Here is a 115,343-nt window from a genome sequence, read left to right as displayed (position 1 = left end):
CGAGGGCGAAGTTAACCCGGTTGATATTCTGCGTTGGCCGGGGGTTATGGCCGCTCAGGAGCAAGATCTTGATGCTATCACCGCTGAAATCCTCTCTGCCCTTGATGGCGCACTGGATGATTTCATCGTTGCCCGTGAAACTGAAGGCACCGCACTGAAAGCACTCATTGAACAACGTCTTGACGGTGTTAGCGCCGAAGTCGTCAAAGTCCGTGCGCATATGCCTGAAATACTCCAGTGGCAGCGCGAGCGTCTGGTCTCGAAGCTTGAAGATGCACAGGTGCAGCTTGAGAACAATCGCCTCGAGCAGGAATTGGTCATGATGGCTCAGCGTATTGACGTCGCTGAAGAGCTTGATCGCCTCGAAGCCCATGTGAAAGAAACCTGGAACATCCTTAAAAAGAAAGAGGCTGTGGGACGTCGCCTCGACTTTATGATGCAGGAGTTCAACCGTGAATCGAACACGCTGGCGTCTAAGTCCATTAACAGTGAAGTCACCACCTCCGCCATCGAGCTGAAAGTGCTGATTGAACAGATGCGTGAGCAGATTCAGAACATCGAATAAGCGAACAGGCCCGGTTCACGCCGGGCTTTTCAACCCCTGGATTTCAACGCGCGTTAAACAGCATACTTTTACTAATCCATAAAAAAAGCAATATCGCCTTAGGCTGGCCTATAGTTGTCATTTCAAATAACAAAAACTAATCCTTTTCATTTTGCCTTAGAAAATCTCAATCGTGATCCACCACACAAATCGCTAATCTGCCGCTCTGACTTACGAGGGCAATTATGCTGCTACATATTCTTTATCTCATCGGGATCACCGCGGAAGCGATGACGGGCGCACTGGCGGCCGGACGTCGCCGGATGGATACGTTTGGCGTCATCATCATTGCCACTGCTACGGCGCTTGGCGGCGGTTCGGTGCGCGATATCCTGCTCGGCCACTATCCTCTGGGTTGGGTTAAACACCCGGAATATGTGATTATTGTTGCCATCGCCGCGGTACTGACAACCATCGTTGCGCCCGTGATGCCGCATCTGCGCCGCCTGTTCCTCGTGCTCGATGCCCTTGGCCTGGTGGTGTTCTCCATCATCGGCGCTCAGATTGCACTGGATATGAGCGAAGGCCCGGTGATCGCCTGTATCGCAGCCGTGGTAACGGGCGTCTTTGGTGGCGTGTTACGCGATATGTTCTGTAAGCGCATCCCGCTGGTGTTCCAAAAAGAGCTGTACGCTGGGGTCTCGTTTGCTTCTGCGGTGCTGTATATCGCCCTACAGAACTATGTAAGTAACCACGATGTGGTGGTGATTGCCACGCTGTTGTTCGGCTTTACCATGCGCATGCTGGCGCTACGTCTAAAACTGGGTCTGCCGGTATTTCATTACAAGCACAACGCGCATTAACTTCTGCCGGCAGCACAGCAAATATTCATATCTATTTCGAATAGTTCATGCTTGAAAGCACTTATCGGACACACATGAGAATGGAAAATTCGTATACAATAGCGGTAATATTTTAAGATCAATTTACATTAAGTCTCTCATGTCATTCATCAGTGCATCGCTACCGATTATTAAAAAGAATTTGAGCCAATATTTTATATTGGCCTTTCTTTTTTCCATGCTCATCCAGATCTGGCCTGCCGTCTTCACACAGCCATTAAGGTTTGTAATCCGTATTGCGATTTGTAACGCACTGTTGCTGCTATCAGCCGCGGCAATTTATCGTTATTTGTTGGGGAAGATTGCGTCGGTGTTACTCACGGCGGCGTTGACGCTCAACTTTGCGATTTCATTCTGTACCTGGCGAATTTACCAAAGTGAGTTTAGCAGCGTATTCGCCATGAGTATTTTGACGACCCACATGAGTGAAATCAGCAGTATGTCGGGGCTCTTTACCTATTACTTCCCGATAATTGCGCTCTATTTCACCATTACGATGCTGGCAATCCACTACCTGGCAGGTAATACCTCAACCACAGTTAAGCATGGTGGTGCCTGTCTGTTAGTCGTATTTTTTGCCTGGTATACCTCAGCAAACTGGTTGAAACAGCGCAAAGATTTGGAAGTTTACTACCCACTTTCTTCGCGAATTCTGACTAATACGCCATTCTACGTGGCATCAGAATTCATTATTGCAGTTCGTGATAACAAACTGGCAGAACACATCTATAAGCACGATACCCAATATCCCGCAGTAAGCGTGAGCGATACTGGAATCGAAAACTTTGTTGTGATCGTCGGGGAATCGGCACGCCGCAGCAATATGCAACTCTACGGTTTTGGCCTGGATACCACACCCGTCGAATCAGCATTTAGCAACAATGCCCTGGTCTTTGAGCATGCAATTGCGCCGGCATCAGCGACTGTGCTCGCTGTTCCAATGATTCTCAGCAAAGCCGATGCTGACCATTTTACTGTCAACGATCTGGCCGATAATGTGATTCGAGTCGCCAACAAGGCTGGCTTCCATACTGAATGGATAAGCGCACAGGGCAATTCTGGGAAAAGTAATAACTACGTAGTGGCAATTGCCTCCCTCAGCCAAAAAGCTCAATGGGTAGACACCAGCTATGACGAAGAACTGTTGCCTGAACTGGATAAAGCCCTGACCGTTGCTGGTCGCAAACTGATCGTTTTGCACATTAATGGTAGCCATGAAATGGCCTGCATTCGCTACCCAGCCTCTGCTGATTATTATCATACTGATGATAAATATGAGGATTGTTATAACAATGCAATCCGTTATACCGACCACGTTATTGGTGAAGTTACTAAGCGTCTTGGTAACAGCACCTCTGCTCTGCTCTATTTCTCCGATCATGGCTTAGAGAAAAACCCGCAACTCGAATCGCATTATATGCACGGCTCTCGCAACCCAAGCAAAGAGGCTTACGATGTACCCCAGTTTATCTGGTACAGCCCTGCAGCTCTCGCCAGCAAACCGCGTCGACTTGGCAAAGTAGAGGAGCGCTACTCCACCGCCAACAATTATGAGCTGATACTAAGCCTGATGGGCATCTCAACAGGGATACCTCATTGCAAATCACCTCTTGAGCCATGCTATCAGCCAGAAACATCATTCTCGGTTATGGACGGCGGTCGGCATATTTTCGAATATGACGATTTACGTAGCAACTTCAGTTCGCCCGATGTGAATTCACATTACCGAAAGGCGGATAAAGACTCACTTTAAAAACCATCAATCCTCTGCACTTTCAGCCACTGAGCCAGTGCGCTCACCTGCGAGTCACCCAGCCAGCGCCTCAGCTGGCTGGTTTTGGTTTTTCCGGTCATAGGCAATGTCTGCCACTCCTCTTCTTTCATCTGTCCAAGCTGCTGCCAGGTATGCCCAGCAATACTCGGTAGCGCCTTTTGATTCAGCGGCATCCCCATCGCCTGTAGCCATTGGACAAAAGGCTGCTGCCTGGCAAAGTCAAATTTGTGCCACACCTGGCGGGCTCTGTCCCTCGAGAACCCCGGAGTTTGCTGGAGCTGTGTTTCACTGAGCGTTAACCAGGAAAAAAGATGAGCGAAGTGGTGGGTCTCATTGAGCTGCCGCCAGAGCGATACCCCCACACCGTCGAGGTGCAACTGCTGACTTACCCATACCAGCCGCGCCAAAAACTGCGGCTGGCACTGTTCTGTATTCCAATAGCAGGTTAACCAATCAAAGGTGCCTTGTGGCGGCACTGGCTTGGTCCTGTCGGTTGTTCGCCAGGCTACATCATCAATTCTTGGGATCCCTTGCCCGGCAAGGCTGATGTTCAACCGATCGCCGGGCGCAATATCCCGCTCCTGCCAGCGTTTTAGCGAGCCAACGTTGACCCGCCGAACCTGTTTGTCATCGAGCAAAATGGGCGCCAGATGCGCCACGACAGCTATCTTGCCTGTACGACCCACGCTGAACTCAATCGATTTCACTTCGGCGATTTGCGTTGCCGGGGGGTATTTCCACGCGATTACCCAATTGCCCTCTCCGGGCAGCCAATTTCGAGATTCAGGCTCTTTCGCCGCGCGGACCACAACGCCATCAGTGGCAAAAGGCAGCGGCGAGGTAAACCAGTGCTGGCGAAGCGTAGAGACATCCGAAATCGTCTTTACCGGTCGCGAATAATCAGCGGCCAGTGGATACCCGGCTTCGCGTAGCAGCCTCAGCCGTTCAGACATTTGTGCCGGACCATCTGGCCAGGCCCAAATAAACACAGATAATTCATCGAGCAAGGTTGAACCCGATTTACGCAACATAGCCCCAGATACTTTAGACCGGGCATTCATGCCCCCCATTTGCTGCTGAATGTGCCCTTCTTGCCGAAGGAACAATTCCCCTTGCAGAACGCTGTTTGCAAGGAGGCCTTGCACCGTTTTGGGAATTGCAGGAATTTGAAGCGCTTTACGGGTCCAGTCTTCGCCCGCACGGCCATTACCCCGGCTGACAACCTGCACGAGTGCGCCCTGGCGATACACCAACGTTATCGCCACTCCGTCGACTTTGGGTTGAACCCACAGATCTGTCTTGTCATGCATCCACTGAGAGACTGCCAAACTGTCTTTCAGCTTTTTGACGCCTGTATGCGCCACCGGATGCGTAAGATCTCCTTTAATATCCGGCAGCGCAGGCTCCTCAGCGGGGTTGCCAAAACAACGCCGCCACTGCTGTAACTCCGCGCTAAGCTGATCGAATTTGTCATCGCTTATCCCGCTATCACCGAACTGCCAATAAGCGTCGTTCCATTCGTCTATCTGGCGTTGCAGACGATCAATTTCCTGTATCGCTCTGGCATCCGACCACGCCGGACAAACAGCTTGCGTACTCAATGTAAACATTGTCAGCAGCACCGCTAAAATCCCTCTTATCCCTATCATTCTCTGTCTCCTGCTCGCTTTCGAAAGGTTGTAGCGCGAACAAAAACCGATGACGAGACGGGATTTTCGATGTTGTGCGCATGCTCCAGAGGAATTTGTACCGTTGCTGCAACAGTCAGAAAAATCAGGAAAGGCGTGCGCAAAAGGGAAGAAACTGACGTAAAAAGTGTGACAAAGGCTACGTCACGCAGCGGCGACGTGTATAATAGGCTCGTATGTAGACTTTCTTTCGACTCACATACACAAGACTCTCATGGCTCAAGGCACGCTTTATATTGTTTCTGCCCCTAGTGGCGCGGGTAAATCCAGCCTGATTCAGGCATTACTGAAAACCCAACCGTTATACGACACCCAGGTTTCTGTTTCACACACCACGCGTGCACCGCGTCCGGGTGAAGTTCACGGTGAGCATTATTTCTTTGTCGATCACGCGGAATTTAAAACGATGATTGGCCGGGACGCGTTTCTTGAGCATGCCGAAGTATTTGGAAATTATTACGGTACGTCGCGTGAAACTATCGAGCAGGTTCTGAAATCCGGCGTAGATGTGTTTCTTGATATCGACTGGCAGGGCGCGCAGCAAATCCGCAAAGCGATGCCCGAATCACGCAGTATCTTTATTCTGCCACCGTCTAAAGACGAACTCGACCGCCGACTGCGCGGCCGTGGCCAGGATAGCGAAGAAGTTATCGCCAAACGTATGGCGCAGGCTGTAGCGGAAATGAGCCACTACGCCGAATACAACTATCTGATTGTGAACGATGATTTTGATACCGCCCTGGGCGATTTGAAAACCATTATTCGCGCTGAACGTCTGCGCATGAGCCGTCAAAAGCAACGCCATGACGCTTTAATCAGCAAACTATTGGCAGACTGAACACACATTCAGTATCATGCCCAGTCATTTCGTCATCTGTGGAGCTTTGAAATATGGCACGCGTAACTGTTCAGGACGCTGTAGAGAAAATTGGTAACCGTTTTGACCTGGTGCTGGTCGCCGCGCGTCGCGCTCGTCAGATGCAGACAGGCGGTAAAGATCCGCTGGTACCAGAAGAGAACGACAAAACCACCGTAATCGCGTTGCGCGAAATCGAAGAAGGTCTGATCAACAACCAGATCCTCGACGTTCGTGATCGTCAGGAACAGCAAGAGCAGGAAGCCGCAGAACTGCAGGCCGTTACCGCCATTGCTGAAGGTCGTCGTTAATTAACCCTGCGGGTCGCCCTTGTATCTGTTTGAGAGCCTGAATCAGCTGATTCAAACTTACCTGCCAGAAGACCAGATTAAGCGTCTTCAGCAGGCTTATCTCGTTGCACGTGATGCTCACGAGGGACAGACACGTTCAAGCGGTGAACCCTATATCACGCACCCGGTAGCCGTTGCCTGCATTCTGGCCGAGATGAAACTCGACTATGAAACATTGATGGCAGCCCTACTGCATGATGTGATTGAAGATACCCCCGCCACCTACCAGGATATGGAACAGCTGTTTGGCAAAAGCGTTGCTGAACTGGTAGAAGGGGTGTCCAAGCTTGATAAGCTTAAGTTCCGCGATAAGAAAGAGGCGCAGGCCGAAAACTTTCGCAAGATGATTATGGCGATGGTGCAGGATATCCGCGTCATTCTCATCAAACTTGCCGACCGTACTCACAATATGCGCACCCTGGGCTCTCTTCGCCCGGACAAACGCCGCCGCATTGCCCGCGAAACACTGGAAATCTACAGCCCGCTGGCACACCGTTTAGGTATTCATCACATTAAAACCGAGCTCGAAGAGCTGGGCTTTGAAGCGCTGTATCCTAACCGCTACCGCGTTATTAAAGAGGTAGTGAAAGCGGCACGTGGCAACCGTAAGGAGATGATTCAGAAGATCCTTTCTGAAATCGATGGACGGTTACAGGAAGCGGGAATTCCGTGTCGCGTCAGCGGCCGTGAAAAGCATCTTTACTCCATCTACTGCAAAATGGTGCTCAAAGAGCAGCGTTTTCACTCGATTATGGATATCTACGCCTTCCGCGTGATCGTCCATGATTTCGACACCTGCTACCGTGTGCTGGGCCAGATGCACAGCTTGTACAAGCCGCGTCCTGGCCGGGTGAAAGACTATATCGCTATTCCAAAAGCCAACGGATATCAATCGTTGCATACCTCTATGATTGGCCCGCACGGCGTGCCGGTTGAGGTGCAGATTCGTACCGAAGACATGGACGTGATGGCAGAAATGGGTGTCGCCGCACACTGGGCGTACAAAGAGAATGGCGAAAGCAGTACTACCGCACAAATCCGCGCCCAGCGCTGGATGCAAAGCTTGCTCGAACTGCAGCAGAGTGCAGGTAGCTCATTTGAATTTATCGAGAGCGTAAAATCTGATCTCTTCCCGGATGAGATTTATGTTTTCACCCCGGAAGGCCGCATTGTCGAACTTCCGGCCGGTGCGACACCGGTCGATTTCGCCTACGCGGTCCATACCGATATCGGTCATGCCTGCGTCGGTGCGCGCGTCGACAGACAGCCCTATCCACTGTCGCAGCCGCTCACCAGCGGACAAACGGTCGAAATTATTACCGCGCCGGGCGCACGCCCGAATGCCGCGTGGCTGAACTTTGTGGTCAGCTCGAAAGCGCGCGCCAGAATCCGTCAGTTGCTGAAAAACCTGAAGCGCGATGACTCCGTCAGTCTCGGCCGTCGTCTGCTGAACCACGCGCTCGGCGGAAGCCGCAAGCTCGCCGAAATTCCGCAGGAAAACATCCACCGCGAATTAGTCCGCATGAAGCTCGCCACGCTTGACGATCTGCTGGCCGAAATCGGTCTTGGCAACGCCATGAGCGTGGTGGTCGCGAAGAACTTACAGCAAGGCGAAGCTGGTGCAGCGCAGCAGCCAACGCCGTCGGGTCACGGTCATCTGCCGATTAAAGGCGCTGATGGCGTACTGATAACCTTCGCAAAATGCTGCCGTCCAATTCCAGGCGATCCGATCATCGCCCACGTCAGCCCGGGCAAAGGACTGGTTATCCACCACGAGTCGTGCCGAAATATTCGCGGTTATCAGAAAGAGCCGGAAAAATTCATGGCCGTGGAGTGGGATAAAGAGACCGAACAGGAATTTATCACCGAAATTAAGGTGGATATGTTCAACCATCAGGGTGCGCTGGCGAACCTTACCGCCGCGATCAACACCGCCTCGTCCAATATTCAGAGTCTGAATACGGAAGAGAAAGATGGTCGCGTCTACAGCGCCTTCATGCGTCTGACGGCACGCGATCGCGTCCATCTGGCCAATATCATGCGTAAAATTCGCGTTATGCCTGATGTGATTAAAGTCACCCGCAACAGAAACTAGTTCAATGAACCCAAAACGTTATGAGCGTATCTGTGAGATGCTTGCCAGGCGTCAGCCTGATCTGACCGTCTGTATGGAGCAGGTCCACAAGCCCCATAATGTCTCGGCAATCATTCGCACTGCTGATGCCGTCGGAGTGCATGAAGTCCACGCCGTCTGGCCAGGGAACCACATGCGCACCATGGTTTCCAGCGCCGCAGGTAGCAACAGTTGGGTTCAGGTCAAAACCCACCCGACCATCGGCGATGCCGTCTCCACGCTGAAAAGCCGTGGCATGCAAATTCTGGCAACTCATCTATCTGATAAAGCGGTAGATTTTCGCGAAATCGATTACACGCGACCGACCTGTGTTTTGATGGGTCAGGAAAAAACCGGCATTACTCAGGAAGCGTTAGACCTCGCCGACCAGGACATCATTATCCCAATGACCGGCATGGTCCAGTCGCTGAACGTTTCGGTCGCCTCAGCCCTTATTCTCTATGAAGCCCAGCGCCAGCGGCAAAATGCAGGCATGTACCTGCGCGAAAACAGTATGTTGCCGCAAGAAGAACAGCAGCGTCTGTTGTTCGAAGGCGGCTACCCGGTGCTGGCCCACGTCTCCAGGCGTAAAAATCTGCCTTATCCACACGTCAACGAGCGTGGGGAAATCGAGGCCGATGCACAGTGGTGGTCTGTCATGCAGGCGGCGAAATAAGCCATGGGAGGCCGTCTGCTGGATGCCGTCCCGCTGAGTGCACTCACTGGCGTTGGCGCAGCACAGACCAGCAAACTGGCGAAGATTGGCCTGCATAACGTGCAGGATTTGCTCCTGCACTTACCGCTGCGTTACGAAGACCGAACCCAACTTTACCCTATCAATGACCTGCTGCCGGGCATCTACGCCACGGTGGAAGGTGAAGTTCTCAACAGCAATATCACTTTCGGCGGTCGCCGAATGATGACCTGCCAGATAAGCGACGGCACCGGCATCCTCACCATGCGTTTTTTCAATTTCAACGCGGCGATGAAAAACAGTCTCGCCACAGGCCGCCGCGTGCTGGCCTACGGTGAAGCGAAGCGTGGGAAGTACGGTGCGGAGATGATCCATCCGGAATACCGCGTGCAGGGTGATATGAGCGAGCCAGAGCTGCAGGAAACGCTGACGCCGGTCTATCCAACCACCGAAGGCGTACGCCAGGCTACGCTGCGTAAGCTGACCGATCAGGCACTGGATTTACTTGATACCTGCGCCATCGCGGAACTGCTGCCGCCGGAACTGGCGCAGGGTTTAATGAGCCTGCCGGAAGCATTGCGCACCCTGCACCGCCCACCGCCGTCGTTGCAATTGACTGATTTAGAAAGTGGCCAGCATCCAGCACAGCGCCGTCTGATTATGGAAGAGCTGTTGGCACATAACCTGAGCATGCTTGCACTTCGTGCGGGCGCACAGCGTTATCACGCCGAACCGCTGGGCCCGAAGGACGATCTGAAAAATGGTCTTCTCGCCGCGCTGCCATTTAAGCCAACCGGGGCTCAGGCCCGCGTGGTGGCAGAAATCGAAAAAGATTTAGCCCAGGATATCCCGATGATGCGCCTCGTTCAGGGCGACGTCGGCTCCGGGAAAACGCTGGTTGCTGCCCTCGCTGCGTTAAGAGCAATCGCCAATGGCAAACAGGTCGGGCTGATGGCGCCGACGGAACTGTTAGCCGAGCAGCACGCCACCAACTTCCGTAACTGGTTTGCACCATTGGGTATTGAAGTGGGCTGGCTGGCGGGCAAGCAAAAGGGCAAAGCACGTCAGACGCAACAGGAAGCCATTGCCAGCGGTCAGGTACAAATGGTGGTCGGCACCCATGCCATTTTCCAGGAGCAGGTTCAGTTTAACGGTTTGGCGCTGGTTATCATCGACGAACAGCACCGCTTCGGTGTTCACCAGCGTCTGGCGCTATGGGAAAAAGGCCAGCAACAGGGTTTCCATCCGCATCAGCTGATCATGACCGCCACGCCAATTCCCCGTACCCTGGCGATGACTGCGTATGCCGATCTCGACACGTCGGTTATCGACGAAATGCCGCCGGGCCGTACGCCCGTCACGACGGTCGCCATTGGTGATACCCGTCGCCACGAAATTATCGAACGCGTGCGCCATGCCTGTATGCAGGAAGGCCGTCAGGCTTATTGGGTCTGCACGCTGATTGAAGAGTCCGATTTGCTGGAAGCGCAGGCGGCAGAAGCCACCTGGGAAGAGCTGAAAATTGCGCTGCCAGAGCTAAACATCGGTCTCGTCCACGGACGCATGAAGCCGGCTGAAAAGCAGGCGGTGATGCTGGCTTTCAAGCAGGGCGAGCTGCAATTGCTTATCGCCACTACGGTGATTGAAGTCGGGGTGGACGTGCCAAACGCTAGCCTGATGATTATCGAAAACCCGGAGCGTCTGGGCCTGGCGCAGCTGCACCAGCTACGTGGCCGTGTGGGACGCGGCGCTGTCGCCTCTCACTGTGTACTACTCTATAAAGCACCGCTGTCGAAAACGGCGCAGAAACGCCTGCAGGTATTACGCGACAGCAACGACGGCTTTGTGATTGCGCAAAAAGATCTCGAAATCCGCGGGCCGGGCGAGATGCTCGGCACCCGTCAGACCGGCGCGGCTGAATTCAAAGTTGCTGATTTGCTGCGTGATCAGGCGATGATCCCGGATGTTCAGCGCATCGCGCGTCATATTCATGACAAATATCCGCCGCAGGCTCTGGCGTTAATCGAGCGCTGGATGCCGGAAACCGAACGTTATTCCAACGCGTAGCCTTTTGGGCTGCGCGCCATTCTTAGCTTCCAAAACGAGTATGTTATGAGACGAGAACTTGCCATCGAATTTTCGCGTGTGACCGAGGCCGCCGCGCTTGCTGGTTATAAATGGCTGGGTCGTGGTGATAAAAATATCGCCGACGGCGCCGCCGTGAATGCCATGCGCATCATGCTCAACAAGGTCAATATCGACGGCACCATCGTAATTGGCGAAGGCGAAATTGACGAAGCCCCGATGTTGTTTATCGGCGAGCAGGTCGGCACTGGCAACGGTGATGCGGTCGATATCGCCGTGGACCCAATTGAAGGCACCCGCATGACCGCCATGGGTCAGGCGAATGCGCTGGCCGTGCTGGCCGTGGGCGATAAAGGCTGTTTCCTGAACGCTCCAGACATGTACATGGAAAAGTTGATCGTCGGTCCTGGTGCAAAAGGCGCTATCGACCTCAATCTGCCGCTCGAAGAGAATTTGCGCAATGTAGCGAAAGCGCTCGATAAGCCGCTGTCTGAGCTAACCGTTACCATTCTTGCCAAACCGCGCCACGACCAGGTGATTGCCGAGATGCAAAAGCTCGGCGTGCGCGTTTTTGCCATCCCTGACGGCGACGTTGCGGCCTCCATTCTGACCTGCATGCCGGACAGCGAAGTTGATGTGCTGTACGGGATTGGCGGCGCGCCGGAAGGCGTGGTGTCTGCTGCGGTTATCCGTGCGCTGGACGGCGATATGCACGGCCGCCTGCTGGCACGCCACGACGTTAAAGGCGACTCGCCAGAAAACCGCCGCATTGGCGAAAACGAACTCGAGCGCTGTGTAGCAATGGGTATCGAAGCCGGGAAAGTGTTACGCCTCGATGAAATGGCCCGCAGCGACAACGTTATTTTCTCCGCCACCGGCATCACTAAAGGCGACCTGCTGGACGGCATTACCCGCAAGGGCAATATTGCCACCACCGAAACGCTGATGATCCGCGGTAAATCGCGTACCATTCGCCGCATTCAGTCGATTCACTATCTCGACCGCAAAGATCCGGAAATCCAGCTACACATCCTCTGATTTATTTGATCAATAGAGCTTTCCAGCCTTTCGGGGCTGGAAATCTTTCCTCCTGGTAGCGAAGATAGGACTATCAACGTAGCGAGGAGAAGATAATGGCGGATTGGGTCACAGGTAAAGTTACCAAAGTCGAGAACTGGACAGATGCGTTGTTCAGCCTCACCGTTCATGCCCCTGTTCACCCCTTCACGGCCGGACAATTCACCAAGCTTGGGCTGGAAATTGACGGCGAGCGCGTCCAGCGCGCCTATTCCTATGTCAATGCGCCCAATAATCCTGACCTCGAGTTTTATCTGGTGACGGTACCAGAGGGCAAACTCAGCCCGCGTCTGGCGGCGCTCAAACCCGGTGATGAAGTGCAATTGGTCAGCGAAGCGGCAGGTTTCTTTGTGCTGGATGAAGTGCCGGACTGCGATACGCTGTGGATGCTGGCGACCGGCACGGCGCTCGGCCCGTATTTGTCGATTCTGCAGGAAGGGAAAAATCTGGAGCGCTTCAACAACCTGGTGCTGGTGCATGCGGTGCGCTATGCCCACGATTTAAGCTATTTGCCGTTGATGCTGGAACTGCAAAAACAATACGAAGGGAAACTCCGTATTCAAACCGTGGTGAGTCGCGAGGAAGTGTCAGGCTCGTTAACCGGACGCGTACCGGCGCTTATCGAAAGCGGAGCGCTGGAAGAGGCCGTGGGCCTGACGATGACCACCGAAAACAGCCATGTGATGCTGTGCGGAAACCCGCAGATGGTGCGTGATACCCAGCAGTTACTGAAAGATTCCCGGCAGATGACCAAACATTTGCGTCGCCGACCGGGCCATATGACTGCCGAACACTACTGGTAATCAGCGGTATTTAACGGCAATCGTTTCTTTTCCGAACTTATTTTCGCCCTGGGTCCCAACGAACGCGCCCAGGTCAATAAGCATCATCACCATAATCAGGGTCGGAATAAAGCGGCCCACGCCCCACTGCCAGACGCCCGGGAGCACCGCCCAGTTACCGGCGAGAAGCATCCACGCGAGGATCATCAACAGCGCCCAGATGCCTGATTTACCCCGGTCGTGCAGGCGTTTAACGGTCACTGCTGCCGTCGGCCAGAGCAGGCACACCAACGCAAATGCGGCGGTTTGCAGATTCAGTAAACCACTGCCCGCGAGGGTGAACAGCACAATCATCGCCAGCACCCAAAGACCTATCCAGATCCAAAAATCACGGCGTCCAATACGCCCATTAATCGAAAATAACCACTGCTGTAGGGTCATGGAAAATTCCTTATCATCGTCATGCCGCGTAGTTTACCCTGAAGTGGTCTCTTTTTGACAAGCGGGGCGGTTTACCGTTTTAATCATCCCCAGGAAAAAATCTTAGGTGGTGTACATGACGAAATGGCTGACTTTGTGTTTGATTGGGCTTACAGCAGTGACTGTCGGCCAAAAAGCGCTGTCGGCTGAAACGGGCGAATCCACCACCGCGCCTTACCTGCTCTCGGGTTCGCCGACGTTTGATCTGTCCATTAGCCAGTTTCGTGAGAAGTTTAACGCCGATAATCCGGCACTCGCGCTGAACGAATTCCACTCCATCACCACCAGCCGCGATCAGCTGACCCTCACTCGTGCCGCCAGCAAAATTAATGAAAATCTGTACGCCTCTACGGCACTTGAGCGCGGCACGCTAAAGATTAAATCGATGCAGATAACCTGGCTACCGATTCAGGGGCCGGAACAAAAAGCGGCCAAAGAGAAAGCGCTGGAATATATGGGCGCGGTTTTGCGCGTCTTCACTCCTGCGATTACCAAAGCGCAAAGCCGGCAAAAACTGCAGAAACTCCTTTCCGCCGGAAAGAACAAACGCTACTACACCAGCAGTGAAGGGGCGCTTCGCTATGTGGTCGCAGATAACGGCGAAAAGGGTCTGACCTTCGCTGTTGAACCGATTAAGCTGGCCCTGGCTGAGACGCTCGAAAGCAACAATAAATGACAAAAAGCAAAGCCTTTCCAGCGCCGAATCTCTATACTGTTTCACAGACCATGCTGCCCTGAGGGGTGGCCATCTTCCTTAATTCGCTTAAGTAGCGTGGAGAATTCAAATGCGACATCCTTTAGTGATGGGTAACTGGAAACTGAACGGCAGCCGCCACATGGTAAACGAGCTGGTTGCTAACCTGCGTACAGAGCTGAGTGGCGTAACCGGTTGTGGCGTTGCTATCGCGCCGCCGGAAATGTACCTCGACCTGGCCATTCGTGCCGCTGGTGGCAGCCACATCATCGTGGGCGCGCAGAACGTTGACCTGAACCTGTCCGGCGCATTCACTGGTGAAACCTCTGCGGAAATGCTGAAAGATATCGGTGCGAAATACATCATCATCGGTCACTCTGAGCGTCGTACTTACCACAAAGAATCTGACGAACTGATCGCCAAGAAATTCGCCGTGCTGAAAGAGCAGGGTCTGGTACCGGTTCTGTGCATCGGTGAAACCGAAGCAGAAAACGAAGCAGGCAAAACTGAAGAAGTTTGTGCACGTCAGATCGACGCAGTGCTGAAAACTCAGGGCGCAGCAGCATTCGAAGGTGTGGTTATCGCTTACGAACCAGTATGGGCAATTGGTACTGGCAAATCTGCAACTCCTGCGCAGGCTCAGGCAGTTCACAAATTCATCCGTGATCACATTGCTAAAGCAGACGCGAAAGTGGCTGAGCAAGTTATCATTCAGTACGGCGGTTCCGTAAACGCATCTAACGCTGCTGAACTGTTCACCCAGCCGGACATTGACGGCGCGCTGGTTGGCGGTGCCTCTCTGAAAGCTGACGCTTTCGCCGTTATCGTTAAAGCAGCTGAAGCCGCTAAACAGGCTTAATCGCTTCTTAGCGCTGAATATCAGGCCCGGTCGGCATCATCGTCACCGGGCTTTTTTATGGTTCATCACGCCTTACCGCAGGATGCCGCAACGGTGATCCTGGATTTCCTCCGCCGACGCCCGGTTTAGCGTAAGCAGATCGCGTTCAGTCGCCAGCAGGACAAATGTGCCGTCACTCTGCTGCACCATCGCCAGCGCAAATCGCCCCATATGGTCACCGGCTTCCGGTACTTCTTCAGCCAGCATCAGGAACGGGCTTTTCTGTGCCAGCTCCGTTTCTGTCACACGACGAGCCAGATATTGATGGTGGCGCAATCCACCAGGCAGCGGCAGCCAGCGAGAGCTAATCGACTCCATGCTGTTATTCAGCTGCTCGCGTACATCAGGCCGCAGGCAGGAAATATGGATATGAAAATGATTCTGCGTGCGCCCGGTACGCGAGTTTATAGTCAGCGACACGGCGGAATCCGGCACCGGCGAACCGTGACGAGCGCTCATTACCTGACGGTTTTGCCAGGCCTGCCAGAAAAAGTTGGGGGTGTGAGGATTCAGCAATAGCGGGCTTTCGGTGCCATTAATCCGGTACGTCGGCATCAACAGATATTGCAACGGGCCATTACGATCCTTGAATAACACATAGCCGCCCTTCAGGTTCACCGAAGCGCACGGGGCCGGAGACTGGCTCTCCTGTTGATGAGGCACGCACTGGTCGATAACGAAGTGGCGTAAGGCATCCGGATTGCCGGCATGCAGCCAGTACCAGCCGCCTGCGGCCGCACCGACCAGCACGATAACCCCTGTCAAAATCAGATATTTGATGCGCTTCATTTTTCGGTCCCTGTAAAAGCTCTGAAGCGAAAGGGTAGCGCAAAAAGATGACCAAAGAAAAACGACCCCGCAGGGCCGTTATGTTTAACGCCGTTAACGCTGACTGATTTGGTCAAACGTCCCGCCGTTGGAGAAGTGATCTTTCTGCGCTTTTGCCCAGCCGCCAAATTCCTGGTCGATGGTAAACAGTTTCAGTTTCGGGAACTCGGATTCGTATTTTTTCGCCACAGCCGGGTCACGTGGACGATAATAGTTTTTCGCCACGATATCCTGACCTTCCGGGGAATACAGGTACTTCAGATACGCTTCGGCAACCGGACGCGTTCCTTTCTTATCCACCACTTTGTCGACCACGGAAACGGTCGGCTCAGCCAGGATAGATTCGCTCGGGGTGACAATTTCGAACTTGTCTTTGCCCAGTTCGTTGGTCGCCAGCAGCGCTTCGTTTTCCCAGGCAATCAGCACGTCGCCGATCCCGCGTTCAACGAAGGTGTTGGTCGAGCCACGAGCACCGGAATCCAGCACCTCCACGTTCTTATACAGCGCTTTCACAAAGTCCTGAGCTTTGGCCTGGTCGTTGTTGTTGTGATGCAGAGCGTAGCCCCACGCCGCCAGATAGTTCCAGCGCGCGCCGCCGGAGCTTTTCGGGTTCGGCGTAATCACCGACAGGCCCGGCTTCACCAGGTCATTCCAGTCGTGAATTTGTTTCGGGTTGCCTTTGCGCACCAGGAACACGATGGTCGAGGTGTACGGCGCGGAGTTGTCCGGCAGACGTTTGATCCAATTTTTGTCGATACGACCGCGAGCAGCAATGGCATCCACGTCATAGGCCAACGCCAGGGTCGCCACATCGGCCTCAATACCGTTGATAATTGACGTCGCCTGCTTACCGGAACCGCCATGCGACTGACGAATCACCACGTTGTCGCCGGTTTGTTTTTTCCAGTAAGCGCTGAATGCTTTGTTGTAGTTGTCGTACAGCTCGCGTGTTGGATCGTACGATACGTTCAGAAGCTGAATATCTTTTGCCAGAACGCCAGCAGATGCCAGCAGAAGCGTTAACCCGAGGCCTAATTTGTTCATCGACCGCTCTCATTTGTGGTGGTGTGATGAGCGTAGCCTGCCAGAAACAGAACCGATGATTAAAGAATAAAAAAAGATTGGCTATAACGTGAGGATATAAAGCAGGGAAAGCAAAACACCCTTCCGAAGAAGGGTGCTGGGGGAATTTAGACTTCTTCCATGCGGCCCAGGAGCGCCTGCAGACGCTCCTGCCAACCATGCTGCTGTTCTTTCAGTTGGTTGTTTTCACGCTCCAGATCTTCACGACCGTTCTGCGCGTTATGCACTTCCTGCGACAGTGCATTGTTCTTCTCTTTCAGCTCTTCAATTTCCATCTGCAGCAGAGTGATAGTATCAATCGCCTGCTGTACTTTGGATTCCAGTTTCTCAAACACTTCTAATGACATCGTCATACCTCTCCTGAATTTGCAAGGCGTTGAACTCGTCCCGGAACCCCGGCGACGCCTTATCGTAAGTAAGCGCACTGCTATGCATCCGATTGTATGGAGCGCCGCTCTCCCTGTCCAGCGCAAGGGCGCTCAGATCGTGGTTTGCAACACTTTTCAGGCTATACCTGGAGCGTTCGCCGCATATACCTTTAAATTGTTAATCCATTCGTTAAATAAATGATTCTTGCATCAGGTTGACAAGGGTCATAACGCGCATTTTTTCGCGCGCAAACGCTCATTTTATTGACGCAGCACACAGATTTTGATTTCGATATTTCTCGTTTTTGTTCGTTAACGATAAATTAACACTATGCCTACATGGCAACGTGGTCGTCTTCGACCTCCATGTTCACAATAACCATCAATGAATCTTCAGGATCCAATCATGAGCCAAACATCAACCTTAAAAGGCCAGTGCATTGCCGAGTTTCTCGGTACCGGGTTGTTGATCTTCTTCGGTGTTGGATGCGTCGCCGCGCTTAAAGTTGCAGGCGCGAGCTTCGGTCAGTGGGAAATCAGTATTATCTGGGGTTTGGGTGTGGCGATGGCCATTTACCTGACCGCGGGTGTTTCCGGCGCACATCTCAATCCGGCGGTGACCATTGCTCTCTGGCTGTTTGCTTGTTTCGACGGGCGTAAAGTTGTCCCCTTTATCTTTTCTCAATTTGCCGGCGCGTTTTGCGCAGCGGCGTTAGTTTACGGGCTTTATTACAATCTTTTCTACGACTTCGAACACACGCACAATATGGTGCGCGGCAGTGTCGAAAGTCTTGAGCTGGCAGGTATTTTCTCGACTTACCCGAACCCACATATCAATTTTGTGCAGGCCTTCGCGGTAGAAATGGTTATTACCGCTATCCTGATGGGTCTGATTCTTGCGCTCACGGATGACGGTAACGGCGTTCCACGTGGCCCGCTGGCCCCGCTGCTGATCGGCCTTCTGATCGCGATTATCGGCGCATCAATGGGACCTCTGACCGGCTTTGCGATGAATCCGGCGCGTGACCTCGGTCCAAAAACCTTCGCCTGGCTTGCAGGCTGGGGTGAAATGGCCTTTACCGGCGGCAAAGACATTCCGTATTTCGTGGTGCCGCTGCTCGCACCGATCGTCGGCGCATCGCTGGGCGCATTCGGCTATCGTAAGCTGATTGGCCGCAATTTACCGTGCGACGTCTGCGAGGTGGAAGAGAACGAAACCACCGCCAGCACCACGCAACACAAAGCTTCGCTGTAATCTGACTACGGGACTTAGCATTATGACTGACAAAAAATACATCGTTGCACTCGACCAGGGTACAACCAGCTCCCGCGCCGTTGTCATGGATCACGACGCCAATATCGTCAGCGTTTCGCAGCGCGAATTCGAACAAATTTATCCAAAGCCTGGCTGGGTTGAGCACGACCCGATGGAAATCTGGGCTTCCCAAAGTTCCACCCTGATTGAAGTGCTGGCGAAAGCCGACATCAGTTCCGATGAAGTGGCGGCTATCGGCATCACTAACCAGCGTGAAACCGCCATCGTCTGGGATAAAGAAACCGGTAAGCCGATTTACAACGCCATCGTCTGGCAGTGCCGTCGTACGGCGGATATCTGCGAGCAGCTCAAACGTGACGGCATGGAAGACTACGTGCGCAGCACAACCGGGCTGGTGATTGACCCGTACTTCTCCGGCACCAAAGTGAAGTGGATCCTCGACCACGTGGAAGGCGCGCGCGAGCGGGCTAAACGTGGCGAACTGCTGTTCGGTACCGTTGACACCTGGCTTATCTGGCGTATGACTCAGGGTCGTGTACACGTAACCGACTACACCAACGCCTCGCGCACCATGCTGTTCAATATTCACGAACTGGACTGGGACGACAAAATGCTTGAGGCGCTGGATATCCCGCGCGCGATGCTGCCAGAAGTGCGTAAATCATCCGAAGTGTACGGCCAGACCAACATCGGCGGTAAAGGCGGCACGCGTATTCCAATCGCCGGGATCGCTGGTGACCAGCAGGCGGCACTGTTCGGCCAGCTTTGCGTCAAAGAAGGGATGGCGAAAAACACCTATGGCACCGGCTGCTTTATGCTGATGAATACTGGTGAAACCGCCGTCAAATCAGAACACGGCCTGCTGACCACCATCGCTTGTGGCCCGAAAGGCGAAGTGAATTACGCCCTGGAAGGCGCGGTATTCATGGCGGGCGCCTCCATTCAGTGGCTGCGCGACGAAATGAAGCTGATTAACGATGCTTTCGATTCCGAATATTTTGCGACCAAGGTGAACGACACCAACGGCGTATACGTGGTTCCGGCATTTACCGGCCTCGGTGCGCCATACTGGGACCCGTATGCCCGTGGCGCAATATTCGGTCTGACGCGCGGCGTGAACTCGAATCACATTATTCGCGCCACGCTCGAATCCATTGCCTATCAGACTCGCGACGTGCTGGAAGCGATGCAGGCCGACTCCGGTATTCGTCTGCACGCCCTGCGTGTGGATGGCGGTGCAGTTGCCAACAATTTCCTGATGCAGTTCCAGTCAGACATTCTCGGCACGCGCGTTGAGCGTCCGGAAGTGCGTGAAGTCACGGCGCTCGGCGCAGCGTATCTCGCTGGCCTGGCGGTGGGCTTCTGGCAGAATCTGGACGAACTGAAGGAAAAAGCAGTAATCGAACGTGAATTCCGTCCGGGGATTGAAACCACCGAACGTAACTACCGTTACAGCGGCTGGCAGAAAGCGGTGAAACGCGCGATGGCGTGGGAAGATCACGATTAAGCTTAACCGTTAAGCCATAAAAAAGGCCGGGGATTATCCCCCGGCCTTTTTGTTTCTGCCCGATGGCACATCGCTATGCAAACATAGGCAGCAACAGATACAGCTTGATCACCAACGCATTCACGATATCAATAAAGAATGCGCCGACCATTGGCACCACCAGGAATGCCATGTGCGACGGTCCGAAACGTTCGGTGATGGCCTGCATATTGGCAATCGCCGTTGGCGTCGCCCCCAGACCAAATCCACAATGACCCGCCGCCAGCACTGCTGCGTCGTAGTTTTTGCCCATCATGCGATAGGTTACGAACACCGCGTACAGCGCCATCGCTACGGTTTGCACCGCCAGAATTGCCAGCATTGGCAGCGCCAGAGAGGCCAGCTCCCACAGCCTCAGGCTCATCAGCGCCATTGCCAGGAACAGCGACAGTGACACGTTCCCGAGCACCGATACCGCGCGTTCAAACACGCGATAGAAGCCCAGCACCGCCAGACCATTGCTGAGGATAACCCCGACAAACAGCACGCAGACGAAGGTCGGCAGCTCAAACGTGGTGCCCACCAGCAATTGCGCAACGATTTTCCCGACGGTAAGACAGATAGCAATCAGCGCAATGGTTTCAATCAGCACTAAAGACGTGATCATGCGACCCACTTCTGGCTTTTCGAACGCCGTTGGCACTTCCAGATCGTCCGGTTTACCGTCCGGCGTAGAGGAGTGTTTCACCAGGTAACGCGCCACCGGGCCGCCAATCAGGCCACCCAGCACCAGACCAAAGGTCGCACAGGCCATCGCCACTTCGGTGGCATTGGCGAAACCATAACGTTCGACGAACAGCTTACTCCAGGCCGCACCGGTGCCATGACCACCGGAAAGCGTAATCGAACCGGCCAACAGGCCCATCAGCGGGTCCAGCCCCAGCATTTTCGCCATACCAATCCCGATGGCGTTCTGCATCAGCAGCAGCCCTACCACCACAATCAGGAACGTGCCGACCACTTTGCCGCCGGTGCGCAGGCTCGCAAGATTGGCGTTCAGGCCAATGGTGGCAAAGAAGGCCATCATCAGCGGGTCTTTCAGGCTCATATCGAAATCGATTTCCCAGCCCATGCTCTTTTTCAGCACCAGCAGTGCCAGCGCAGCCAGCAGACCACCTGCGACGGGTTCAGGGATTGTGTATTTCTTGAAGAGGGGGACGGTATGGACAAGTTTGCGTCCTAACAGCAACACCAGCGTTGCCGCAACAAGCGTCGATAGCGTATCGAGATGAAACATAGAAGCTCCTTGTTAGCGCATAATCCAATTTTAGCGACGTGAATACCTGTAGTGAATGTTCTCATCGTTATTAGCAGGAGCCGGATTTTACGCAAAACACAGTGAAAAATGACAGAGAAAAATGTCAGGAGCGGTGAAATTTGCGACAAAACGTGCAAAAACAGCATAAAAAACTGAGTAGTTATGCTTCCTTAATATATTGGAAGCAACCGTTTGCTTTTGCCTGGCAGTCCGCTAAAATCCCCCCTTTTCCACCACGGGATCGCCTCTGAAATGTCAGTGAACACTCTCGAAGCTGAAAATGCGCAACCGATTGCGCAATCTCAGAACAGTGAACTAATCTACCGCCTCGAAGACCGCCCACCGCTCGCGCAGACCCTGTTCGCCGCTTTCCAGCACCTGCTGGCGATGTTCGTCGCGGTGATAACCCCGGCCCTGCTGATTTGCCAGGCGCTCGGTTTACCGGCAGAAGATACGCAACACATTATCAGTATGTCGCTGTTTGCTTCAGGTGTCGCATCCGTCATTCAAATAAAAGCGTGGGGACCGGTTGGCTCCGGACTGCTGTCGATTCAGGGCACCAGCTTTAACTTCGTGGCCCCGTTAATTATGGGCGGTACAGCGCTGAAAACCGGCGGCGCGGATGTTCCAACGATGATGGCGGCGCTGTTTGGCACGTTGATGCTGGCAAGCTTTACCGAAATGGCGCTGTCCCGTGTCCTGCACCTGGCGCGCCGCGTAATTACGCCGCTGGTTTCCGGCGTGGTGGTAATGATTATTGGCCTGTCGTTGATTCAGGTTGGCCTGACTTCCATTGGCGGGGGCTACGCCGCAATGGCCGACCACACTTTCGGCGCACCGAAAAACCTGCTGCTGGCGGGTATCGTGCTGGCGATCATTATTGTTCTTAACCGCCAGCGTAACCCGTACCTGCGCATTGCCTCGCTGGTGATCGCGATGGCGGCCGGTTACGCCGCAGCCTGGTTTATGGGTATGCTGCCTGAAACCGCACCGACCAACAGCCCGGTGATTATGGTTCCGACCCCACTCTATTACGGGCTCGGCATCGACTGGAACCTGCTGCTGCCGCTGATGCTGGTGTTCATGATCACCTCTCTGGAAACCATCGGCGACATTACGGCAACGTCTGACGTCTCCGAACAACCGGTCTCCGGCCCGATCTATATGAAACGCCTGAAAGGCGGCGTGCTGGCGAACGGCCTGAACTCCTGCGTATCAGCGATTTTCAACACCTTCCCGAACTCCTGCTTTGGGCAGAACAACGGTGTTATCCAGCTGACTGGCGTCGCTAGCCGCTACGTCGGTTTTGTGGTGGCGCTGATGCTTATCGTGCTCGGCCTGTTCCCTGCGGTGAGCGGTTTCGTACAGCATATTCCTGAGCCGGTTCTCGGCGGCGCGACGCTGGTGATGTTCGGTACCATCGCGGCTTCCGGGGTGCGTATTGTCTCTCGCGAACCGCTGAACCGCCGCGCGATCCTGATTATCGCCCTGTCTTTAGCCGTCGGGCTCGGCGTTTCCCAGCAGCCGATGATCCTGCAATTTGCGCCTGACTGGCTGAAGAACTTACTCTCATCCGGTATCGCCGCAGGCGGCATTACCGCGATTGTTCTGAATCTGGTTTTCCCGCCCGAAAAGAGCTGATCCCCGTCACGGCGGCCTCTTCTGGGGCTGCCGTGAAACCTTATTAAACGAATCCGTCCTTGAGGATTGCGCACAAATCGTGCATAACTCCTTTATGTGCCCTTCACTGGATGGAAGACGATGAAATTTATCGGGAAGCTGTTGCTCTGGCTGCTTATTGCGCTGCTGTTGGTCGTGCTGGTGTTTTACTTTTTGCTGCAAACGCGCTGGGGCGCGCGCGAAGTCAGCGGCTGGATTTCCAGTAATTCGCAATACCACATCGTTTTCGACGCGATGGACCATCGTTTTTCCTCGCCGTCTCACATCCTGCTTAAAAATGTCACTTTTGGTCGCGATGGAAAACCCGCCACGCTGGTTGCCAAAACGGTTGATATTGGCCTGAGTAGTCGTCAGCTCACCGACCCGCTGCACGCCGACACCATTACGTTGCAGGACGGTACCCTGAACCTGTCGCCGTCCGCCGCGCCGTTCCCGTTCGAAGCCGATACGTTGCAACTCAGCAATATGGCGTTGAACAGCCCGGAAACCAACTGGGATCTCAGCGCCCAGCGCGTGACCGGCGGCGTGTCGCCGTGGCTGCCGGAAGCGGGCAACGTGCTCGGGAAGCAGGCGCAAATTCAGATGAGCGCGGGCTCGATGACCCTCAATGACCTTCCTGCGACCAACGTCCTGGTGCAGGGCAATATCGATAACGGCGTGGTGACGCTTAGCACTCTGGGTGCTGATATCGCGCGTGGCTCGCTGACCGGTAACGCCAAACGTAACGCCGACGGCAGCTGGCTGGTCGATAGCCTGCGCCTGACCGACATCCGTATGCAGAGCGACAAATCGCTGACCGATTTCTTCGCGCCGCTAACCACCGTGCCGTCACTGACCATCGGCTCACTGGAAATGACCGACGCGCGCCTGCAAGGCCCGGACTGGGCGATTGCCGATCTGGACCTCAGCCTGCGCGATCTCACCTTAAGAAACGGCGGCTGGAATAGTGACGGCGGGCGTCTGTCGATGAACGCCGACGAATTTATTTATGGCTCGCTGCACCTAATCGACCCTATTTTTAACGCCGCGTTTTCGCCGCAGGGCGTGGCGCTGCGCCAGTTTACCTCGCGCTGGGAAGGCGGAATGGTGCGCACATCCGGCAACTGGTTACGCAACGGCAACGCGCTGGTGCTCGACGACACTGCCATCGCAGGACTGGAATACACACTGCCGGAAAACTGGAAAAAGCTTTGGATGGACCCGCTGCCTGTCTGGCTGCAAAGCGTGACCCTGAGTAAATTCACCGCCAGTCGTAACCTGGTTATCGACATCGACCCGGCGTTCCCGTGGCAAATCACGTCGCTGGACGGCTACGGCGATAACCTGCAGGTGGCGAAAAACGGCAGCTGGGGCGTGTGGCGCGGTAACGCGGCGCTGAATGCGGCGGCCGCGACCTTTAATCGCGTGGACGTGCGTCGTCCTTCTTTGAAGCTGGCGGCGAATGGGTCGACGGTGAATATCACTGAACTGAGCGCGTTTACAGAGAAAGGGATAATTGAAGCAAGCGGGGCGGTGTCTCAGCAGCCACAGCGCCAGACAGCTATCAACCTGAACGGACGCGGCGTGCCGCTGGATATTCTTCAACAGTGGGGCTGGCCGGTATTGCCGATTGGCGGCGACGGTAATCTTCAGCTGCGTGCCAGCGGCAGCGTGCAGGCTAACGCGCCGTTAAAACCGACGGTCAACGCCCAGCTGCATGCGGTAAATATGTCAAAACAGGAAGTGACACAGACGATGAGCAATGGCGAAGTGAGCACGGCGCAGCCAGTGGTGCCAGCGCCAACGGAAGCTGCACCCACGCCTGTTTCACCTCCGGCGCAGTAATTTCACCCTCTCCCTCAAGGAAGAGGGAACGCTGCTATAGTTGCCAAAACGTTAAATACGTCACAAACAAAATGTTACACTGCGCAACTTTCCCACCCAATATGCGCAGGTTCCCATGAGCGAATATACTGAAAATCTTTCCCGCAGTGAGACGTTAATGCGTCCAAACTGGTCTGCGGTTTTTGCCGTGGCGTTTTGCGTTGCCTGCCTGATTACCGTTGAATTTCTACCGGTTAGCCTGCTGACGCCGATGGCTCATGAGCTCGGAATTACCGAAGGCGTCGCCGGGCAATCGGTAACAACCACCGCGTTCGTGGCGATGTTCGCCAGCCTGTTTGTCACCCACGTGATTGGCCGCACCGACCGCCGCTACATTGTCATCCTGTTCTCCGTACTCCTGACGCTCTCCTGCCTGCTGGTGTCTTTTGCCTCTAGCTTTAGCCTGTTACTGCTTGGCCGTGCCTGTCTGGGTCTGGCGCTCGGCGGCTTCTGGGCGATGTCTGCGTCGCTCACTATGCGTCTGGTACCCGCGCGACTGGTACCGAAAGCGTTATCGGTGATTTTTGGCGCGGTCTCCATCGCGCTGGTGATTGCTGCCCCGCTCGGCAGCTTTTTAGGCGGCATTATCGGCTGGCGTAACGTCTTTAACGGCGCGGCGATAATGGGCCTGCTGTGCGTGGTGTGGGTCTGGAAGGCGCTGCCTTCGCTGCCGGGTGAAACCGGACAGAAGGCAAATATGTTCGGGCTATTAAAACGCCCTGGTGTGATGGCGGGTATGACAGCGATTTTCATGGCATTTGCCGGGCAGTTCGCGTTCTTTACCTACATTCGTCCGGTATTTATGTCCCTCGCGGGCTTTGATGTCGATGGCCTGACGCTGGTGCTGCTGAGCTTCGGGATTGCCAGTTTCGTTGGCACCTCGCTGTCAGCGGTGATCCTCAAGCGTTCGGTGAAAATGGCCCTGGCCTGCGCGCCATTAATCCTCGCACTTAGCGCCGCGGTGCTTATCCTGTGGGGAAGTGAGAAAGTCGTGGCCGCGTCGGTGGCGGTTATCTGGGGCTTTGCCTTTGCGCTGGTGCCGGTCGGCTGGTCAACGTGGATCACCCGCTCGCTGTCTGACCAGGCCGAAAAAGCCGGTTCCATTCAGGTGGCGGTGATTCAGCTGGCCAACACCTGTGGTGCTGCCGTGGGCGGCGTGGCACTGGACCATTTCGGTCTGCTGTCTCCGCTGATGTTATCCGGCACGCTGATGCTGTTTACCGCGCTGCTGGTCGCGACAAAAGTACGAATGAAGTAATCCTGCTTGCCCGGATCACATGTCCGGGCACTGAATCTGCCCGATGGCATCCCAGTAGTTCTTCTGGTTATTACGCTCAAGCGCCAGCGTCGCGTCGCGCACGTGGCGCTTGTTGTCTTCGGACGCGAGTATCTTGTTGCCGAACGCGTCATCGCTCATCTTCGCATCTGGGGTACAGGTTTTTTTGACGTCTTTCATCACCTGCAGCTTTTGCTGCTCAAACTGCAACCCTTGCATCGGCGAGCTGGCATAGGCGGCGGGGACGCTCAGACAGGCCAGTAAACTGAGAATTGGCACAGCTTTCATCGTAGATACCTTCTGTTGCAAAATTCATTACCTTTAACTATATGTTCAGGCCGCTGATTGCGCAAACCTGGTGACCAGAAAATATTATTAAATCAGTCAATTATGGATTTTATCGCGCAAAAGAATGATTGACAGCTCAGCATTATCCCAGCCGAGCGTGACGGCGTGAATCGAGCGAAATCAGCACCACCGAGGAGAGGATGAGCAGCGTGCCCAGCCAGTCCGGCAACGCAAAGCTGACGCCCAACAGCAGCACCGATAACAGCGCGCTACTCAGTGGTTCGGCGCAGCTCAGAATGCTGGCCTTCGGGCCGCCAATCATCTGCGCACCCTTCAGATACAGGCTGAACGTCAGCGATGTGCCGATCACCACCAGATAGAAAAACGCCAGCAGCAGATTGCCGCTGATCACGAAATGTAGCCCTTCGCCAGCATAGAACGGCAACAAAAAGGCGCCGCCCAACAACATGCTCCAGCCAACGATCGGCAGCGTGCCGTAGCGCGCAATCAGCGTAGACGGATAAGTGGTATAGAACGCGGCGGCGAAGGCCGAGGCAATTCCCCAGAACACTGCCGCAGGCGAGACAGAAAGCGACGTCGGGCTACCGTGTGTGACCAGCAAAAAGGTGCCTAGCAGTGAGGTCAGAATGGCGGCAAACACCAGCGCCCCGGGCCGCGATTTGCGCACAATGGCAAACCACGCCACGATGATGGTCGGCGATAAAAATTGAAGGACAGTCGCCGTAGCGGCGTTCGATTTTTCGATGGTCATCAGGAAGGTGAGCTGCACCGTTAGCGCGCCCACCAGCGAAAACAGCAGCAGACTCAACGCGTCTTTGCGGTTCTTCAGAATGCGGAAAATGTTATCGCCATGCACGAAGGCCAGCATCAGCAGAATGAATCCTGCAAACAGCAGGCGCACCATAGTTAAAAACTGCGACGACATCTGGCTCTGCTCCATGATGTACTGCGCGCATACGCCGGAACTTCCCCACAGCACGGCGGCTATCAGTACGTTCAGCATTCCTTTCTTGGTCGAGCCCATCTTTTCCTCAACAACCTGATTTCGTTGCCCGGGATGATAGCACAGGGCAAAAAGCAGGCCGACGTGGTCCCCTGTTTTTAGTGATTGAGAAGTTTGTTACCAGACCCAATAATGAGACGGGTTTATGTGAACAAAACGCGGAGACAGGTTATGCACATCGAGGTGACGGAAAAGGTTACTCAGCAGGATCAGGAAGCGTTATTTACCGGTTTACGCGCATACAACAGCCAGTTTATTGATACCAGCAACTGGTTCGAACTGGGCGTCTATGCCCGGGATGAAGACGGCAAAATGCTCGGCGGGCTGATCGGCAAACGAAAAGGCGACTGGCTGTGCATCGACTATCTGTGGGTCAGTGACGCCGCGCGCGGCAAAGGGCTCGGTAGTGAACTGATTCGTGGAGCCGAAAACCGCATCCGCGAATGGGGCTGCAGCCATATGTTGGTGGATACCGCCAGCTTCCAGGCGCTGCCGTTCTATCAGAAATGCGGGTTTACTTTGCATAACACTATCAATGACTTCCCTCATCAGGGAATGCAGCGCCACTACCTGACAAAAGCCCTTTAACCACCAATCCCCTGGTCCATTATCGCCAGCGCGTGACGCACGATAACGTCGGGGGATACGGCTTTCATCCGCTCGTCGGTTCGCAGACGAGAAAACGGCACCAGCACCAGGCTTATCAGCGTCGTTATCAGCAACTCCGGCGCGAGTTCACGGTTGAGCTTGCCCGTTTCCTGCCATTGAGCCACGGTGCTCAACAGCTTATGGTGTTTATCTTCGCCGAAACGCGCCTGCATGTGCTGACGCAGGACCGGCATTTCGCCAATCATCTCCTGCATCCACAACGGCGCAAACCACGCGTGTTGTTCCGCCAGCTCTGCCAGCACCCGCACCATGATGGTTAGGGCTATAACCGGGTCGTCAGAATGCTCCACAAACGCGCTGCTGATGCGGTTGCGCAGCGGCATAAAACGCTCCTCAAGGATCTGATCGATAAGCGCCTCGCGGGAGGTGAAATAGTAATGCAGCATCGCCGGGGTCACGCCGGCTTCTTTGGCGATGGCGTTGAGCGACACCCGGGCGATCCCCTGCCGCGCAAACAGCGTCAGCGCGATATCCATTAGCTGCTCGCGATTGTCGGCTCCGGCCTGCTTTCCACGTGGACGCCCCGGGCGGCGCGGTTTCTCGGAATTATCTTTGCCATTCTGTGCTTTCATTTGCGGGCTGTCCCTTGACCTGAACCATAACTTACATAAATATTAATTAGGTATTTAATTAATTTCAAGTGAGCTTGTTTATGGCGTCTCAAAAGACGACTCAATCGCAGCACGTTCCAGCCACCGGCGTGAAGTCCATCCGCCTGTTATTCAGCGCGCTGTTACTGGTGATGCTGCTGTCAGCGCTGGATCAGACCATCGTCTCGACGGCGTTGCCCACCATTGTGGGCGAACTCGGCGGCCTCGATAAGCTGTCGTGGGTGGTCACCGCCTATATTCTGACGTCCACTATCGTGGTACCGCTGTACGGCAAATTTGGCGACCTGTTTGGGCGCAAGCGGGTGCTGCAAATCGCCATCGTTCTGTTCCTCGTCGGCTCCGCGCTGTGCGGCCTGGCGCAGAACATGACACAGCTGGTGCTGATGCGCGCCCTGCAAGGTCTGGGCGGCGGCGGTTTGATGGTCATCAGCATGGCGGCGGTGGCGGACGTTATCCCTCCTGCCGACCGTGGACGCTATCAGGGCCTGTTCGGCGGGGTCTTTGGCCTTGCAACAGTGATTGGTCCGCTGATCGGCGGCTTCATCGTACAGCACACCTCGTGGCGCTGGATTTTCTACATCAACCTGCCGCTGGGGGTGTTCGCCCTGCTGGTGATCGGCACGGTATTCCACAGCACTAACAAGCGCAGCGAGCATCAGATTGACTGGCTCGGCGCGCTGTATCTCAGCATGGCGCTGCTGTGCATCACGCTGTTCACCACCGAAGGTGGCACCGTGCGCGAATGGAGTGACCCGCAACTGTGGTGCATTCTGGCGTTTGGCCTGGTGGGTATTGCCGGGTTTATCTATGAGGAGCGCCTGGCGTTCGAGCCGATAATTCCGCTGTCGCTGTTCCGCGACCGCAGCTTCCTGTTGTGCAGCCTGATTGGCTTTATCATCGGGATGTCGCTGTTTGGCTCGGTGACCTTCTTGCCGCTCTATTTGCAGGTGGTGAAAAGTGCGACACCAACCGAGGCCGGGCTACAGCTGATCCCGCTGATGGGCGGCCTTCTGGTGACCTCGATTATCAGCGGACGCTTAATCAGCCGCACCGGTAAATACCGCCTGTTCCCCATCGCCGGGACGCTGCTCGGTTTCATCGGGATGCTGCTGCTGACGCGGATCACCATCGATTCGCCAACCTGGCATCTGTATCTGTTTACCGGCGTGCTGGGCATGGGCCTCGGCCTGGTCATGCAGGTGCTGGTACTGGCGGTGCAGAACTCGGTAGCACCGAATCTGTACGGCGTGGCGACGTCCGGCGTAACGCTGTTCCGCTCGATAGGCGGCTCAATTGGCGTGGCGCTGTTTGGCGCGGTCTTTACCCACGTGCTGCAATCGAATCTCACTCGTTTGCTGCCCGAGGGCGCGGAAATCCCTCGCGGGATGAACCCGGTGGCCGTTCACCACTTGCCGGTGGCCGTACGCACCGATTATCTCGATGCCTTCGGGGCCGCCATTCACGCGGCCTTCATGATGGCGGCGTGCATTATGGTGCTGGCGTTTGCGCTGTCATGGTTACTGAAAGAATCACCGCTGAAAAAATCTCACCATTGAGTCGATGTTCACCGGGAAGACAAAACTTCCCGGTTTCGTTCAGATGAATATGTGCCAGGATGTGGAGAACCCGATCCCGCAGGAGTGAATGATGAGTGAACAACGTCCCCCGCTACCCCCGTTTACCCTGGAAAGCGCCATCCATAAAGTGCGTTCCGCCGAAGATGGCTGGAACAGTCGCAATCCGGATAAAGTTGCGCTGGCCTACACCCCTGACAGCAGCTGGCGTAACCGCAGCGAGTTTATCGACGGGCGCGATGCCATCGTCACCTTCCTCGACAACAAGTGGCGCAAAGAGCAGGAATATCGGCTGATCAAGGAGTTGTGGGCCTATACCGACAACCGCATCGCCGTGCGTTTCGCCTACGAATGGCACGACGAGAACGGCACATGGTTCCGCTCCTACGGCAATGAAAACTGGGAATTCGACGACAACGGCCTGATGAGCAAACGCTTCGCCTGCATCAACGACCTGCCGATCAACGAAGAAGATCGCCTGTTTCACTGGCCCCAGGGTCGACGTCCGGACGATCATCCGGGCCTCAGCGCATTGGGCCTGTAACCTCGCGTTCAGTCATAGCGGGGGTTTTTCCCCCGCACACTGACTGCACCTGCCGACAACTCTCGCCTAAAGTAGTGCCTGACATCTCATAATTCTAAAGGATGAAAGGTACGATTATGCGCAAGATGAACACTTCTCTCTGTCTCCTCGCACTTTGCCTCGGCGTTTCGCTGCAGGCCGGTGCTGCTCAGGCCGCGAACGACTGTGGCGTACCGCAACTGACCACCTGCCCGGCTCCGGTTGATGCCAAACTGCCTGACGTGAAAGACATGCTCACCTGGAACCAGCCGCAGCGTGTAATCGGCTTTCGTAACGACTATCGCTCCTACGCCGGAGATGTCTTCAAAGCAGGACACGCGCAGCCAATTCCGGTGATGACGCGTTCATTGAGCGATGCGACCTACCAGTATCAGGGCCAGCGCTACGGTTTACAGGATTACATCAAGCGCAACGACGTGACCGGAATGATGGTCATCAAGGACGGTAAAATCGCCTACCAGTATTACAGCCACGGCAACACGCCAACCACGCTGTGGACCTCGCGATCGGTCGGGAAGTCAGTGGTGTCGACGCTGGTCGGGATCGCAGTGAAAGAGGGCAAAATCGCCTCGCTGGATGATGAAATCGTCAAGTACAACCCCGACGTAAAAGGCACAGCCTGGGAGCACGTCACGGTACGCCAGCTGATGCAGCACACTTCCGGCGTGACGTGGAATGAGGACTACACCAATCCACAGTCTGACTTTGCGAAGCTCACCCAGTGTGAAGCCAACAAAGACACTTACGCCTGTGTGAATGCGCTGGTGAAAGACCCGAAACGTACCACTTACGCCAAACCGGGCGCGGCCTGGTCTTACTCGTCAGGCGGTGCGTGGCTACTTGGCGATACGCTCGAGAAAGCGACCGGCAAATCCCTGGCACAGAACTTACAGGAAAAAATCTGGCAGCCGTACGGCATGGTGCATGACGGCGTGTGGCACAGCTATCAACCGGGCAAACACGACGTTGGCGCACACGGTTTCAACGCCACGTTGGAGGACTGGGGTAAATTCGGCCTGTTTATCATGAACAACGGCGTGCTGCCGGACGGCACGAAAACGCTGCCGGACAACTGGGTGAAAGATGCCCGAACCTGGAATACCGCGGAGAAATCCGTATCGACGGCGCATCCGGACGGCATGTACGGCTACCAGTGGTGGAACAACAGCGTGCCGGTAAACGCTCAAGATGTCAGCCCGAAAGAGGGCCTGTCGAGCCAGGATACAATGTGGGCGCTGGGCATTTTTGGTCAGATTATCGTGGTCAATCCGCAGCAAAAACTGGTGATCGTTCAGTGGTCAGCGTGGCCGAAAGCCGAACCTTCATTCAGCGCTCAACCGCTGGAAGCGTCGCTGATGTATAACGCGATTGCGAATACGCTGAACTAACCTGCAGGCCCGGTCAGCGTAGCGCCACCGGGCGTCACCCCTCACTGCCCGGCGGCGCGCTGGACTGCCGGGCCTACAGGATCAGGCCCTATAGACCCGCTTTATCACCTTTTCGTCTTGCTCATTCCTTTTCGTTTTTATCCTCGCTTCGCCAAACTCGTTATAGTCATTTTTATTCGGAACACATTGTTTTAACGACTGTTTAAAAAGGAACTCTGGCGTGAAACTGACTCTTCCTCATCTCGGCGCCTTGCTGCTGACCGGCTTACTTCTGGCGGGCTGTGATCAAAAAAGCGATACCAGCAAACACATAAAAGTGGGCGTGATTAACGGCGCGGAACAAGACGTGGCCGAAGTGGCGAAGAAAGTCGCCAAAGAAAAATATGGCCTCGATGTGGAGCTGGTTGGGTTTAGCGGCTCGCTGCTGCCAAACGATGCCACCAATGCCGGAGAACTCGATGCCAACGTATTCCAGCATCGTCCGTTCCTGGAGCAAGACAACAAAGCGCACAACTTCCACTTAGTGGCCGTCGGCAATACCTTCGTTTTCCCGATGGCCGGTTATTCCCGCAAAATTAAGTCTGTTTCCGAACTGAAAGACGGCGCGACCATCGCGATTCCAAACGATCCGACCAATCTCGGGCGCGCGTTATTGCTGATGCAAAAAGAGAAACTGATTACCCTCAAACCGGGTAAAGGCCTGCTGCCGACCTCACTCGATATCAGCGACAACCCGCATAAGCTCAACATTATGGAGCTGGAAGGGGCGCAACTGCCACGCGTGCTCGACGACCCGAAGGTCGACGTGGCGATCATCAGCACCACCTATCTGCAACAGACCGGTCTGTCACCGGTGCATGACGGCGTGTTTATCGAAGATAAAAACTCGCCGTATGTGAACATCATTGTCACTCGCAAAGATAACAAAGACGCGGAGAACGTGAAGGAATTTATGCAGTCGTATCAGTCACCGGAAGTGGCAAAAGCGGCAGAGAAAATCTTTAACGGCGGGGCCGTACCTGGCTGGGATTGAGTGAGTCACCGGTAGCGAAATGGGCCAGCGGGATGCTGGCCCGATTTATTTTATTCGCGCTCATTCGCCAAATATCCGCCGAAGGAAGAAATAAGAAAATGACAAGGAAACCAATGGCGCTCGCATGCTGTCTACTGACGACATGAAAGCAAATGCCTAATGAACACCGCCCACCGCCAGAGCGGAAGGCAATAAAAGGACCTAATGATGCAAAAGAAAACCGCAATACTGGCGCTTGCCACAACTCTCGCCTTTGGCGGATTAGCGGGCTGCGACCAGAAAAATGCTTCCACACCTGAAATTGGCGTCGTGGATATAGGCAAAGTTCTGAAGGACTCGGCCATCGGGAAACAGGAAATTGAGCATGGCAAACAGGTTCAGGCCGTGCTTATCAAGGCCAACGATGAAGCGAAGCAAGGTTATGCCGCCCTGTCAGCGGACGAACAGAAAAAGGCGAGTAACGCCGATGCGCAAGTCCTGAATCACCAGTGGATGGCAGAACAAAAAGCCGCGCGTCAGGCCAGCCTGGCAGCCATTGTAAAAGCCGTGGATACCTACCGGCAGGAAAAAAAGCTGGCGCTGATTGTTGATAATCAGAATGTCATTTCCAGCGATGCAAAATTAGATGTCACTGCAGACATCATCACCCGTCTTGAAAAAACACAGGTGACCTACGGTGATTTGCCCACTATCACGGTGAAAAAACCAGAAGCCGCAGAGTCGGAAACGCCAGCAGAGCACGCGCCGAACGAGAACAAATAATCTCCAGCATCTGGCTGGCGAAACGGGGCCCATGTTTCATCCATGAGCCACCCCAAACGCCAGCCCCTTCCTCAAAATATTCGTCGTTATGAACACATATAGCGGTACGGCCCTGGCGGGCATCGGCGCAGATACGTTTGAATATAGTGATTCTTAAACGAATACATCGCACCCGAAAACGGATCGACAATCAGCCAGCCAGGGACGCCGAGGAAAATGAGATTTCCGAACAGATACCAGGGAGTGAGATTCGTGCTCAGCGGCACGATGGACGTGTTGTAGCCATCCTCCGCGAGCGTCAGCGTGTAATTGATTTTGCCAAAATAACTGCCATCCGCTTTCTTCAGCGTAACGGTTTGCGGCGTAATCCCACTGGCGACAATCTGGCCGTCGCTGTCTGAAATAGCAAAGCGAACGTGATCGGGCACGCTATTGATGCGCACCTGTTCTTCATTGTCTCCGACAATAGTGGCGCAGCCTGCAAGCAGTAACGGTAAAAGCAATACGAGTAATTTTTTCATCCTGGCGCTCCATCGGTTAATACAATGAACAGCGACCCAGGCGGGGGAAAACTTAAACGGCGGTGAGAGAACTGGCGGAAGATCACAGGAGTCGAACCTGCCCGGGGCCGCTGGCGGTCCCATCTGGATTTGAAGTCCAGCCGCCTCACCGGAGACGACGACCTTCCGCGCCTCGATTGCTACATGGAGGCGGTGCGCATTATAGCTACTTTCAGGCAGTTACCCCACTCTTTGATCTAATTATTTCCTGATATCTGCGCAGCAAACCACCAAAACCCCAATAAAACCCTACTAAATCAGCCAGTTACATTTATAAACATTAATCTTCCCAACCGCGATCACAGAAAACAAGAAACATAATCCGCTAACGAGATATCGGAATTCCATCGGTGCCGACGATGAATTACAACCATGTAACCGGTTACTGATGTTCGATGACGCTATTGAAGGATAAAAAATGAGTCATGAAGTGTTGTCCGTGAAGGAGAAGATTGGCTACGGCATGGGAGATGCCGCCAGCCATATCATTTTTGATAACGTCATGTTGTACATGATGTTTTTTTATACCGATATTTTTGGTATTCCCGCCGGTTTTGTCGGCACCATGTTTTTGCTCGCCCGCGCGCTTGATGCAATTTCCGACCCTTGCATGGGCCTGCTCGCGGACCGTACCCGCAGCCGCTGGGGCAAATTCCGGCCGTGGATCCTGTTTGGTGCTATTCCCTTTGGTCTCGTGTGCGTGCTGGCCTATAGCTCGCCAGACCTCTCCCACAGCGGCAAACTGATTTACGCCGCCGTCACCTACACCCTGCTCACCCTGCTGTATACCGTGGTCAACATCCCTTACTGCGCGCTGGGCGGGGTGATAACCGACGATCCAACGCAGCGTATCTCCCTGCAGTCCTGGCGCTTCGTACTGGCGACAGCAGGCGGCATGCTCTCCACGGTGCTGATGATGCCGCTGGTGAACCTGATTGGCGGCGACGACAAAGCATTCGGCTTCCAGGGTGGCATTGCGGTACTGTCGGTGGTGGCCTTCCTGATGCTGGCTTTCTGTTTCTTCAATACCAAAGAGCGCATCCAGGTGCCGCCGAGTACCTCGTCGATGCGTGAAGATCTGCGAGATATCTGGCAAAACGACCAATGGCGCATCGTCGGCCTGCTGACCATTCTCAACATCCTCGCGGTCTGCGTGCGCGGCGGCGCGATGATGTACTACGCCACCTGGATTATGGGCTCCGCCGGGCTGTTCACAGCCTTCCTGTGCACTTACTGCGTCGGCAACCTGATTGGCTCCGCGCTGGCGAAACCACTTACCGACTGGAAATGTAAGGTCAGCGTGTTCTGGTGGACCAACGCGGCGCTGACGGTATTAAGCGTGGCGATGTTCTTCGTGCCCATTCAGGCCAATTTCGTGATGTTTGGCTTCATCTTCGTGATTGGCGTGCTCCACCAGCTGGTGACGCCAATCCAGTGGGTCATGATGTCCGACACCGTCGACTATGGCGAATGGTGCAACGGCAAACGCCTGACTGGCATCAGCTTCGCAGGCACATTGTTTGTTCTGAAACTCGGCCTGGCGCTGGGCGGCGCGATGATTGGCTGGATGCTGGCGGCGGGCGGCTACGACGCCACGGCCAAAACCCAAAACAGCGACACCATCAGCATCATTATTGCGCTGTTTACCCTCGTTCCGGCGGCCTGCTATCTGCTGAGCGCCGTTATCGCCAGGCGTTATTACACGCTGAAAACCCCGTATTTACGCAAAATCATGGCGGATATCGCGCAGGGCGCGCGCCGCACTCAGCAAGACTTTGAGCAGGCTCCGGTCAGCAAAGAATTACCGAACTAAGAGGAACAAGGCATGAAAATCAGTGATGGAAACTGGCTCATTCAACCTGGCCTGAATCTAATCCACCCACTGCAGGTGTTCGACGTCGAACAGCAGGGTAACGAAATGGTGGTGTATGCCGCCCCGCGCGACGTGCGTGAGCGCACATGGCAGCTGGATACGCCGCTGTTTACGCTGCGATTTTTCTCCCCGCAGGAAGGCGTGGTGGGCGTTCGCATTGAGCATTTCCAGGGCGCGCTGGATAACGGCCCGCACTACCCGCTGAATGTGCAGCAGGATGTGAAAGTTGAGATGCAAAACACTGCCGAATTTGCCGAGCTGAAAAGCGGCAACCTCAGCGTACGCGTCTCGAAAGGCGAATTCTGGGCGCTGGATTTTCTGCGCAACGGCGTGCGTATCACCGGTAGCCAGGTGAAAAACAACGGTTACGTGCAGGACACCCACAACGATCGTCATTACATGTTTGAACGCCTGGATTTAGGCGTGGGTGAAACCGTCTACGGCCTTGGCGAGCGCTTCACCGCACTGGTGCGCAATGGTCAAACCATCGACACCTGGAACCGCGATGGCGGCACCAGCACCGAACAGTCGTACAAAAACATTCCCTTCTACCTCACCAACCGCGGCTACGGCGTGCTGGTCAATCACCCGGAGTGCGTGTCGTTTGAAGTCGGTTCCGAGAAAGTCTCAAAAGTGCAGTTCAGCGTCGAAAGCGAATATCTCGAATATTTTGTGATTGATGGCCCGACCCCGAAAGACGTCCTGAACCGTTATACGCAATTTACCGGCCGCCCGGCGCTGCCTCCGGCGTGGTCATTCGGCCTGTGGCTGACCACCTCGTTCACCACCAATTACGACGAAGCGACGGTAAACAGCTTTATCGACGGTATGGCCGAGCGCAATCTGCCGCTGCACGTGTTCCATTTCGACTGCTTCTGGATGAAGGCGTTCCAGTGGTGTGATTTCGAGTGGGACCCGGTGACGTTCCCGGACCCGGAAGGAATGATCCGCCGCCTGAAAGCCAAAGGTCTGAAAGTCTGCGTGTGGATTAATCCGTACATCGGGCAGAAATCACCGGTATTTAAGGAACTGAAAGAAAAGGGCTATTTGCTCAAACGCCCGGACGGCTCGCTCTGGCAGTGGGATAAATGGCAGCCTGGGCTGGCGATTTATGATTTCACCAACCCGGAGGCGTGCCAGTGGTATGCCGACAAGCTGAAAGGCCTGGTGGATATCGGCGTCGACTGCTTCAAAACTGATTTCGGCGAGCGCATCCCGACGGATGTCATCTGGCACGACGGCTCTGACCCGCAGAAAATGCACAACCATTACGCGTTCATCTACAACGAACTGGTGTGGAACGTGCTGAAAGAGACGCTGGGCGAGCAGGAAGCGGTGCTGTTTGCGCGCTCGGCTTCCGTCGGCGCACAGCAGTTCCCGGTTCACTGGGGCGGCGACTGCTACGCCAACTACGAATCGATGGCAGAAAGCCTGCGCGGTGGGCTGTCGATCGGTATGTCGGGCTTTGGCTTCTGGAGTCACGATATAGGCGGCTTCGAAAATACCGCTCCAGCGCACGTCTATAAACGCTGGTGTGCGTTTGGCCTGTTGTCGAGCCACAGCCGCCTGCATGGCAGCAAATCCTACCGTGTGCCGTGGGCGTACGATGACGAGTCCTGCGACGTGGTGCGTCATTTCACCGAGCTGAAGTGCCGGATGATGCCGTATCTGTATCGCCAGGCGGCGATCGCCCGCGAAACCGGCACGCCTGTTCTGCGTTCGATGATGCTGGAGTTCCCGGAAGATCCAACCTGTGATTATCTGGACCGTCAGTACATGCTCGGCGATTCGGTTGTGGTGGCACCGGTGTTCAGCGAAGCGGGAGATGTGCAGTTCTGGCTGCCTGAAGGACGCTGGACGCACCTGTGGCACAACGACGAGGTGACGGGCAGCCGCTGGCATAAACAGCAGCATGACGCGCTGAGCTTGCCGGTGTACGTGCGTGACAACACGCTGTTAGCATTAGGCAACAATACTCAGAAGCCGGATTACGCATGGCATGAGGGCACAGCGTTCCAGCTGTTCAGTCTTGAGGACGGGCGCGAAGCGGTCTGTCAGGTGCCTGCGGCCGATGGTACAACCATCTTCACCCTGAAGGCGAAGCGTTCTGGCGGCACCCTAACCGTGGAAGGTACTGGCGAGTCGCGCGACTGGACGCTGTGTCTGCGCAACGTTCAGAACATTGCCAGTGTGCGGGGCGGTTCTCAGTCCGGCAGTGAATGGGGCGTGGTGGTTGCCGCTCAGGGCAATGCCCTGGTGATTACGCTCTGATAGCTCAGGCCTGTTCCCCCGATCTCCTGCGGGTAAGGGGGAACATTTCCGCACCACCTCAGTCTGCCATTTATTTCATTATTGCGAATGAGTGATTCGCTACACACATTATTTTCAGTCTGTCCGTTACAATCCTGCAACACAGTAAAGGGTGGTATATGGAACTGGAAAATATTTTTCGCGATATTAAATTAAGTAAAACCGAAATAACCGTACTGCGCTGTATTCAGAGCGATCCCGAACAATGCCTGCGTGATGGTATTCGCACCGTGGCCGAACGCTGTTACAGCAACCCGTCCTCTATTATCCGCCTGGCCAAAAAAATGAAATTCAGCGGCTGGCTGGAGTTGGTCTATTTCATCAAATTCAATATCACAATGCCGAAACTGGATGTAACGAATGATGTGGACTTTATGAAAATCCATCCACCCGAGCGTTTACCTGAACTATTAAATAGTCTACGCCAGCAGCGTATATTGATTCATGGCAGTGGATTTTCTCAGCTTATTGCGCAATACATTTATAATAAATTTCTGGTCACTGGCGTTAATGCCAGTCTGGCACTGTGGCCAGACTACGAAATTCTGGAACAAAAAAACACGACTCCTTTCGATGCCATCTGGATTATCTCAAAATCAGGTCGTAGTAGTTCAGCCTTAAATTGGATTAAAGCACTCGATGGAAAAGAGACTGACCTTATCTGTTTTACTGGTGATTATCAAAGTCCGTTGGCACAGGCCGCCGATACAGCTCTGATTATTCACGACCCGCAGAAATATGATGATGATATTTACTGGAGTAACCCGTTCTTTGGTTACTGCATTTTAGGATTTGAACATCTGCTCAAACTTTGGTTTCACCAGACGGAGACAGGGGCACCTGTCGATGCCCCTGATGATTGATTACCAGCCTTCGCTGTGAGTATCGTTCAGATACGCCGTCACCAGTTTATTGGCGAGGGACCAGGAGCCGACCAAAGGGTGTGCCATCAGTGCGCGCACCGCAAGCTGACGGTCTCGGTTGAGAATAGCGGCGACAGCCAGCCGCTCATACTCTTTCACACAGGCGATCATGTTTTTCTGCGCGAGGGGAACGTGTTTTGGCGTGACCGGTTTTAATCCGCTTTTACTGAGATCGCAGCTGATTTCAATCACATCATCCGGCAGCAGAAAATCGAGCGTCCCGTTATTGGAAAGTGAAACAACAATCCGTTTACTGGTATCGCTATTAACGGCTTCCAGAATATCCAGCGCCACCCCGGCATAACCGCCAGTGTCAGGCTCTTCAATAAATTGCTGCAACGTAAGCGGTGCCCGGGTATTAAATTTTTCCTGTTGCGACTCGCTCTGCATATAACTGTTTTCACGCTGCAAATAGTGCTTCATCCAGATATCGAATGCTGCCGCTGGGTTGGCTTTCACATCAAGTGTTGCCAGCTCTTCGCGCATTGCCTGGTTGATACGCGCTATCTGTTCACCGCGGGTTTCTGGCGCATTTTGTATCGCACTCAGCGCTTCCTCGCGATAGTAGTAATAATAGAGATACTCATTGAGTAACTGCTTATCGCACTGCTGTACCAGCTCCCGAGAGAAATATTGCATGCAGGTGTGGCTGTATAACGCCGGGCTATTGATCAGTTTTTCGGTGACGTCTTCCCCCCGAACGGTGAAGTTGGTGAACCACGAGAAGTGGTTCAGACCGTAGCATTCCACCTGCAAATCACGCTCGTCGCAGCCAAGAATCGACGGCAGTTCGCGGATCAATTCCGACGGGGCATCGCAAATACCATAAACCCGACGCTTAAATCCGGACTTAATAATCGCCTCGGTCACCAGCCCCGACGGGTTGGTGAAGTTAAACAGTATTGCGTCCGGTGCGGCATGTTCTTCAATCAGGCGGCAATAGTCGAGAATCGCCGGAATCGAGCGCATCGCCATCGCAAAGCCGCCAGCACCGGTGGTTTCCTGCCCGAGCGTGTTGTGTTCAAGGGCCACGCGCTCGTCGTGGATCCGGCTTTCGTCGCCGCCGACACGCAGCGTGGTGATCACGAAACCTGCGCCTTTGAGCGCCGCAACAGGATCGGTCGTCAGGCTGAAATGAATATCCGGTCGAATGGTATTAAACACATAGCGCGCAATCTCCCCGAATACCGCCAGGTTTTGCTCTGAGTTATCAAGGAACACCACCTCCTTTAAGCCAATCCGGTGTGCATTATAAGCCAGTGATTTAGCCAGAAATGCCGAGCGAACCCCGCCGCCACCCAGTACGGTTAATTTCATTACTCCTCCTGATTAATGCGTTGCCAGCCAGGTTTCTACGTGGGTTCGTACTTGTTCAACCCGTACACCATAAATAACCTGAACTTCATTACGGTTTAGTACCACGCCATTTGCGCCAGTACTTTTTAATAAGAGATCATCGACACAGTCCAGATTGCGAATCACCACGCGTAATCGCGTAAAACAGTTGTCGACAGAAATAATATTATCTTTACCACCCAGCCCCTGAATAATGTCATTGGTAATAGCCTGGCTGGTCTCGGATTTATTTTTCATCTTTTCCCGGTAATCCGCTTTGTTATAAAGCTTGACCCCATCATCATCTTCACGGCCCGGGGTTTTCAGATTTAATTTCACTACCAGGGTGCGGAATATCACGTAATAAGCGGCAAATTGTCCGAGACCAATCACGATATACAGCGGCCAGCGGGTTAACGACACCGGCAGTGGAAGATTGTAGATAAGGAATTCAATCAAGCCCGCCGCGCCCCAGGGCCGCACGGTGAAGATATCGCAAATCGCCTGTGAGGCTGCCGTTAGCGTGGCATGGATAACCCACAGCAACGGAGAGATAAACAGGAAGGTAAACTCAATCGGCTCGGTGATGCCGGTCAGCATCGAGGTAATAATCGCCGGAAGCAGTATCGCTTTCGCCAGTTTCTTTTTCTCAGGTTTTGCGGTGTGATAAAACGCCAGCGATGCACCTGCCAGACCGAAAATAGTGGTCATGCCTTGCTGTGAAAAACGTAGCGCCTCGTTCATTACCGGGGTTAAATCCGGGTGACGCATGTAGGCAAGGAAAATGGCCTGTGTCCCGGAAACCGTTTGCCCGTCAACACTCAGTGTGCCGCCAATTTGCGTAAGCTGGAACGGCGACCAGACAAAGTGGTGTAACCCTGTAGGGATCAGGAATTTCTCGAAGAAACCGTAAACAAAGACCCCCGCCACCCCGGCATTTTTCATAAAGCCTGTCAGCGAGGTGATCCCGTGAGTCATAAACGGCCATATCCATGTAAAGGCAATGGCATAAAGAATAATGACTGGCGTCATGGCAATAAGCGTCAACTTCGCGCCGCCGTACATCGATAATGCGCCAGGCAGTTCAATACTCGCGACTTTATTGTGTACCCAGGCGATAGTGCATCCAAGAATAATACCGAGGAATACGCCCATATCCACCACTACAAACCCTAATATTTGGGTTTGACCGGTACCATAATATTCACCGTTAATTTTCTCTGCGAGACGATGGGTAAACTCCAGCCAGGAATGGTTGGCGCCAAGGAACATAATAAAGCACATCACCGAAACTAACGCGACTTCTGTTTTTCTGTCTTTTGCCAGCCCGTAACTGATACCTACACAGAATAATAATCCAAGATTGCTAAACAACGGCCAGAATGTATCGCCTAGTAGCTGCCCTAAATTATGCAGGAAACTGGTTTCAGAAATCAGGGTGGGATTGGTTAATACTGAACTTAGCGCCAGAATTAAACCAATAACGGGTAAAAAGAGGACTGCGCCGATCATTGCTCTGGAGAACATTTGCATATTCTCCAGAATACGTTGACGTATTCCAGACATAATGGCTGTTCCTTTCTTGTAGTAGGTTTTAATTATTGGTTTGCACTTCCAGTGACCACGTTATAACAAGCGCCCGTGCTGAGCGGAACAGGTTTCGGAAAATAGGTACAGATAGCCACAAAATGCGAACAGGTTTCGCAGCCATAGAATGAGGAAATCGAATGACAATCGCCGATGGCAATCGTCATTCATGCGGGTATCAATGCAGCCAGGTTACGCCATCCTGCGGCATAAACAGCAGGTTATAGCGGTGCTGGAACGCGTTGAACTCTGATACGTCCGGCTCCAGTTCACGCAAAAATCCCAGCGCCAAACGAATTTGTGCATCGGTCACCGGGGCGGCGAGACGCGCTTTTTGCAACTGACGGTGCCAGTAGTGAAGATTGGATTCGCTGGCATCGACCACCGCGACCTGCCAGATAAGCAAAACCTGAGCGGCATTCTGCAAATGCGCTTCATTAGGACGGTGCAAATAATGCAGGTACTCTTCACCCGCACGCTTTCCCATCTGATCGATCATCGATTCTACATGCATAGGTGTAATACCAATTCTTTCGCTCAGGCGCTTGATAGCCCGGCGAGAGTCAGAGGTTAATACCCGAAAACCCACCACAAATACCACCACTAAGGTGGCTAACGTCAACCAGATCATGCGCCCTCTCAGCCTTCCTCTGCCCGCACATGATAATGGCATCCATCGCGATGTCGACAGACAAACGCCCCATAAATGTGATTATCACTGAAAGAAAAACAGCCACCGGGCTGTATGCCTCGGTGGCTGCGTTATCCGTCAACGGCAGGGATTATTCAAAAAACAGCCCCAGCTTGTTAAACACGCCCGGATCGCTCTGGTGACGAGTCACCTGAGTGACGTCTTCGAGCTTATCAATTTGGCTAATCATCTGCTCCAGACGCTGATCGTTGTTCACTAATAGCCAAATGCGGCTTTTATCGCTGTTCTGGATCGGTAGACAAAGAATGCCTTCCACGTTAAACGCGCGGCGAGCAAACAGGCCGCAGACGTGGGTCATGACGCCGGGGTGGTTGCGCACGGTGAGTTCCAGAATGACGTTGTCATGAATTGCGTTTTGCATGGTTTATTCCCCCACCATTTCAGTATTCGCGGCACCCGGCGGCACCATTGGCCAGACTTTTTGCTCAGGATCGATACGCACGTGAATCAGCGCCGGTCCCGGACGGGAAATGATTTCCTGCAACGCGGCCTGTGGATCTTCAGCCGTATTCAGGTCGCAGGTTTGCAGGCCAAAGCCCTGCGCAATCTGCATAAAGTTAATCATTCCCGGATAGGTGGCGGCAAAAACGCCCTGCTTGTAGAACAGGCTTTGCTGCTGATGTACCAGCCCCAGCGCCTCGTTGTTCATCAGGATAATTTTTACGTCGAGCTGATTTTCTGCCGCAGTCGCCATTTCCTGAATGTTCATCATCAGGCTGCCGTCGCCGGAGAAACACAATACTTTGCGATGCGGATTCGCGAGCGCCGCACCCACTGCCGCAGGCAGGCCAAAGCCCATTGTGCCCAGCCCGCCGGACGTCAGCCACTGACGTGGACGATTGAGCGGATACGCCTGCGCGGTCCACATCTGATGCTGGCCGACGTCGGTGGTGACAATTGCGTCGTCGTCCACACACGCCGCCACGGCGTTAATCAGACCGTAATGGGTCAGCGGATCGCCCGCTTGCGGAATGGCTGACGGGAATTCCTGTTGCAAATCCGCCACCAGCTGACGCCACTCGGCGCGCGGCTGGGCTTCAACCAACGGGATCAGCTGGTCCAGAACGTCACCCACATCAGCCTGAATTGCCACGTGAGGCTGTTTGATTTTGCCAAGCTCCGCGCGGTCGATATCGACGTGAATGATTTTGGCGTTCGGGCAGAATTGTTCGGTTTTGCCAATCGCCCGGTCATCAAAACGCGCGCCTAAAACAATCAGCAAATCAGCTTCTTGCATTACGTGGTTGGTACTACGTGCGCCATGCATCCCGAGCATCCCTAACGACAGCGGATGCGCTTTAGGCAGCATTCCCAGCGCCATCAGGGTCATGGTGGTCGGCAGATTGGCTTTTTCCGCCAGTTTGCGGATGTGTTCCGGGACGTTAATCACCCCGCCGCCGAGATACAGTACCGGGCGTTTGGCGCTGTTAATCATCGCCGCGGCATCGCGCACATCAGCCAGGTTAAACACCGGGGCTGGCGCTTTACAGCCCGGCATCGGCAGGTCGTCGATATCGATTTCAGCGGTCTGAACATCCTTCGGAATATCCACCCACACCGGGCCTGGACGGCCAGACTGCGCAATGCGAAACGCGTCGCTGATCACCTGCGGCAGTTCGCTGATGTCGCGGACTAAATAGTTGTGTTTGGTGATGGGGATGGAGATGCCGTAGGTGTCCACTTCCTGGAACGCATCGGTACCGATCATCGAGGCAGGAACCTGGCCGGTGATACACACCAGCGGAATGGAGTCGAGGCGCGCATCGGCAATTGCGGTGACCAGGTTGGTCGCACCGGGGCCGCTACAGGCCATACAGACAGCCGGTTTGCCCTGCGTACGCGCCATACCCTGGGCGATAAACCCCGCGCCCTGTTCATGGCGGGCCAGTACGTGACGGATCTGCTTGCTTTGGCTGAGCGCGTCGTACAGCGGTAAAACCGTGCCGCCTGGAATACCCGCCACAATGGTGATGCCCTGACGTTCCAGTAAGTGAACAATCAGCTGTGCGCCGGTAAAACGCTTTGCCTGTGACGTCGTCTTAGATGACGCCGCCTGTGATGACATTGTGCCCGAAGTTGTCATGCTCCAGTCCTTTTCTTGTGGGCCGACTTTCCGGGGGGCTTAAACGAAAAACCCCGCCGGTTTGCGCCGGCGGGGTTTTGGAATCGTGTGTTCCGGACCCTACGGCGCATTGCCGACGACCACCACCACACGCACGACGACCACTGCGGCTGGTTGCGCAGTTGGTAGTAGGTTGATTGCGTTCAGGTTGATGTTCATTAGGGACCATGACGTTGTGTTGTTGACTGGATTTATACAAGCACAGGCGGCGTTGCGCAGCAAGCGCTTTATGATTCACCACAAAAATCTGAGTTGCCGATCACATTTCCTTGCAATACCTCAGAAAACAAAAAACCCCGCCGGAGCGAGGTTTTGTCAGTGGTTTGCGGGTGGTATCCGCGAAGCGCACTGTGTTACGTCAACGGCAAAAGTATACCCGATCGGCGGCGATCGCGCAATTTCGCCCATGGTTTACCGCATTAATGAGTATGAGCCAGCCCAGTGATTTTGTCGACAAAACACCTGTTCATTCATACAGTATATATCTATACTGAAGCTGTTCGCAGTGAGCCATTTGGGGGCCGCATGTTCGACCGGCGCGCAAAAAGTCCTGGCTGAAACGGGTGGTGCCGTCAGCGCCTTAACCCCCAGGAGAGCACACTGTGTTACGTCAACAACACGGCTGATGACAGGCAGCGGAAAGGTAAATCAGCCGGAAGTTCTCCTTACACTACAGGAGAAACGTATGGGTGGAGTGGAACTGGCAGTGTTGGTCCTGAAACTCATGGTTGCGTTGCTGCAACTGCTTGATGCAGTCCTGAAAACCTTCCGGTAATCAGGTTCAGGCCGTACCAAAGAGGGGCGGGCAACCGCCCCTCTTTCAACCGTTCATCGTGCTTTGGCGGTTTTCGCTCTGTCGTTGGTTGATCGCACAGGGAATGTTACAGTCTTGTGACACTTCACTGCAAAGCGCGCCATGACTCTTACCGTATTCTTTGTATTGCTGTTTGCCGCCCTGCTACACGCCAGCTGGAATGCCATCGTCAAAGCGGGGAGCGATAAACTCTACTCCGCCATCAGCGTGAGCGGTTCCGCATCGCTGATAGCCTTTGTGTTGCTGCCCTTCTCTCCACAACCTGCGCTGGCCAGCGCGCCCTGGCTGATTCTCTCCTGCGGTCTACAGGTGGTTTATACCGTTCTGGTCGCAAAAACCTACCAGGTCTCAGACATGAGCCAGACCTACCCACTGATGCGCGGCACCGCGCCGTTGCTGGTGGCGATGGTCAGCCTGTTTTTACCGGGCGAGCAGCTCTCCTCTTTGGCATGGATGGGTATTGGCGTTATCTGCCTGTCGATTTTGGCGATGGCGCTAAATGGGCGCAGTGGCTCAAGAAAAGGGGTGACGCTGGCCCTGATCAACGCCAGCTTCATTGCCAGTTATACGCTGGTCGACGGCACGGGCGTGCGGCTTTCCGGCTCCGCGCTCGGCTATACCTTGTGGACATTTTTGATGAACGGTTTTTGTCTGCTCGGTTGGGCGATGATTTCTCGCCGCCTCGAGGTCTCCCGCTACATGCGACTTCACTGGAAGAAGGGCATTTTTGGCGGGCTCGGCACCATGGGCTCTTATGGTCTGGCGTTGTGGGCAATGACTCAGGCTCCGCTGGCGGTCGTGGCGGCGCTGCGTGAAACCTCAATTCTGTTCGGCGCGGTCATCGCCCTGGTGATCCTCAAAGAACGGGTGACGTGGCTGCGCCTGACCGCTGCCTGCGGGATAGCTCTCGGCGCGATTTTGCTGCGCCTGTCCTGATCCACTCTGGCAACAATTGTTGCCGAATATCGTTTACAAAACCTGCCTGATGCCGCTTCGTCAATCCTTCACCTGTGGTTGTTCTGTCATTTTACTGTGGTAGATTCCTCGCGGACTTTGCTGATTCCGCAGTCACATATTCTTTCTTTTTAACCGTTCACAAAGTAATCATCGAATGAAAAGGCATAAGAACGTCAATTTGCTGCTGATGCTGGTGCTGCTGGTCGCCGTCGGTCAGATGGCGCAAACCATTTATATTCCAGCCATTGCTGACATGGCGCGCGAACTGAACGTGCGTGAAGGTGCGGTCCAAAGCGTCATGGCCGCATATCTACTGACCTACGGTGTGTCGCAATTATTCTACGGTCCGCTTTCAGACCGCGTGGGCCGCCGACCGGTTATCCTCGTCGGCATGACGATTTTTATGCTGGCGACGGTTATTGCCATGACCACGAACAGCCTGACGATGCTGATTGCCGCCAGCGCGCTGCAGGGCATGGGCACCGGCGTGGGCGGCGTCATGGCGCGCACCCTGCCGCGCGACCTGTATGAAGGCACACAGCTGCGCCATGCGAACAGTTTGCTGAACATGGGCATTCTGGTTAGCCCGCTGCTGGCACCGCTGATTGGCGGGATGCTCGATACAGTCTGGAGCTGGCGCGCGTGCTACGGTTTCCTGCTGGTGCTGTGTATGGGCGTGACGCTGAGCATGGCGCGCTGGATGCCGGAAACGCGTCCCCAGGATGCGCCGCCAACCCGCTTTACCACACGTTATAAAACGCTGCTCGGCAACGGGCCGTTCACCTGCTATGTGATGATGCTGATTGGCGGCCTGGCGGGAATTGCAGTGTTCGAAGCTTGCTCCGGCGTGCTGCTGGGTGCAGGGCTTGGGCTGAGCAGTATGGTGGTGAGTATTCTGTTTATTCTGCCGATCCCGGCGGCGTTTTTCGGCGCCTGGTTCGCCGGACGCCAGAACAAGCGCTTCTCCAGCATGATGTGGCAGTCGGTCATTAGCTGTCTGCTGGCGCGGCTGATGATGTGGATCCCAGGCCTCCTCGGGGTGATGAATGTCTGGACGCTGTTGGTCCCTGCGGCGCTATTCTTCTTCGGTGCCGGGATGCTGTTCCCGCTCGCTACCAGCGGCGCAATGGAGCCGTTCCCATTTCTCGCTGGAACAGCCGGAGCTTTGATCGGCGGCTTGCAGAACATCGGTTCCGGTGCGCTGGCCTGGCTTTCCGCGCTGCTCCCGCAAACCGGACAAAGCAGTCTGGGCTTGCTGATGACGCTGATGGGACTGTTGATATTGCTATGCTGGCTGCCGTTGGCTTCACGGTTTAATCAGCATCAGCAGACGATTTAAGACGGAGATAGGCCCGGTAGAGCACAATTGCCGGGCCTGCTGAGTCATTTTAACATCGTCATAATTTCCATTGGCGAACGTTGATGGCGAATTAAGTCGCGCATGACTTTCATGTACGCCGCGGTATAGCTGAAAAAGTCGAGATATCCTTCGCAGAGCGCGCTTTTCCCGCTGGCGTCGCGGTGTTTTGGGCAGTCACCGTTACAAAGGCGCAATGCGTGGCAGGTGCGGCATTCGTTGCTGATGGTCCGCTTTTTGTCGAGGCCAAAATCACGCGCGGCGTCGCTGGCGTTTATGTCGCTCAGCGTTTGATGATGGATATTGCCGAGACGGTACGACGGATAAACGTAGTGATCGCACTGATACACGTCGCCGTTACTTTCCAGCGCAAACGCGTGGCCACAGGTTTCACTCATGGCGCACATTTGTGAGGAAAACCCGTTCCATATGCCAAGCGTTGAATCGAACAGCTGCACAAATATGCGGCCGATATCTTTCCGTACCCACACATCAAACACGCCGCGCAGAAACGCTCCCCACGCATCGGAAGGAACAGAGTGTTCGTCCGGCGTCCGATCATCGTTCATCTCCAGCAGCGGAATGAATTGTATAAACGGCGTCCCAAGCTCACGCAAATAGCGGTACAGCATCTGCGGCTTCGCGCAGTTATGACGGCCCACCACCACCAGCAGGTTAAACTCAACGTTGTGCGCTTTCAGGGTTTCAATGGCGCGCAGCACCCTCTGGTGAGTCGGATTTTCGCTGCGGCTGACGCGCATGGCGTCGTGCATTTCCGCGGGTCCGTCTATCGAGATACCCACCAGCCAACCGTGCGCTTTAAAAAAGCGGCACCATTCATCGTTCAGCAAAATCCCGTTGGTCTGAAAGGCGTTATAGATGCGCTTTTCACCGGCATACCGCTGCTGTAGCGCCACCACGCGGCGGAAAAAATCCACGCCACACAGCGTCGGCTCACCACCCTGCCACGCAAACTGCACATCATCCCCTGGCTGTGCCTCAATCTGCTGGCGAATAAACGCCTCGAGTGTGGCATCGCTCATGTCAGTTTGTTGGGGTTTATCGAGGTAAAAGCAGTAGCGGCAGTGAAGGTTACAGCGCGAACTGGCCGGTTTGGCCATGACGTGACAGCCTGTCATGTGACTCCTTTGATAAACAGCACGATTTGCTTAAGATGCGTTACAGCAAACAATATTGCGAGGGAGAGCACTGCGAGGGAGATCATAAATTTGTCACGTACCGCGCGCGGATGTAAAAAATCAGACGTTTCTTCCGCCATCAAATTCCGCTGCCGGGTATATCGCCAGAGAACGGCAGCCACCAGCGCCAGCACCGCCAACGACAGCCAGAACGGCGTACCCGCGCGATGCCAGCTGTGTTTGACAGCCAGCGCCATCAACGCGCCGTAGCCCAACAGGGTACGTAACCAGGCCAGCGAGGTGCGTTCCGGCTGCAAACCCGGATCGCTTTCGCGACGGGCTTTGCGTTTATCCGGCATAAAACACCAGCAGCATGACTGCCACCGCTACGGCCAGCAGCGCGACGCTGATAATCAGCAGCCCGCGGGTGTAGGGCAAATCCTTTTTCAGGCGCATCGCTTTTTCGTTATTCAGCCAGCGCAGATAGCCGTAAATCGCCAGCACACCCGCAAACAGGCACAGCAAAAGCGCCAACACTTCACGGATGAGCGGCGTCGCGAAGTCGGGCGCCAGCTGATCAAGCCCGACGCCCGCCGCCAGAAAGCCGAGCGCGGTGCGGATCCAGGCCAAAAAGGTGCGCTCATTAGCCAACGAGAAGCGGTAATCCGGCGCTTCACCGAGGCGGGATATTTTCATTTCTGCTCCTTTACGCCTTCGCCCGCTCCCGTGAGAGAGGGCGAAACCGGTCATCAAAACTTCTGCGTTTTCTCTTCCACCTTAACACCCTGAGTGGGCAGGCCGGTATCGTAGTCACGCACCACCGGCGAGTAACCATCTTCCGGCCGCGGGCGGAACGCGCCCATCCAGCGCGGCTGCGCCTGTGTGCGCCACGGACGCAAACTCCACTGATAGGTGCGGAACGGATCGCGAATTTTATCCATGTAATCCAACAGGCTGTCGTGCATCGAATCGCGAATACTGACGTAGTCGGCATCTTCAATCAGGTTGCGCAGTTCATTCGGGTCGCTGTGTCTGTCGTACAGTTCATCCGTAGTAAACAGGTTGAGCACCAGTTTCCAGCGCTCCGTTACCCAGCAGCGCACCGGAATAAAACCGCCGAAGCTGTCGTGTTCGATTTCATAGCGGTTAAATTCCACCATCACCCCACGATCGGCATTGGCGCGCAGTATATTTTCACCAGGCAAAATGTCGGGCTGATGAATGCCCGCCAGCGCCATCATCGTGGGCAGCAAATCAATGTGGCTGACGGGTGTGTTCACCTGCGTCGGTTCCCCGTGCGGAGGCCGCATAATCAGGGGGATGCGGGTGATGTCATCGTACATCGCCGCACCTTTACTGATGAGCTTGTGCGCGCCCATCATTTCGCCGTGATCCGAGGTATAAATCACCCAAGTGTTTTCACGCTGTTCGGCCGTGAGGGCGTTAATCACCCGGCCAATCTGATCGTCGACAAAATCATTGCAGGCAAAATACATTGGATGGTGATAACGGGCATCTTCTCCGACGGGCGAAGGCATCGCTTCCGCCCACAGTCGATGATGCAGCGGTTTGCCATCCAGACTGTCGTGCGCCTTTTCGCCCAAATCGTAGTAAAAGTCCTGATATTTCTCCAGATACTCCACCGGACAGGTGAACGGATGATGCGGCTCGTCGTAGGAGACCACCATCAGGAACGGCTCGTCGCTGCGTGTTGGCTGATGCAGAAAATCAATCGCCCGGTTGCTGATGCGATGCGCCCAGGTGAAGGTTTCATCTATCTGATGCGTCTGTAAATCTTCCACGCTATTCAGCCCATTGCGCCACAGGCTGATCTGCTCTTCGGTCAGTTCTGACAAATAGTTCGCGCCGTCGAACCAGTACTCCGCGTCCCATTCCGGCGGGCACACGCCGGTGCCGAAATAGTCGTGCCCGTCGAGATGCCATTTGCCGATGAAGCAGGTGTGATAGCCCGCATCCTGGAAATAGCGCCCCATGGTGGAGATGTTTTTCCCCGGCGCGACGTTGTTGGTCCACGGCCCGGACTGATTGGCATAAATTCCAGTGAATAGCCCGGCGCGCGCGGGCGTACAGACCGGGGAGCAGGTATAAGCGGAATTAAAGCGGATGCCTTCCGCGGCCAGGCTGTCGATATGTTGCGTATTCAACGGCTTACCGCTGTAACACCCGACCATGTTGGTGGCCTGTGTGTCGGTCATGATGAACAGGAAATTCGGGCGGCTCATGGCTTCTCCTTAATGTCTGAAGCGAAAACGGCAGGCTCAACGCGGCGCGCCTGCCAGCGAGAGAAAATGAGATACACCACCACCGCGGCGGTGATGCCGTAGCTCAGAATGGTCAGCCACTGCACGTGATAGCCACCGAACTGCGCCAGCCCGGAATACACCCCGATCATCGCGAACAGAATGCCCACTGAGGCAATCTTCGCGTTTTTCCACGGCTGCATATCCACCGCAAAGGCATCGTGAAATTTGAACGGCGTGGCGCGGGGTTTAAGGGCACCAATCACCAGCATAACCACCACGTTGATGCAGAAGGTGCAGGCCAGCACGTAGAGGAAATGGATATCGAACTTCACCAGGTAGTTGATGGTGATATAGCTGCATATACCGAGGAACATCGCCACTTTGGCGGCAAGGGCCGGGATGCGCGGGAAGAAAAAGCCCATGATGATGATGGTCACCAGCGGCACGTTGTAGATGCCGTTGAGCTGCTTCATCCAGCTGTAGAGTCCTTGCGGTGCGTTGGCTATCCACGGCGCAACCAGCAATGACAAAACGGCGATGAGCAAACCAAAGCGTCGCCCTACGCGCACAAGCTGATCCGGCTGAGCGTTTTCATTGATGATGCGGCGATAAATCCCCATGCTGAACAACGTGCTGGCGCTGTTGAGAAAACCATTAAAGGTGCTGATCACCGCGCCAAATAACACCGCACCAAAAAAGCCGATCAGCGGCACGGGCAGCACTTTGCTGACCAGCGCCGGATAGGCCATGTCGGCGCTCGGTAAATCCTGGAACAGGTGAAACGCGATAAGCCCAGGCAGCACCAGAATCAGCGGGTCGAGCATTTTTAACACCGCGGTCAGCAGCGCACCTTTTTGCCCTTCAGCAAGGCTTTTCGAGGCCAGCGTGCGCTGAACCATGCCCTGATTGGTGCACCAGTAGAAGGTGTTCACAAGGATAAGCCCGGTGAATGCCGCGCCAATCGGCAGCGGGTCATGACTGCCACCGATGGAGTTCAGCTTTTCGGCGTGTACGGTGGTGAGCCTTTCCAGCCCTTGAAAAAAGCTGCCGCCGCCCATCACGATCAGACCAAAGACTGGCACCATCAGGCCGCCAATCACCAGGCCGATGCCGTTAATTGAATCGGCTATTGCCATTGCGCGCATTCCGCCAACAACCGCGTAGAGAATGCCCGCCACGCCTAACAAAATCACCAGCAGCCAGATCGCCGCGCCCTGAGAAATACCCAGTGAATCGCCGACGTGAAACAGGCTATTGAGCGCCAGCGCGCCGGAGTAGAGGACGATCGGCAGGAAACACACGCCGGTGGCGATGAGAAAACAGAAATCGATGATGATGCGGGTCGTTTTGTCGTACCGCTCTTCGAGAAAATCCGGGATGGTGGCAATGCCGCGTTGCAGGTAGCGCGGCAGGAAAATCAGCGCGAGGAAGATAAGCGTTACCGCGGAGGTGACTTCCCAGCCCATCACCGACATGCCGCTGCGATAGGCCTGGCCGGAAAGCCCCACAAGCTGTTCGGTAGAGAGGTTGGTCAGCATTAACGAGGCAGCAATTATCGGCGCTTTTAACGAACGTCCTGCGAGGAAATATCCTTGTTCTGAACCGGTATCCTGTTTTCGAACTTTCCACCAGGTGATGACGGCAACCAGGAGGGTAAATCCTATAAAGCTCACAATTTGTTGAATGTTCATCATACAGCCCTTTAACGTTTTATTATGCCAGGGTTATGATCCCCTTTATGGGTTGGGCTGATAATTGGTCACCGGCGAAATAAAATGAATGGAAAAACTATTCTTTCAAATGTAAAAAACGAAACCACCTACAATATTCCGCTGGTTCTTGACGAAAATGTGATCTCCAGCGGGATTTCACTTATCTCACTTTGGCATACGCTGGCGGATGAAAGTTATAAGGTAATATGGCCCAGGGATAAGAAAAAACCGCTGATCCCTAACTCGTGGGTCGCCATCTACACCCTTCAGGGCTGCGGCAAACTGCTGTTACGCGACGGCAGTGAAATAACGCTTAACGGTAATTGTGTTATCTTCCTGAATCCGATGGACATTCAGTCTTATCACTGCGAGGGTTTAGTCTGGGAACAATACTGGATGGAATTTATCCCTACAAGCGTGATGGAAATTCCGCTATTACAAACCGGTATAATATATAACGGTGACGTGTTTAATCAGGAATTAGCCGAAGTAGCGTTCATGATCACCCAAAAATCACCGCTTAAAAACAATCTGGCAGTCGCATTTCTCACCAAAATAATATACCAGTGGATTTGTCTTATTTCAGAGAATGGTAAAAAAGATGCAGTTCTTATTCAGATTGAGAAATTACTCTCGATGCTGCATAGCGACCTGCAAAAAAACTGGAGCGTGAAGGAGATGGCGCAAAAGATGCAGTGCAGTGAGCAATATTTGCGGCGTTTGTTTTTACGCTATACCGGTAAAACGCCAAAAGAGTATTACCTCGATGCGCGGCTGGATCTGGCGCATTCATTGCTCAAACAACAGGGGCAGACGGTGGGCAAAGTGGCGGATATGCTTAACTTTTTTGATTCGTTCCACTTCAGCAAAGCGTTCAAGCGCCGCTTCAACCTGACGCCTTCAACGGTTATGAAGGCGCAGGCTGAGTAGCATGGGGGTCAGTGAAGTTCTGGCCAGTATGCCCTATTGGCTTCAATCAGATCATCGAGAATCGCCTTCGCGACGGACGCACTTGGCACCGTTTTAGACAGCGTGATCGCCTGCCACAGTTTCTGATACGAGCGCTGTTCCCAGGCATCAACCACCAATTTTTCAACCGCCACCTGCTGGCACATCAGTCCTTTCTGGAAATGAGGAATATCCCCCACGACCAACGGCTCCGGCCCGTTTTTGCCCACCAGACACGGAATTTCCACCATCGCGTCGGCGTCAAAGTTATGGATAGCGCCATTGTTCGGCACAATAAGCAACATCCGCTCTTGGGTGTTAAAGGCGATGGCTGCCGCTAAATCAACGATATACGACGCGTGTTCGTCGATTTCCAGCTCTCCTGCAGACGATTTACCCGCCTGAATAATGGCATTACAGGAACCAAACACATGCTTCTCACGGTGATCCATCACTTCATTCGCGCGGGTCCGCGCCGGGTTTGAATGCTCAACGACGTAATCCGGGAACAGGTAATATTTCAGATAGGTATTCGGCATGGTATCCGGGTCCAGCGCCTGAACATCCTTCGCTTTGGCGAACGTGTCATTCCAGCTCGCTTCGGTATGCGGATCGTTAGATGGCGGTACATAGCCGAATTTCGCCACATGCTCGCGTAATTTCGGCATTAAATCATTGCCCTCCAGGTCTTCTATCGACGTCCACCAACCAAAGTGATTCAGCCCATAATAGCGCGTGCGCATTTGTTTTCTGTCTTTCAGACCCACGATTTGCGCCATGCGACCTTCGATGCCAATCGGCATATCGCAAATGTTGAGGATTTTGGCGTTCGGACGCAGTCGACGCGTCGCTTCGGCTACAATCGCCGCCGGGTTCGAATAGTTGAGCATCCAGGCGTTGGGTGAATACTGTTCCATATAATCGACCAGCTCCAGCACGCCGCCGATGGAGCGCATGCCATAGGCAATCCCGCCCGGCCCGCAGGTTTCCTGGCCGAGCACACCGTGGCGCAACGGGATTTTTTCGTCCTGCTCACGCATCGGATATTTGCCAACGCGAATATGCGCCATCACAAAATCCACATCGGTAAACGCGGATTTCGGGTCGGTGGTATAGCTAAATTTGATATCCGGTGCCTGCTCCTGAAGGATGATTTTGCAGGCTTCAGCGATGGTTTCCTGACGTGCACCATCGTTGTCATAAAACGTCAGTGCACGCAGCGGCAGGCGATCCTGGTTTGCCAGCAACATCAGGACAATACCGGGGGTAAAGGTGCTGCCGCCACCGGCTACAACGATAGAGAATTTTTTCATGATACTGCCTCCGTCATGGATTTGGTTTCGGTTAAGGATGTGTCATTCATCAGAGTTTCTAGCTGGTCACGCACCACGGGAACATTCAGACCGACAATGACCTGGATCGCATCGCCATGCCGTACAACACCGTGTGCACCCAGCGCTTTGAAAATGTCGTCACTTTGCGTCTGAGACGGGTCGGCAAGGGTGATACGCAGGCGGGTGGCGCAGTTATTGATACTGAGAATATTGCCCGCTCCACCGAGCGCCTCAAGGAAGCCTGCCGCCTGGCCGCGCTGAGTCTCTTTTGCCGCCGAGGCGGGGGTTTGCTGACGCGCCTTGTAGTCGGCCTTGCTGTAGAGTTTGATTTCGCTATCTTCGCGGCCCGGCGTTTTGATGTTGAAGCGCAAGATAAGGGTGCGGAAAACCACGAAATAAATTCCGGTAAAGGCCAGGCCGATGGCGATTTGAGTAAAAATCATCCCCGAGTGGTTATGGAACATCGGGATCCAGTCCAGCGGCAGGATGGTGTCGATTAACCCGCCACCCATATTGCCGGAAACACCCGCGACGAACATGACGGTCGCCATAGTGGCGGCCAGTATTGCGTGCAGGACAAACAGCGGCGGGCAGATAAACAGGAAGGTAAACTCCAGCGGTTCGGTGATCCCCACCAGCACGGCGGTGAGCGCCGCAGGAATAAGCAGACCCGCCACTTTTTTGCGGTTCTGCGGGGCAGCGGTGTAGTACAACGCCATAGCAATCCCCGGCGCGGCAAAGACTTTTGAGTTACCGAACAAGGCAAAGCCTCCTTCCGGGAACAGCGTTTTCAGGGATTCAGTCGACTGACTAAACTCCAGTAAATGCTGAGCCCAATAAACCTGAATCCCACCTTCTATCGCCGCCGGACCAAAAACAAACGGGCCATACACAAAGTGATGCAATCCGGTGGGGATCAACAAGCGTTCCAGGAAGGTATAAAGCCAGACACCCCCAGCCCCGGCGCTACGCAAAAACGCCTGCAGAGACTCAATGCCCATCTGTACTTTCGGCCAGCCTAAAAGCGTGAGCCAGGCGCATGGAATCATCCACTAAAAAAGCGATCATCACCACGAATGATGTGCCCTGGAACGTACCGAGGAATACCGGCAATGGTTTATCAAAATAGCGATTATGGAGACCTGTCACGATGCCTGAAATAACAATCGCACCGATAATACTGGTATCGAGTGTTTTAATTCCGGCGATGGTCGTCAAACCACTTCCGGCTACGGGATCGATGTTAAAATCAACGCCAAAATAATAACCCCAGGTCATCCCCATTGCATTAATAAAATAATTCCAGGTTAAAAAACTGACCATCACCGCCAGACAGGCACGGCCCGGTGCTTGTCTGGCCAGGCCAATCGGCAGACCTACAGCAAAAATAAGCGGCATATTACGAAAAACCGTCCACCCACCTTCTTCAATAATATGCACAACTTGGTGAAAAAGACTATCAGGGGCTGTTAGTGACTCACTGACGAATAAGGGGTTTTGCAACATGATTGCAATACCAACAACAATACCAGCAAAGGGAAATAATAATACAGGGGTGAACATCGCCCCGCCAAAACGTTGAATTTGACTAAGCATTTTCAATCCTTATGTTTTAATCATCAACCCGCCATAAATCATCAAAAAGAAAGTACGCGTTGACAATAAAGCACTCAAACAAACAAACTCTGTTTTTAAAATTTTATTTGTGATGATGCTCATAATTTTAATTTATGAAAGTTGTATAGTTTTCAGCCTCTTTGTATACAGGTTAGAATGGCCCAAACAACAAAGACAAAAAAAATCAATATTTACAAAAAGATAAATACGTAATTGCAACATGTCATGGCAAGAAAAGAGGTCTATTTATGATCTACAAATCCATTGCGAATACGTTACGTATTCGCATAGGCACGGGTGAGTATGCGGTCGGAAGCGCCCTTCCCGGTGAGAATAAACTCGCCGAAGAATTCGGCGTCGCAAGAACGACAATGCGTAAAGCCATCGTTCAGTTAATCGACGCGGGGCTCGTATTCCGCAAAAGTGGCTGTGGTACCTTCATCCTTCATAAAAATGTCTATCCGGATACCAAAAATCTCGCCGGTTTTTTTAAAGCGATGAAAGCATTCAGTGGAAAAATAATTAGCCAGGTCCTTATTTTTCAAATCCAACCCGCAACAGCGGCTATCGCAGCACAATTAGAAATAGCACCGGGTGATACCGTTTTTTACTCAAGAAGAATGCGCTCAGTTAACAACACGCCATTAATGCTTGAAGACAGCTATATGCCTGCACATTTATTCCGCAATCTTTCCGTGTCTCACCTTGAAGGATCAAAATTTCACTATATTGAAAATGAATGTCACATTGAAATCAGTGGGAATTATGAGTGCCTGACACCAGTTCTGGTGGAGCCGGAGGTTGCCATGCTGCTAAACATTAAAGAAAACACACCTATTCTTTGCATCACCTCTCTCACCTATAGCAAGCAAAATGAGTTTGTGAATTATTCTGTGATGTATCGTAATACCAGTGAATATCGATTGGATCATTATATCCAGACGCGTTCCGCGACACATCTTGTTGATAAAGAGGTTTTCAGATGATCTACAAATCTATCGCGGAAAGATTACGCCTGCGCCTGAACTCTTCCGAATTCAGTATCGGTAGCCCATTACCCGCGGAGAAAAAACTGGCAGATGAGTTTGAGGTGGCACGCATGACCATCCGTAAAGCCATTGATTTGCTGGTGACCTGGAGGCTTGTGGAGCGCCGTCATGGCAGCGGCACTTTCGTGACGCGTAAGGACGTTTATCATGAAACGACCAATCTGACCGGGCTGGTGGAAGTGTTGCGTCAGCAGGGAAAAGAGGTCCGAAGCGAGGTGCTCATTTTTGAAGTGATGCCCGCTCCGCCCGCTATCGCCAGCCAGCTACGCATTCAGATAAACGAGCGTATCTATTTTTCACGCCGCGTGCGCTACGTCGACGGTAAGCCGCTGATGCTGGAAGACAGTTATATGCCGGTGAAGCTGTTCCGTAATCTGTCGCTTATTCATCTGGAGGGATCGAAGTTTGATTACATCGAGAATGAGTGCGGGATAACCATCACCGGAAACTATGAAAGCCTGTCGCCGGTGCTGGCTGATAAGCAGCTGGCACAGCAGCTGAATGTGCCGGAACAGACGCTGCTATTACGTATCACCTCACTTTCCTACAGTGATAGCGGCGAGTATCTTAATTATTCCGTTATGTTCAGAAATACCAGCGAATACCAGGTGGATTACCATCTGCGGCGCATCCACCTGGAAAGTCCGTTAACCCATGCCCCAGAATAGCACCGCCAGAAGTTGTGGGGTGATGATGCGCAGGAACATCACCAGCGGATACACCGTGGCGTATGACAGCGCCGCCGCGCCACTGGTGGCATGCAGATTGTTGGCGAAGGCCAGCGCCGGGGGGTCGGTCATCGACCCGGCGAGCATCCCACACAGCGTCAGGTAGTTCATCTTAGCGAGCAGCCGCGCCAGAATGCCGACCGTCAGCAGCGGTACACCGGTGATGACGATGCCGTAGGCAATCCAGCTCAGGCCGTCGCCTTCGGTGAGCGTACGCACAAAATCCCCGCCAGATTTCAGCCCCACTACCGCCAGAAACAGCACAATGCCGAGTTCACGCAGCGCGAGGTTAGCGCTCGGCGGCATAAACCAGTACAGCTTGCCGATGCTGCCGATACGCCCGAGGATCAGCGCCATAATCAGCGGCCCGCCCGCCAAACCAAGCTTCAACGCCACCGGAAACCCTGGAATAAACAGCGGTACGGACCCGAGCAGTACCCCAAGCCCGATGCCAATAAATACCGGCAGCATTTGCACCTGCTGCAATTTTTGCTGAGCGTTACCGACTTCGGCCGCCACCGCGTTAATCGACGCCGGACGCCCTACCAGATTGAGAATGTCGCCAAACTGCAGGCTGGCATTACTGCTGGCGACCAGCTCGATGCCCGCACGATTCAGTCGCGAAATCACGACGTCATAACGCTGTTTAAAGTGAAGGTCGCGGATTTTCTTCCCCAGAACCTTCTCGTTGGTGACGACCACGCGCTCCACTTTGAGGTCGGTTCCGCGCGTTGAAAGCGAGGTTTCCACTTCTTTACCGATCACCAGCTGCGCATTGTGCAAATCCACAGGCTGGCCCACCAGATGCAGTAAATCGCCGACCTGAATCAAGGTGCCCGGCGCTGGCACCATTAGCATGTCGTCGCGCTTGAGCCGCGAACAGATAATGTTGTCGCTATTGAGCACTGGCACGTCCTGAATCGCCAGCGCGTTGAGATTTGGGTTTTCGACGCGGATATTGATGGTGTGCAGATTCGCGTGGCCGTTGCCGACGCTGGAATCAAACTGCTGCGCTTCCTTTTCGACGTTGATACGAAAGAACAGACGAACCAGCCACATGGTCAACAGAATGCCGCAAATCCCAAACGGATAGGCCATCGCGTAGCTCATTCCCATCTGGTCGACGACGTCGAACGGCACGCCAAGATCGCGCAAAATCTGCTGTCCGGCCCCCAGCGCAGGCGTGTTGGTGATAGCGCCGGAGAAAATACCGAGCATCACCGGCAGCGGAATGGCGAACAGTTTGTGCAGTAAAGCCGTGACCACACCGCCAATCAGCACAATGAGAATGGCGAAAAGATTAAGCCGCAGGCCGGAAACCCTTAGCGAGGCGAAAAAACCCGGACCGACCTGGATACCGATGGTGTAGACGAACAGGATCAGGCCAAATTCCTGAATGAAGTGCAGCATGGGGCTGCTGAGCGTGACGCCGGCCTGCTCGACAAAATGGCCAACGATAATGCCGCCGAACAGCACTCCACCGATACCAAACCCAACGCCGCGAATTTTGATATTGCCTATCCACAGCCCTATAACCGCCACCAGCGCCAACACGCTGACGGTCAATGCTATCTCACTCATCGTATTTTCCCTGTGAATAACATTACTGACTGAAGGGATTCTTGCAGAAATCGCGAGGGCTGTATGGATCGTGGCGCACAAAAAAGCCCCGACTGGCGGGGCTTCTGCGGCAATGGACGATTAGCTGTTTAACGCCGGGCGTTCGCTGATAGCGATTCTCTGCGGGGCGATTTCTTCCGGCACGTTGCGGGTCAAATCAATGTGCAGCAGACCGTTGGTGAAGGTCGCGCCAGTGACTTCCATATGTTCCGCCAGCGTGAAGCTCAGATTGAACGCTTGCGTCACCAGACCCTGATGCAGGTAAGAAGGCTCTTTTTCAGGTTTTGTCGGCGTGCCTTTCACCGTCAGGCGTGTGCCCTCAAGCTGCACATCTAATTCGTCCTGACGGAACCCGGCCAGCGCCAGTGTAATGCGATAGTGGTTATCGTCGCTCTTTTCGATGTTATATGGCGGGAAACCCTGAGTTTCACCAGTATTAAGCATCGCATTGGCCAGTTTGTCGAAGCCAATCCACTGACGAAGCATTGGGGTTAAATCGTAATTACGCATGGTATTTCTCCTTCTAAGAAGCGAGTGTGTGCCTGCAAGTTCTGGACTCGCAGTTGCTCCCTTACGGCGAGCATGGGTTTATTGTTGGGCGGCGTATCCCGCCCGTCGGAATTAATTAATTTCGATGCGGCGTGGTTTATTGGCTTCTGGCACCACGCGTTCCAAATCGATATACAGCAGGCCATTCACCAGGTTCGCACCTTTTACGTGAATATTTTCTGCCAGCTGGAATTTGCGCTCGAAGTTACGTTCGGCGATGCCCTGATACAGATAAGAACGTTCTTTTTGTTCGTCAGGGTGAGAGCCTTTCACCACCAGCAGATTGTCCTGAGCGGTAATATCTAGCTCGCTTTCTGCAAAACCTGCGACGGCAATGGCGATGCGATAATGATTTTCGTCCACTAATTCAACATTATACGGAGGATATCCGCCGTTGCTCTGGCTCTGGTTGTTTTCGAGCAGATTAAAAAGACGGTCAAAACCAATCGCGGAACGATACAGCGGGGAAAGATCGTAGTTACGCATAATAAAAAAGCTCCTGAAATCAGCGAGAATTTACAGACCTTCCACAATGGACAGGTCACGCGCCCCGAACACCCCTCAGGCATGTTCGTTATCGGGTCACACTCTTAAAATGGGATCCTTTGAACGTTTATCAAGGCTAACGGTCTTACTTTTTTGCACTTTCGGCTGTAAGGCTTAGACTGGAGTACAGCTTTGGAAAGGAAAATGAGACAAGCGCCACAGAGCGCCGTTTCCGGACTATTTATTTTATCAGCGGGCCGTTATAACCCGATAGAGAGGCATTTCGCGTGCCGACAATGATGATATCGCATGATGAAAAATTTAATTTTGATACCTGTTTTTTACTCAGGGGTGATGGTTCTGGCAGGGTGCTCCAGCGTGATGTCTCACACTGGTGGCAAAGAAGGGACGTATCCTGGAACGCGTGCCAGTGCGGAGATGCTTAGCGATGAAACGACAGGCTGGGGGACCAAATCTCTGGTCGCTCTTGATATGCCGTTGACCGCCGTTGCCGATACGCTGCTGATACCGTGGGACTTGTTCCGCAAAGATAACTCTGTCCGATCTCGGGTTGAAAAGAGCGAGCAGCAAACGCAGGCGATGAACGCCGTTATCCCGCCTGCGGCGATGCCCGCTCCGTAACTCAGCAGCCTGTTTGCGTAACCCATAGCTGACGATAGCCGTGGGTTTCCTGCATCCAGGCAACCACCCGTCCGTTCGGAGAAAAGACCACCGCATCGCCTGACGGCGGATTTTCATGATCGGCCGTCAAAAAGCGAATGTCTCCGCTCTGGGCATCGCACATCGCAATCCTGCCTTCCAGAACAAATCCTAAGCCCTGGCCTGACGGATGCCAGTTAAACGCCGACTGAATTCCGCTGCACTGCGTTAATTGCCGCATTCCACTGCCTTCTGGCGCAATCAGCCACAGTTGCACCACGCCTGCATCATCTCGCATCAGAAACGCAATGCTATTGCCCTGCGGATTACAGCGCACCCAGTGACGCGGCACGTTAACCAGGCCGGGATATGTGCGGTCGTGGGTGAACGTCAGACGACGCTGAACCACTCCGGCAGGCGCCGCGGGCAGACTATTTTCCGTGCCACACAGTGGCGCATCACCCGCTAGCTTCCAGCCCGCTTCGTCCGTGGGCAGTGTGACGATAAACAGCTCTGGCACCTTTTCACCATTCAGCGACAGCGTGTCGCCAATAAAAGCCAGCTGCGTATTGCCCACCCAGCCTTCTTCGTAGGCGCGATTAATCTCATCACTGCCGGGCTGCGGCGTCGGTGTGGTCTGGCTCATCAGAACCGACCAATGACTGCCGGCATATTCGCGCGGATGAAAGCCGTGCGGCGTGACCGGCCCATACGGCGCGGCAACCCCAACATTACGCAAATCCAGAGCCGGATCGCGCTCATGCATGACGTGATCGTTGTAAGTGAAGCTGACCAGCCCGCCATTTGGGCTGTAAACGTGGACGTGGCTTCCGCCGCGCAGCGCACCCGGCGTAAACGGCGGGGTAATATCCATTGCATCAAGATTTTGGGTTTCGCCCTGAAACGTCACCACGCCACGGCGGTGATGGAAATCGTAGTGCCATGAATCATCAGGGTTTTCCGGGCCATGAATAAACACATAACGTTCGTCCTGCGGATGCACCGTTACCACGCCAACATGCGCGCCATCGGGGGCGGTATAAATCACGTCGGTTTCACCGCTGTGGATATTGACGCGCTCAATGGTTTTTCCGCTAAACGACGCGCCGGATGGACGTACATCAAATACCAGCCATTCGCTGTCCGGTGTCCAGGTTTGGGTGTTGGTGAGCTGGTGATGGCGGGAGGTGAAGGTGATTTGTTTCATGAAGATACCCTGATGCGCGTTGGTGACATCAGGGTATAGCAAAGTCTATTTGTTTACATCATTGCAGAACAAACTTCTCAATCGCGTAGGCAACGCCATCTTCCAGGTTAGATTTAGTCACGAAGTTGGCGACTTCTTTCACCGATGGAATGGCGTTTTCCATTGCCACGCCCATACCGGCGTATTCAATCATTGCGATGTCATTTTCCTGATCGCCGAGAGTCATTACCTCTTCCGGCTTGATGCCTAACGCATCGGCCAGAGATTTCACACCAGTGCCTTTATTGACGCGTTTATCGAGGATTTCGAGGAAGTACGGCGCACTTTTCAGCACGGTGTACTTCTCTTTCACTTCCGCCGGAATGCGGGCGATGGCTTTATCGAGAATGGCGGGTTCGTCGATCATCATCACTTTCAGCAGCTGAATATCACGCGCCATGTTTTCCGCTTCGCAGAATACCAGTGGGATGGTGGCGACATAGGATTCATGTACCGTGTAGTAGCTGATGTCACGGTTAGCGGTGTACAGCGTGTTGCGGTCGAGCGCGTGGAAGTGAGAACCCACATCGCGGGAAAGTTGTTCCAGGTAGCGATAATCGTCATAACTCAGCGCCGTTTGCGCCACCGTGCTGCCATCACTGGCTTTCTGAACCAGCGCGCCGTTATAGGTGATGCAGTAATCACCTTCCTGCTCCATGTGCAGCTCTTTCAGGTAGTTATGAACACCTGCATACGGGCGACCGGTACACAGCACCACCTTCACGCCACGCTCACGCGCAGCCGCAATGGCCTGTTTAACCGCCGGAGAAATTGTATGGTCGGGCAGCAGCAATGTTCCGTCCATGTCGATTGCAATGAGTTTGATAGCCATAGGATCCCCGAGATAAGTGAGTTCTTACTCATGCTAACGCGATTTAGCTCAAAAAACAGCAAAAGAGTCGGGGTAAAAGGAGGATAGAGATCGAGGCGGGAATTCCTCTTTTGCAGCAATAAAAAGCCCGGTGGCGCTAGCGCTCACCGGGCTTACGTAATTTGTCGCCCCGGAAAACGTTAACGCCACCGGGAACACCTTACTTAGATATCGATGTTCGCCGCTTTCAGGGCGTTTTCTTCGATAAATGCACGACGCGGTTCAACAGCATCACCCATCAGAGTAGTGAACAGCTGGTCGGCAGCGATTGCATCTTTGACGGTCACGCGCAGCATACGGCGGCTTTCTGGATCCATGGTGGTTTCCCACAGCTGATCCGGGTTCATTTCACCCAGGCCTTTATAACGCTGAATAGACAGACCACGACGGGACTCTTTCACCAGCCATTCCAGCGCCTGTTCGAAGCTGGTAATCGGCTGACGGCGTTCGCCACGTTCGATGAACGCGTCTTCTTCAATCAGACCGCGCAGCTTCTCACCGAGCGTGTACAGACGACGGTATTCACCACCGGTCACAAACTCCTGATCCAGCGGGTAATCAGTGTCCACACCATGAGTACGCACGCGGATGATTGGCTCAAACAGATGCTGCTCAGTGTTCTCACGAACATCAAACTTCCACATGCTGCCGTGCTGCTCATCTTCGTTCAGCTGAGTAATCAGCTGATTTACCCAACGCGTCACTTTTTGTTCATCGCTGAGATCGGCTTCAACCAGCGTTGGCTGATACACCAACTCTTTCAGCAGTGAACGCGGGAAGCGACGTTCCATACGGACAATCATTTTCTGTGCAGCGTTGAATTCTGCCACCAGTTTTTCCAGCGCTTCGCCAGCCAGCGCCGGTGCACTGGCGTTAGTGTGCAGGGTTGCACCATCAAGCGCGATAGAAATCTGATACTGATCCATCGCTTCGTCGTCTTTAATGTACTGTTCCTGCTTGCCTTTTTTCACTTTGTACAGCGGCGGCTGGGCGATATACACGTGGCCGCGCTCTACGATTTCAGGCATCTGACGATAGAAGAAGGTCAACAGCAGCGTACGGATGTGCGAGCCATCGACATCGGCATCGGTCATGATGATGATGCTGTGATAGCGCAGTTTGTCCGGGTTATATTCGTCACGACCAATGCCGCAGCCCAGCGCAGTGATAAGCGTTGCCACTTCCTGCGAGGAGAGCATTTTGTCGAAGCGGGCTTTCTCAACGTTGAGGATTTTACCCTTCAGCGGCAGAATCGCCTGGTTCTTACGGTTACGCCCCTGCTTAGCAGAGCCGCCCGCGGAGTCCCCTTCCACGAGGTACAGTTCGGACAGCGCCGGGTCGCGTTCCTGGCAATCCGCCAGTTTGCCCGGCAGGCCTGCTAAGTCCAGCGCGCCTTTACGACGGGTCATTTCACGGGCTCTACGCGCCGCTTCTCGAGCACGTGCCGCATCGATAATTTTGCCAACAACGATTTTTGCATCAGACGGGTTTTCCAGCAGGTATTCTGCCAGCAATTCGTTCATCTGCTGCTCAACCGCAGTCTTCACTTCGGAAGAAACCAGTTTGTCTTTGGTCTGCGAAGAGAATTTCGGATCGGGTACTTTCACGGAAACAACGGCAATCAGGCCTTCACGGGCATCATCACCGGTGGCGCTGACTTTGGCTTTTTTGCTGTAGCCTTCTTTGTCCATGTAAGCGTTCAGCGTACGGGTCATCGCCGTACGGAAACCGACAAGGTGAGTACCGCCATCGCGCTGTGGAATGTTGTTGGTAAAGCAGTAGATGTTTTCCTGGAAACCATCGTTCCACTGCAGCGCAACTTCAACGCCAATACCGTCTTTCTCGGTGGAGAAATAGAAGATATGCGGGTGAATTGGCGTTTTATTTTTGTTCAGATATTCAACGAACGCTTTGATACCGCCTTCGTAGTGGAAATGATCTTCTTTGCCGTCACGCTTGTCGCGCAGGCGGATAGAAACGCCGGAGTTCAGGAACGATAGCTCGCGCAGACGCTTAGCCAGAATTTCATATTCAAAATCAGTCACGTTGGTGAAGGTTTCGTGGCTTGGCCAGAAACGCACCTGGGTCCCGGTCACATCGGTATCACCGGTCACCGCCAACGGAGCCTGTGGCACACCGTGGACATAAATCTGGTGGTGAACTTTGCCTTCGCGGCGAATCACCAGTTCCAGCTTCTGCGACAGGGCGTTTACAACTGAAACGCCCACGCCGTGCAGACCACCGGACACTTTATAAGAGTTGTCATCGAATTTACCGCCTGCGTGCAGAACAGTCATGATCACTTCCGCCGCAGAAACACCCTCTTCCGGGTGAATGCCGGTCGGAATACCACGGCCATCATCCGTTACGGAAACGGAATTATCGGCGTGGATAGTGACAACGATGTCTTTACAGTGACCCGCGAGCGCTTCGTCGATAGCGTTATCCACAACCTCGAATACCATGTGGTGCAGACCGGTACCGTCATCCGTGTCGCCGATATACATACCCGGGCGCTTACGCACCGCATCCAGCCCTTTCAGGACTTTGATACTGGAGGAGTCATAAGAATTCGACATCAACGTTTCTCGCTCATTTAAACTTGGGTTAATCCGTTATTTTACCTTTTTCCACGCTGAACATCTTCGAATTTTTGTCCGACATGTCCATTACGTGTTCAGCGCTAATAGCGCTGACAAAAACCTGCGACTCAGTCGCTTTGAGCCTGCTTGCCAGCAGACCGCGGCGCTCGTCATCAAGTTCAGAGGCAAAATCATCTATGAGGTACAGGCAGCGCCGCCCGCTTTCACGGGTCAGAAACTCACCTTGCGCCAGACGTAAGGCGCACATCAGCAGTTTGAGCTGCCCGCGCGACAGTGTGTCCTCCACCGGTGCGCCATCGGCACGTATGCGGAAATCCGCTTTGTGCGGGCCGTGGGCGGTGTAGGTCAGCATTCGGTCGCGCTCGAAATTCCGTTCAAGCACCTCTGAATAGTCGGTCTCTTTTTCCCAGCCGCGCTGGAAAGAAAAAGTGAGACTGAATTCAGGAAGAAACTGTTTGCAGGTATCCGCCATATCTTCGGCGATACCCGCACTGTATTCCGCTCGCCATTGACTGATTTGCTCGGCCAGCGGGATAAGTTCCATGTCCCACGGACGCAGCTGCGCGTAGCGGGTTACCTGACGCAATGCAGCGTTACGCTGTTTCAGCAAACGCTTGAGATTGCTCCAGGCGGTAAAGAAACCGGCTTCGTTGTGAAAGCATCCCCAATCGAGGAAGGCTCTTCTGTATTTGGGGCCGCCGTTGAGTAAAGTAAACCCTTCGGGGGTGATGAGCTGCATCGGCATCAGCAGCGCCAGTTCGGCCACCTTGTGACCGTCAGTGCCGTCGATGCGAACTTTGCTGTCGCCCTGTTTGTCTTTGGTGAGGCCAATCGAGATCTCGCGCTCCTGGCCCTGCAGGCGTCCATGTAAGATGAACGATTCCTGCTCGTGGCGAATAACGCGGCCTGGTTGCAAACTGCGAAACGCCCGACCGTGGCCGAGCGTGTAGATGGCTTCCAGTACGCTGGTTTTGCCACTGCCGTTGGCGCCGACCAGAAAGTTAAAGCCAGGAGATAAAGCAAGATCCGCGCTTTCGATGTTGCGGAAATCTTTGATAAGCAAGCGCGTCAGTGACATATCTCAGTACATTAGCCCAGGGGCGTGTGTGGCGCAGTCAGTTCGTCTACCGCCAGCGCGCAGAAAGCGGAGCGTACACGAAGTACGTGAGCATTTCGAGCACTGCCGGGAGGCGAAATGGCAAGTAAACCAGCCCCTTTTCAAATATTACAATCTCATTGGCATAACAACGTAAGCCGCGCTTTGGCTGGCTGCATCTTCAATCTGCACGCTAGATACGGAGTCGGTCAGCAGAATTCGGACGTTTTCGCATTTCAGTGCATTGAGCACATCCAGTACGTAGCTGACGTTGAAGCCGATTTCCATCTCGGTCCCGGCGTAGGTAACGTCCAGAATTTCTTCTGCTTCTTCCTGCTCCGGGTTGTTAGCGGTGATTTTCAGCTGATTTTCGCTGACATACAGACGCACACCGCGGAATTTCTCGTTCGAGAGAATTGCCGCACGGGCAAACGCCTGCTTGAGAATGTCACAGCCCGCATCGAGATGTTTGTCCGGGTTTTTCGGCAACACGCGCCGGTAGTCCGGAAAACGACCATCCACCAGTTTAGAGGTGAAGATGAAATCGCCCACGTGCGCACGGATGTTGTTGCTGCCAATCTGTACACGCATCGGGTTGTCGCCGCCATCGAGCATACGCATCAACTCGATAACGCCTTTACGCGGTACGATCACCGAATGATTCGGCAACGTTTCACCGATAGGCATCGAGCAGACCGCCAGACGGTGGCCGTCGGTCGCGACGGTACGCAGTTCTTCACCTTCGGTTTCGAACAGCATGCCGTTTAAGTAGTAGCGAACGTCCTGATGCGCCATGGAAAACTGGGTCGCTTCAATCAGGCGTTTCATCGTCGCCTGAACCACGGTGAATTCCACTTCGCTTTGCCAGTCGTCGAGGTTCGGGAAATCGGCAGCAGGCAGCGTAGAAAGAGAGAAACGGCTACGGCCAGAGCGCACCAACATGCGGTCACCCTCAAGCTGTACGGCAATTTCAGCCCCTTCTGGCAAGCCACGGCAAATATCGAAGAACTTGCGCGCAGGCACGGTGGTGGCGCCCGGCTCGTGCGGCTGAAGCAGCGCGACGCGTGCGACCATTTCCATTTCAAGGTCGGTTCCGGTCAATGACAAGGAACCGTCTGCAACCTGCAGCAGTAAATTACCCAAAATCGGCAACGTTGGGCGACCACCTAATGGGCCACTTACCTGCTGCAGCGGTTTTAATAAATGTTCACGTTCAACGGTAAATTTCATAGCGTCACGAAGATAATGTTCTGATTAAGTTGGAGAAATCTTCTTTGATGTCATGGCTTTCTTCACGCAACTGCTCGATCTTGCGGCACGCATGCAGCACGGTCGTGTGGTCGCGGCCACCAAACGCATCGCCAATTTCCGGCAGGCTGTGGTTGGTGAGTTCCTTGGCCAGCGCCATCGCCATCTGGCGCGGACGCGCCACAGAGCGGGAACGACGCTTGGACAGCAAATCTGCCACTTTGATCTTATAGTACTCCGCCACCGTCTTCTGAATATTGTCGATGGTGACCAGTTTTTCCTGCAGCGCCAGCAGATCGCGCAGCGCTTCACGCACGAAATCAATGGTAATGGCACGGCCGGTAAAATTGGCATTGGCGATAACGCGGTTCAGTGCGCCTTCAAGTTCACGCACGTTGGAACGCAGGCGCTTGGCAATAAAGAACGCCACTTCGCCCGGCAGACGAATGTCGTTCTCGTCGGCCTTTTTCATCAGGATCGCCACGCGCGTTTCAAGCTCAGGTGGCTCGATCGCAACGGTTAACCCCCAGCCAAAACGGGACTTCAGACGATCTTCAACGCCGTTGATCTCTTTAGGATAGCGATCGGACGTCAGGATTATCTGTTGATTCCCTTCCAGCAGGGCATTGAATGTGTGGAAGAACTCTTCCTGGGATCGTTCTTTATTAGCAAAGAACTGAATATCATCTATTAGCAGGGCATCAACGGAACGGTAGTAACGTTTGAACTCTTCGATGGCGTTGTTCTGCAGGGCTTTGACCATGTCCTGAACAAAACGCTCGGAGTGCATGTACACCACTTTGGCGTTCGGTTTACGGGCAATAATACCGTTACCGACAGCGTGTAACAGGTGCGTTTTACCGAGACCCGTACCGCCATAAAGGAACAATGGGTTGTATGCGCCGCCAGGGTTATCTGCCACCTGACGCGCCGCAGCACGCGCTAACTGGTTCGATTTACCTTCAACGAAGTTATCGAATGTGTGCTTTACGTTTACGTTGGAGCGATAGGACGGTTCTGCCGGCGCGGGAACGTTATCCCAGCCCTGGCGCGCCTGAGGAATGGCACGCGGTGCATGTACCTGCTGAGCATGTGCCTGAACGGCAACCTGCGCGGTTTCTCTCGCGACCTGCGTGGCAGGCCTGGCGCCCACTTCAAACCGCAGTTGCGGGGCGTCGGTACCGCAGAAATCATTCAACAGTCCATTGATATTATTGAGGTATTTATCCCTTACCCAATCAAGCACAAAACGATTTGGTGCATACAATGCCAGCGTGTTATCGCTCAGCTCCGCCTGCAATGGGCGGATCCACATGCTGAATTCTGTGGCTGGTAACTCATCCTGCAATCGGGCAAGACACTGCTGCCAAAGCGAAAGTGACACGGCGGACTCCAATCGAACAAATAAGGGTGAAACAGAATTAATGATTGTTGACACACGTCGGACAGCCCACAGGTCGGTGGGGTGACGTGCGAACCGCTATCAGCGGTTGTTACTCCGGTCAGGATCCAGGATCACGATCGGGACCGCGGATCATAGCCTAAACTGCGCCAGAGATCTCCTGTTTCTCACAGATTCTTCCCGATTTATCCACAGGGAAGATCGAGACCGGCTAAGTGTAATCGATCCTGGCCAGAGTGAGGGGCGATTTCACCCGCATATTGGAAAAATTAATGAGTCGCGACAATTTTTTGCTTAATCGATCTAATAAAGATCCCGGGCGATCCTTGCGCTTTAATTGCCAGGCTTTATAATCCTCCACCCGGTGCGTGTTACTCGCTAACGCGGACCGTTGCCGGTCATTTTGCACGCGAAATCGTGCGGAAATACGCGGGAAATAAGGTAAAGAGAATTGACTCCGGAGTGTACAATTATTACAATCCGGCCTCTTTAATCACCCACACTGAAGCGGAAGTCGTTCGAAACTCGTTCGGGTACACGCAAAAGTCAGTGAATTTATTCAAGTTTAGGTAGAAATCGCCATGAAACGCACTTTTCAACCGTCTGTACTGAAGCGCAACCGTTCACACGGCTTCCGTGCTCGTATGGCTACTAAAAATGGTCGTCAGGTTCTGGCACGTCGTCGTGCTAAATGCCGTTCTCGTCTGACCGTTTCCAAGTAATAAAGCTAACCCCTGAGTGGTTAAGCTAGCTTTTCCCAGGGAGTTACGCTTGTTAACTCCCAATCATTTCACATTCGTCTTCCAGCAGCCGCAACGGGCTGGCACGCCGCAAATCACCATCCTCGGCCGCCTAAATTCGCTGGGGCATCCCCGCATCGGTCTTACTGTCGCCAAGAAAAACGTTAAACGCGCCCATGAACGCAATCGGATTAAACGTCTGACGCGTGAGAGCTTCCGTTTACGTCAGCATGAACTTCCCGCTATGGATTTCGTGGTGTTAGTTAAGAAAGGGGTTGCAGACCTCGACAACCGGGCAATCACGGAAGCGTTGGAAAAATTATGGCGCCGTCACTGTCGCCTGGCTCACGGGTCCTGATAGCCCTTATCCGGGTCTATCAACGCCTGATTAGTCCGCTACTCGGGCCACACTGTCGTTTCACTCCCACCTGTTCACAATACGGAATTGAGGCATTGCGCAGGTTTGGAGTATTAAAAGGCAGTTGGTTGACGGTGAAACGCGTATTAAAATGCCACCCTTTACACCCGGGTGGTGACGATCCCGTCCCACCAGGACCAACAAATACCAGAGAACACTAACGATGGATTCGCAACGCAATCTTCTTATCATCGCTTTGTTGTTCGTGTCTTTCATGATCTGGCAGGCATGGGAGCAGGATAAAAATCCTCAGCCTCAGCAGCAGATTACGCAGACTACGACCACCGCCGCGGGCAGCGCCGCCGACCAGGGCGTTCCGGCCAGTGGCCAGGGAAAACTGATTACGGTGAAAACCGACGTGCTTGAACTCGTCATCAACACCCGTGGGGGTGATGTTGAGCAGGCACTGCTGTTAACTTATCCGAAAACGCAGAATTCTAACGAGCCGTTTAAGTTACTGGACACCTCATCGGACTTTATCTATCAGGCACAGAGCGGTCTGACCGGTCGTGATGGCCCGGATAACCCTGCTAACGGTGCACGTCCACTGTACAACATTGATAAAGATGCGTTTGTTCTGGCTGATGGGCAGAATGAACTGACTATTCCGCTGACTTATACCGATAAAGCCGGCAACACCTTCACCAAAACCTTCACCCTGAAACGCGGTGGATATGCGGTGAACGTGGGCTACAACGTGAAGAACGCCGGTGAGAAACCACTGGAAGTCTCCACCTTCGGCCAGCTGAAACAGTCTATCAATCTGCCACCGGCACTTGATACTAAAGGCGGCGGTCTGTCCACCATGCATACTTTCCGCGGCGCGGCTTACTCCACGCCAGACGAGAAGTATGAGAAGTATAAGTTCGACAAAATCGCCGATAACGAAAACCTGAACATCAGTTCTAAAGGCGGTTGGGTTGCGATGCTGCAGCAGTACTTTGCTACCGCATGGGTACCGAACAACGACGGTTCGAACAACTTCTACACGACTAACCTCGGTAACGGCATTGCTGCTATTGGGTATAAGTCTCAGCCAGTTCTGGTTCAGCCAGGTCAGGCGGCAAACCTTGCCAGCACCCTGTGGGTTGGCCCGGAAATTCAGGACAAAATGGCTGCCGTTGCACCACACCTGGACTTGAGCGTTGACTATGGCTGGTTGTGGTTCATTTCTCAGCCGCTGTTCAAGCTGTTGAAATTTATCCACAGCTTCCTCGGTAACTGGGGCTTCTCCATTATCGTTATCACCTTTATCGTTCGTGGCATCATGTACCCGCTGACCAAAGCGCAGTACACCTCCATGGCGAAGATGCGTATGCTGCAGCCGAAAATTGCGGCGATGCGTGAGCGTCTGGGCGATGACAAACAACGTCAGAGCCAGGAAATGATGGCCCTGTATAAAGCAGAGAAAGTAAACCCGCTCGGCGGCTGCTTCCCTCTGGTTATCCAGATGCCAATCTTCCTTGCGCTGTACTACATGCTGATGGGCTCCGTTGAACTGCGTCATGCGCCGTTTGCACTGTGGATCCATGACTTGTCCGCACAGGACCCGTACTACATCCTGCCGATCCTGATGGGCGTAACGATGTTCTTCATCCAGAAGATGTCGCCGACCACCGTGACCGACCCGATGCAGCAGAAGATCATGACCTTCATGCCGGTCATCTTCACCGCGTTCTTCCTGTGGTTCCCGTCAGGTCTGGTGCTGTACTATATCGTCAGCAACCTGGTGACGATTATCCAGCAGCAGCTGATTTACCGTGGCCTGGAAAAACGTGGTCTGCATAGCCGCGAAAAGAAAAAATCCTGATTCGGTAGGCGTTCGCTAAAATGGAAGGCGGTCAGATGACCGCCTTTTTTATTAGGTATTGAAAGAGACTAACCATGAACCATAACGACACGATTGTTGCCCAGGCCACACCGCCAGGACGCGGCGGCGTGGGTATCCTGCGTATATCTGGCCTGAAGGCACGCGACGTTGCACAGGCGGTATTGGGCAAGCTGCCGAAGCCGCGCTACGCCGATTACCTGCCTTTTCGCGATGTCGAAGGCGCGACGCTGGATCAGGGTATCGCCTTATGGTTTCCGGGGCCGAACTCCTTTACCGGGGAAGACGTGCTGGAGCTTCAGGGACACGGCGGCCCGGTTATCCTCGACTTGCTGCTCAAACGTATTCTGACGCTGCCCGGCGTGCGCATTGCCAACCCGGGTGAGTTTTCCGAACGCGCATTTCTCAACGATAAGCTCGACCTGGCCCAGGCCGAAGCGATTGCCGACCTGATCGACGCTAGCTCCGAACAGGCGGCACGTTCCGCGATGAACTCGCTGCAGGGTGCGTTCTCGGCGCGCGTGAATCATCTGGTGGAAGCGTTGACCCATCTGCGCATTTACGTCGAAGCGGCGATCGATTTCCCGGATGAAGAAATTGATTTCCTCTCCGACGGCAAAATCGAAGCACAGCTCAACACCGTTATCGGCGATCTCGACGCCGTACGTGCCGAGGCGCGTCAGGGCAGCCTGCTGCGAGAAGGTATGAAAGTGGTCATCGCCGGGCGTCCAAACGCCGGTAAATCGAGCCTGCTGAACGCACTGGCCGGCCGCGAAGCTGCGATTGTTACTGATATCGCGGGCACCACTCGCGACGTGTTACGCGAACACATTCATATCGACGGGATGCCGCTGCACATTATCGACACCGCCGGGCTGCGCGATGCCAGCGATGAAGTTGAGCGCATTGGTATTGAGCGTGCCTGGCAGGAAATCGAGCAGGCCGACCGGGTGCTGTTTATGGTCGACAGCACCACCACCAGCGCCGTCGATCCGGCAGAAATCTGGCCGGACTTTATCGCCCGTTTGCCTGCGAATCTGCCAATAACCGTGGTGCGCAATAAAGCGGATATCACTGGTGAAGCGATCGGTCTAAGCGAGGTGAACAGTCACTCACTGGTTCGTCTTTCTGCACGTCAGGGAGAGGGAGTGGACATTCTGCGCAATCATCTCAAGCAGAGCATGGGCTTCGACACTAACATGGAAGGCGGCTTCCTCGCCCGTCGTCGTCATTTGCAGGCGCTGGAAACGGCGGCTGAACATCTGCAACAGGGTAAAGCCCAACTACTGGGCGCCTGGGCGGGTGAACTGCTGGCCGAAGAGCTGCGTCTTTCGCAGCAGGCGTTGAGCGAAATCACCGGGGAATTTACCTCCGATGACCTGCTGGGCCGTATTTTCTCGAGCTTCTGTATCGGAAAATAAGCGCCGCCTGGCGAAGAACGGCTTATTCAAAACCCACCGCATCCGGTGGGTTTTTCCATTAAGGTAAACACCGTTGTCCAAATGGCAACTCGTGTCCCTCCTCAAAGCCCCGTATGCTCGCCGGAATTTCCGTGTGAGGTACTTATGGCCCGCTTTCTGTTCTGCAGTTTCGCTCTTGTTCTACTTTATCCCTCTGGGATCGATATGTATCTCGTCGGTCTGCCCCGCATTGCGGTGGATCTGTCCGCTACAGAAGCCCAACTGCACATCGCGTTTTCGGTCTATTTAGCAGGAATGGCCGCGGCCATGCTGCTGGCCGGTCGTATTGCGGATAAAGCCGGACGCCAGCCGGTCGGGAGAGCCATCCGCGTTCGTGGGAATCGCTCAGCCTTTTGCCATGGCTTATCGATTTTGAAGTACTGTTCACCGATGTACCGCGGCTCTATCTTCGCGAAGATCACCTGCCGTTGCTGGATGAAGTACCCCATCCCCTTTGATGACGCGCAGCTGCAAAAAGTGATGGTGCCCTTTACGCTGATGTGGCATAAGCGCAACGGTCATAATCCCAAGATAATCTGGCTAAAATCGATGATTAAGCAGCTCTACGGTGATGCTTTTCAATCCGGTTTTCTCAGTGGTTAGGCCCTAATTTTGTGAACTCACAGACTATTGCGCCTAAAGAAATGTAAGTATGCTGGCCGATGGCTTTTCAGCGTCGTTATTCCACATTAAAACCTCATCATCCTGGGTAATAATAGGGTTATCTTTCCGAACTCATGACCATTAATCACGGAGCGACATAATGGCAACGCACTTCGCAAGAGGGATCCTTACCGACGGGCATCTGCACTCAGTGCGACTTTCTTCGTCCTGTCACAACGCGGCACGACAACTGCCTCAGCATCGCCGGGCGCGTTATTTAGCCTCCCGGGCGCTGCTCGCAGAGCTGCTGTTTATGCTTTACGGCATCAGCGAACTTCCCGAAATGGTTTTGCGCCCCGATGGCAAACCGATGTTTCGCGACAGCAAACAACCGCATTTCTCCATCGCCTATGCCGGAAATATCGTCGGTGTAGCGCTGACCACCGAAGGCGAATGCGGCCTGGACATGGAGCTGCAGCGTACGACCCGCAGTTTTAACCGCCCCAGCGCACCCGAAAATTACCCTTTCAGCAATAATGAATCGCTGTGGATCAAAAACCAAAACGATCCCAACGAAGCACGAGCGCAGCTGCTGGCCTTGCGCCAGAGCGTTCTCAAGCTGACCGGCGAAACTCAACATGATTCGCAACAGTTGCTTCAACTCCTGCCGGGTTCTGGCCGCCTGCGGGCCGCCAAAATGCTACAAATAGAAGCCATTTGCGATGCAGAAGATGTGCTGGTGTGGTCCATTGCCGCAACGCCTGCGATTGAACGACTGAAGGTCTGGGAGTTCGACAGCAACGCCGGCTGGCGCGGCCTGCCGGATATGCAAATCCGCGCCAGCGAACCCGCGGCACGCCTGATGCGTTTTACCAGTCTGCCTGCGGAAAAAGCACTTATACTGAACTAACTTATCATGATGAAAACTAAAGGAGTAATCATGTCTGATGCGTTGAAAGTGGTGACATTACTGGGAAGCCTGCGCAAAAATTCATTTAACGGTATGGTGGCGCGCACCCTGCCAAACATCGCCCCGGCGGGCATGGCGATTTCCGCCCTGCCGTCGATTGGTGATATTCCGCTGTACGATGCCGACGTTCAGCAAGAGGAAGGTTTTCCGCAGAACGTAGAAGCGCTCGCGGCGCAGATTCGTGAGGCTGACGGCGTGGTGATTGTGACGCCAGAGTATAACTACTCCGTGCCTGGCGGTCTGAAAAATGCTATCGACTGGCTGTCACGTCTGCCAGAACAACCGCTGGCCGGGAAGCCGGTGCTGATCCAGACCAGCTCTATGGGCGCGATTGGCGGTGCACGTTGCCAGTATCATCTGCGTCAGATTCTGGTATTCCTTGATGCGATGGTAATGAACAAACCGGAGTTTATGGGCGGGGTGATTCAGAACAAGGTCGACCCGCAAACGGGTGAAGTGATTGATCAGAGCACGCTCGACCATCTGACAGGTCAGTTGACCGCCTTCGGGGATTATATTCAGCGGGTGAAAAAGTAAATCAGATGAGCGCAACCTGATGCTCCCTCCCACTGGGGCGGGTACGCAAACTAAAAACGGCAACCCTTAGGTTGCCGTTTTACATTTACCTGTTTGCTGTTTATCAGTCGATAAACACAATCTTCAGGACGAACAGCACCGCAACAGCGATGACGCACGGGCTAAGGTCGCGGAAACGTCCGGTACCGATTTTCATCACGCAGTAAGAGATAAAGCCCAGCGCTATCCCTTCGGTAATCGAGAAGCTGAACGGCATCATCACCGCAGTAATAAACGCGGGAACGGCTTCGGTCAGGTCATCCCACTTAACGCGGGCGAGGCTGGACGTCATCAATACGCCGACATAAATCAGTGCGCCTGCAGCAGCGTACGGCGGCACCATGCCAGCCAGCGGCGACAGGAAAATAACCAGCAGGAACAGCAGACCGACAACGACTGCCGTCAGACCGGTACGGCCGCCAACGGACACGCCTGATGAGGATTCAATGTACGCGGTAACGGAGGAAGTACCGATAAACGCGCCGGCAACAGAAGAAATACTGTCAACGAACAGCGCCTGCTTCATGCGCGGGAATTTACCGTTTTCATCGGTCAGGCCCGCTTTGTCAGTCACGCCAATCAGGGTGCCGGAGGAGTCAAACAGGTTGACCAGCATGAAGGAGAAAATCACACCTGCCAGGCCGATGTTAAAGGAACCCGCCAGATCAACATGACCGATAACAGACGTCACATCCGGTGGCGTCGAAACGATACCCGAATAGTGAACATCGCCCAGCGCCCAACCCAGCAAGGTGGTCACTACGATGGAAACCAGCACCGCCGCATGAATGTTACGGGAAGCCAGAATCGCAATGATGAAGAAGCCGAGAATGCCCAGCAGCACGCTGTGAGACGTCAAGTGGCCGATAGACACCAGCGTGTCTTTGTTGGCGACAATCACGCCCGCATTTTTCAGGCCCATCATGCCAATGAACAGGCCGATACCGCTGGTGATCCCCACGCGCAGGCTCATTGGGATATTGGCAATCATCCAGTAGCGTACCCGGAAAATGGTCAGCAACAGCAAACCAATCGCGCCCCAGAAAATCGCGCCCATGCCCACTTGCCACGTCAGGCCCATCGCGCCGACCACGACAAACGCGAAGAAGGCGTTCAGGCCCATCGCGGGTGCCAGCGCAACCGGCAAGTTAGCAAACAGCCCCATCAGGATGCTGCCAAGTGCGGCGATAAGACAGGTGGTAACGAAGACCGCACTGGTATCCATGCCCGCGGCACCCAGAATTTGCGGGTTCACAAAAACGATGTACACCATCGTCAGGAACGTTGTACAACCGGCAATCACTTCTGTGCGTGCCGTCGTTCCGTGCTCGCGCAGTTTAAACACGCGCTGAAGCAGACCCTGACCCGACGTCTGGGTGTTTTGTTGTTGGCTCATCTTCTGGTTCCAAACTAAGGAGGGGAAAATTCGTCGCTATCCTATACCAAAATGCGACAATAGGGAGGTGTACGACACATTTTTTTTCATTGATTTTGCTTATACGGCAACGATTGCGTGGGGCAAATTGTATTACGTAAACGTTAAACTTGTGACAACAGGAAACGGCATGTCCAGTATTGAGGCGGTATTTTTCGACTGCGATGGCACGCTCGTCGACAGTGAAGTGATTTGCTCCCGGGCATATGTCCACATGTTCCGGGAATTCGGCATCACTCTTGAGCTTGAAACGATTTTTAAGCGTTTTAAAGGCGTGAAGCTGTACGAGATTATCGACACCATTAACGCCGAACACGGTGTGAATCTGGTGAAAGAGACGCTGGAACCGGTGTATCGTGCCGAAGTTGCACGGCTGTTCGACAGCGAGCTGGAAGTCATAGCTGGCGCGAATGATTTGCTGGACGCGATGACGGTGCCGATGTGCATCGTCTCCAACGGCCCGGTGAGCAAAATGCAACATTCGCTGGGGAACACGGGTTTGCTGCATCATTTCCCAGACAAACTGTTCAGTGGGTATGACATTCAGGCCTGGAAGCCCGATCCGGCGTTGATGTACCACGCGGCGAAAGCGATGAATGTGGATCCGGTGAACTGCGTGCTGGTGGATGATTCGAGCGCGGGCGCAATGTCCGGCGTGGCGGCGGGGATGGAGGTCTTTTACTTCTGCGCCGATCCGCATAATCAGCCGATCGACCATCCGAAAGTGACGACCTTTTCCTCGCTGGAGGAATTACCGGGGTTGTGGAAAGCGCGAGGCTGGGAGATTACACGCTAATCTCGCTGTATTCTGACCTCTCCTGTGTGGGGAGAGGTCAGGGCAGAAAACTCACTCTTTCGGGTCTTTACCCGCCAGCAGTTTATCCAGCTCGTCGCCACCCACGTGACGAAAATCCTGTCCTTTCACGAAATAAAAGATGTATTCGCAAATGTTCTGGCAACGGTCGCCGATACGCTCGATTGAGCGGGCACAGAACAGCGCGGTCAGCACGCTTGGAATGGTGCGGGAATCTTCCATCATGTAGGTCATCAACTGACGCACAATGCCTTCGTACTCCTGATCGACCTTTTTATCTTCGCGATAGATACGCACCGCTTCATCCAGGTCCATGCGCGCGAACGCATCGAGCACGTCGTGCAGCATTTGCACGGTATGACGGCCCAAAGACTCGAGGCTCACCAACAGGGGCTGATGCTGCTGCGAGAACTTCTCCAGCGCGGTGCGGCAAATTTTGTCCGCCACGTCGCCAATACGTTCCAGCTCGGCAATGGTCTTGATAATAGCCATCACCAGACGCAGATCGCTGGCGGTTGGCTGACGTTTGGCGATGATACGCACACAGGCTTCGTCGATGGCCACTTCCATCATGTTGACCTGTTTGTCGCCGTCGATAACGCGTTTGGCCAGATCCTGATCCTGATTGTGCATCGCGGTGATGGCGTCAGAAAGTTGCTTTTCCACCAGCCCGCCCATGGTCATCACCTGCGTGCGGATATGCTCCAGCTCTGCGTTGAACTGGCCGGAAATGTGTTTATTAAGGTTTAGGTTGTCCATTGTTCCTCCAATTGCCCAAAAGATTTCTGACTGTAGCAAGGCGGCAACTGCACGCATCCCCGAGAGCGTAGATAGCTACGTGACCGGGGTAAGTAAAGGCAGCCAACGCGGATACAGCCTGAAAGATGAAGGGCAAATCAACCGTAGCGGCCAGTAATGTAGTCTTCAGTTTGTTTCTTCGCAGGCTTGGTAAACAGATCGTCGGTATTGCTGAATTCAATCAATTCGCCAAGATACATAAACGCCGTGTGGTCGGAGCAACGCGCCGCCTGCTGCATGTTATGGGTCACGATAACCACGGTGTAATCCTGCTTCAGTTCGGTGATGAGTTCTTCAATGCGCCCGGTAGAAATCGGGTCCAGCGCAGAACACGGCTCATCGAGCAGCAAGACTTCCGGGCGAATAGCGATACCACGCGCGATGCACAGACGCTGCTGCTGACCACCGGAGAGAGAGTACCCGCTCTGGTGCAGCTTATCTTTGGTTTCGTTCCACAATGCGGCTTTGGTCAGCGCCCACTGCACACGCTCGTCCATATCGGCACGTGACAGCTTTTCAAACAGACGTACACCGAAGGCGATGTTGTCATAAATCGACATTGGGAATGGTGTCGGCTTCTGGAACACCATGCCGACTTTGGCGCGCAACAGGGCGATATCCTGGGTATTGGTCAGAATGTTGTCGCCATCCAGTAAAATTTCACCTTCCGCACGCTGCTCTGGATACAGCTCAAACATTTTGTTGAACGTGCGCAGCAGGGTCGATTTACCACACCCTGACGGGCCGATAAACGCGGTGACCTGGTTCTTGGCAATATCCAGGTTGATGTTCTTCAGGGCATGGAATTTGCCGTAGTAAAAGTTCAAATCGCGAACAGCAATTTTTCCCGGGGCGGTATTCACCATACTCATCTCAATCTCTTCCTCATCCGGTGCCGCACGGGGCCGCACCGCAAAAATTTAACCGTGTTTCTGCTTCGCGAAAATGACGCGCGCCAGAATGTTAAGCAACAGTACGCACAGGGTAATGATCAGCACCCCGGCCCAGGCCAGCTGTTGCCATTCGGCAAATGGGCTCATGGCAAATTTGAATATGGTCACCGGCAGGTTGGCAATCGGCTGCATCATGTCGGTGCTCCAGAACTGGTTCGAGAGCGCGGTAAACAGCAGCGGTGCGGTTTCGCCAGCGATACGTGCGACAGCCAGCAGGACGCCGGTCATGATCCCGGAAATCGACGCTTTCAGCGTGATGGCGGAAATCATTTTCCACTTCGGCGTGCCCAGCGCATACGCCGCTTCACGCAGGCTATCCGGAACCAGTTTAAGCATGTTCTCGGTGGTACGAATGACAATCGGCACCTGCAGCAGCGCCAGCGCAATGACGCCAGCCCAACCGGAGAAGTGCTGCATCTTCGCCACAACGATGGTGTAGACGAACAGGCCAACAACGATAGACGGTGCGGAAAGCAGAATGTCGTTGATGAAGCGGATCACTTCGGCAAGCCAGGATTTGCGGCCATACTCCGCCAGCCAAATTCCCGCCATGATGCCCAGCGGCGTCCCGAGCACGGTCGACCACAGGATAAGCAAGCCGCTACCGGCCAGAGCATTCGCCAGACCACCGCCCGCCGTGTTCGGCGGCGGCGTCATTTCGGTGAACAGCGCCAGCGACATCCCGTCAATCCCACGCGTGACCGTCGAGAACAGGATCCACACCAGCCAGAACAGGCCAAACACCATGGTTCCCATCGACAGCGTCAGCGCAATGCGATTTTTGAATCGACGACGCGCCTGCATTTTGCGTCGAGACTCGATGAGCTCCGGCGTGGTTTGCATTTCTAAAGTTGCCATTAGCGTGCCCCCTCGTTTTTCGCGAGGCGTTTAACCATCAGTTTGGAAATGGCCAGAACGATAAAGGTGATAACAAACAGGATCAGGCCGAGTTCCATCAACGCCGAGACGTGCAGCCCGGATTCCGCTTCAGCGAACTCATTGGCGAGAGCTGAGGTAATGCTGTTGCCCGGCATATACAACGACGCGCTGTCGAGCTGGTAGGTGTTACCGATGATGAACGTTACCGCCATCGTTTCACCCAGCGCGCGACCCAGGCCAAGCATCACTCCACCAATTACACCATTTTTGGTGAACGGTAGAACGATACGCCAGATAACTTCCCAGGTGGTGCAGCCGATGCCGTAGGCCGACTCTTTCATCATCACCGGGGTTTGTTCGAACACATCACGCATCACTGCGGCGATGTAAGGAATAATCATGATGGCGAGGATAACCCCCGCGGCCAGCAGGCCGATACCGAACGCCGGGCCAGAGAACAGGGCGCCAACGAAGGGAATGGTAGACAGTACGTTGCCCACCGGCTCCTGGAAGTAGGTCGCAAACAGCGGGGCAAAGATAAACAGGCCCCACATGCCGTAAACGATACTCGGGATAGCGGCTAACAGTTCAATCGCGATACCCAGCGGGCGCTTCAGCCAATTTGGTGCCAACTCCGTCAGGAACAGGGCGATACCGAAACTCACCGGAACGGCAATCAGCAGCGCGATAACGGAGGTCACGATCGTGCCATAAATGGGCACCAGCGCACCGTAGATATCATTCGGTGCATCCCATTCTTTAGTCCACAGGAAGGAGAAACCAAATTTCTGGATGCTCGGCCAGGAAGAAATGATCAGGGAAACAATAATGCCGCCCAGCATCAATAGCACAATCAGCGCCGCCAGTTTTACCAGCACGCCGAAAATGATGTCACCCTTTTTACCCGGTGGGTTAAATGCAGGCTTGGTTGCAGCCATAAATTACTCTTCAGTTAATCACATCTTTACGAATGAGGGCGGGAAGCTCGCGCCACCCGCCATTTTCGTCAGTATACCTAATTAATACAGCGCTTTACCGCTGCTATCTTTTACGTTGGTTTTCCATGCAGCACGTACCTGCTCAACCACACTGTCCGGCAGTGAAGCGTAATCCAGTGCGTTAGCTTCTTTGGCGCCATTTTTGTAGGCCCAGTCGAAGAACTTCAGCACTTCAACACCCTGCTCTGGTTTCTTCTGATCTTTGTGAACCAGAATGAAGGTAGTAGAGGTGATTGGCCACACGTCGTCGCCTTTCTGATTAGTCAGGTCCTGAGCGAAGGATTTGCTCCAGTCAGCGCCTTTAGCGGCGTTGGCAAAGCTCTCTTCGGTCGGGCTTACGGACTTACCGTCAGCGGAAATCAGTTTGGTATACGCCAGGTTGTTCTGCTTAGCGTAAGCGTATTCTACGTAGCCGATTGAGCCTGGAAGACGCTGAACGAAGGCGGCGATGCCGTCATTGCCTTTACCGCCCAGACCGGTCGGCCAGTTAACCGTAGAGCCTGCACCGATTTTCGATTTCCACTCATCGTTCACTTTAGACAGGTAGCTGGTGAACACGTACGAGGTACCGGAACCGTCTGCACGACGAACGACAGCGATGTTCTGAGAAGGCAGTTTCTTGCCTGGGTTCAGCTTAGTAATCGCTTCGTCATCCCACTTCTTGATTTTACCGAGGTAGATATCGCCGAGGGTTTTACCGTCGAGCACCAGCTCACCGGATTTGAAGCCTGGCAGGTTAACCGCCAAAACGACGCCACCGATAACGGTCGGGAACTGGAACAGGCCTTCCTGAGAGAGTTTTTCATCCGTCAGTGGCGCATCGGAAGCACCGAAATCCACAGTGTTGGCAGTAATCTGCTTCACACCGCCGGAGGAACCGATACCCTGATAGTTGACCTTGTTACCGGTCTCTTTCTGGTAGGTATCCGCCCATTTGGCATACACCGGCGCCGGGAAGGTTGCACCAGCACCTGTCAGGCTTGCTGCTGCAAACGCAGAGAAAGCGCTCATCGATAAGGTCGCGGCGACAACAGTTGCGACAGTGGTACGCATAACTTTCATAATGTCTCCTGCAGATTTCGTAAATCGTTGTTTAAGTGGCTACGTTGAGCAAAATAGGACAAACAGGTGACAGTTAAATGTACGAAATATGACAGTTTTATTACGCTGAAAATTTAGCGTAAATATTTGAGTATTTTAGATTAATAATCAAAGCATTAGCTTTGTTTGTGACATTGCCTTGTCAGTAAAATTTTCTTTTTATGACACTGCAAACGTTAGCTGAATATGACAGATTGTCATGTTTATGACGGTGAAATAGAGAAGGAAAAAACCCTGCGGGAGCAGGGTTTTCGGGGATTACTCGACGGTAACCGATTTTGCCAGGTTACGCGGCTGGTCAACGTCGGTGCCTTTGATCAGCGCCACGTGATAGGCCAGCAGTTGCAACGGCACGGTGTAGAAGATTGGCGCGATAACCTCTTCCACATGCGGCATTTCGATGATGTGCATGTTATCGCTGCTGTTGAAACCGGCATCCCGATCGGCGAAGACATACAGCACGCCACCGCGGGCGCGGACTTCTTCGATGTTGGATTTCAGTTTTTCCAGCAGTTCGTTATTCGGTGCCACCACGATAACCGGCATATCCGCGTCGATCAGCGCCAGCGGACCGTGCTTGAGTTCACCTGCCGCATACGCTTCCGCATGAATGTAGGAGATCTCTTTCAGCTTCAGTGCGCCTTCGAGGGCAATAGGGTACTGATCACCACGCCCCAGGAACAGCGCGTGATGCTTGTCGGAGAAATCCTCCGCCAGCGCTTCGATGCGTTTGTCCTGCGAGAGCATTTGCTCGATACGGCTCGGCAGCGCCTGCAAACCGTGCACGATATCCTGCTCAATCGCTGCGTCCTGACCTTTCAGATTTGCCAGTTTAGCCACCAGCATCAGCAGAACGGTCAGCTGCGTAGTGAACGCTTTGGTGGATGCCACACCGATTTCAGTGCCCGCGTTGGTCATCAGCGCCAGATCGGATTCACGCACCAGCGAGGAACCCGCCACGTTACAAATCGCGAGAGAGCCCAGATAGCCCAGCTCTTTTGACAAACGCAGCGCCGCCAGGGTATCCGCCGTCTCGCCAGACTGGGAGAGGGTAATCATCAGGCTGTTGCGGCGTACCGCGGATTTGCGATAGCGGAATTCCGAGGCGATTTCGACATCGCACGGCACGCCTGCCAGCGATTCAAACCAGTAGCGCGACACCATACCTGAGTTGTAAGACGTGCCGCAGGCCACAATCTGAATGTGCTCAACGTTGGCCAGCATTTCGTTGGCGTTCGGTCCCAGCTCGCTGAGATCGACCTGTCCGTGGCTGATGCGCCCGGTCAGAGTATTTTTGATCGCGTTCGGCTGCTCGTAGATCTCTTTTTGCATGTAGTGGCGGTAAATGCCTTTATCACCGGCGTCGTACTGCAAATTAGATTCGATGTCCGGGCGTTTTACCTGCTCGCCGGATTTAGCAAACACGGTCACGCTGCGACGCGTCACTTCTGCGATATCACCTTCTTCGAGGAAGATGAAACGGCGAGTAACTGGCAACAGTGCCAGCTGGTCGGAGGCAATGAAGTTTTCACCCATGCCCAGGCCAATCACCAGTGGGCTACCTGAACGGGCTGCCAGCAGGGTGTGTGGATCGCGGGTATCCATGATCACGGTGCCGTACGCGCCGCGCAGTTGCGGGATAGCGCGCAGCACGGCTTCACGCAGCGTTCCGCCCTGCTCCAGTTCCCAGTGTACGAGGTGAGCAATCACTTCGGTGTCGGTTTCAGAGACGAACACGTAGCCGCGAGACTGGAGCAGTTCGCGCAGCGGTTCGTGGTTTTCGATGATGCCGTTATGCACCACGACGATATGATCGGAAACATGAGGATGGGCGTTGCCTTCTGACGGCTCGCCATGGGTCGCCCAGCGCGTGTGCGCGATACCCGTGCCGCCGTGCAGCGGCTGATCTTCCGCGGCCTGAGACAGCATGTTTACTTTACCGAGGCGACGCAGACGGGTCAGATGCCCCTCGTTGTCGACCACTGCCAGTCCGGCAGAGTCATAACCGCGGTATTCCAGACGACGAAGCCCTTCGAGAAGGATTTCAGCAATATCACGCTGCGCGACTGCGCCAACAATTCCACACATAGTTAGATTTCCTGATATGGCACGATGCCATGCGTTGTCGCTGACCTGTATTTCCGGTTTTTACCGGAGCCCCGAGCCTTGTAGAGAGTGGGGTTATAGTTTTGGTTACTGCTGGTGGGCGGGAGATTATGTTATCTCCTCAACCCCTGTCTGCCTGATGACGGCTTCGCCTTGTCAGGCCTACAAAATCGTAGGGCGGGTTAGCGATGTACACCACCCGCCGCTTGTATTACTTCTTCTTCACCGGGCGCTGCCAGCCTTGCTTATGCACCTGCGGTACACGGCTTAAGACCAGTTCGTTATCAGCCACGTCGCGGGTCACTGTGGTTCCGGCGGCAATCGTCACGCCTTTGCCGATGCTGACCGGGGCCACCAGCTGAGAGTCGGAACCAACAAACACATCATCGCCGATGATGGTTTTGAATTTGTTCGCGCCATCGTAGTTACAGGTGATGGTGCCTGCGCCAATATTTACGTTATCGCCAATTTCAGCGTCGCCGAGATAGCTCAGATGGCCGGCTTTGGAGCCTTTGCCCAGACGCGCTTTTTTCATTTCAACGAAGTTGCCAACGTGTGCGCCTTCCAACAGTTCAGCACCTGGACGCAGACGCGCGAACGGGCCTATGGTGCAAGCGGCATGCAGTTGAGCATCTTCCACCACGCTGTACGGGCTGATTTCGCAGTCGTCGCCGATCACGCTATTTTTAATCACACAGCCCGCGCCAATTTTTACGCGATGGCCGAGCGTGACGTTGCCCTCAAGGATAACGTTAGTATCGATTGAAACGTCGCGCCCGTGAGTGACGCTGCCGCGCAGGTCAAAACGCTGTGGGTCTCGCAGCATGACACCAGCCAGCAGCAACTTTTCAGCCTGCTCGCTTTGGTACACACGTTCCAGACGGGAAAGCTGCAGACGGTTGTTCACGCCCTCCACTTCGCTTAAGCGAGCCGGGTGAACGGCAGCAATTTCGCGCCCTTCCTGGTACGCCATGGCGATGATATCGGTGATGTAGAACTCGCCCTGGGCGTTGTTGTTCTCGAGCTTGCCCAGCCAACGTTTGAGGTCCGCGCCACCGGCAATCAGGATCCCGGTATTGATCTCCTGAATTTCACGCTGTGCATCGGTCGCATCTTTGTGCTCGACAATCCCGGTCACCTGACCATTTTCACGGGTGATTCGCCCGTAACCGGTTGGGTCATCAAGCTTAACGGTCAGCAGACCAATTCCACCCTGCGGTTTCGCCGCACGCAGACGCTCAAGCGTTTCAACAGAGATAAGCGGCACGTCGCCGTACAGCATCATGATGTCTTCATCATCGCCGAAGAACGGCGCCGCCTGCTGCATTGCGTGCCCGGTGCCGAGCTGTTCGGCCTGAAGCACCCAATTCAGGTTGCCTTCGCTGAGGGTTTGTTTCAGCAGTTCACCACCGTGTCCGTAGACCAGGTGAACCTGAGATGCACCTAATTCATCAGCTGCATCAATCACATGCTGAACCATCGGCTTGCCCGCCAGTGTATGCAACACTTTCGGGAGATCGGAATACATGCGAGTTCCTTTGCCAGCGGCAAGGATAACCACGCTCATCGCACTGTTTGACATACGCATCCTGACAGTTATTTGAGTGAGAAGTTAAACCCTTTCACATTGAAATTTCTACATATTTTTCATCATGAAATGAAGTGAGGAGAAATTAGCCACGTGAAAGCTTAAATGGGTTTTATGACACTATTTTCAGCTATCGTAGCGCGGTTTGTCTCGAAAAAAAGACCCAATATCCGAAGATTAGACGCTATGTTGCTGCTTTGATTGTTCTTTTGACACATGAATCAAGAATGTTGTTGAGCTGGAAAACAAAAAGGCCGCCTTTCGGCGACCTTCTTTTATTCTTTTTGTGCAACAAATCAGAGGATTAGAAGCTCAGATTGCTGAACATTGCGATGATTTTATGAAAGCGTTTCATGTTGATTCCTGCATAGCATGCATTGTTATGTGATCTAACTCACAAAACAAAGTCTACGCCGGGTTTTTGAACGATGCAACATTTATGTGACACTTATCACACTTAAGGATTACATCAGAGTACCACCCAATAAAAAAGCCAGCCTGGAAAACCAGACTGGCTTTTATGCTTTCAAGCCGGTGTTACATCGCTTTTTTGGTCAACTCGATAACGCGCAGTTTGGCGATCGCTTTGGCCAGTTCCGCAGACGCCTGAGCGTAATCCACGTCGCCGTGAGAGCTCTTAATGTGCTCTTCCGCTTTGCGTTTCGCTTCCAGAGCTCGCGCTTGGTCGAGATCCTGGCCGCGGATGGCAGTGTCAGCCAGTACGGTTACGTTACCTGGCTGCACTTCCAACACACCGCCGGACAAGTAGATGAACTCTTCATGTCCGTGCTGCTTCACGATGCGAATCATACCAGGCTTAATGGCGGTGAGCAGCGGGGCGTGACCCGGGTAAATACCCAGCTCACCTTCGCTACCCGTTACCTGGATCTTTTCGACCAGACCGGAGAACATTTGGCTCTCCGCGCTGACGACATCCAGGTGATAAGTCATTGCCATGTCACCCTCCGATTAAGGCGTTAAAGTTTTTTAGCTTTCTCGACAGCTTCGTCGATAGTGCCAACCATGTAGAACGCCTGCTCTGGCAGATGGTCATACTCGCCGTCCATGATGCCTTTAAAGCCACGGATGGTATCTTTCAGCGAGACGAACTTGCCCGGAGAACCGGTGAAGACTTCTGCTACGAAGAATGGCTGAGACAGGAAGCGCTGGATCTTACGCGCACGTGCTACAACCAGTTTATCTTCTTCGGAAAGCTCATCCATACCCAGGATTGCGATGATGTCTTTCAATTCCTGGTAACGCTGCAGGATGGACTGAACGCCACGCGCGGTGTCGTAGTGTTCCTGGCCAACAACCAGTGGATCCAGCTGACGGCTGGTGGAATCCAGCGGGTCAACGGCTGGGTAGATACCCAGAGACGCGATCTGACGGCTCAGTACCACGGTTGCATCCAGGTGAGCAAAGGTGGTGGCTGGAGATGGGTCAGTCAAGTCATCCGCAGGTACGTATACCGCCTGAACGGAGGTGATAGAACCGGTTTTGGTTGAAGTGATACGTTCCTGAAGAACGCCCATCTCTTCGGCCAGAGTCGGCTGATAACCTACCGCAGAAGGCATACGACCCAGCAGTGCAGATACTTCTGTACCGGCCAGGGTATAACGATAAATGTTATCGACGAACAGCAGTACGTCACGACCTTCGTCACGGAATTTCTCAGCCATGGTCAGACCGGTCAGAGCAACGCGCAGACGGTTTCCCGGTGGCTCGTTCATCTGGCCGTAAACCAGGGATACTTTATCCAGTACGTTGGAATCGGTCATCTCGTGGTAGAAGTCGTTACCCTCACGAGTACGTTCACCCACGCCCGCAAATACGGAGTAACCGGAGTGTTCGATAGCGATGTTACGGATAAGCTCCATCATGTTTACGGTTTTGCCTACACCGGCACCACCGAACAGACCAACTTTACCACCCTTCGCGAACGGACAAATCAGGTCCATTACTTTGATGCCGGTTTCCAGCAGTTCCTGAGAGCTGGACAGCTCTTCGTAGGAAGGTGCTGCACGGTGAATAGCCCAACGGTCTTCTTCACCGATATCGCCTTTCATGTCGATAGGCTGGCCCAGTACGTTCATGATACGACCGAGCGTTGCTTTACCTACTGGGACTTCGATTGGGTGCTCGAGGTCTTTAACATCCAGACCACGACGCAGACCGTCGGAAGAACCCATGGCGATGGTACGGACGATACCACCACCGAGCTGCTGCTGAACTTCCAGCACCAGGCTCTCGTTACCATTCATAACCTCAAGAGCATCGTACACGCGCGGTACGGCATCCTGAGGGAATTCGACGTCAACCACGGCGCCGATTACCTGGACAATTTTTCCAGTAGCCATCTTGAATCCTCTACGAATTAACCTGGTTATACCGCGGATGCACCACCGACGATTTCGGTGAGTTCCTGAGTAATGCTGGCCTGACGAGCTTTGTTGTATACCAACTGCAGCTCTTTAATCAGGCTGCCGCCATTGTCGGTCGCGGCTTTCATCGCCACCATACGTGCGGCCTGCTCGCTGGCCAGGTTTTCTACCACGCCCTGATAAACCTGAGACTCGACGTAACGGCGCAGCAGGGTGTCCAGCAGCGCTTTCGGATCAGGTTCGTACAGATAATCCCAGGATTTACGCTTCAGATCCTCGTCTTCTGATGCCGGCAGCGGCAGCAGTTGAGTAATGGTCGGAGCCTGAGACATGGTGTTAATAAATTTGTTGCTGACAACGTAAAGCTTGTCCAGACGGCCTTCATCATAGGCCTGCAACATCACTTTTACCGGGCCGATCAGTTCAGACAGGGAAGGGTTATCGCCCATACCTGTTACCTGAGCAACCACGTTACCGCCAACGGAATTAAAGAAAGACACGCCCTTGGAGCCGATCATCGCGAGTTCGCTCTGAACGCCTTTATCGGACCATGCTTTCATATCTGCCAGCAGCCTTTTGAACAAGTTAATGTTCAGGCCACCGCACAGACCACGGTCAGTGGACACCACCAGGTAGCCCACGCGTTTGACTTCGCGTTCTTCCAGGTAAGGGTGCTTATATTCCAGATTACCGGTGGCAAGGTGACCAATCACTTTGCGCATGGTATCAGCATAAGGACGGCTGGCTGCCATGCGTTCCTGCGATTTACGCATTTTGGACGCGGCGACCATTTCCATCGCTTTAGTGATCTTCTGCGTGTTCTGGACGCTTGCGATCTTACTACGTATCTCTTTTGCGCCGGCCATGAGCTTCTCCTCAATGCCTAACGGCCTGCCCTAGGACAGACCGTCAGACGTTACCAGGACTGGGTTGCTTTGAAGGAATCGAGGATGCCTTTCAGCTTGCCTTCGATTTCGTCGTTATAGCCACCGGTCTGGTTGATTTCTTGCATCAGCGGAGCGTGGTCACGGTCGACGTAAGCCAGCAGAGCGGCTTCGAAGCTACCGATTTTCGCCAGTTCCACATCTTCGAGGTAACCGCGTTCAGCCGCGAACAGAACCAAACCCTGCTGTGCTACAGACATTGGGGCATACTGTTTCTGTTTCAGCAGCTCGGTCACTTTCTGACCGTGGCTCAGCTGTTTACGGGTTGCTTCGTCCAGATCGGATGCGAACTGAGAGAACGCAGCCAGTTCACGATACTGCGCCAGAGCGGTACGGATACCACCGGACAGTTTCTTGATGATCTTGGTCTGAGCAGCACCGCCCACACGGGATACGGAGATACCTGGGTTAACTGCCGGACGAATACCGGAGTTAAACAGGTTGGTTTCCAGGAAGATCTGACCATCGGTAATCGAGATTACGTTAGTCGGAACGAACGCAGAAACGTCACCCGCCTGAGTCTCGATGATTGGCAGAGCAGTCAGGGAACCGGTTTTACCTTTAACTTCACCTTTGGTGAAGTTCTCAACGTATTCCGCGTTTACGCGGGATGCGCGCTCCAGCAGACGGGAGTGGAGGTAGAACACGTCGCCTGGGAATGCTTCACGTCCTGGTGGACGACGGAGCAGCAGGGAAACCTGACGGTAAGCAACAGCCTGTTTGGACAGGTCATCGTAAACGATCAGTGCATCTTCACCGCGGTCACGGAAGTATTCGCCCATTGCGCAACCGGCATAGGGTGCCAGGTATTGCAGTGCAGCAGATTCAGACGCGGTCGCCACAACAACGATGGTGTTGGCCAGAGCGTTATGCTCTTCCAGTTTACGCACCACGTTGGAAATGGTGGACGCTTTCTGGCCGATAGCCACGTACACACATTTGATGCCGGAATCGCGCTGGTTGATGATTGCATCGATCGCCATCGCGGTTTTACCGGTCTGACGGTCACCGATGATCAGCTCACGCTGGCCACGGCCGATTGGAATCATCGCATCAACAGATTTATAACCGGTCTGAACAGGCTGGTCGACAGACTGACGCTCGATTACGCCCGGTGCGATAACTTCGATTGGCGAGAAGCCATCGTTATCAACTGGACCTTTACCGTCAATCGGTGCACCCAGGGTGTTCACCACGCGGCCTAACATGCCACGGCCAACCGGCACTTCAAGAATACGGCCAGTACACTTAACCTTCATGCCTTCGGCGAGGTCAGCATACGGACCCATCACAACTGCACCTACGGAGTCGCGCTCCAGGTTCAGTGCGATAGCGTAACGGTTACCCGGCAGGGAAATCATCTCACCCTGCATACAATCGGCCAGGCCGTGGATGCGGATAACACCGTCGCTTACAGAAACAATAGTACCTTCGTTATGAGCCTCGCTCACAACATTGAACTGAGCAATGCGCTGCTTGATCAGTTCGCTGATTTCGGTGGAATTCAGTTGCATGCTCCAGTCCCCTTAAGACTGCAATACGTCTGCAAGGCGTTCAAGACGGCCGCGTACGCTACCATCAATGACCGTATCACCCGTGCGGATGATGACGCCTGCCATTACAGACTTATCGATTTTGCAATTCAGCTTAACTTTGCGTGACAGACGTTTTTCCATCGCGGCAGAGATTTTCGCGAGCTGTTCGTCACTCAGTGCCGTTGCGGAAGTCACTTCGACTTCTGCTGTCGCTTCACTCAGCGCGCGTAAATGCGCGAACTGCTCGAGAACATCCGGGAGCGCCTTCAGACGACCGTTTTCAGCCATAACCCGAATCAGGTTCTGGCCGCTGGCGTCCAGCTGCTCACCACAGATAGCGATAAACGCATCTGCGAGCGTTTCCGGCGCAAGAGCGCCAGAAAGTAACTCTGCCATGTGATCGTTTTTCGTGACCTCGGCGGCAAACGACAGCATATCCTGCCAGCTATCTACGCGTTGGTTTTCGACCGCAAAGTCAAAAGCTGCTTTGGCGTAGGGGCGAGCTACCGTTACAAATTCAGACATCAGCCCCTCCCTCCTTACAGTTCAGCGACAAGTTTATCCACGATGTCGCTGTTAGCAGCTTCATCCACGGAACGTTCGATGATCTTCTCGGCACCAGCAACAGCCAGAATCGCGACCTGCTTGCGAAGTTCTTCGCGAGCACGCTTACGCTCGGCGTCGATTTCAGCCTGCGCCTGGGCAACGATTTTGCTTCGTTCCTGTTCTGCTTCAACCTTCGCTTCGTCCATGATCTGAGAACGGCGTTTGTTTGCCTGTTCAATGATCACCTGGGCTTCCGCTTTGGCTTTTTTCAGCTGGTCGGTCGCGTTGGCCTGTGCAAGGTCCAAATCTTTCTTAGCGCGTTCTGCGGAAGCCAAACCGTCAGAAATTTCTTTCTGACGCTTCTCGATGGCTGCCATTAATGGCGGCCATACGTACTTCATGCAGAACCAGACAAAGAGAATAAACGCGATGGCCTGGCCGAGGATTGTTGCGTTCATGTTCACAGCACAATACCTCTTAAAAATTTAACGGCTACTTACTACGCGACAGCAAACATCACGTACAGACCCAGACCGACAGCGATCATCGGGATAGCATCCACCAGACCCATAACGATAAAGAACTGAGTACGCAGCAGAGGGATCAGATCCGGTTGACGCGCTGCGCCTTCCAGGAATTTACCTCCGAGGATGCCGATACCGATCGCAGCACCGATTGCCGCCAGACCCATCATCACAGCGGCAGCCATGTACAGCAGATCCATATTCAGGTTTTCCATGACAGTCTCCAGTTTGTTTCAGTTAAAACGTAGTAGTGTTGGTAAAGAATCAGTGCTCTTCAGACGCCATCGACAGATAGACGATCGTCAGAACCATGAAGATAAAGGCTTGCAGCGTAATAATCAGGATGTGGAAAATGGCCCAAGGCACATTCAGAATCCACTGTGACCACCACGGCAGAAGGCCCGCGATCAGAATGAAAATCAGCTCACCCGCATACATGTTGCCGAACAGTCGCAGACCGAGAGAAACCGGTTTAGACAGCAGGCTGACGCCTTCCAGGATCAAGTTGACCGGAATAAACGCCCAGTGATTGAACGGCTGCAGGGTAAGCTCTTTAACAAAGCCGCCAACGCCTTTCATTTTGATGCTGTAGAAAATAATTAGGATAAATACGCCCAGCGCCATAGAGAGGGTGATGTTCACGTCCGCAGACGGCACCACGCGCAGAGCAGGCAGGCCAAAAATGTGCTCGCCGATGTAAGGAATAAGGTCGATTGGCAGCAAGTCCATCAGGTTCATCAGGAAGACCCAAACGAACACGGTTAGCGCCAGCGGCGCAATCAGCTTGCTTTTGCCATGGTACATGTCCTTCACGCTGCTATGGACAAAACCGATGATCAATTCGATAGCCGTCTGGAATTTCCCTGGTACACCGCTGGTTGCTCTTTTCGCAACACCGCGGAACATGGCAAGGAACAACAGACCCAGAACCACCGAGAAGAACATGGAGTCAATGTTGAGCGTCCAGAAGGTGGCCGGGGGGTTATGCGGATCCACCAGCGAGAAAGTACGCAGATCAAGCTGAAGGTTATTCAGATGATGACCTATGTATTCCTGCGGCGTCATATTTTCTGAAGCCATGATGCCTTTTACCCTTTGTTGTTGATTACAGCTGGCGCCAGAACTTGTACCACCAGCACCAAAACCCACGTCACTATCAGCGGCAAAAATACCACTTTAACAACCGCCAGCGCCACCGCCAGGAGGGCAAAGGTCAGCAACACCTTGAAGACTTCGCCGAAGGCGAAAGACCAGGCCACTCGGCCTTTGGCTGGTGTATGCGCCTGATGACGCCAGGCAAAAATCATAAACAATGCATTTGGCACGATAACCGCCAATCCTCCACACACTGCGGAGAAGCCCCAGAAGGGGTCTTTGAGGCAAAACAGCAATCCACTTGCCGTTACCGCCAGAAGCTGTATGAACAGAAGCTTACGAGCAACGTTTCTACTCAAGAGCGACACAGACATCACGTTTTACTCCTGCTCCCTTCGAGGTATGCCGCGTGTCGTATAAAACGTTCTTTGACGCTCTGAGTCAAGCTTCAAAAAGCGGACAAATTATACGGTGACGCCCCGTTAATTCAAACAATAAGTAGCGAAAAGGTGAATAAATGTTTAAATTTTTTTCGACAGCACTGTTTTTCAACTTTTCGCGAAAGTGTGAACAATCGGGCAAAACTGCAAACAACGCGAAAAACGGCGCATAAAAGCGTGCATTCGATCACAAAAAAAATATTCTCACGGCTATCGAAAATGCGCATAGAAAAAATTCATAGAATTCATCTTTCTGAATTCAATAACAAAAATAACAGATTATTTTTAAAACAGCCCCATACACCACAAAAACCTTTTATTGACATTTTTAATAAACATTTAACATTCGAATACGGTTAACAATGCCGATTTTTAGCAGGCTGATATTTTCGTGGTTGACTATTTTATCGGGCAAGCAAATATTGAAATGTGAATAAAATGCAAAAAAGCAGTGACCATTACGTTAAATGTAACTGAACGTATCACTGCTTTTACCACCCCGTTTTAACACTTTGTACGTCGGTGAAACTTCACATTATTTGATAAAGATTAAACTTTTGATCGCTTAATTTTGACCAGATGACGCTCACCTTCAAGCTGCGGAACCTTAAGCTGCACAATCTCTTCCACCGTGAATTCCACAGGCAGCTGAGCAATTTCATCTTCAGGCACCAGGCCCTTTAGCGCAAAGAACCGTCCATGCTCGCCTGGCAGGTGGTGACACCAGTTCACCATATCGGTCAGGGACGCAAATGCGCGGCTGATAACACCATCAAATGGCGGTTCTGCCGGGAATTCCTCCACGCGGCTTTGCACAGGAGTAACGTTATCGAGTTTCAGCTCGTGCTGCACCTGGCGCAGGAAGCGTACGCGCTTGCCGAGACTGTCCAGCAGAGTGAATTGCGCCTGCGGCAGGACAATCGCCAGCGGGATCCCCGGTAAACCCGGGCCGGTTCCCACATCAATGAAACGCGTTCCTTGCAAATGAGGTGAAACGATAATGCTGTCGAGAATATGACGCACCAGCATCTCGTTCGGATCGCGTACAGAAGTCAGGTTGTACGCTTTATTCCATTTGTGGAGCAGTTCGACGTAAGCCACCAGCTGTTGTTGCTGGTGATCGGACAACGAAATACCTGCTTCTTCGAGCAGACGAGAGAGTTTGTTAAGCACGGTAAATACCTGTTGGCGATAATTTTCCGGATGGCAGCTTCGCGTTATCCGGCCTACATTGCAGGCCCGGTAAGCGCTGCGCCACCGGGCATAATTCGATAAGTTAAGCGCTGCGGCGCAGCAAGCCCTGCTTTTTCAGCCAGACCAATAGAATGGAAATGGCTGCAGGGGTAACGCCAGAAATGCGTGAAGCCTGACCTATAGAGGAAGGTTTGTGATCGTTAAGCTTGGCGATCACTTCGTTAGACAGTCCTGAAACCTGGCGATAATCAAGTGTAGCAGGCAATATCGTGTTCTCATTGCGTTGCTGCTTCTCGATCTCATCCTGCTGACGGGCGATATAACCTTCGTATTTAACCTGGATCTCCACCTGCTCAGCGGCCTGATGATCGTCCAGACCCGGCGCAAACGGCGACAGCTGAACCAGCTGTTCGTAAGTCATTTCCGGGCGACGCAGCAGGTCTTCTCCGCTGGCTTCACGTGAAAGCGGCGCCGTCAGATGAGCGTTTACTTCTTCGGCAGATGCCGCTATTGGGTTAACCCAGGTCGTTTTCAGACGCTGACGCTCGCGTTCGATGCATTCCAGCTTCTCGTTGTAACGCGCCCAGCGTTCATCATCCACCAGACCCAGCTCGCGACCCTGTTCGGTCAGGCGCAGATCGGCGTTGTCTTCGCGCAGCATCAGGCGATATTCCGCTCGGGAAGTGAACATGCGGTACGGTTCTTTAGTTCCGAGGGTGCAAAGGTCGTCCACCAGTACCCCGAGGTAAGCCTGATCGCGACGCGGTGCCCAACCGTCTTTGTCCGCAGAACAGCGTGCAGCGTTGAGACCGGCCAACAGGCCCTGTGCGGCTGCTTCTTCGTAACCAGTGGTGCCGTTGATCTGTCCTGCAAAGAACAGACCCTGAATGTATTTGCTTTCCAGCGTCGGCTTCAGGTCACGTGGATCAAAGAAATCATATTCAATGGCATAGCCAGGACGCACGATCTTCGCATTTTCCATGCCGTGCATGGAACGGACGATCTGCATCTGCACGTCGAATGGCAGGCTGGTGGAGATACCATTCGGGTAAATTTCGTTGGAGGTCAGCCCTTCCGGCTCAAGGAAAATCTGGTGCTGGTTGCGATCGGCAAAGCGCATCACTTTGTCTTCAATCGACGGGCAATAGCGTGGGCCAATCCCTTCGATGATGCCTGCGTACATTGGGCTACGATCGAGGTTATTGCGAATCACGTCATGGGTTTTTTCGTTGGTATGCGTGATGTAACACGGTACCTGACGTGGGTGCTGTGCCGTATTGCCCATGAACGAGAACACCGGCATCGGGTTGTCGCCATGCTGTTGAGCCAGAACGCTGAAATCGATGGTACGGGCATCAATGCGCGGCGGTGTACCTGTTTTCAGGCGGCTGACGCGCAGCGGCAATTCACGCAGCCGGCGAGACAGTGGGATAGAAGGCGGATCGCCAGCACGGCCACCGCTGTAGTTATCCAGACCAATGTGAATTTTGCCATCGAGGAATGTCCCGACGGTTAACACCACGGCTTTGGCACGGAACTTCAGGCCCATCTGAGTAACTGCGCCCACAACCCGATCGTTTTCGACGATCAGATCTTCAACCGCCTGCTGGAAGAGAGTTAGGTTCGGTTGATTCTCCAGTGCGGTGCGTACGGCCTGCCGATACAACACACGATCGGCCTGAGCACGGGTGGCCCGAACGGCAGGGCCCTTGCTGGCGTTTAGTATCCTAAACTGGATGCCCGCATGGTCGATAGCGTTTGCCATCAGCCCGCCGAGTGCATCCACTTCTTTTACCAGGTGTCCTTTCCCAATGCCGCCAATAGCCGGGTTACAGCTCATCTGTCCCAGCGTGTCGATATTGTGTGTCAACAGCAGGGTTTGCTGACCCATACGTGCAGCGGCCATCGCGGCCTCAGTGCCTGCATGACCCCCGCCAATGATGATGACGTCAAAAGGATCCTGATAAAACATGGTGGTCTGCCTCGCTTGAAAGCGGTTTGAAAAGTGATTGAAGTCCGGGCCGTGGATTCTACTCAACTTTGGCTGTTGGAGAAAGCACCTGGGATCCTGGGTATTTAATAGAAGATCTTTTATTTAGAGATCTGTTTTATTGTGATCTCTTATTAGGATCGCCATTTTCTGTGGATAAGGTGGATCCGGCTTTTGAGATCATAGGCTTAAGAAGGATCACTGCCTGTGAATGATCGGTGATCCTGGTCCGTATAAGCTGGGATCAAAATGAAGGGTTATACACAACTCAAAAACTAACCAAACCTTATGCTTGGGATAACTACCGGTTGATCAGTGCTTTTAACCAGAGTTATACACAAAAAAAACGCCGATCTTTACAAAACTCAGAGCAAATTTATCCAGGATCCGAGCCAAATTTCAGCCGGATCTTCAGGAATATCATGATCGAGGATGTTGATCTTCAGCGTTTCGCCAATCTGTTTGGCTCCGCAGGCGAGCAGTTCGTTATCGATTTTGTCGATCGCCCCGCAGAAAGTGTCATATTCACGGCTGCCAATTCCGACCGAACCAAAACGTACGGCGGAGAGGTCAGGTTTCTCTTCCTTTATTGCTTCATATAAAGGAACAAGATTATCCGGGATGTCACCGGCACCGTGCGTAGAGCTGACCAGCAGCCAGATTCCACCTTTATTCAGATCTTCAAGCAGGGGGCCATGCAGCGTTTCAGTGGAATAACCCGCGTCTTCCAGCTTTTCTGCCAGATGTTCAGCAACGTACTCGGCACCGCCAAGCGTACTACCACTGATCAGTGTAATGTCTGCCATGAAGTCCACCCCATAATTCCTGAGTGACACATTGTACGCTGTGTGTGAGCTGGGATCTACCTGTGGAAAGGTGTGGGATTAAAATGCCCGATCACGGGCGGATGGTCCGCATGATCGGGTTCTGCAGGGAGATAAGCGTCTCGGTGGACTGAATTTCATCGATTGTTTGGATCTTGTTGATAAGTACCTGCTGGAGGGCGTCGATCGAGCGGCACATCACCTTAATAAAGATGCTGTAGTGGCCGGTGGTGTAATACGCCTCGGTGACTTCGTCGAGGCTTTCGAGTCTCGCCAGCGCGGAGGGATAATCTTTCGCGCTTTTCAGAATAATGCCGATAAAACAGCAGACATCGTAGCCGAGCTGTTTCGGGTTCACGTCGATGCGTGCGCCAGTGATTACCCCCGCTTGCTTCATTTTCTCGACGCGCACATGGATAGTGCCGGGGCTGACGCCAAATTGTTTGGCCAGTTCGGCATAGGCGGTACGCGCATTGGCCATTAATGCCTCGAGAATGCCGCGGTCGAGATTGTCGATCTGATAATTTTCCATTGGATTTTCTTATGATGTTTGATGATTCACTCTATTTTAGCGCTTCATTTTGACGAATCAAAACACGAAGCGGCTTTTTGTTTGTTGATTATTGAATTACCCCTGCATTCTGTTGCTTAATCAATGGCAACAGGACAGGAGTAAAAATAATGAAAACCGCTTACATCGCAAAACAACGCCAGATCAGTTTCGTAAAGTCCCATTTTTCCCGTGAGCTCGAAGACAGACTTGGACTCATTGAAGTTCAGGCGCCGATCTTAAGCCGCGTGGGTGATGGCACTCAGGACAACCTTTCTGGTTGCGAAAAAGCGGTACAGGTAAAAGTGAAAAACCTGCCAGACGCCCAGTTTGAGGTGGTTCACTCCCTCGCGAAGTGGAAGCGCCAGACGCTGGGACAACACGACTTCAGCGCGGGCGAAGGGCTCTACACGCACATGAAAGCCCTTCGCCCCGATGAAGACCGCCTCTCGGCTATCCATTCCGTTTACGTTGACCAGTGGGACTGGGAACGCGTAATGGGCGACGGCGAGCGCCACACCGCTACGCTAAAAGCGACGGTTGAAGCCATTTACGCCGGGATCAAAGCCACTGAGGCCGCAGTCAGCAAAGAATTTGGTCTGGCACCGTTCCTGCCAGAACAGATCCACTTTGTGCACAGCGAAGAATTATTGACCCGTTATCCGGGTCTGGATGCCAAAGGCCGCGAGCGCGCCATCGCCAAAGAGTTCGGCGCGGTGTTCCTGATGGGGATTGGCGGCAAATTGTCGGATGGGACACGCCATGACGTGCGTGCGCCGGATTATGATGACTGGAGCACTCAGAGTGAAACCGGGCTGTCTGGCCTCAACGGCGACATTCTGGTGTGGAACCCGGTCCTGGAAGATGCGTTTGAGATCTCATCAATGGGGATCCGCGTGGATGCCGAAGCGCTGAAACGTCAGTTAGCACTCACTGGGGATGACGATCGTCTGCAGCTCGAGTGGCACCAGGCGCTGCTCAAAGGTGAAATGCCGCAGACTGTCGGTGGCGGCATTGGCCAGTCACGTTTGACCATGCTGCTGTTACAACTGCCACATATCGGTCAGGTGCAGTGTGGCGTCTGGCCACAGCAGGTCCGCGATAGCGTTGCCTCTCTGCTGTAATCAGCGTTTCCAGCGGCGCAGCAGTCGGCTGCGCAGCCCGGTATCAAAGCGCCAGATATGATCGAAGATGCGCATGATCCCGGGTTTCCCGTGCTGCGACATCGCCACTGCATGAAAGCGATGCAGATGTTTGCGCTGTAGTTCTCCCACCTTATTCACCACATCGTCCGGCAGCCGCTGGGCGATGAAATCTGAAATGACCACCGCATCGGCATCGGTCCATTCCGGGCCCTGCATCCGCTCGATAATGGCGCGGAAGCAGCTGGCGATATCGGTCCCACCGCGAAAGCGTTGGCTTAAAAAGCGGATCGCCTGTTCCAGGCCCTGCGGGCCAGTCAGCTCGTAGCGCACCACTTCGCTGGCAAAAAGCATAATGAAACAGCGGCGATTGTCTGCCAGTGCGACGCGCATCAGCGCCAGGCAAAATGCCTTTGCACACTGTTCGTTAAATCCACCCATTGAACCTGACGTATCCACGCAGACGATAAACGGTCCGCGCGGTTGTTCGTCGAAATCCTGATGTACCACCGGGCGTTCGCTGAGTTTTTCCCGCCACGCATCGCCGTGCAGTCGGTAAGTGAGCAGTTGCTTCTCCACCAGCCGGCGGTAAAACTCATATTCGAGTTCAGTAATGCCGAGCGTCGCCAGCTCCGGCGGCAGAAGGCGCAGAATGTCGTCGCTTTGTTGCAGGCCGTCGACCTGTTCGGGCACCGTGGCGGGTTCACGTACCAGGGTGCGGAAGGTTTCCATCGGTGAATCTTTTTTCGGTACCGATTTGGCCTCGCGTGAGCGTCCGAGTTGCTCCGCCAGCCGCATCAGCTCCGGTTGTTCGCTGAGGAAATCGCCGTATCTGACAATCAGCTGCCAGTCACCGCGCTTGAGCTGGCCTTCACTCATGTCCCAGAGTCGTCCGGCGGAATTGTCGTTTTCTACAAGTACCGGTTCCAGCTGACCGCTGAGAGTCATGCGCTCCTGCACTTCGCTCAACAGCTGCTCGCGCTCATCTTCCAGCAACTGCTGGTTCAGCGTGGTGGCCTGTACCACCAGACTCAGTCGCCAGCGCTGTAAAAACAGGGTGTGCAGCGCGGCGGTAAAGCTCGCGTTGTTATCCACCAGCTGCTGCGCCTGGGCGGAAAACGGGGAATGGAGTTTCTGCAACAGGGTGAGGATTTGCGGAAGCTGAACGGTAAACTGCGTGGTCGATAGCGTCTGGCTCTGCTGAAAAGCCATCACCTCATCGCTCAAATCCTGTGGAACCTGCGTCTCTTTCAGCCTGCCTTTTAGCGCTTCCCGCCAGCGGGGAATATCTTGTGCGATCGCATTTTTCAGCCGCGGGAATTTTTCAAAAAACAACGCCAGCTGTGGTGAGGCCAGCAGTGCGAGGATCATCTCTTCGATCATCCCTTCCTCGCTGACCGCCAGCATCACATTAAGCGTATCGAGGCTGAGCATTACTGCCGCGCCTGTTTGATCTGCGCCCCGACGTCCTGCAGGCTGGCTTCAATTTTGCCTAACCAGTCACCGTGTATGAACAGGCATTTTTGCTGCTCGCTAAAGCGGGTATGCTGCTGATGCCACTCGTCATCGAGTGCATCCAGCTGCTGTTTGATTTCCCCAGGCATGTTCTCTGGTGTAGCACTGCCCGGCAGGGCCAGACGCGAGCCTTGCAGGCTGACATCCCTAACCAGCAGATGCAGGCTGGTATCCACTTCCAGATTCAGCACCTGGGCAAAGCCGATACCGTTTAGTTTGCCGCGAATTTCGCCGCCTTTCTCCAGCCAGTGCACGAGCGCCGGGCGTTCCAGGGTGACGTGAACCACGTTCATGTCATGCAGCTTCAGCGGCTGCTGTAACAGCAGCGTCAGCGTGGGGGACTGCACCTCATCCGGCAGTTCGTAATGTGGCTTACGGTTGAACATGCCGCCCAGACGCGTGACTTTTAGCGCAGTTTTGTCGCTCTGTTGCTGCTGCAACTGCAGCCGACGCTGGGTTATCGACCCCAGTTTGGTGAGCATCGCCTGCTGCTGCCAGGCGTGCCCGGTCATCAATATGTCGAGCTGTTGCTGCATCAGATTGCGGCTTTCGGCGTCATGCCACAGACAGTCTTTAAGCAGGATAAGATCGATAGGCGCAATGGTGTCGCGGCCGCTGAAAAAGGCGCAAGCCTGCAATAAACGAACAGCCTTTTTCCAGCGCCGATCGGAGACATACGGTGCGTTTGGCATCATGTCGAGCTGCTGGCGCAGCTGATAAACCAACTCGAATACGCTGTCTGATAGCTTCACGCCGCCAATATCTACCTGCCACTGCCTGAATTCTTCGTCCGTCACCTGTAGATTTTCTGGCACCGGGTTGGCACTTTCATCGTGCTGGTTGATGAGCAACGAGCGGAAATTGCTTTTTTCCTGCACTTTGTCGAGCCACAGGCGAATCAGCATACGGTCATATAAGGCTTCGAGGCTGCTGTCGGCTTCCGGCAGTTCGTTAGACGCGGCCACCAGCAGGCGCATCGGGATTTTCTCTTCATGCGCACCGTTGCGAAAGCTGCGTTCGTTAATGGCGGTCAGCAGGGTATTCAGAATCGCCGGGCCCGCTTTCCAGATTTCATCCAGAAACACGATTTCGGCTTCCGGAAGATAGCCTGTGGTTAAACGCTCATAGCGCCCTTCATCTTTTAACGCCTGAATCGACAGCGGGCCAAACACTTCTTCCGGAGTGGAGAAGCGGGTCATCAGGTATTCAAAGGCACGGGCGTGTTGGAAGGCAAATTTGAGGCGGCGGGCGATGAGGCTTTTGGCTATCCCCGGTGGACCGAGCAGAAACACGCTTTCGCCGCTCAGCGCGGCCAGCAGGCACAGACGGATGGCGTGACTACGCTCAAAAAGCCCCTTTTCAAGGGACTGACTGAGTCGGGAAATTCTTTCTGCTAATAAGTGTGATTGCGCCATAATAGAGTGGTGTCCTTCCGCCATTTATCCAGCTATCAAGCGATTATAGCCGTTTGCTGGCGCCGGGTAATAGTGGGAGAAGCCGTCGGCATTTCTTTGAGCAAGGTTAATGAGGAGTCATTTTGGAGTACGATTCTTCTGTTAATCGTGCATACTGTGCGCCTTTTGTGAGCCAGGGATCCGGGTACACATTTGTCTTATTAAACGAAAGACGAGTCTATGAGCACTGATAATAAGCAATCGTTGCCAGCGATCACCCTTGCGGCAATTGGCGTGGTATACGGTGACATTGGTACCAGCCCTCTTTATACACTGAGAGAATGTCTCTCAGGCCAGTTTGGATTTGGCGTAGAACGGGATGCCGTTTTTGGTTTTTTATCCCTGATTTTCTGGCTGCTGATTTTTACCGTTTCCTTGAAATACATCACCTTCGTGATGCGTGCGGATAACGCCGGTGAAGGCGGGATCCTGACGCTGATGTCCCTTGCCGGACGCAACACATCGGCGCGAATGACGTCGGTGCTGGTTATCCTCGGTCTTATCGGCGGCAGTTTCTTCTATGGCGAGGTGGTAATAACTCCGGCCATTTCGGTGATGTCGGCCATTGAAGGTCTCGAAATCATCGCCCCGCAACTTGATAGCTGGATAGTCCCCATCTCTATCGCCGTACTGACCCTGCTGTTTATGATTCAAAAGCACGGTACTGCGCTGGTGGGGAAACTGTTCGCGCCTATCATGCTGATTTGGTTTCTGTTGCTGGCGGTGCTCGGTGCACGCAGTATCATCGACAACCCGGACGTGTTGCATGCGTTGAACCCGTACTGGGCGGTGCACTTCTTCCTTGAATACAAAACGGTTTCCTTTGTGGCGCTGGGGGCGGTCGTTCTGTCGATTACCGGTGTTGAAGCGTTGTATGCGGATATGGGCCACTTCGGTAAATTACCTATTCGTATTGCCTGGTTCACGGTGGTTCTGCCTTCGCTGGTGCTGAACTACTTCGGTCAGGGCGCGCTGTTACTCAAACACCCGGAAGCGATTAAAAACCCATTCTTCCTGCTGGCTCCTGAGTGGGCGCTGATTCCGATGCTGATTATCGCGACCTTCGCGACGGTCATCGCTTCTCAGGCGGTCATTTCCGGCGTGTTCTCCCTGACGCGTCAGGCGGTTCGTCTGGGATATCTGTCGCCGATGCGTATCATTCACACCTCCGAAATGGAATCCGGTCAGATTTACATTCCGTTCATTAACTGGCTGCTGTACGTGTCTGTGGTGCTGGTGATTGTCAGCTTCCAGCACTCCAGCAACCTGGCGGCGGCATACGGGATTGCGGTTACCGGCACCATGGTACTGACCTCGATTCTTGCGACCACCGTGGCGCGTAAAAACTGGCACTGGAACAAGTACTTTGTGTTCGTTATCCTGGTGGCATTCCTGTGTATCGACGTACCGTTGTTCTCGGCGAACCTTGATAAACTGCTCTCTGGCGGTTGGTTGCCGCTGACGCTGGGCCTGGTGATGTTCATGGTGATGACCACCTGGAAGAGCGAACGTTTCCGCCTGCTGCGCCGTATGCATGAGCATGGTAACTCTCTCGAAGCGATGATTGCGTCGCTGGAGAAATCGCCGCCGGTGCGCGTACCAGGTACGGCGGTGTACATGTCCCGTGCGCTGAACGTGATTCCGTTTGCGATGCTGCACAACCTCAAGCACAACAAAGTGCTGCATGAGCGCGTGATCCTTCTGACGCTGCGCACCGAAGATGCGCCGTATGTTCACAACGTGCGTCGTGTGTCTATCGAGCAGCTGTCGCCGTCGTTCTGGCGTGTAGTGGCGAGCTACGGCTGGCGCGAAACGCCAAACGTGGAAGAAGTCTTCCACCGCTGTGGCCTCGAAGGGCTGAGCTGTCGAATGATGGAAACCTCGTTCTTCATGTCGCATGAATCGCTGATTATCGGTAACGACCGGCCGTGGTATCTGCGCCTGCGCGGCAAGCTGTACCTGCTGCTGCAACGCAACGCCCTGCGTGCACCTGACCAGTTTGAAATCCCGCCAAACCGGGTTATCGAACTCGGTACCCAGGTCGAAATATAACTCATCCTCAATAATATGCCCGGCATTCTTGCCGGGTATTTTTTTAGTGGGGCCGGGCAAGCGAAGCGCCACCTGACTACTCTCTGACTTCCTGATAATTTCACTTAGCGAAACGTTTCGATACCGATCACACTTCTGCAACCTGATGGTGGTTTTCTGTACGCTATTGGGATTAGACTTATCTCCAGCGAAACGTTTCGCTAGTGGAGCAGAACGATGAAGAAAGGTACGGTACTCAACGCTGATATTTCCTCGGTCATTTCCCGTCTTGGGCATACCGATACGCTGGTGGTTTGTGACGCAGGCTTGCCTGTCCCACACAGTACACAGCGCATTGATATGGCCTTAACCCAAGGGGTGCCTGGATTTATGCAGGTGCTGGAAGTGGTGACGACCGAAATGCAGGTTGAGACGGCAATTCTCGCCGCGGAAATCAAAACCCACAATCCGCAGCTCCACGAAACGTTGCTCAATCACCTCGAGCAGCTGCAGCAACACCAGGGAAACACCATTGAAATTCGTTACACCACACACGAGCAGTTCAAATTACAAACCGCAGACAGTCAGGCGGTGATTCGCAGCGGGGAATGCTCCCCGTATGCGAATATCATTCTCTGTGCTGGCGTCACTTTCTGAGGCCATCATGGACGCATTACTGCAACTCAAAGGGATCGATAAATCCTTCCCAGGCGTAAAAGCCCTTTCCGGCGCCTCGCTGAACGTTTACTCCGGCCGCGTCATGGCGCTGGTGGGTGAAAACGGCGCCGGTAAATCGACGATGATGAAAGTGCTGACCGGGATCTACACTAAAGATGCCGGCTCGCTACATTGGCTGGGCCAGGAAGCGACCTTTACCGGGCCGAAATCGTCGCAGGAAGCCGGAATCGGCATTATTCATCAGGAACTGAACCTGATCCCGCAGCTGACCATCGCCGAGAACATCTTTTTAGGCCGCGAATTCGTCAACCGCTTCGGCAAAATCGACTGGAAAACCATGTACGCCGAAGCAGACAAACTGCTGGCGAAGCTCAACCTGCGCTTTAAAAGCGACAGGCTGGTGGGTGAACTGTCGATTGGCGATCAGCAGATGGTGGAAATCGCCAAAGTGCTGAGCTTCGAGTCGAAGGTCATCATCATGGATGAACCGACGGACGCGCTGACCGACACCGAAACCGAATCGTTATTCCGCGTCATTCGCGAGCTGAAATCCCAGGGCCGCGGCATCGTTTATATCTCTCACCGAATGAAAGAGATCTTCGAGATTTGTGATGACGTGACCGTGTTCCGTGATGGCCAGTTTATTGCCGAGCGCGAAGTGGTGACGCTCACCGAAGACTCACTGATTGAAATGATGGTCGGGCGCAAGCTCGAAGACCAGTATCCGCGCATCGACAAAATGCCAGGCGACGTGCGTCTGAAGGTCGATAACCTGTGTGGGCCGGGTGTGGAAAATGTCAGCTTCACGCTGCGCAAAGGGGAAATCCTCGGCGTGGCGGGCCTGATGGGAGCCGGGCGTACCGAACTGATGAAAGTCTTGTACGGCGCACTGCCGCGTAGTAGTGGTTACGTTACGCTGGATGGCCATGAAGTGGTGACCAAATCCCCGCAGGACGGTCTGGCCAACGGCATCGTTTATATCTCCGAAGACCGCAAGCGTGACGGCCTGGTGCTGGGCATGTCAGTAAAAGAGAACATGTCGCTGACCGCGCTGCGCTATTTCAGCAAGGCGGGCGGTGGCCTGAAGCATAAAGATGAACAGCAGGCGGTGAGCGATTTCATTCGTCTGTTCAATGTCAAAACGCCGTCGATGGAGCAGGCGATTGGCTTGCTCTCTGGTGGTAATCAGCAAAAAGTGGCGATTGCCCGAGGGCTGATGACGCGCCCGAAGGTGCTTATCCTTGATGAGCCAACGCGTGGTGTGGACGTAGGGGCGAAGAAAGAGATTTATCAGCTGATTAACCAGTTTAAAGCCGATGGCCTGAGCATCATTCTCGTCTCTTCGGAGATGCCGGAAGTGTTAGGCATGAGCGATCGCATCATGGTGATGCACGAAGGGCATCTCGGCGGTGAATTCACACGCGAGCAGGCCACCCAGGAAGTATTGATGGCTGCCGCTGTGGGCAAGCTTAATCGTGTGAATCAGGAGTAAGATAGATGACTACCCAGGCTGTTGCTGGTCGCCGTTATTTCACCAAAGCGTGGCTGTTGGAGCAAAAGTCACTGATCGCTCTGCTGGTGCTGATAGCCGTTGTCTCGACCATGAGTCCGAACTTTTTTACCGTTAATAACCTGTTCAATATCCTGCAACAGACCTCGGTCAACGCCATTATGGCGGTGGGGATGACGCTGGTTATTCTGACTTCCGGTATCGATTTGTCTGTCGGTTCGTTGCTGGCCCTGACCGGAGCGGTTGCGGCGTCGATTGTCGGTATTGAAGTGAATGCGCTGGTGGCCGTCGCGGCTGCGTTGGCCCTAGGTGCGGCGATTGGCGCAGTGACGGGCGTGATTGTCGCCAAAGGCCGCGTGCAGGCATTTATCGCCACCCTGGTGATGATGCTGCTGCTGCGCGGGGTGACGATGGTGTACACCAACGGCAGTCCGGTGAATACGGGCTTTACCGACAATGCCGATGTGTTTGGCTGGTTTGGTATTGGCCGTCCGCTGGGGATCCCGACGCCGGTGTGGATCATGGCGATTGTGTTCCTCGCGGCGTGGTACATGCTGCACCACACCCGTCTGGGTCGCTACATCTACGCGCTGGGCGGTAACGAAGCGGCAACGCGTCTGTCCGGCATCAGCGTCAATAAAGTCAAAATTATCGTTTATTCGCTGTGCGGCATGTTGGCCTCACTGGCGGGGATTATCGAAGTGGCGCGTCTGTCGTCTGCGCAGCCGACGGCCGGTACCGGCTATGAGCTCGACGCGATTGCGGCGGTGGTGCTGGGCGGAACCAGTCTGGCGGGCGGCAAAGGTCGCATTGTTGGGACGCTGATCGGCGCATTGATTCTCGGTTTCCTTAATAATGGTTTGAATTTGTTAGGTGTTTCCTCCTATTACCAGATGATCGTTAAAGCGGTGGTGATATTGCTGGCGGTGCTGGTAGACAACAAAAAGCAGTAATAACTGACATAACAGGACATCTCAGATATGAACATGAAAAAACTGGCTACCCTGGTTTCTGCTGTGGCACTGAGCGCCACCGTAAGTGCTAACGCAATGGCGAAAGACACTATTGCGCTGGTTATCTCAACGCTGAACAACCCGTTCTTCGTTTCCCTGAAAGACGGTGCGCAGAAAGAGGCGGACAAACTGGGCTACAACCTGGTGGTACTGGATTCTCAGAACAACCCGGCGAAAGAGCTGGCGAACGTTCAGGACCTGACCGTACGTGGCACCAAAATTCTGCTGATCAACCCAACCGATTCCGATGCCGTGGGTAACGCCGTGAAAATGGCAAACCAGGCGAAGATCCCTGTGATTACGCTGGACCGTCAGGCGTCTAAAGGCGAAGTGGTGAGCCACATTGCGTCTGATAACGTGCTGGGCGGCAAAATCGCAGGCGACTACATCGCGAAGAAAGCCGGTGAAGGCGCGAAAGTTATTGAACTGCAGGGTATTGCAGGGACGTCTGCTGCTCGCGAGCGTGGCGAAGGTTTCCAGCAGGCCGTTGCGGCGCACAAATTTGATGTACTGGCCAGCCAGCCAGCAGATTTCGACCGTACAAAAGGTCTGAACGTCATGCAAAACCTGTTGACCGCGCATCCGGACGTGAAAGCGGTCTTCGCCCAGAACGATGAAATGGCGCTGGGCGCACTGCGCGCACTGCAGACTGCCGGTAAATCAGATGTGATGGTCGTCGGTTTTGACGGCACTCCGGATGGCGAAAAGGCAGTAAATGATGGCAAACTGGCAGCGACGATTGCACAGCTGCCAGAGCAAATCGGCGCCCAGGGCGTTGACGTTGCTGCTAAGGTGCTGAAAGGTGAGAAGGTTCAGGCCAAATATCCTGTTGACCTGAAGCTGGTCATCAAGCAATAAGTCATCACCGATTCAGGCCAACAAGAGCCTGAGGGGACTATCTAAAAAGAAAAGTGTGGCATGCGCCACCGGAAATCCCGGTGGCGCTCTTTATCGGACACTCATGATTATGAAAACCGCAGGAAATCTCGTCGTCCTTGGCAGTATCAATGCCGATCACATTCTTAACCTTGAATCTTTCCCGCGACCAGGCGAAACCGTGACAGGCAGCCAGTATCAGGTGGCGTTTGGCGGAAAAGGCGCAAATCAGGCCGTCGCCGCCGGACGCAGCGGGGCGAACATCGCTTTTATCGCCTGTACCGGCGATGACGACACCGGAGAACGCGTGCGTAAGCAGCTGGCGAGCGACAATATCGACATTGCGCCAGTGAGCGTAGTAGCGAGTGAATCTACCGGCGTGGCGCTGATTTTCGTTAATGGTGAAGGTGAGAATGTCATCGGTATTCACGCAGGGGCAAACGCCGCGCTGACAACGGAGCGAGTCGCAGAGCAGAAAGAACGTATTGCCCGCGCCGATGCGCTGCTGATGCAGCTGGAATCGCCACTGGAAAGCGTTCTGGCGGCGGCAAAAATAGCGCACGGCAACCAGACGACCGTGGCGCTTAATCCGGCTCCGGCTCGTGAACTGCCGGACGAATTGCTTTCGCTGGTGGACATCATCACTCCTAACGAAACCGAAGCGGAAAAGCTTACGGGCGTGCGAGTCGAAAATGATGAGGATGCCGCAAAAGCGGCGCAGGTGCTGCATGATAAAGGCATCGACATGGTCATTATTACGCTCGGCAGTCGCGGGGTGTGGGCCAGCCAGAGAGGGAACGGCCAGCGCGTGCCGGGCTTTAAAGTGCAGGCCATCGACACAATTGCTGCGGGCGACACCTTTAACGGCGCGCTGATGACGGCGCTACTGGAAGGCACTGAATTACCCGAAGCGTTGCGTTTTGCCCATGCGGCAGCGGCGATTGCCGTGACCCGCAAAGGAGCGCAGCCTTCTGTTCCATGGCGCAAAGAGATCGACGACTTCTTACGTCAGCAGGGGTAACGCTTGGCTACCATGAAGGATGTTGCTCGCCTGGCGGGCGTTTCCACTTCGACGGTCTCTCACGTCATTAATAAAGACCGGTTTGTCAGCGAAAGCATCACCGAAAAGGTGAATGCCGCCATTAAAAGCCTTAACTACGCGCCTTCGGCCCTGGCGCGTAGCCTCAAACTCAACCAGACCCATACTATCGGCATGCTGATCACCGCCAGTACCAATCCGTTTTACTCGGAACTGGTTCGCGGCGTCGAGCGCAGCTGCTTTGAACGCGGCTACAGCCTGGTGCTTTGCAACACCGAAGGCGACGAGCAGCGGATGAACAGTAATCTCGAAACGTTGATGCAAAAGCGCGTCGACGGTTTATTGCTGTTGTGTACCGAAACTCATCAGCCGTCACCGGAAATCGTCCAGCGTTATCCTTCTATACCGACGGTGATGATGGACTGGGCGCCGTTCGACGGTGACAGCGATATTATTCAGGATAACTCTTTGCTTGGCGGGGACATGGCGACGCAGTATCTGATCGACAAAGGTTATCGCCGTATCGCCTGTATTGCCGGGCCGCTGGACAAAACGCCCGCGCGTCTGCGCCTCGAAGGGTATCAGGCAGCGATGGCACGCAGCGGATTGCCGATTGTCGATGGCTACATTATTACCAGCAATTTTGAATTTGGCGGCGGATTAACGGCGATGCAGGCATTGCTGGCGCAGCCGGAACCCCCGCAGGCGGTGTTTGTGGGCAATGACGCGATGGCAGTCGGGGTTTATCAGGCGTTGTACCAGGCGGGGCTTAACATTCCGCGTGATATGGCGGTAGTGGGTTATGACGATATCGAACTGGCGGCCTACATGACGCCGCCGCTGACGACAATCCATCAGCCCAAAGATGAGCTGGGTGAGCTGGCTATCGACGTATTGATTCACCGAATGGCACAGCCCGGGCAGAAACAGCAGCGTGTGCAGCTGACGCCCGAACTGGTGGTGCGCGGTTCGGCCTAAGCTTTCTTGTGCCGCTCTTTAATCAGATTGCGGCCATCTTTCGGTTTTAACAGCATAAAAGTTACCGCGGATACTACCGTCAGAGCACCCATCGTAATAAAGGTATAGTGGAACTGTTCCACGGTGTTGCTGCCGTCGAACCCTTCATAAAAGCGCAGCACTGCGGCGCTGATCGCCACCCCAAGACTAATAGACAGCTGCTGCGTCACGGCCAGCACGCTATTGCCGCTGCTGGCGTTTTCGTCTGTCAGGTCGGCCAGCGTTATGGTGTTCATCGACGTAAACTGCGTCGACATCGCCATTCCCAGTACGAATAAAGGCAGGACCAGCATCCACACCGGCATGGACGGTGACTGCAGCGAGAACTGCGCAATCATCAGGCCGATAAACACCGTTATCCCTACCAGCGTTTTACGATAGCCCAGCCAACGCAGGACCTGCGTCACCGTAGATTTCGCCAGAATCGACCCTAACGCGGTGGGCGCCATCATGCAGCCGGCGATCAGCGCCGGATAACCAAACCCAACCTGCAACATCAACGGCATCAGGAACGGAACGCAGCCGGTACCGAGACGGGTGGCAAGGTTGCCGACAATTCCCACGGAGAAGGTGCGTGTTTTGAACATCGGTAGCGCGATGAGTGGCGTGGGATGACGGCGCGCATGGCGAATATAAGCCAGTAATAGAAGAACACTAATCGTTATGATGGTCAGCGCTATCCACGTCGCGACAATTTTCTCACCGAACAGCTCCATCCCGCTGGAAAACAGAACCAGACTCAGGCCGAACAGCAAGAAGCCGGTCATATCAAATCTGCGGCGTGGCGTGGTGAAATTCGGCATATATTTGCGGGCATATAGCAGTCCGGCGATGCCTATCGGGATGTTAATCAGGAAAATCCAGTGCCAGCTCGCCCAGGTCACCAGCACACCACCCAACACCGGCCCCAGAATTGGGCCGACCAGTCCAGGCATGGTCACGAAGTTCAGAACCGGTAGAAGTTCACTGCGCGGATAGGCTCGTAGCAGTGCCAGGCGGGCGACGGGCATCATCATTGCTCCGCCGACCCCCTGAATCACGCGGAAGATAACCAGCTGCGTTAATGAACCTGACAGGGCGCACGCCAGCGAGCCCAGGGTAAACAGACTCACGGCAATCATAAAGATGCGGCGCGTACCGAAGCGATCGGCCAGCCAGCCGCTGACCGGGATAAGCATCGCCACAGTCAGGGTGTAACTGATAATGGCCGACTGCATCGCCAGTGGGGAGCGGTTAAGGCTATGGGCAATCGCGGGGAGCGCGGTGTTAAGAATGGTGGCATCCAGCGCTTGCATAAAGAAGGCCATCGCCGCAATCCACGGCAAACCGGCCATACTGCGTGATTTCTTCTCGGTCATCTATTGAGTAGCCTGGGTGTTTGGGGCCGTTAACAGTGCCAGGCAAGCCTGCCGGGCACGAGGGCCATCGCTTTCCTGAATGGCATCCACAATGTCCTGGTGGAGACTGAGCTTCACCACTTCGTTTTGCGTGATGGCGGCAAAGTAGGTCTGATAGACAGAATGAAATAATGAAGCAAAAGAGGTCAGAAACGGATTGGAGCTCATTGCATAGATCTGTTCGTGCCAGGCCATATCCACTTCAATCCAGCGCTGACGGTCAAAGTGCCGCTTCAGGTGGACCATATCTTCCATCAATGTATTCAGCCGGGCTTTTTGTTCAGCGCTGCCGAGCGTGGCCGCCAGCAAGCAGGCCTGCGGTTCAAGGCTGCTGCGCATAACGAGGAAGTGCTTCACGACTTCTTCAAAGTTACTTTCCGTGAGCCACCAGGATATCAATTCTTTATCAAGGAAGTTCCAGTCGCTGCGAGGCATCACTCGGGTGCCAATACGCGGTCGCGGCAAAACCATTCCTTTTGCGGTCAGCGTCTTCACCGCTTCACGCACGGCGGTACGGCTTACGCCAAACTGCTCGCCCAACTCCATCTCTCCTGGGAGGATGCACTCCGGCGGGTATTCGCCGGTTAAAATCTTCTGCGCCAGTTTCTCTGCAAGAACCCATGAAATGTTCTTTTGTGCCGCCAGCTGTTGCGCGCTCAAGGACATAGATGCCTTTCCTTCATATCGAATTACCTTTCTAGTATGCCATTCAGAGACAAAATACGGCGGTAAAAACAGCAGATAGAGCAATTAATGGTGCTTTTATGAGTGGTTTGGTGAAAAAAAGGGCGAACGAAAAATTAATTCAAATTTCCTCTTGCCGTCTCGTCAGAACTCCCTATAATGCGCCTCCACTGACACGGAACAACGGCACGCTAGCCGCCGGGTCAGAAGGGTTTCCCAGGAAATCCTGACAGAGAAAAGCGAAAATAATTGCTTGACTCTGAATGAGGAAAACGTATTATACGGGACCTCGAGTTAGCAAGCGAAAGCGCGTAACTCACTGCTCTTTAACAATTTATCAGACAATCTGTGTGGGCACTCAAAGTGACATGGATTCTTAATGTCTCCGGACACTAAATGAATACCAAGTCTTATGAGTGAACATACGTAATTCATTACGAAGTTTAATTCATGAGCATCAAACTTAAATTGAAGAGTTTGATCATGGCTCAGATTGAACGCTGGCGGCAGGCCTAACACATGCAA

106 protein-coding genes, 1 tRNA gene, 3 pseudogenes and 1 other annotated feature (1 of these 111 running past the window's edge) are annotated in these 115,343 nt (G+C 53.9%); of the genes and pseudogenes, 52 read left to right on the top strand and 58 right to left on the bottom strand.

Annotated features, from left to right (window positions below; translation table 11 throughout):
• The 3 genes from MUU51_RS10335 to MUU51_RS10325 all read left to right on the top strand — a co-directional run.
• A protein-coding gene (locus tag MUU51_RS10335) for a YicC/YloC family endoribonuclease (protein ID WP_258967706.1) crosses the window boundary here: on the top strand, nucleotides 1-565 show its 3' portion. It extends 299 nt beyond the left edge of the window; 565 of the gene's 864 nt are visible here — the last part of the coding sequence; its start codon lies off the left edge, out of view; its stop codon occupies nucleotides 563-565.
• A gap of 224 nt (nucleotides 566-789) precedes the next feature.
• Nucleotides 790-1,407, top strand: coding sequence for a trimeric intracellular cation channel family protein (locus tag MUU51_RS10330; RefSeq protein WP_159769056.1), 618 nt, complete (start codon nucleotides 790-792; stop codon nucleotides 1,405-1,407).
• Nucleotides 1,408-1,546: 139 nt separating this feature from the next.
• Nucleotides 1,547-3,199, top strand: coding sequence for a phosphoethanolamine transferase (locus MUU51_RS10325; protein WP_159769053.1), 1,653 nt, complete (start codon nucleotides 1,547-1,549; stop codon nucleotides 3,197-3,199).
• Here MUU51_RS10325 and ligB read toward each other — a convergent pair.
• Entirely contained in the window at nucleotides 3,196-4,860 is a 1,665-nt protein-coding gene (ligB, locus tag MUU51_RS10320; protein ID WP_258967815.1) for an NAD-dependent DNA ligase LigB, read from the bottom strand. The two genes, MUU51_RS10325 and ligB, sit on opposite strands and share 4 nt — an antisense overlap.
• A gap of 262 nt (nucleotides 4,861-5,122) precedes the next feature.
• On the opposite strand from ligB, the gene gmk reads away from it, so the two are divergent.
• The 7 genes from gmk (at nucleotide 5,123) to fpr (ending at nucleotide 12,886) form a co-directional block, all read left to right on the top strand.
• The gene (gene gmk / locus MUU51_RS10315) at nucleotides 5,123-5,746 is read left to right on the top strand and encodes a guanylate kinase (RefSeq protein WP_159769047.1); all 624 of its coding nucleotides are present in this window, start codon (nucleotides 5,123-5,125) and stop codon (nucleotides 5,744-5,746) included.
• Between the two features lie 53 nt (nucleotides 5,747-5,799).
• Complete coding sequence (gene rpoZ / locus MUU51_RS10310) at nucleotides 5,800-6,075, top strand: DNA-directed RNA polymerase subunit omega (protein ID WP_110510340.1); 276 nt, start codon at nucleotides 5,800-5,802, stop codon at nucleotides 6,073-6,075.
• Between the two features lie 19 nt (nucleotides 6,076-6,094).
• On the top strand, nucleotides 6,095-8,209 hold the full coding sequence (gene spoT, locus MUU51_RS10305; protein ID WP_159769044.1) for a bifunctional GTP diphosphokinase/guanosine-3',5'-bis pyrophosphate 3'-pyrophosphohydrolase: 2,115 nt from the start codon (nucleotides 6,095-6,097) through the stop codon (nucleotides 8,207-8,209).
• Between the two features lie 4 nt (nucleotides 8,210-8,213).
• Entirely contained in the window at nucleotides 8,214-8,903 is a 690-nt protein-coding gene (gene trmH, locus MUU51_RS10300) for a tRNA (guanosine(18)-2'-O)-methyltransferase TrmH (RefSeq protein WP_159769041.1), read from the top strand.
• Between the two features lie 3 nt (nucleotides 8,904-8,906).
• The gene (recG, locus tag MUU51_RS10295) at nucleotides 8,907-10,988 is read left to right on the top strand and encodes an ATP-dependent DNA helicase RecG (RefSeq protein WP_258967705.1); all 2,082 of its coding nucleotides are present in this window, start codon (nucleotides 8,907-8,909) and stop codon (nucleotides 10,986-10,988) included.
• A 45-nt stretch (nucleotides 10,989-11,033) separates the two neighbouring features.
• Nucleotides 11,034-12,044: a class II fructose-bisphosphatase gene (glpX, locus tag MUU51_RS10290; protein ID WP_159769035.1), complete on the top strand. Its 1,011-nt coding sequence runs from the start codon at nucleotides 11,034-11,036 to the stop codon at nucleotides 12,042-12,044.
• A 95-nt stretch (nucleotides 12,045-12,139) separates the two neighbouring features.
• On the top strand, nucleotides 12,140-12,886 hold the full coding sequence (gene fpr / locus MUU51_RS10285; RefSeq protein WP_258967704.1) for a ferredoxin--NADP(+) reductase: 747 nt from the start codon (nucleotides 12,140-12,142) through the stop codon (nucleotides 12,884-12,886).
• Here fpr and MUU51_RS10280 read toward each other — a convergent pair whose 3' ends face one another.
• On the bottom strand, nucleotides 12,887-13,306 hold the full coding sequence (locus MUU51_RS10280) for a DUF805 domain-containing protein (protein WP_159769029.1): 420 nt from the start codon (nucleotides 13,304-13,306) through the stop codon (nucleotides 12,887-12,889).
• Between the two features lie 115 nt (nucleotides 13,307-13,421).
• Here MUU51_RS10280 and MUU51_RS10275 point away from each other — a divergent pair, with 115 nt between their 5' ends.
• Complete coding sequence (locus MUU51_RS10275; RefSeq protein ID WP_159769026.1) at nucleotides 13,422-14,021, top strand: DUF1454 family protein; 600 nt, start codon at nucleotides 13,422-13,424, stop codon at nucleotides 14,019-14,021.
• Nucleotides 14,022-14,130: 109 nt separating this feature from the next.
• The gene (tpiA, locus tag MUU51_RS10270; protein WP_159769023.1) at nucleotides 14,131-14,898 is read left to right on the top strand and encodes a triose-phosphate isomerase; all 768 of its coding nucleotides are present in this window, start codon (nucleotides 14,131-14,133) and stop codon (nucleotides 14,896-14,898) included.
• Between the two features lie 72 nt (nucleotides 14,899-14,970).
• Here tpiA and MUU51_RS10265 read toward each other — a convergent pair whose 3' ends face one another.
• The 3 genes from MUU51_RS10265 to zapB form a co-directional block, all read right to left on the bottom strand.
• Nucleotides 14,971-15,726: a CDP-diacylglycerol diphosphatase gene (locus MUU51_RS10265; protein ID WP_159769020.1), complete on the bottom strand. Its 756-nt coding sequence runs from the start codon at nucleotides 15,724-15,726 to the stop codon at nucleotides 14,971-14,973.
• 93 nt (nucleotides 15,727-15,819) lie between these two features.
• On the bottom strand, nucleotides 15,820-16,809 hold the full coding sequence (locus MUU51_RS10260; protein ID WP_258967703.1) for a sulfate ABC transporter substrate-binding protein: 990 nt from the start codon (nucleotides 16,807-16,809) through the stop codon (nucleotides 15,820-15,822).
• Between the two features lie 146 nt (nucleotides 16,810-16,955).
• The gene (gene zapB / locus MUU51_RS10255) at nucleotides 16,956-17,201 is read right to left on the bottom strand and encodes a septal ring assembly protein ZapB (protein ID WP_159756981.1); all 246 of its coding nucleotides are present in this window, start codon (nucleotides 17,199-17,201) and stop codon (nucleotides 16,956-16,958) included.
• A gap of 421 nt (nucleotides 17,202-17,622) precedes the next feature.
• Here zapB and MUU51_RS10250 point away from each other — a divergent pair, with 421 nt between their 5' ends.
• Together MUU51_RS10250 and glpK are read left to right on the top strand one after the other, a co-directional pair.
• Nucleotides 17,623-18,471: an MIP/aquaporin family protein gene (locus MUU51_RS10250; RefSeq protein ID WP_159769014.1), complete on the top strand. Its 849-nt coding sequence runs from the start codon at nucleotides 17,623-17,625 to the stop codon at nucleotides 18,469-18,471.
• 22 nt (nucleotides 18,472-18,493) lie between these two features.
• Nucleotides 18,494-19,999, top strand: a complete 1,506-nt coding sequence (glpK, locus tag MUU51_RS10245; protein WP_159769011.1) for a glycerol kinase GlpK — start codon at nucleotides 18,494-18,496, stop codon at nucleotides 19,997-19,999.
• 73 nt (nucleotides 20,000-20,072) lie between these two features.
• Here glpK and gltS read toward each other — a convergent pair whose 3' ends face one another.
• Entirely contained in the window at nucleotides 20,073-21,275 is a 1,203-nt protein-coding gene (gene gltS, locus MUU51_RS10240) for a sodium/glutamate symporter (protein WP_159756972.1), read from the bottom strand.
• Between the two features lie 273 nt (nucleotides 21,276-21,548).
• On the opposite strand from gltS, the gene MUU51_RS10235 reads away from it, so the two are divergent.
• The 3 genes from MUU51_RS10235 to nepI all read left to right on the top strand — a co-directional run bounded on the left by MUU51_RS10235 (nucleotide 21,549) and on the right by nepI (nucleotide 26,097).
• Nucleotides 21,549-22,937 (top strand): nucleobase:cation symporter-2 family protein, encoded by a 1,389-nt coding sequence (locus tag MUU51_RS10235; RefSeq protein WP_159769008.1) that lies wholly within the window; start codon nucleotides 21,549-21,551, stop codon nucleotides 22,935-22,937.
• 120 nt (nucleotides 22,938-23,057) lie between these two features.
• A complete protein-coding gene (locus tag MUU51_RS10230; protein WP_159769005.1) occupies nucleotides 23,058-24,800 on the top strand; it encodes an AsmA family protein in 1,743 nt (580 codons plus the stop codon).
• Nucleotides 24,801-24,915: 115 nt separating this feature from the next.
• Nucleotides 24,916-26,097 (top strand): purine ribonucleoside efflux pump NepI, encoded by a 1,182-nt coding sequence (nepI, locus tag MUU51_RS10225; protein ID WP_159769002.1) that lies wholly within the window; start codon nucleotides 24,916-24,918, stop codon nucleotides 26,095-26,097.
• Between the two features lie 15 nt (nucleotides 26,098-26,112).
• Here nepI and MUU51_RS10220 read toward each other — a convergent pair whose 3' ends face one another.
• Together MUU51_RS10220 and MUU51_RS10215 are read right to left on the bottom strand one after the other, a co-directional pair.
• A complete protein-coding gene (locus tag MUU51_RS10220; protein ID WP_159768999.1) occupies nucleotides 26,113-26,403 on the bottom strand; it encodes a YicS family protein in 291 nt (96 codons plus the stop codon).
• Between the two features lie 142 nt (nucleotides 26,404-26,545).
• A complete protein-coding gene (locus tag MUU51_RS10215; protein WP_258967702.1) occupies nucleotides 26,546-27,448 on the bottom strand; it encodes an EamA family transporter in 903 nt (300 codons plus the stop codon).
• Nucleotides 27,449-27,598: 150 nt separating this feature from the next.
• Here MUU51_RS10215 and MUU51_RS10210 point away from each other — a divergent pair, with 150 nt between their 5' ends.
• Entirely contained in the window at nucleotides 27,599-28,015 is a 417-nt protein-coding gene (locus tag MUU51_RS10210) for a GNAT family N-acetyltransferase (protein WP_159768993.1), read from the top strand.
• Here MUU51_RS10210 and MUU51_RS10205 read toward each other — a convergent pair.
• Entirely contained in the window at nucleotides 28,012-28,668 is a 657-nt protein-coding gene (locus MUU51_RS10205) for a TetR/AcrR family transcriptional regulator (RefSeq protein WP_159768990.1), read from the bottom strand. The two genes, MUU51_RS10210 and MUU51_RS10205, sit on opposite strands and share 4 nt — an antisense overlap.
• An 80-nt stretch (nucleotides 28,669-28,748) precedes the next feature.
• Between MUU51_RS10205 and MUU51_RS10200 the strand changes: the two genes are divergently transcribed.
• The 5 genes from MUU51_RS10200 to MUU51_RS10180 all read left to right on the top strand — a co-directional run bounded on the left by MUU51_RS10200 (nucleotide 28,749) and on the right by MUU51_RS10180 (nucleotide 34,047).
• Entirely contained in the window at nucleotides 28,749-30,263 is a 1,515-nt protein-coding gene (locus MUU51_RS10200; protein ID WP_258967701.1) for an MDR family MFS transporter, read from the top strand.
• Between the two features lie 91 nt (nucleotides 30,264-30,354).
• The gene (locus MUU51_RS10195; protein ID WP_258967700.1) at nucleotides 30,355-30,825 is read left to right on the top strand and encodes a nuclear transport factor 2 family protein; all 471 of its coding nucleotides are present in this window, start codon (nucleotides 30,355-30,357) and stop codon (nucleotides 30,823-30,825) included.
• Nucleotides 30,826-30,941: 116 nt separating this feature from the next.
• Nucleotides 30,942-32,252: a serine hydrolase domain-containing protein gene (locus tag MUU51_RS10190; RefSeq protein ID WP_258967699.1), complete on the top strand. Its 1,311-nt coding sequence runs from the start codon at nucleotides 30,942-30,944 to the stop codon at nucleotides 32,250-32,252.
• 220 nt (nucleotides 32,253-32,472) lie between these two features.
• Nucleotides 32,473-33,285 carry a lipoprotein NlpA gene (gene nlpA, locus MUU51_RS10185; RefSeq protein ID WP_159768978.1) on the top strand — a complete coding sequence of 271 codons (813 nt, stop codon included), beginning with the start codon at nucleotides 32,473-32,475 and terminating at the stop codon, nucleotides 33,283-33,285.
• A 207-nt stretch (nucleotides 33,286-33,492) separates the two neighbouring features.
• Entirely contained in the window at nucleotides 33,493-34,047 is a 555-nt protein-coding gene (locus MUU51_RS10180) for an OmpH/Skp family outer membrane protein (RefSeq protein ID WP_258967698.1), read from the top strand.
• A gap of 86 nt (nucleotides 34,048-34,133) precedes the next feature.
• Here the strand turns inward: MUU51_RS10180 and MUU51_RS10175 are convergent, their stop codons facing one another.
• Entirely contained in the window at nucleotides 34,134-34,568 is a 435-nt protein-coding gene (locus tag MUU51_RS10175; RefSeq protein WP_258967697.1) for a hypothetical protein, read from the bottom strand.
• Nucleotides 34,569-34,640: 72 nt separating this feature from the next.
• Nucleotides 34,641-34,735, bottom strand: a tRNA-Sec gene (locus tag MUU51_RS10170).
• 290 nt (nucleotides 34,736-35,025) lie between these two features.
• Here MUU51_RS10170 and MUU51_RS10165 point away from each other — a divergent pair.
• From MUU51_RS10165 to MUU51_RS10155, 3 genes are all read left to right on the top strand, one after another.
• The gene (locus MUU51_RS10165) at nucleotides 35,026-36,420 is read left to right on the top strand and encodes a glycoside-pentoside-hexuronide family transporter (RefSeq protein ID WP_159768946.1); all 1,395 of its coding nucleotides are present in this window, start codon (nucleotides 35,026-35,028) and stop codon (nucleotides 36,418-36,420) included.
• A 12-nt stretch (nucleotides 36,421-36,432) separates the two neighbouring features.
• Complete coding sequence (gene yicI, locus MUU51_RS10160) at nucleotides 36,433-38,751, top strand: alpha-xylosidase (protein WP_258967696.1); 2,319 nt, start codon at nucleotides 36,433-36,435, stop codon at nucleotides 38,749-38,751.
• 158 nt (nucleotides 38,752-38,909) lie between these two features.
• Nucleotides 38,910-39,653, top strand: a complete 744-nt coding sequence (locus tag MUU51_RS10155; protein WP_159768940.1) for a MurR/RpiR family transcriptional regulator — start codon at nucleotides 38,910-38,912, stop codon at nucleotides 39,651-39,653.
• Here MUU51_RS10155 and MUU51_RS10150 read toward each other — a convergent pair whose 3' ends face one another.
• From MUU51_RS10150 to ivbL, 6 genes are all read right to left on the bottom strand, one after another.
• The gene (locus MUU51_RS10150) at nucleotides 39,654-41,030 is read right to left on the bottom strand and encodes a family 4 glycosyl hydrolase (RefSeq protein WP_258967695.1); all 1,377 of its coding nucleotides are present in this window, start codon (nucleotides 41,028-41,030) and stop codon (nucleotides 39,654-39,656) included.
• Between the two features lie 12 nt (nucleotides 41,031-41,042).
• Complete coding sequence (locus tag MUU51_RS10145) at nucleotides 41,043-42,614, bottom strand: PTS transporter subunit EIIC (RefSeq protein WP_258967694.1); 1,572 nt, start codon at nucleotides 42,612-42,614, stop codon at nucleotides 41,043-41,045.
• Between the two features lie 199 nt (nucleotides 42,615-42,813).
• Nucleotides 42,814-43,266 carry a DUF1198 family protein gene (locus tag MUU51_RS10140; protein WP_159768930.1) on the bottom strand — a complete coding sequence of 151 codons (453 nt, stop codon included), beginning with the start codon at nucleotides 43,264-43,266 and terminating at the stop codon, nucleotides 42,814-42,816.
• 151 nt (nucleotides 43,267-43,417) lie between these two features.
• The gene (gene ilvN, locus MUU51_RS10135; RefSeq protein WP_110510373.1) at nucleotides 43,418-43,708 is read right to left on the bottom strand and encodes an acetolactate synthase small subunit; all 291 of its coding nucleotides are present in this window, start codon (nucleotides 43,706-43,708) and stop codon (nucleotides 43,418-43,420) included.
• A 3-nt stretch (nucleotides 43,709-43,711) separates the two neighbouring features.
• Nucleotides 43,712-45,412, bottom strand: a complete 1,701-nt coding sequence (gene ilvB, locus MUU51_RS10130) for an acetolactate synthase large subunit (protein ID WP_159769758.1) — start codon at nucleotides 45,410-45,412, stop codon at nucleotides 43,712-43,714.
• Between the two features lie 117 nt (nucleotides 45,413-45,529).
• Complete coding sequence (gene ivbL, locus MUU51_RS10125; RefSeq protein ID WP_154161092.1) at nucleotides 45,530-45,628, bottom strand: ilvB operon leader peptide IvbL; 99 nt, start codon at nucleotides 45,626-45,628, stop codon at nucleotides 45,530-45,532.
• A gap of 526 nt (nucleotides 45,629-46,154) precedes the next feature.
• Between ivbL and tisB the strand changes: the two genes are divergently transcribed.
• From tisB to emrD, 3 genes are all read left to right on the top strand, one after another.
• Complete coding sequence (gene tisB / locus MUU51_RS10120; RefSeq protein WP_159768927.1) at nucleotides 46,155-46,244, top strand: type I toxin-antitoxin system toxin TisB; 90 nt, start codon at nucleotides 46,155-46,157, stop codon at nucleotides 46,242-46,244.
• Between the two features lie 141 nt (nucleotides 46,245-46,385).
• On the top strand, nucleotides 46,386-47,219 hold the full coding sequence (locus tag MUU51_RS10115) for an EamA family transporter (protein WP_258967693.1): 834 nt from the start codon (nucleotides 46,386-46,388) through the stop codon (nucleotides 47,217-47,219).
• A gap of 175 nt (nucleotides 47,220-47,394) precedes the next feature.
• Nucleotides 47,395-48,579 carry a multidrug efflux MFS transporter EmrD gene (emrD, locus tag MUU51_RS10110; protein WP_258967692.1) on the top strand — a complete coding sequence of 395 codons (1,185 nt, stop codon included), beginning with the start codon at nucleotides 47,395-47,397 and terminating at the stop codon, nucleotides 48,577-48,579.
• A gap of 44 nt (nucleotides 48,580-48,623) precedes the next feature.
• Here emrD and MUU51_RS10105 read toward each other — a convergent pair whose 3' ends face one another.
• Genes MUU51_RS10105 through MUU51_RS10085 form a run of 5 tightly spaced genes read right to left on the bottom strand, consistent with a single transcriptional unit; the run spans nucleotide 48,624 to nucleotide 53,691 of the window.
• Complete coding sequence (locus tag MUU51_RS10105; protein ID WP_258967691.1) at nucleotides 48,624-49,736, bottom strand: anaerobic sulfatase maturase; 1,113 nt, start codon at nucleotides 49,734-49,736, stop codon at nucleotides 48,624-48,626.
• The gene (locus tag MUU51_RS10100) at nucleotides 49,733-50,095 is read right to left on the bottom strand and encodes a DUF202 domain-containing protein (protein WP_159768915.1); all 363 of its coding nucleotides are present in this window, start codon (nucleotides 50,093-50,095) and stop codon (nucleotides 49,733-49,735) included. Before MUU51_RS10100 ends, MUU51_RS10105 begins: the two co-directional genes overlap by 4 nt.
• Nucleotides 50,085-50,432, bottom strand: a complete 348-nt coding sequence (locus MUU51_RS10095; protein ID WP_258967690.1) for a YidH family protein — start codon at nucleotides 50,430-50,432, stop codon at nucleotides 50,085-50,087. The genes MUU51_RS10100 and MUU51_RS10095 overlap by 11 nt, the downstream gene beginning before the upstream one ends.
• Before the next feature lie 53 nt (nucleotides 50,433-50,485).
• Nucleotides 50,486-51,979, bottom strand: coding sequence for a sulfatase-like hydrolase/transferase (locus MUU51_RS10090; protein WP_258967689.1), 1,494 nt, complete (start codon nucleotides 51,977-51,979; stop codon nucleotides 50,486-50,488).
• Entirely contained in the window at nucleotides 51,976-53,691 is a 1,716-nt protein-coding gene (locus tag MUU51_RS10085; protein ID WP_159769755.1) for a solute:sodium symporter family transporter, read from the bottom strand. The genes MUU51_RS10090 and MUU51_RS10085 overlap by 4 nt, the downstream gene beginning before the upstream one ends.
• An 84-nt stretch (nucleotides 53,692-53,775) precedes the next feature.
• On the opposite strand from MUU51_RS10085, the gene MUU51_RS10080 reads away from it, so the two are divergent.
• On the top strand, nucleotides 53,776-54,642 hold the full coding sequence (locus MUU51_RS10080; RefSeq protein ID WP_258967688.1) for a helix-turn-helix transcriptional regulator: 867 nt from the start codon (nucleotides 53,776-53,778) through the stop codon (nucleotides 54,640-54,642).
• A gap of 8 nt (nucleotides 54,643-54,650) precedes the next feature.
• Here MUU51_RS10080 and MUU51_RS10075 read toward each other — a convergent pair whose 3' ends face one another.
• Nucleotides 54,651-55,973 (bottom strand): 6-phospho-alpha-glucosidase, encoded by a 1,323-nt coding sequence (locus MUU51_RS10075; protein WP_159768903.1) that lies wholly within the window; start codon nucleotides 55,971-55,973, stop codon nucleotides 54,651-54,653.
• Nucleotides 55,970-57,590, bottom strand: a pseudogene (locus MUU51_RS10070) (alpha-glucoside-specific PTS transporter subunit IIBC). Before MUU51_RS10070 ends, MUU51_RS10075 begins: the two are co-directional and overlap by 4 nt.
• Nucleotides 57,591-57,859: 269 nt before the next feature.
• On the opposite strand from MUU51_RS10070, the gene MUU51_RS10065 reads away from it, so the two are divergent.
• On the top strand, nucleotides 57,860-58,597 hold the full coding sequence (locus tag MUU51_RS10065; RefSeq protein WP_159768897.1) for a GntR family transcriptional regulator: 738 nt from the start codon (nucleotides 57,860-57,862) through the stop codon (nucleotides 58,595-58,597).
• Nucleotides 58,594-59,328 carry a GntR family transcriptional regulator gene (locus MUU51_RS10060; RefSeq protein WP_159768894.1) on the top strand — a complete coding sequence of 245 codons (735 nt, stop codon included), beginning with the start codon at nucleotides 58,594-58,596 and terminating at the stop codon, nucleotides 59,326-59,328. The genes MUU51_RS10065 and MUU51_RS10060 overlap by 4 nt, the downstream gene beginning before the upstream one ends.
• On the opposite strand, the gene MUU51_RS10055 is transcribed toward MUU51_RS10060, so the two are convergent.
• The 3 genes from MUU51_RS10055 to ibpA form a co-directional block, all read right to left on the bottom strand.
• Nucleotides 59,308-60,969 (bottom strand): putative transporter, encoded by a 1,662-nt coding sequence (locus MUU51_RS10055; protein WP_258967687.1) that lies wholly within the window; start codon nucleotides 60,967-60,969, stop codon nucleotides 59,308-59,310. The genes MUU51_RS10060 and MUU51_RS10055 overlap by 21 nt on opposite strands.
• Before the next feature lie 120 nt (nucleotides 60,970-61,089).
• A complete protein-coding gene (gene ibpB, locus MUU51_RS10050) occupies nucleotides 61,090-61,518 on the bottom strand; it encodes a small heat shock chaperone IbpB (protein WP_159768888.1) in 429 nt (142 codons plus the stop codon).
• 111 nt (nucleotides 61,519-61,629) lie between these two features.
• Nucleotides 61,630-62,043 carry a small heat shock chaperone IbpA gene (gene ibpA, locus MUU51_RS10045; RefSeq protein WP_258967686.1) on the bottom strand — a complete coding sequence of 138 codons (414 nt, stop codon included), beginning with the start codon at nucleotides 62,041-62,043 and terminating at the stop codon, nucleotides 61,630-61,632.
• Nucleotides 62,037-62,111, bottom strand: a sequence feature (ROSE (Repression Of Heat Shock gene Expression) occurs in the 5'-region of heat shock genes and acts as an RNA thermometer to modulate expression.). Its footprint overlaps the gene before it by 7 nt.
• 241 nt (nucleotides 62,112-62,352) lie before the next feature.
• Here ibpA and MUU51_RS10040 point away from each other — a divergent pair.
• Nucleotides 62,353-62,685: a YceK/YidQ family lipoprotein gene (locus MUU51_RS10040; RefSeq protein WP_159768885.1), complete on the top strand. Its 333-nt coding sequence runs from the start codon at nucleotides 62,353-62,355 to the stop codon at nucleotides 62,683-62,685.
• A 1-nt stretch (nucleotide 62,686) separates the two neighbouring features.
• On the opposite strand, the gene MUU51_RS10035 is transcribed toward MUU51_RS10040, so the two are convergent.
• From MUU51_RS10035 to dnaA, 6 genes are all read right to left on the bottom strand, one after another.
• Nucleotides 62,687-63,910, bottom strand: a complete 1,224-nt coding sequence (locus MUU51_RS10035; RefSeq protein ID WP_258967685.1) for a YidR family protein — start codon at nucleotides 63,908-63,910, stop codon at nucleotides 62,687-62,689.
• A 58-nt stretch (nucleotides 63,911-63,968) separates the two neighbouring features.
• Nucleotides 63,969-64,781, bottom strand: a complete 813-nt coding sequence (gene yidA / locus MUU51_RS10030; protein ID WP_159768879.1) for a sugar-phosphatase — start codon at nucleotides 64,779-64,781, stop codon at nucleotides 63,969-63,971.
• A gap of 203 nt (nucleotides 64,782-64,984) precedes the next feature.
• Complete coding sequence (gene gyrB, locus MUU51_RS10025) at nucleotides 64,985-67,399, bottom strand: DNA topoisomerase (ATP-hydrolyzing) subunit B (RefSeq protein WP_159768876.1); 2,415 nt, start codon at nucleotides 67,397-67,399, stop codon at nucleotides 64,985-64,987.
• A 28-nt stretch (nucleotides 67,400-67,427) separates the two neighbouring features.
• Entirely contained in the window at nucleotides 67,428-68,501 is a 1,074-nt protein-coding gene (recF, locus tag MUU51_RS10020; RefSeq protein ID WP_159768873.1) for a DNA replication/repair protein RecF, read from the bottom strand.
• Between the two features lie 147 nt (nucleotides 68,502-68,648).
• The gene (dnaN, locus tag MUU51_RS10015) at nucleotides 68,649-69,749 is read right to left on the bottom strand and encodes a DNA polymerase III subunit beta (RefSeq protein ID WP_159756859.1); all 1,101 of its coding nucleotides are present in this window, start codon (nucleotides 69,747-69,749) and stop codon (nucleotides 68,649-68,651) included.
• 4 nt (nucleotides 69,750-69,753) lie between these two features.
• Nucleotides 69,754-71,151 carry a chromosomal replication initiator protein DnaA gene (dnaA, locus tag MUU51_RS10010; RefSeq protein ID WP_258967684.1) on the bottom strand — a complete coding sequence of 466 codons (1,398 nt, stop codon included), beginning with the start codon at nucleotides 71,149-71,151 and terminating at the stop codon, nucleotides 69,754-69,756.
• Between the two features lie 290 nt (nucleotides 71,152-71,441).
• On the opposite strand from dnaA, the gene MUU51_RS22250 reads away from it, so the two are divergent.
• The 10 genes and pseudogenes from MUU51_RS22250 to MUU51_RS09965 all read left to right on the top strand — a co-directional run bounded on the left by MUU51_RS22250 (nucleotide 71,442) and on the right by MUU51_RS09965 (nucleotide 77,725).
• The gene (locus MUU51_RS22250; protein WP_445326611.1) at nucleotides 71,442-71,522 is read left to right on the top strand and encodes a hypothetical protein; all 81 of its coding nucleotides are present in this window, start codon (nucleotides 71,442-71,444) and stop codon (nucleotides 71,520-71,522) included.
• Between the two features lie 228 nt (nucleotides 71,523-71,750).
• Entirely contained in the window at nucleotides 71,751-71,891 is a 141-nt protein-coding gene (gene rpmH / locus MUU51_RS10005) for a 50S ribosomal protein L34 (RefSeq protein ID WP_110510392.1), read from the top strand.
• Between the two features lie 16 nt (nucleotides 71,892-71,907).
• Nucleotides 71,908-72,267, top strand: coding sequence for a ribonuclease P protein component (gene rnpA / locus MUU51_RS10000; RefSeq protein WP_110510393.1), 360 nt, complete (start codon nucleotides 71,908-71,910; stop codon nucleotides 72,265-72,267).
• Nucleotides 72,231-72,488 carry a membrane protein insertion efficiency factor YidD gene (gene yidD / locus MUU51_RS09995; RefSeq protein ID WP_110510394.1) on the top strand — a complete coding sequence of 86 codons (258 nt, stop codon included), beginning with the start codon at nucleotides 72,231-72,233 and terminating at the stop codon, nucleotides 72,486-72,488. The genes rnpA and yidD overlap by 37 nt, the downstream gene beginning before the upstream one ends.
• Before the next feature lie 2 nt (nucleotides 72,489-72,490).
• Nucleotides 72,491-74,137: a membrane protein insertase YidC gene (gene yidC / locus MUU51_RS09990; protein ID WP_110510395.1), complete on the top strand. Its 1,647-nt coding sequence runs from the start codon at nucleotides 72,491-72,493 to the stop codon at nucleotides 74,135-74,137.
• Nucleotides 74,138-74,211: 74 nt separating this feature from the next.
• Nucleotides 74,212-75,576 carry a tRNA uridine-5-carboxymethylaminomethyl(34) synthesis GTPase MnmE gene (gene mnmE, locus MUU51_RS09985; RefSeq protein ID WP_258967683.1) on the top strand — a complete coding sequence of 455 codons (1,365 nt, stop codon included), beginning with the start codon at nucleotides 74,212-74,214 and terminating at the stop codon, nucleotides 75,574-75,576.
• A 144-nt stretch (nucleotides 75,577-75,720) separates the two neighbouring features.
• Nucleotides 75,721-75,930, top strand: a pseudogene (locus MUU51_RS09980) (multidrug transporter subunit MdtL); the annotation flags it as partial.
• Nucleotides 75,924-76,218, top strand: a pseudogene (locus MUU51_RS22305) (hypothetical protein); the annotation flags it as partial. The pseudogenes MUU51_RS09980 and MUU51_RS22305, both read left to right, overlap by 7 nt.
• Nucleotides 76,219-76,378: 160 nt before the next feature.
• Nucleotides 76,379-77,128 carry a 4'-phosphopantetheinyl transferase family protein gene (locus tag MUU51_RS09970; RefSeq protein ID WP_258967682.1) on the top strand — a complete coding sequence of 250 codons (750 nt, stop codon included), beginning with the start codon at nucleotides 76,379-76,381 and terminating at the stop codon, nucleotides 77,126-77,128.
• Between the two features lie 30 nt (nucleotides 77,129-77,158).
• The gene (locus MUU51_RS09965; RefSeq protein ID WP_159768861.1) at nucleotides 77,159-77,725 is read left to right on the top strand and encodes an NADPH-dependent FMN reductase; all 567 of its coding nucleotides are present in this window, start codon (nucleotides 77,159-77,161) and stop codon (nucleotides 77,723-77,725) included.
• A gap of 103 nt (nucleotides 77,726-77,828) precedes the next feature.
• On the opposite strand, the gene MUU51_RS09960 is transcribed toward MUU51_RS09965, so the two are convergent.
• On the bottom strand, nucleotides 77,829-79,160 hold the full coding sequence (locus tag MUU51_RS09960; protein WP_159768858.1) for an NCS2 family permease: 1,332 nt from the start codon (nucleotides 79,158-79,160) through the stop codon (nucleotides 77,829-77,831).
• A gap of 169 nt (nucleotides 79,161-79,329) precedes the next feature.
• On the opposite strand from MUU51_RS09960, the gene yieH reads away from it, so the two are divergent.
• Nucleotides 79,330-79,995, top strand: coding sequence for a 6-phosphogluconate phosphatase (yieH, locus tag MUU51_RS09955; RefSeq protein WP_159768855.1), 666 nt, complete (start codon nucleotides 79,330-79,332; stop codon nucleotides 79,993-79,995).
• Between the two features lie 51 nt (nucleotides 79,996-80,046).
• On the opposite strand, the gene phoU is transcribed toward yieH, so the two are convergent.
• From phoU to asnC, 20 genes are all read right to left on the bottom strand, one after another.
• On the bottom strand, nucleotides 80,047-80,772 hold the full coding sequence (gene phoU, locus MUU51_RS09950) for a phosphate signaling complex protein PhoU (RefSeq protein ID WP_159768852.1): 726 nt from the start codon (nucleotides 80,770-80,772) through the stop codon (nucleotides 80,047-80,049).
• Between the two features lie 137 nt (nucleotides 80,773-80,909).
• Nucleotides 80,910-81,683, bottom strand: coding sequence for a phosphate ABC transporter ATP-binding protein PstB (pstB, locus tag MUU51_RS09945; protein ID WP_110512435.1), 774 nt, complete (start codon nucleotides 81,681-81,683; stop codon nucleotides 80,910-80,912).
• A gap of 48 nt (nucleotides 81,684-81,731) precedes the next feature.
• Nucleotides 81,732-82,622: a phosphate ABC transporter permease PstA gene (gene pstA / locus MUU51_RS09940; protein WP_159768849.1), complete on the bottom strand. Its 891-nt coding sequence runs from the start codon at nucleotides 82,620-82,622 to the stop codon at nucleotides 81,732-81,734.
• Nucleotides 82,622-83,581 (bottom strand): phosphate ABC transporter permease PstC, encoded by a 960-nt coding sequence (pstC, locus tag MUU51_RS09935; protein ID WP_110512433.1) that lies wholly within the window; start codon nucleotides 83,579-83,581, stop codon nucleotides 82,622-82,624. The genes pstA and pstC overlap by 1 nt, the downstream gene beginning before the upstream one ends.
• An 81-nt stretch (nucleotides 83,582-83,662) precedes the next feature.
• The gene (pstS, locus tag MUU51_RS09930) at nucleotides 83,663-84,703 is read right to left on the bottom strand and encodes a phosphate ABC transporter substrate-binding protein PstS (protein WP_159768846.1); all 1,041 of its coding nucleotides are present in this window, start codon (nucleotides 84,701-84,703) and stop codon (nucleotides 83,663-83,665) included.
• Nucleotides 84,704-85,000: 297 nt separating this feature from the next.
• The gene (gene glmS / locus MUU51_RS09925) at nucleotides 85,001-86,830 is read right to left on the bottom strand and encodes a glutamine--fructose-6-phosphate transaminase (isomerizing) (RefSeq protein WP_159768843.1); all 1,830 of its coding nucleotides are present in this window, start codon (nucleotides 86,828-86,830) and stop codon (nucleotides 85,001-85,003) included.
• A 229-nt stretch (nucleotides 86,831-87,059) separates the two neighbouring features.
• Nucleotides 87,060-88,430 carry a bifunctional UDP-N-acetylglucosamine diphosphorylase/glucosamine-1-phosphate N-acetyltransferase GlmU gene (gene glmU, locus MUU51_RS09920; protein ID WP_159768840.1) on the bottom strand — a complete coding sequence of 457 codons (1,371 nt, stop codon included), beginning with the start codon at nucleotides 88,428-88,430 and terminating at the stop codon, nucleotides 87,060-87,062.
• Nucleotides 88,431-88,973: 543 nt separating this feature from the next.
• Nucleotides 88,974-89,393: a F0F1 ATP synthase subunit epsilon gene (locus MUU51_RS09915; RefSeq protein ID WP_159756815.1), complete on the bottom strand. Its 420-nt coding sequence runs from the start codon at nucleotides 89,391-89,393 to the stop codon at nucleotides 88,974-88,976.
• A gap of 20 nt (nucleotides 89,394-89,413) precedes the next feature.
• On the bottom strand, nucleotides 89,414-90,796 hold the full coding sequence (gene atpD / locus MUU51_RS09910; protein WP_159768837.1) for a F0F1 ATP synthase subunit beta: 1,383 nt from the start codon (nucleotides 90,794-90,796) through the stop codon (nucleotides 89,414-89,416).
• A 26-nt stretch (nucleotides 90,797-90,822) separates the two neighbouring features.
• Nucleotides 90,823-91,686 (bottom strand): F0F1 ATP synthase subunit gamma, encoded by an 864-nt coding sequence (atpG, locus tag MUU51_RS09905; RefSeq protein WP_110512427.1) that lies wholly within the window; start codon nucleotides 91,684-91,686, stop codon nucleotides 90,823-90,825.
• Between the two features lie 50 nt (nucleotides 91,687-91,736).
• The gene (gene atpA, locus MUU51_RS09900; protein ID WP_110512426.1) at nucleotides 91,737-93,278 is read right to left on the bottom strand and encodes a F0F1 ATP synthase subunit alpha; all 1,542 of its coding nucleotides are present in this window, start codon (nucleotides 93,276-93,278) and stop codon (nucleotides 91,737-91,739) included.
• A 12-nt stretch (nucleotides 93,279-93,290) separates the two neighbouring features.
• Nucleotides 93,291-93,824, bottom strand: coding sequence for a F0F1 ATP synthase subunit delta (gene atpH, locus MUU51_RS09895; protein WP_110512425.1), 534 nt, complete (start codon nucleotides 93,822-93,824; stop codon nucleotides 93,291-93,293).
• Nucleotides 93,825-93,838: 14 nt separating this feature from the next.
• Nucleotides 93,839-94,309 carry a F0F1 ATP synthase subunit B gene (atpF, locus tag MUU51_RS09890; protein WP_110512424.1) on the bottom strand — a complete coding sequence of 157 codons (471 nt, stop codon included), beginning with the start codon at nucleotides 94,307-94,309 and terminating at the stop codon, nucleotides 93,839-93,841.
• A gap of 35 nt (nucleotides 94,310-94,344) precedes the next feature.
• A complete protein-coding gene (atpE, locus tag MUU51_RS09885) occupies nucleotides 94,345-94,584 on the bottom strand; it encodes a F0F1 ATP synthase subunit C (RefSeq protein ID WP_000429386.1) in 240 nt (79 codons plus the stop codon).
• A gap of 49 nt (nucleotides 94,585-94,633) precedes the next feature.
• Nucleotides 94,634-95,449, bottom strand: a complete 816-nt coding sequence (gene atpB / locus MUU51_RS09880) for a F0F1 ATP synthase subunit A (RefSeq protein WP_110512423.1) — start codon at nucleotides 95,447-95,449, stop codon at nucleotides 94,634-94,636.
• An 8-nt stretch (nucleotides 95,450-95,457) separates the two neighbouring features.
• The gene (gene atpI / locus MUU51_RS09875) at nucleotides 95,458-95,838 is read right to left on the bottom strand and encodes a F0F1 ATP synthase subunit I (RefSeq protein ID WP_110512422.1); all 381 of its coding nucleotides are present in this window, start codon (nucleotides 95,836-95,838) and stop codon (nucleotides 95,458-95,460) included.
• Nucleotides 95,839-96,453: 615 nt separating this feature from the next.
• On the bottom strand, nucleotides 96,454-97,077 hold the full coding sequence (rsmG, locus tag MUU51_RS09870) for a 16S rRNA (guanine(527)-N(7))-methyltransferase RsmG (RefSeq protein ID WP_258967681.1): 624 nt from the start codon (nucleotides 97,075-97,077) through the stop codon (nucleotides 96,454-96,456).
• A gap of 103 nt (nucleotides 97,078-97,180) precedes the next feature.
• On the bottom strand, nucleotides 97,181-99,070 hold the full coding sequence (gene mnmG, locus MUU51_RS09865; RefSeq protein WP_258967680.1) for a tRNA uridine-5-carboxymethylaminomethyl(34) synthesis enzyme MnmG: 1,890 nt from the start codon (nucleotides 99,068-99,070) through the stop codon (nucleotides 97,181-97,183).
• Between the two features lie 383 nt (nucleotides 99,071-99,453).
• Complete coding sequence (gene mioC, locus MUU51_RS09860; RefSeq protein ID WP_159768828.1) at nucleotides 99,454-99,894, bottom strand: FMN-binding protein MioC; 441 nt, start codon at nucleotides 99,892-99,894, stop codon at nucleotides 99,454-99,456.
• A 91-nt stretch (nucleotides 99,895-99,985) separates the two neighbouring features.
• On the bottom strand, nucleotides 99,986-100,444 hold the full coding sequence (asnC, locus tag MUU51_RS09855; RefSeq protein WP_159768825.1) for a transcriptional regulator AsnC: 459 nt from the start codon (nucleotides 100,442-100,444) through the stop codon (nucleotides 99,986-99,988).
• Between the two features lie 149 nt (nucleotides 100,445-100,593).
• Between asnC and asnA the strand changes: the two genes are divergently transcribed.
• Nucleotides 100,594-101,586, top strand: coding sequence for an aspartate--ammonia ligase (asnA, locus tag MUU51_RS09850; RefSeq protein ID WP_258967679.1), 993 nt, complete (start codon nucleotides 100,594-100,596; stop codon nucleotides 101,584-101,586).
• On the opposite strand, the gene viaA is transcribed toward asnA, so the two are convergent.
• A complete protein-coding gene (gene viaA, locus MUU51_RS09845; protein ID WP_258967678.1) occupies nucleotides 101,587-103,038 on the bottom strand; it encodes an ATPase RavA stimulator ViaA in 1,452 nt (483 codons plus the stop codon).
• Nucleotides 103,038-104,534 carry an ATPase RavA gene (gene ravA / locus MUU51_RS09840; protein WP_258967677.1) on the bottom strand — a complete coding sequence of 499 codons (1,497 nt, stop codon included), beginning with the start codon at nucleotides 104,532-104,534 and terminating at the stop codon, nucleotides 103,038-103,040. The genes viaA and ravA overlap by 1 nt, the downstream gene beginning before the upstream one ends.
• A 219-nt stretch (nucleotides 104,535-104,753) precedes the next feature.
• On the opposite strand from ravA, the gene kup reads away from it, so the two are divergent.
• From kup to rbsR, 7 genes are all read left to right on the top strand, one after another.
• Nucleotides 104,754-106,625: a low affinity potassium transporter Kup gene (gene kup / locus MUU51_RS09835; protein ID WP_159768813.1), complete on the top strand. Its 1,872-nt coding sequence runs from the start codon at nucleotides 104,754-104,756 to the stop codon at nucleotides 106,623-106,625.
• Between the two features lie 216 nt (nucleotides 106,626-106,841).
• Nucleotides 106,842-107,261: a D-ribose pyranase gene (rbsD, locus tag MUU51_RS09830; protein ID WP_159756773.1), complete on the top strand. Its 420-nt coding sequence runs from the start codon at nucleotides 106,842-106,844 to the stop codon at nucleotides 107,259-107,261.
• A gap of 7 nt (nucleotides 107,262-107,268) precedes the next feature.
• Nucleotides 107,269-108,774, top strand: a complete 1,506-nt coding sequence (rbsA, locus tag MUU51_RS09825) for a ribose ABC transporter ATP-binding protein RbsA (protein ID WP_159769752.1) — start codon at nucleotides 107,269-107,271, stop codon at nucleotides 108,772-108,774.
• A 5-nt stretch (nucleotides 108,775-108,779) separates the two neighbouring features.
• Nucleotides 108,780-109,745 (top strand): ribose ABC transporter permease, encoded by a 966-nt coding sequence (gene rbsC, locus MUU51_RS09820; RefSeq protein WP_110512413.1) that lies wholly within the window; start codon nucleotides 108,780-108,782, stop codon nucleotides 109,743-109,745.
• 27 nt (nucleotides 109,746-109,772) lie between these two features.
• The gene (gene rbsB / locus MUU51_RS09815) at nucleotides 109,773-110,663 is read left to right on the top strand and encodes a ribose ABC transporter substrate-binding protein RbsB (RefSeq protein WP_125353628.1); all 891 of its coding nucleotides are present in this window, start codon (nucleotides 109,773-109,775) and stop codon (nucleotides 110,661-110,663) included.
• Between the two features lie 109 nt (nucleotides 110,664-110,772).
• The gene (gene rbsK, locus MUU51_RS09810; protein WP_258967814.1) at nucleotides 110,773-111,702 is read left to right on the top strand and encodes a ribokinase; all 930 of its coding nucleotides are present in this window, start codon (nucleotides 110,773-110,775) and stop codon (nucleotides 111,700-111,702) included.
• A gap of 3 nt (nucleotides 111,703-111,705) precedes the next feature.
• The gene (rbsR, locus tag MUU51_RS09805) at nucleotides 111,706-112,698 is read left to right on the top strand and encodes a ribose operon transcriptional repressor RbsR (protein ID WP_159768810.1); all 993 of its coding nucleotides are present in this window, start codon (nucleotides 111,706-111,708) and stop codon (nucleotides 112,696-112,698) included.
• On the opposite strand, the gene mdtD is transcribed toward rbsR, so the two are convergent.
• Together mdtD and MUU51_RS09795 are read right to left on the bottom strand one after the other, a co-directional pair.
• On the bottom strand, nucleotides 112,695-114,095 hold the full coding sequence (mdtD, locus tag MUU51_RS09800; RefSeq protein ID WP_258967676.1) for a multidrug transporter subunit MdtD: 1,401 nt from the start codon (nucleotides 114,093-114,095) through the stop codon (nucleotides 112,695-112,697). The genes rbsR and mdtD overlap by 4 nt on opposite strands.
• Complete coding sequence (locus MUU51_RS09795) at nucleotides 114,096-114,800, bottom strand: FadR/GntR family transcriptional regulator (protein ID WP_258967675.1); 705 nt, start codon at nucleotides 114,798-114,800, stop codon at nucleotides 114,096-114,098. It lies immediately after the preceding gene.
• Nucleotides 114,801-115,343 lie beyond the last annotated feature (543 nt).

This window comes from Scandinavium manionii, from assembly GCF_024764775.1.
GTDB classification, from domain to species: domain Bacteria; phylum Pseudomonadota; class Gammaproteobacteria; order Enterobacterales; family Enterobacteriaceae; genus Scandinavium; species Scandinavium manionii.
Note: the sequence above shows the minus strand (reverse complement) of the source record. Positions and strands in the feature narration are given on the sequence as shown.

Coding starts and splice junctions, on each gene's coding strand:
- MUU51_RS10330 (WP_159769056.1), top strand. CDS start 790: ATGCTGCTACATATTCTTTATCTCATCGGGATCACCGCGGAAGCGATG.
- MUU51_RS10325 (WP_159769053.1), top strand. CDS start 1,547: ATGTCATTCATCAGTGCATCGCTACCGATTATTAAAAAGAATTTGAGC.
- gmk (WP_159769047.1), top strand. CDS start 5,123: ATGGCTCAAGGCACGCTTTATATTGTTTCTGCCCCTAGTGGCGCGGGT.
- rpoZ (WP_110510340.1), top strand. CDS start 5,800: ATGGCACGCGTAACTGTTCAGGACGCTGTAGAGAAAATTGGTAACCGT.
- trmH (WP_159769041.1), top strand. CDS start 8,214: ATGAACCCAAAACGTTATGAGCGTATCTGTGAGATGCTTGCCAGGCGT.
- recG (WP_258967705.1), top strand. CDS start 8,907: ATGGGAGGCCGTCTGCTGGATGCCGTCCCGCTGAGTGCACTCACTGGC.
- glpX (WP_159769035.1), top strand. CDS start 11,034: ATGAGACGAGAACTTGCCATCGAATTTTCGCGTGTGACCGAGGCCGCC.
- fpr (WP_258967704.1), top strand. CDS start 12,140: ATGGCGGATTGGGTCACAGGTAAAGTTACCAAAGTCGAGAACTGGACA.
- MUU51_RS10280 (WP_159769029.1), bottom strand. CDS start 13,306: ATGACCCTACAGCAGTGGTTATTTTCGATTAATGGGCGTATTGGACGC.
- MUU51_RS10275 (WP_159769026.1), top strand. CDS start 13,422: ATGACGAAATGGCTGACTTTGTGTTTGATTGGGCTTACAGCAGTGACT.
- tpiA (WP_159769023.1), top strand. CDS start 14,131: ATGCGACATCCTTTAGTGATGGGTAACTGGAAACTGAACGGCAGCCGC.
- MUU51_RS10265 (WP_159769020.1), bottom strand. CDS start 15,726: ATGAAGCGCATCAAATATCTGATTTTGACAGGGGTTATCGTGCTGGTC.
- MUU51_RS10260 (WP_258967703.1), bottom strand. CDS start 16,809: ATGAACAAATTAGGCCTCGGGTTAACGCTTCTGCTGGCATCTGCTGGC.
- zapB (WP_159756981.1), bottom strand. CDS start 17,201: ATGACGATGTCATTAGAAGTGTTTGAGAAACTGGAATCCAAAGTACAG.
- MUU51_RS10250 (WP_159769014.1), top strand. CDS start 17,623: ATGAGCCAAACATCAACCTTAAAAGGCCAGTGCATTGCCGAGTTTCTC.
- glpK (WP_159769011.1), top strand. CDS start 18,494: ATGACTGACAAAAAATACATCGTTGCACTCGACCAGGGTACAACCAGC.
- gltS (WP_159756972.1), bottom strand. CDS start 21,275: ATGTTTCATCTCGATACGCTATCGACGCTTGTTGCGGCAACGCTGGTG.
- MUU51_RS10235 (WP_159769008.1), top strand. CDS start 21,549: ATGTCAGTGAACACTCTCGAAGCTGAAAATGCGCAACCGATTGCGCAA.
- MUU51_RS10230 (WP_159769005.1), top strand. CDS start 23,058: ATGAAATTTATCGGGAAGCTGTTGCTCTGGCTGCTTATTGCGCTGCTG.
- nepI (WP_159769002.1), top strand. CDS start 24,916: ATGAGCGAATATACTGAAAATCTTTCCCGCAGTGAGACGTTAATGCGT.
- MUU51_RS10220 (WP_159768999.1), bottom strand. CDS start 26,403: ATGAAAGCTGTGCCAATTCTCAGTTTACTGGCCTGTCTGAGCGTCCCC.
- MUU51_RS10215 (WP_258967702.1), bottom strand. CDS start 27,448: ATGGGCTCGACCAAGAAAGGAATGCTGAACGTACTGATAGCCGCCGTG.
- MUU51_RS10210 (WP_159768993.1), top strand. CDS start 27,599: ATGCACATCGAGGTGACGGAAAAGGTTACTCAGCAGGATCAGGAAGCG.
- MUU51_RS10205 (WP_159768990.1), bottom strand. CDS start 28,668: ATGAAAGCACAGAATGGCAAAGATAATTCCGAGAAACCGCGCCGCCCG.
- MUU51_RS10200 (WP_258967701.1), top strand. CDS start 28,749: ATGGCGTCTCAAAAGACGACTCAATCGCAGCACGTTCCAGCCACCGGC.
- MUU51_RS10195 (WP_258967700.1), top strand. CDS start 30,355: ATGAGTGAACAACGTCCCCCGCTACCCCCGTTTACCCTGGAAAGCGCC.
- MUU51_RS10190 (WP_258967699.1), top strand. CDS start 30,942: ATGCGCAAGATGAACACTTCTCTCTGTCTCCTCGCACTTTGCCTCGGC.
- MUU51_RS10180 (WP_258967698.1), top strand. CDS start 33,493: ATGCAAAAGAAAACCGCAATACTGGCGCTTGCCACAACTCTCGCCTTT.
- MUU51_RS10175 (WP_258967697.1), bottom strand. CDS start 34,568: ATGAAAAAATTACTCGTATTGCTTTTACCGTTACTGCTTGCAGGCTGC.
- MUU51_RS10165 (WP_159768946.1), top strand. CDS start 35,026: ATGAGTCATGAAGTGTTGTCCGTGAAGGAGAAGATTGGCTACGGCATG.
- yicI (WP_258967696.1), top strand. CDS start 36,433: ATGAAAATCAGTGATGGAAACTGGCTCATTCAACCTGGCCTGAATCTA.
- MUU51_RS10155 (WP_159768940.1), top strand. CDS start 38,910: ATGGAACTGGAAAATATTTTTCGCGATATTAAATTAAGTAAAACCGAA.
- MUU51_RS10150 (WP_258967695.1), bottom strand. CDS start 41,030: ATGAAATTAACCGTACTGGGTGGCGGCGGGGTTCGCTCGGCATTTCTG.
- MUU51_RS10145 (WP_258967694.1), bottom strand. CDS start 42,614: ATGTCTGGAATACGTCAACGTATTCTGGAGAATATGCAAATGTTCTCC.
- MUU51_RS10140 (WP_159768930.1), bottom strand. CDS start 43,266: ATGATCTGGTTGACGTTAGCCACCTTAGTGGTGGTATTTGTGGTGGGT.
- ilvN (WP_110510373.1), bottom strand. CDS start 43,708: ATGCAAAACGCAATTCATGACAACGTCATTCTGGAACTCACCGTGCGC.
- ilvB (WP_159769758.1), bottom strand. CDS start 45,412: ATGTCATCACAGGCGGCGTCATCTAAGACGACGTCACAGGCAAAGCGT.
- ivbL (WP_154161092.1), bottom strand. CDS start 45,628: ATGAACATCAACCTGAACGCAATCAACCTACTACCAACTGCGCAACCA.
- tisB (WP_159768927.1), top strand. CDS start 46,155: ATGGGTGGAGTGGAACTGGCAGTGTTGGTCCTGAAACTCATGGTTGCG.
- MUU51_RS10115 (WP_258967693.1), top strand. CDS start 46,386: ATGACTCTTACCGTATTCTTTGTATTGCTGTTTGCCGCCCTGCTACAC.
- emrD (WP_258967692.1), top strand. CDS start 47,395: ATGAAAAGGCATAAGAACGTCAATTTGCTGCTGATGCTGGTGCTGCTG.
- MUU51_RS10105 (WP_258967691.1), bottom strand. CDS start 49,736: ATGACAGGCTGTCACGTCATGGCCAAACCGGCCAGTTCGCGCTGTAAC.
- MUU51_RS10100 (WP_159768915.1), bottom strand. CDS start 50,095: ATGCCGGATAAACGCAAAGCCCGTCGCGAAAGCGATCCGGGTTTGCAG.
- MUU51_RS10095 (WP_258967690.1), bottom strand. CDS start 50,432: ATGAAAATATCCCGCCTCGGTGAAGCGCCGGATTACCGCTTCTCGTTG.
- MUU51_RS10090 (WP_258967689.1), bottom strand. CDS start 51,979: ATGAGCCGCCCGAATTTCCTGTTCATCATGACCGACACACAGGCCACC.
- MUU51_RS10085 (WP_159769755.1), bottom strand. CDS start 53,691: ATGAACATTCAACAAATTGTGAGCTTTATAGGATTTACCCTCCTGGTT.
- MUU51_RS10080 (WP_258967688.1), top strand. CDS start 53,776: ATGAATGGAAAAACTATTCTTTCAAATGTAAAAAACGAAACCACCTAC.
- MUU51_RS10075 (WP_159768903.1), bottom strand. CDS start 55,973: ATGAAAAAATTCTCTATCGTTGTAGCCGGTGGCGGCAGCACCTTTACC.
- MUU51_RS10065 (WP_159768897.1), top strand. CDS start 57,860: ATGATCTACAAATCCATTGCGAATACGTTACGTATTCGCATAGGCACG.
- MUU51_RS10060 (WP_159768894.1), top strand. CDS start 58,594: ATGATCTACAAATCTATCGCGGAAAGATTACGCCTGCGCCTGAACTCT.
- MUU51_RS10055 (WP_258967687.1), bottom strand. CDS start 60,969: ATGAGTGAGATAGCATTGACCGTCAGCGTGTTGGCGCTGGTGGCGGTT.
- ibpB (WP_159768888.1), bottom strand. CDS start 61,518: ATGCGTAATTACGATTTAACCCCAATGCTTCGTCAGTGGATTGGCTTC.
- ibpA (WP_258967686.1), bottom strand. CDS start 62,043: ATGCGTAACTACGATCTTTCCCCGCTGTATCGTTCCGCGATTGGTTTT.
- MUU51_RS10040 (WP_159768885.1), top strand. CDS start 62,353: ATGATGAAAAATTTAATTTTGATACCTGTTTTTTACTCAGGGGTGATG.
- MUU51_RS10035 (WP_258967685.1), bottom strand. CDS start 63,910: ATGAAACAAATCACCTTCACCTCCCGCCATCACCAGCTCACCAACACC.
- yidA (WP_159768879.1), bottom strand. CDS start 64,781: ATGGCTATCAAACTCATTGCAATCGACATGGACGGAACATTGCTGCTG.
- gyrB (WP_159768876.1), bottom strand. CDS start 67,399: ATGTCGAATTCTTATGACTCCTCCAGTATCAAAGTCCTGAAAGGGCTG.
- recF (WP_159768873.1), bottom strand. CDS start 68,501: ATGTCACTGACGCGCTTGCTTATCAAAGATTTCCGCAACATCGAAAGC.
- dnaN (WP_159756859.1), bottom strand. CDS start 69,749: ATGAAATTTACCGTTGAACGTGAACATTTATTAAAACCGCTGCAGCAG.
- MUU51_RS22250 (WP_445326611.1), top strand. CDS start 71,442: ATGAGTCGCGACAATTTTTTGCTTAATCGATCTAATAAAGATCCCGGG.
- rpmH (WP_110510392.1), top strand. CDS start 71,751: ATGAAACGCACTTTTCAACCGTCTGTACTGAAGCGCAACCGTTCACAC.
- yidD (WP_110510394.1), top strand. CDS start 72,231: ATGGCGCCGTCACTGTCGCCTGGCTCACGGGTCCTGATAGCCCTTATC.
- yidC (WP_110510395.1), top strand. CDS start 72,491: ATGGATTCGCAACGCAATCTTCTTATCATCGCTTTGTTGTTCGTGTCT.
- mnmE (WP_258967683.1), top strand. CDS start 74,212: ATGAACCATAACGACACGATTGTTGCCCAGGCCACACCGCCAGGACGC.
- MUU51_RS09970 (WP_258967682.1), top strand. CDS start 76,379: ATGGCAACGCACTTCGCAAGAGGGATCCTTACCGACGGGCATCTGCAC.
- MUU51_RS09965 (WP_159768861.1), top strand. CDS start 77,159: ATGTCTGATGCGTTGAAAGTGGTGACATTACTGGGAAGCCTGCGCAAA.
- MUU51_RS09960 (WP_159768858.1), bottom strand. CDS start 79,160: ATGAGCCAACAACAAAACACCCAGACGTCGGGTCAGGGTCTGCTTCAG.
- yieH (WP_159768855.1), top strand. CDS start 79,330: ATGTCCAGTATTGAGGCGGTATTTTTCGACTGCGATGGCACGCTCGTC.
- phoU (WP_159768852.1), bottom strand. CDS start 80,772: ATGGACAACCTAAACCTTAATAAACACATTTCCGGCCAGTTCAACGCA.
- pstB (WP_110512435.1), bottom strand. CDS start 81,683: ATGAGTATGGTGAATACCGCCCCGGGAAAAATTGCTGTTCGCGATTTG.
- pstA (WP_159768849.1), bottom strand. CDS start 82,622: ATGGCAACTTTAGAAATGCAAACCACGCCGGAGCTCATCGAGTCTCGA.
- pstC (WP_110512433.1), bottom strand. CDS start 83,581: ATGGCTGCAACCAAGCCTGCATTTAACCCACCGGGTAAAAAGGGTGAC.
- pstS (WP_159768846.1), bottom strand. CDS start 84,703: ATGAAAGTTATGCGTACCACTGTCGCAACTGTTGTCGCCGCGACCTTA.
- glmS (WP_159768843.1), bottom strand. CDS start 86,830: ATGTGTGGAATTGTTGGCGCAGTCGCGCAGCGTGATATTGCTGAAATC.
- glmU (WP_159768840.1), bottom strand. CDS start 88,430: ATGTCAAACAGTGCGATGAGCGTGGTTATCCTTGCCGCTGGCAAAGGA.
- MUU51_RS09915 (WP_159756815.1), bottom strand. CDS start 89,393: ATGGCAATGACTTATCACCTGGATGTCGTCAGCGCGGAGAGCCAAATG.
- atpD (WP_159768837.1), bottom strand. CDS start 90,796: ATGGCTACTGGAAAAATTGTCCAGGTAATCGGCGCCGTGGTTGACGTC.
- atpG (WP_110512427.1), bottom strand. CDS start 91,686: ATGGCCGGCGCAAAAGAGATACGTAGTAAGATCGCAAGCGTCCAGAAC.
- atpA (WP_110512426.1), bottom strand. CDS start 93,278: ATGCAACTGAATTCCACCGAAATCAGCGAACTGATCAAGCAGCGCATT.
- atpH (WP_110512425.1), bottom strand. CDS start 93,824: ATGTCTGAATTTGTAACGGTAGCTCGCCCCTACGCCAAAGCAGCTTTT.
- atpE (WP_000429386.1), bottom strand. CDS start 94,584: ATGGAAAACCTGAATATGGATCTGCTGTACATGGCTGCCGCTGTGATG.
- atpB (WP_110512423.1), bottom strand. CDS start 95,449: ATGGCTTCAGAAAATATGACGCCGCAGGAATACATAGGTCATCATCTG.
- atpI (WP_110512422.1), bottom strand. CDS start 95,838: ATGTCTGTGTCGCTCTTGAGTAGAAACGTTGCTCGTAAGCTTCTGTTC.
- mnmG (WP_258967680.1), bottom strand. CDS start 99,070: ATGTTTTATCAGGATCCTTTTGACGTCATCATCATTGGCGGGGGTCAT.
- mioC (WP_159768828.1), bottom strand. CDS start 99,894: ATGGCAGACATTACACTGATCAGTGGTAGTACGCTTGGCGGTGCCGAG.
- asnC (WP_159768825.1), bottom strand. CDS start 100,444: ATGGAAAATTATCAGATCGACAATCTCGACCGCGGCATTCTCGAGGCA.
- asnA (WP_258967679.1), top strand. CDS start 100,594: ATGAAAACCGCTTACATCGCAAAACAACGCCAGATCAGTTTCGTAAAG.
- viaA (WP_258967678.1), bottom strand. CDS start 103,038: ATGCTCAGCCTCGATACGCTTAATGTGATGCTGGCGGTCAGCGAGGAA.
- ravA (WP_258967677.1), bottom strand. CDS start 104,534: ATGGCGCAATCACACTTATTAGCAGAAAGAATTTCCCGACTCAGTCAG.
- kup (WP_159768813.1), top strand. CDS start 104,754: ATGAGCACTGATAATAAGCAATCGTTGCCAGCGATCACCCTTGCGGCA.
- rbsD (WP_159756773.1), top strand. CDS start 106,842: ATGAAGAAAGGTACGGTACTCAACGCTGATATTTCCTCGGTCATTTCC.
- rbsA (WP_159769752.1), top strand. CDS start 107,269: ATGGACGCATTACTGCAACTCAAAGGGATCGATAAATCCTTCCCAGGC.
- rbsC (WP_110512413.1), top strand. CDS start 108,780: ATGACTACCCAGGCTGTTGCTGGTCGCCGTTATTTCACCAAAGCGTGG.
- rbsB (WP_125353628.1), top strand. CDS start 109,773: ATGAACATGAAAAAACTGGCTACCCTGGTTTCTGCTGTGGCACTGAGC.
- rbsK (WP_258967814.1), top strand. CDS start 110,773: ATGAAAACCGCAGGAAATCTCGTCGTCCTTGGCAGTATCAATGCCGAT.
- mdtD (WP_258967676.1), bottom strand. CDS start 114,095: ATGACCGAGAAGAAATCACGCAGTATGGCCGGTTTGCCGTGGATTGCG.
- MUU51_RS09795 (WP_258967675.1), bottom strand. CDS start 114,800: ATGTCCTTGAGCGCGCAACAGCTGGCGGCACAAAAGAACATTTCATGG.